We start from the raw sequence: 115343 nt of genomic DNA, 5'->3' as shown, positions 1-115343 counted from the left end.
CACCTCTCGCCCTGCGCCGGGTGTTTGCCTCTGCCATGAGAAAATCCCGTCTGGTTGTTTAGGTTGAAGCTTGTGATACAGCTTTACCAGATCACAAGCATCGGGATTGCGGCGCTCTGGGGGGAAAAGCGACATTGGCACCCTGCTGCGCGGTAAACACCCCCAAAGCGGCTCAGGCTTCCGAAACACTATCCCACTCGATGCTTTCGATACTCGGCTCCAGCATAAGCGGCGCAACCACCTTGTGCTGAAGTTCCTCGAGGTGGTCTTCCATCGAAACCAGAACTGCAATTGTTTGCGAACCGTCCGCACTGTCTCCTTTTTCGAACCCAACAATTCGAATGTCATTTTGGGCCAACGCCTTCAGAACCGCGACACGCGCATCGGCCTGCGTTTCTTCCTTGCATTGCAGCAGGATCTTGAACTCTTGCGTCAACGGAACCCCGGCACGCGTTGTACGTTTGAGCCATTTCACCAGTGGCCTGAGACCCAGATTCACAAAAATGACAAAGCCCGTCATCATCAAGGCGAACAACCAAGCCCCCGTCCCCGCCATCATTCCGACCGCTGCCGAACACCACAAGGTTGCGGCCGTATTCAACCCGTGGATTGTGAAACCGTGACGAAAAATGATTCCAGCCCCCAAAAACCCGATGCCGGACACTACCTGTGCCGCCACACGAGTTGGGCTGACTTCGTCAGGAAACAACGCAGAGAACACAACAAAGGCCGCAGCACTCAAAGCCACCAACGCATTTGTTCGCAAGCCTGCCATCCTCTGTCGGACTTGCCGCTCGGACCCGATCAGCGCCCCGCAAAACAACGCCAGCGCCAGATTCAACGCAGCAACTTCTATGGAAATCGGCAATTCATATTCCTTATACAGACGAATCCAGGCTTGGATTCCATCGGGTTGTCATATTTTTGTTACAAAACTTTTACAATTGGCTTTTTCTTGAGACCTGAAAATCCCAAGGAATTGGATGTCGCCCTTGCGAAATGACCGGGCTTGCCCTAAGGCGCAGGCATGACCCAGACATCCCACGACCGCCTTCTGATCATCGACTTCGGCAGCCAGGTGACGCAGCTTATTGCCCGCCGCCTGCGCGAGCTGAATGTCTATTGCGAAATCCACCCTTACCAGAATGTCACGATGGACTTCGTGCGGGAAATGGCCCCGCGCGCCGTGATCTTCTCGGGTGGTCCCGACAGCGTGACACGCGAAGGGTCGCCCCGTGTGCCGCAAGAGATTTTCGACTTAGGCGTACCAATTCTGGGCATCTGCTATGGCCAGCAGGTGATGATGCATCAACTGGGCGGCAAGGTCGAAAGCGGCCATGGCACCGCCGAGTTCGGACGCGCCTTTGTGACCCCTGAAAGCACATTGGATATTCTGGACGGCTGGTTCACCGATGGGGATGAGCAGGTCTGGATGAGCCACGGCGATCACGTCAGTGAAATCGCACCCGGGTTCGAAGTGTTCGGCACTTCTCCGAACGCGCCTTTTGCCATCACGGCAGATGCATCGCGGCACTTTTATGCGGTGCAATTCCACCCCGAGGTCCACCACACGCCCAAAGGCGCAAAGCTGTACGAGAACTTCGTCAAGCTGGCGGGCTTCAAAGGCGACTGGACCATGGGTGCCTATCGCGAAGAGATGATCCGCAAGATCCGCGAACAGGTTGGCGACAAAAAGGTCATCTGCGGCCTGTCCGGCGGCGTCGACAGCTCGGTCGCGGCGATCCTGATTCACGAAGCCATCGGGGATCAGCTGACATGCGTCTTTGTGGACCACGGGTTGCTGCGCAAGAACGAGGCCGAAGAGGTCGTGGGCATGTTCCGCGACAACTACAACATTCGGCTGATCCATGCGGATGAAACTGAGCTTTTCCTGGGCGAACTCGAAGGTCAGAGCGACCCTGAAACCAAGCGCAAGATCATCGGCAAGCTGTTCATCGACGTGTTCCAGAAACACGCCGATACCATCGATGGGGCGGAATTCCTGGCGCAGGGCACGCTGTATCCTGATGTGATCGAGTCGGTGTCGTTTTCGGGCGGTCCGTCCGTTACCATCAAGTCACACCACAATGTAGGCGGCCTGCCGGAAAAGATGGGCCTGAAGCTGGTCGAGCCGCTACGCGAGCTGTTCAAGGACGAGGTCCGCGCATTGGGCCGCGAACTTGGCCTGCCGCAGAGTTTTATCGGCCGCCACCCCTTCCCCGGGCCGGGTCTGGCAATCCGCTGCCCCGGCGAGATCACCCGCAAAAAGCTGGAGATTCTACGCGAAGCCGATGCCGTCTATATCGACCAGATTCGCAAGCATGGCTTGTATGACGAAATCTGGCAGGCGTTTGTCGCCATCCTACCGGTCCGCACCGTGGGCGTCATGGGTGACGGTCGCACTTATGACTATGCCTGTGCGCTGCGGGCTGTCACCTCAGTCGACGGTATGACTGCTGATTACTATCCGTTCAGCCACGAGTTCCTGGGCGAAACCGCCACGCGGATCATTAACGAGGTCAAGGGCATCAACCGGTGCACCTATGACATCACATCGAAACCGCCCGGAACGATCGAGTGGGAATGACGGGCGAACTCAGCGCAGAGGTAAGCGTTTGAACGCACAAAGCGTTGTGTGCGTTCAAACCGGTTCCACGGAAATTCTCTGATACGAACTTGCATCTGGTCACTCATAGGCGTTTGAATGGCTGGATAAATTCAGCCGTCTTTTCTAATGCCTGGCTTTGCACTCCTTCGCATGTTTAGCCTCGCGACTAAAACTGGGTGCATATGAATGAGCCATGGGCAGGGACACGTCCTAAAGGCAGCACTTTGGATGACCGGTGCCATCGCCTCGTTTACATCGATGGCCGTCGCCGGGCGCGAGTTGAGCGTGACGCACGACACGTTTGAGATCATGATGTACCGCAGCATCGTTGGCTTCTGTGTTGTTGTGGGTGTTCTGACCGTCACAGGCAAATGGGCGCAGGTTTCAACGGAACGTCTGGGGCTGCACGCCCTACGAAACACGTTGCATTTTGCTGGGCAAAACCTGTGGTTCTATGCGGTTGCAGTCGCCCCTTTGGCACAAGTTTTTGCGCTGGAATTTACGCAACCTCTATGGGTGATCCTGCTGTCGCCTCTGTTTCTGAAAGAACGCCTGACCAGCCTGAAGATCATGGCCGCGCTGATCGGATTTGCAGGCGTTCTGATCGTCACCCGCCCGGGTTCGGTCCCGCTCAGCCCCGGCCTTGTCACCGCTGCGATGGCCGCGATTTTCTTCGCATTTACAATGATCACCACGAAAAAGCTCACACGCTTTGCAAGCATTGGGTGCATCGTTTTCTGGCTGACTGCCATGCAGGCGGTTTTGGGGGCGGTGGCGGCCGGGTATGACGGGCAAATTGCATTGCCGAACGCAAGCACCGCCCCCTATCTAATTCTTGTTGGGCTGGCCGGATTGCTGGCCCATTTCTGCATCACCAATGCCTTGGCCATTGCCCCGGCAACCGTCGTGGTCCCGTTCGACTTTGCCCGCCTTCCCACAATCGCGGTCGTTGGGCTGATCCTGTACCACGAGCCCATTGATCAATGGGTTCTGATCGGCGCCGCAGTCATCTTTTCCGGGATCTTCCTGAATATCTGGTCTGAAAACCGTAGCAGTTCGGCAACAGTTTGAATCAGGTGTCACGACAAGTAACGCTCCGTCACCAGTTGACCTTAAAGTAACCAAATAGAAAGTATCGTGCAGGATACAACGGGCAGGCGATCACGAAAGTCAAACTTAACGCCATGAAACCCGCGTATGACCTACAGGGAGGACAAAATGAAAAAAACACTACTCACCACCTGCGCGCTGTGCGTTGGGGCTGCAGCAGCCCATGCAGGTGGTCTTGATCGAAGCGGGCAAGGCATCAATCTGATTTTCGAAGAAGGCTCTGCCGTGCAGTTTCGTCTGGGTTACACCAACCCAAGTGTGACCGGCACCATGCCTGCGCTTGCTGGTCCGAATATCGGTCAACCTCAAGACTCGGGCGAAGTGGCCAACGACTTTTTCACACCGCATTTGGGTTTCAAAACGTCACTGACCGAACAACTTGATTTCGCCATCATGTATGATCAGCCCTTTGGCGCTGACATCCAGTATGCAAACACCTATCCCCTTTCGATCAACCCAATTCCAGGTGGTCGGACAGACACTCTGCGGGCAAAGGCGGATACGGATGCCATCACGGCATTGCTGCGCTACAAGTTTGATGGTGGTTTCAGTGCAATTGGTGGTATTCGCGCACAGCGTGTGAAGGCGTCTGTCACCGTGCCTCTTGCCGCAGGTTACCAAGTTGACTCGAATGCTGACACTGCATTCGGCTACGTTGTTGGTGTCGCATGGGAAAAGCCCGAGATCGCGGCACGCGTCTCACTGACCTACAATTCGAAGATCAGCCACGATCTGTCACAAACGGAATCTCTGAACCCACCGCCGATCCCACCGATTCCTCCGGGAACTGTGGCCACGTTCAACACAAACAGTGAAATCGAGACTCCGCAGTCGATCAACCTGGATTTCCAGACAGGCGTCGCGCCCAAAACTCTGGTGTTCGGTTCTATCCGTTGGGTCGACTGGACGCAACTTGTCTACAACCCACCAAACTATCCGCCGACCAGCAACCTGGTTGATTATGACGAAGCCACTTTCACCTACTCGCTGGGTTTGGGGTATCAGTTCTCGGAAGAGTTTTCTGGTGCTGTAACACTGGGCTACGAGTCATCCCAAGGTACCCCGGTTTCGAACCTCGGTCCGACAGACGGGTTCTGGAGTATCGGTCTGGGTGGCACCTACTCGCTTGAGAACGCCAAGATTTCCGGTGGTGTGCGTTACACGGATATCGGAGACGCAACGGCAGACGGCGCCTTTGGGCAAACTGCCACCTTCTCAGGCAACAGCGCCTGGAGTGTTGGTTTCCAGATCACCTACGCTCTGAACTGATCGTAGCTTCTAAACGACATGCCAAAGCCCCGCTCAATCAGCGGGGCTTTTTCGCAAGAACCGGGTCGCAGTTTCAGTTTTTGGATGAGACAGTGACGCCATGAATGCACAAAAACGTCTATCACCCCGTGCCTGGGCTGAATTGCTTCTGCTTGGCATCATCTGGGGTGCGTCCTTTGTCTCGATAAGAATCGCACTGGATACGATTCCAGTCATGACATCTGTGCTGCATCGCACTTTCTGGGCCATGCTTGTGCTTTGGCTCATCGTCTGGCTCCAGGGGCACCAAGTGCCGCGTGCGCCCAAGGTTTGGGGGGCATTTCTGATCATGGGGCTGCTCAACAACGTGATCCCCTTCAGTCTGATGGCCTGGGGGCAGCTGTACATCGACACCGGCCTGACCGCGATCCTGAACGCTGCCACCGCCGTGTTTGGCGTGCTGGTTGCAGCATTGCTTTTTCACGATGAGCGCCTGACAAAACCCCGATTGCTTGGCGTATGTCTTGGTTTTACCGGCGTCACAGTTGCCATCGGCGTGCAAAATTTCGCAGGGTTCAGCCTGCAAAGCACAGCGCAGCTTGCCGTTCTGGCTGGAACAGTTTCCTACGCTTTCGCAGCCGCATGGGCGCGGTATGCGTTGTCCGACCTTCCACCCATCGTTGCCGCTGCGGGCATGTTGACCGGGTCGACCTTTCTGGTCCTGCCTCTGACACTAATGATCGACGGTTGGCCAACTCTTGCGTTGCCTGCAATCACCTGGGCCGCCATTGGCTATTACGCTATTGTGGCAACCGCCGGGGCATATCTGCTGTATTATCGCGTCTTGGCTATGGCGGGCAGCGGCAACCTGATGCTGGTGACTTTGGTGATTCCCCCGGTTGCCATCGTTCTGGGGGCAGTGTTGCGCGGTGAAACCCTCGCTCCCAATGCCTATTTCGGCTTTGCCATTCTTGCCACGGGTCTATTCGTTCTCAATAGCTCTGCCCGTCGCGATTGACGCCGCCCGTTGCCCGATTTAGCAAAGGCAAAAAGGGACAGCTCACCATGATCTATACCGCTGCCGAAGACTGGCGCACCGCCCGCCGCAAGAAAGTGCTGTTCTTTGGCATGTCAGGTCTGGGCAAGACATATGTGTCGAACATCCTGAGGGATTCGGGGAACTGGTTCCACTATTCGATCGATTACCGGATCGGCACGCGTTACATGGGTGAATACATCACCGACAACGCCAAGGCCGAGGCTATGAAGGTTCCGTTTCTGCGCGACTTGTTGTTGTCGGATTCGATCTATATCGGCTCAAATATATCATTCGCAAACCTGACCCCGGTTGCCGCCTATCTGGGCAAACCCGGCAACCCGGCTCTTGGTGGGTTGGAAATGCCCGAATACCGTCGCAGACAGGAACAGTTCCGCCTGGCCGAGATCCACGCCCTTTTGGACACCGAGTACTTTGTCGACCGCGCAGAGCGTTTGTATGAGTACCCGCACTTTATCTGTGATACGGGTGGTTCGATCTGCGAATGGGTCGACCCGGAGGATCCCAAAGATCAGATCCTGTCGGAACTATCCCGTCAAACCCTGATGATCTGGCTGAAGGGGGATGAGGGTCATACTGCCGAATTGGTGCGACGGTTCGATAAAGCGCCCAAACCAATGTCTTACCAGGCAGAATTTCTGACCCGCGCCTGGGCGGAATACCTGGATCAAAAAGGGTGCGCCGAATCGGATGTGAACCCCGATGATTTTGTCCGCTGGACCTATGCACAGGCTCTGGCGCACCGTCAGCCGCGCTATGAGGCGATGGCCGAAAACTGGGGCGTGACGATTGCAGCAGATGACATCGGCAAGATCCGCGACGCAGCTGATTTCGATGAGTTGATCGAACGCACCCTTGAGACCAAACGCAAGAACGCCTAACTAGCAGTTTTCCTTACTCTCTTCGAAGTCTGACACATGCCCATAAAAATCCCATCAGATCTTCCTGCTTTTGACGTCCTGACCAAAGAGGGCGTCATGGTCATGGACGAAGATCAGGCCATGCGTCAGGACATCCGTCCTTTGCGCATCGGAATGCTGAATCTGATGCCCAAGAAAATCCAGACAGAAAACCAGTTCGCCCGCCTGATTGGTGCGACCCCATTGCAGATCGACCTGTCCCTAATCCGCATGACGGAACACCGCACCAAAAACACTGCGGCCGAGCACATGTCTGAGTTCTACCATCCCTTTCAGGAGGTCAAGGACCAGAAATTTGACGGTCTGATCATTACAGGCGCACCGATCGAGCATCTGGAATTTGGCGACGTCACCTATTGGGACGAGATCAGCGAGATCTTCGAGTGGACCCAGACGAATGTTCATTCAACCTTTGGCGTCTGCTGGGGCGGAATGGCGATGATCAACCATTTCCACGGCGTGCGCAAACACATGCTGGATGCAAAAGCCTTTGGCTGTTTCCGCCACCGGAATCTGAACCCGGCCTCACCGTTTTTACGCGGATTCTCGGATGACTGCGTGATCCCGGTCAGTCGATGGACAGAGATGAAACAAGATGAAATCGACGGTGCCCCTGGATTGAACACTCTATTGGGCAGCGACGACGTCGGGCCCTGCCTGGTCGAAGATCCCGACCACCGCGCGCTCTATATCTTCAACCATTTCGAATATGACAGCGATACGCTGAAGCAGGAATATGACCGGGATGTTGCCAATGGCGCGCCGATCAACGTGCCTATCAACTATTACCCGGATGATGACCCTTCACGGACACCGCAGAACCGGTGGCGCAGCCATGCGCACCTGCTGTATGGTAACTGGATCAACGAGATCTATCAGTCCACTCCTTTTGATATGAGCAAAATTGGCAAGTAAAGCGTTGATATCCATTGGCCTTATCGTTCTGGGCCTGGCCGTGCTGACCGCTTGGCGCAGCGCCAGGAACGAGGCGATGGCAGAGGCAGCCTTTCCGCCCGAAGGTCAGATTCTTGATGTTGATGGCATCGCCGTACACGCCGTTGTCATGGGAGAAGGCCCAGATGTCGTTCTGATCCACGGATCCAGCGGGAACGCACGTGACATGACCTTTGCCCTGGCCCCCATTCTGGCACAAAACTTTCGGGTTATCGTGTTTGACCGTCCCGGCTTGGGCTATTCGGAAAGCTTCAACCCCGACGGTGAAACCCTCATCGAACAGGCGGATATTCTGCAACGTGCAGCGGCTCAGCTTGGGGCCGAAAAGCCCATCGTAGCAGGCCAGAGTTACGGTGGCTCGGTCTCGCTCGCATGGGCTGTGACGCGGCCCGAAAACATCTCGGCACTGGTTCTGATCGCCCCCGCAGCCATCCCGTGGGAAACACCGTTGGATGGGTTTAACCGGCTGGCCTCAACCACCGCAGGCAATGCGCTGGCCCTGCCCCTGATCAGCTCATTCATACCCGAATGGTATGTCACGCAAGCGCTGGACAAAGTGTTTGCGCCACAAACTGCGCCCAAAGGTTACGCCGAACACTTCGGTCCCGGGCTGACGATCCGGCAGGGATCGATGCACGCAAACGCCAAGCAACGCGCCAACCTGTTGGATGAAATCACCCACCTGCAGCCCAGATATGGCGAGATTTCCGTACCGACGGAAATCATTCACGGAACCGCTGACGACACGGTTGGTCTTGAATGGCATTCAGAACGCCTGATCGACCAGATCCCCGGGGCTGAACTTGTTGAATTGCCTGGGATCGGTCACATGCCACAGGTGGTTGCCGCCCCCGAAGTTGCCGCCGCGATAGATCGGGCAGCACAGCGCGCGGGTTTGCGTTAGTCCGGGCTCTAATCCATAGTAAGATATGGATTTTATCGCGAGGTGACATATGGCCCGGTCCGAAAAAGGTTCAATCGAGAGATATTATCAAAAGGACGCCCCCAAGGCGGTGCGGGAAGAGATCAAAAAATCGGGAAAAGGGGATATTCTGAACACCTCTTACCCCTATCGCGAAAAAATGAAGTCCAAGGACTATGACGCTCAGATGGAGCTGCTCCAGATCGAGCTGGTCAAGATGCAGTCCTGGGTGAAGGAGACTGGCCAACGGGTGGCTATCATCTTTGAAGGCCGCGATGCTGCCGGAAAAGGCGGCACTATCAAGCGGTTCCGCGAAAACCTGAACCCGCGCGGCGCGCGCAACGTTGCGCTTGCCAAGCCTTCGGACGCCGAACGCAGCCAATGGTACTTTCAACGCTATGTCGCCCACCTGCCCACCGCTGGGGAAATCGTGTTTTTTGACCGTAGCTGGTACAACCGGGGTGTTGTCGAGAACGTATTCGGCTTTTGTACTCAGGAAGAACGTGAGCGTTTTTTCCGCCAAGTTCTGCCGCTGGAAATGGGTCTGGTGAATGACGGCATTCAACTTTTCAAATTCTGGCTCAATGTCGGGCGTGCTGAACAACTGAACCGCTTTTTGGCGCGTGAAACGGACCCGCTCAAACAGTGGAAGCTCAGCCCGATTGATGTGGCGGGGTTAAACAAGTGGGATGAGTACACACAGTCGATCTCGGAAACGCTGACCAGATCGCACACCGATGCGTGTCCCTGGACGATTGTGCGCTCGGACGACAAGAAACGCGCGCGTCTTGCTGCCATCCGAACGGTGCTGCACGCGTTGGACTATGATGAGAAAGACAAAAAGAGCATTGGCAAAATTGACCCGAAGATTTGCGGTGGCCCGGATATTTGGGATGCATAACCCCGTGTTTCATCGCAATCGTGTGGCTACAAAGGTTGGACGGTCGCGCATGTTTGCTCTATCTCGTTGTTTTTTCAACACTGCATCAGGACAGCTGAGGCCGGGATGACGAAACGCGGGTATCACCATGGGAACCTGAAACAGGCTTTGGTCGAGGCCGCTTTGTCTCTGATCGAGGAAAAGGGTCCGACCGGTTTCACACTGTCCGAGGCCGCCAAAACCGCCGGAGTGACGCCCGCCGCCGTGTATCGCCATTTTCAGGGGCGCGAGGATCTGATTGCCGAAGCCGCACGGCAAGGGTTCGAGATGTTCGCGGACCTGATGCAATATGCCTATGACAAGGGGCAACCCTCGGCCCTGGCTGCTTTTGAAGCAACCGGACGCGCCTATCTGGCCTTTGCCCGCAAGAACCCCGGCCATTACATCGCTATGTTCGAAAGTGGGATTTCGTTAAACCGAACGACCGAGCTTTCGCTGGCGGCAAATCGCGCCAAATCGGTTCTTGAAAAAGCGGCGGCGGATCTGTCCCAACATATCCCGCCAGAAAAACGGCCGCCCGCCTCTATGTTCAGTGCTCATATCTGGGCGATGAGCCACGGTGTCGTTGAACTGTTCGCCCGCAACACCGGCGCAACTTCACCTTTCCCTCCTGAAGAATTGTTGGAAAGCGGGATTGGCATTTACCTGCGCGGCCTGGGTCTCATTCCGCAAGACGACTGAAACGGGTCAGAGCGACCGGCTGCCCTGTGGCATACTCAGGCCCGAGGTCACATTGATCAGGTCCATCTCGCCCATACCCTTGATTTCGACTGCCCCAAGATCCGAAACTTGAAATTCGTCGATCAGGGCGTACTTCATCTCTTCCGGGGCCACGATGTTCATGGGGTTGGCAAAGACCTGCAAGCGGGAAGCAATATTCACAGCCGGACCAAAAACGTCATAGACATATTTCTGAATACCGACGACCGATCCGACCGCAGCCCCCATCCCCAGACCGATCCGAGCCTGCCATTTATGCGGATGGCTTTCGTTCCGACGCTCCAGATAACGCAGGAACCGCACGGCGCAATGCGCCACGGCGGTGGCGTGATCCGGGGTCGGGTCTGGCATACCAGACACCGCCAGGTAGGCGTCGCCAATTGTCTTGATCCGCTCGCAGCCGAATTGCTCGACGATGCGGTCAAAGGCCGTGAATATATCGTTCAGCTCACTCAGGGTCACGGTCGGGTCGGTTTTGGCGGCAAAATCCGTGAACCCGACAAAATCCAGCATCACCACCGAAACCTGCTGATATAGCTGAGGCGTCACAACACCGAACGTCTTGAACTCTTCATAGACGGCCCGCGGCATCAGGTTCAGCAACAGGCGCTCGACCCTCTCCTTTTCACGCTCAAGCTCTCGGGTGTTGCGTTCGACCATGGTGGAATAGCTGTCGATCATGCTTTCCAACTCGCGAATGCGCGTGATGTTCTGACATTCGACAATCAGCACCTGATCAGACAAACCATTAGCCAACGAAACTGCCACCGCAAAGATCAACGTCCGGCGCTTTGGCTTGATCTGAAGCTCGACAGAGTACCTCAGGCCCGATTGTTTGACATCTTCCAGCTCTTTGGGGTCGAGACTTGGTAGGATATCTTTGAGTGTATTGCCCTCCTCCGGGGTCCCGAACCATTCTGCGAAGGGTCCGTTGTGGAACACAAACTCCAGATCCGAGGCGCGGACCACTGCGACACCAACACCGATCGCCCGCAACAATTGCTCATTGATTGCCAGAATGCTCATGCCGCAGTCCGGACGACGATGATGGACCGTTTTCCTTCGATTGCTGCCAGTGCTGTTTTGACGTCACCGTCCGACATGCCATGGGCGCTCAACGCTTCACCGAACAATTCGGCCATAACGTCAAATTCATCGTGTGAGATGTTTAGATGTCGGTGAACGGCTTCGATCCTGTCGTCGTTGAATGAAGCAGGCCCTCCGATCAAAGAGGATACAAACTTCGTCTGATGGTCAATCAAACGGGGCATATCGATGTCTTCAAAGTAATGGCCGATTTCATCAGACTCCAATGCCATTTCATAGAAAGTCATCACGACACGGCTGATCGTTTTGAAGCCGCCATACTTTTCATAAAGTGTCTGTGTCACACGAGTACCCGCGCGTTACTGATCAATAACACTGCAAGTCTATATCAAATTGACATTATTGTTAATGTTTATGATTTGCGTTGTTTGACCCGTGGGAAAACAGTGTTGTTTTGAAGGGCTGCGGCCCTGGGTCTATGCGCGTTTGAAATTTCAGAGTGTTAGCAAAGATTAAGAAACAGGCATTCCCGCCTTGCTTTTACAGTCGACCTGCCCGCCCCGTTTTCAACGCTGGTTCCGCCGTGCGACATAAGCAAATCAACCCGACCAATATCTTGGCGGGGCCAGCTTTCACCATGTCAGGGAAAATTAGTGGCGGAGAGACAGGGATTCGAACCCTGGAGACGGTTTCCCGCCTACACACTTTCCAGGCGTGCGCCTTCGACCACTCGGCCACCTCTCCGTGCCGGCGATATTTGGACCAATGTCATTGGATTTGCAAGGCCTCAATTCGGCGAAATCCGTAGAATAATTCAAATAACTCCGGTCAACAATTTTCAACGAAAATCACCGAATGCATTCCACTGACTAAGACCTCAGACCTCATCACCTGCGTCAGGGTCTAAATCCGTTTCGGTCAGGTCCACCGGTTTCTTTGCGGTCTCACGCTGCTGGGCATCCAAGGGTTCAGAATCGACCTGCCCTGACTCGCCGGAGGTTTGGAGAGCTTCAGGATTACGCAACCAGATGTCACGCTGAGCAAAGGGAATCTCGATGCCTGCCTCTGAGAACCTGCTGTTGATCTCATGGTTCATGTCAGATTTCACTGACAGAACCCAGTTTACGTCTCGCAGGATTGCACGGATTTCAAAGTCCAGGGAATCCGCACCAAACCCCTGAAACACCACACTGGGCGCAGGGTTCGCCAGGACCATCGGGTGGCTATTGGCAATCTCGCCCAAGATAGTTTCGACCAGCCGCGTATCAGTCCCATAGGCGACACCCACCGGCACAATCACACGGCCAATCGTGTTGCCGCGTGTATAGTTGGTGACAACCCCGCTGATCAGGTCCGAGTTCGGAACGATCACATCGGTCCTGTCAAAGGTCTCGATCCGGGTCGAGCGGACCGAGATGTCGCGCACATACCCCATCATACCGTTCACATCGATCCAGTCTCCTTTGGAAATGGGGCGTTCCACCAAAAGGATGATGCCAGATACGAAGTTGGACACGATGGTTTGCAGACCAAAGCCGATACCGACCGACAAGGCACCTGCGACAATCGCAAGCGACGACAAGTCAAACCCGGCCACCATGATTGCCACAAGAGCAGCGAGAAAAATGCCGACATACCCCGAACCTGCGACGATCGCGTTTTGCCCACCTGGGTCAATGCTGGTCTTCGGCAATAGCGAGTTGCGCAATCCGCTTTGCAGCAACCGTGTCAGCGCGTAACCGATTGCGAAGACAGCAACAAAGGTCAGGAAGTTGGTTGGTGAGATCGTGACACCACCGATGTCGAAACCAAGCAGCAAGCGCGACCACGCTTCAAGCAGATCGGTTTCGCGCGCACCCCAGTAAATCGCCAGAATAGGCAGCGCCACGATGGCCATTGCAAAACCGACGAGCACCGCAAAAAGAGACTCCCGCGCTGCATCCCCCTGCCCGGTAATCCACCCGTAAATCTGGCTGATGAATCTTTGCAGGATGACCAACGCCCCGATGAGCACCAGAGTCTTCACTGCGGGAAACACGACTGCTTCGGCCGCATTGGTGTACCCGAAGATCGCCAAAACAGGAGACGCAATCCCTAGCAGGAACAATGCCCGGCGTAAGAATTCAACCAATTGGCTGAAGCCTGCAGCGCGAGTTGATGCAGCTTGATCCGGCGGACCGTCAGTTGTTCGGATCTGGCGTATCCGCAGCAACAACAAAGCTGTTGCGATAATGACCGGGAAACTGACAACGGCCCGGGTCGCGTCAGAGATGTTCTCGATCCGTTCGAACAGCAGTGCCATTTCGTGCAAAATCAGCATCAGGGCAAGCAGATCGATATACAGGCGCAGTTCCGTTATTTTTGCAGCAGACAGCCGTTTGAACCCCTGCGACGCGCCCATCACATATACCTGACGACCGATCCAGTCGTAGAATAAGATTATCCCTGCCCAATACGGAATGTTCTGCAGCAGCAGGCTTCCCCTCAAACCGGTAACGCCCGTAAGGCTAATCGCAGTAACTGCGGCCAAAACTCCAACCCAAGGCAACAGAATGCGTAAAAGCGAAATGACAAAAGACCAAACTCCAGTCCCGGATCCGCCCCACAGCCTGAGGTAATCACCCCCCTTTTCGGACCACCGTTTGCCAAAGATCAGCAGTACGGCTGAAATGGCCAGCAGTATGAAGATCGCCAGTCCGCGATCACGGATTTGCTCGCGTACAACATCTGAACGAAAGTTGGTGATCGTTTCATTTACCAGGCTCTGGACTGCTTCTTTTACATCCACCCATGCCGGACCCCAATACGCGGGGTTTATCGGTGACGGACCCTGTTCAAAGAATTCCTTCGTCTGCCGTGCACGAAGGATCTGATCTATTTCGCTGATCAGCCCGTTGGCGCGGCTGTACGCTTCTTCCGATATGATGCGGGGCACACGCAGACTGTTGAGCTGCTTTTCAAGATGTGCGCGTAGCTTGGCGATATCTTCAGGCTCGGTCGCGTCCCCTTCGGGTTTGGGACCAAGAGCCTTGATTTGACTTTCCAACGTTGAGATACGTTCGGTATTGGCGCCTCTTGCTCGGTTAAAGTCATCTCTGTAACCGTTTATTTCCGAACGTAAATTTTCCAGGGCCGCATCAGAGGCCCGATTTGCCTCGATCACGGATTCAGCGCGGTCCGCTGTTTTCAGCCAGTCCTGATAGTACTCACTTTGCCGGTCTGTCAGCTGCGCATCCGCGCCGCTTGCAAACCCGACGAGACACAGGAAAAGAAGGGTCAGAAACAGGCGGACCTGCGCCAACATTATACGTCCTCGAACACGCCGGGAATGCTGCGTGGTGCCTCGGTCATCCAATCCGGAACCGGAAGTTCTTTTTCGCGCAGGAAGTCCGGGTTGAACAGTTTCGACTGATACCGAGTTCCATAGTCGCACAAGATCGTCACGATGGTATGGCCCGGCCCCATCTCCTTGGCCAGACGGACGGCACCGGCCAAGTTGATTGCCGTCGAACCACCCATGACCAGCCCCTCTTCGCGTAGCAGATCAAAGATATACGGCAACGCCTCGTTGTCGGTGATCTGATAGGTGTGATCCGGAGCGAACCCTTCAAGGTTCTTGGTGATCCGCACCTGCCCGATACCTTCGGCAATCGATCCGCCTTCCATCGCGATTTCGCCAGTGGTGTAATAGGAATACAGGCCAGCGCCCATCGGATCGGCCAGACCGATTTTAACACCCTTGGGCTGCAGTGTTTCGGCAACCCCAGCCAACGTACCACCGGACCCAACTGCACAGATAAACCCGTCGACCTTGCCGCCTGTCTGCTCCCAGATTTCAGGACCCGTTGTTTCCACGTGGGCCTGACGATTCGCCACATTGTCGAACTGATTGGCCCAGATCGCGCCATTGGGTTCCGTTTTGGCCAGTTCCTCGGCAAGACGGCGGGAATAGTGCACAAAGTTATTGGGGTTGCGATACGGGGCCGCGGGCACCTGCACCAATTGGGCGCCGGCCAGCCTCAGCATATCCTTTTTCTCTTCCGATTGGGTTTCCGGGATCACGATCACCGTTTTGAACCCCATCGACGCGCCCACCAGTGCCAGGCCGATACCGGTGTTTCCGGCCGTACCTTCAACGATGGTTCCACCGGGTTTCAGATCCCCCCGCGCAATAGCATCACGGATGATGAAAAGGGCTGCACGGTCTTTCACGGACTGACCGGGATTCATGAATTCGGCTTTGCCAAGAATTTCGCAGCCGGTCTCTTCACTGATGCGGCGCAGCCGGATCAACGGTGTTTTCCCTACTGCGTCAGCAAGATCTCGTGCAATGCGCATGATGGCCCCTTGTCGTTTGGTATCCCCGAAGATTTACAGCCGCACCGCCGCGACCACAAGCGCGATAGTCACGCACGCAATCGATCCCGGTGGCGCGCCAGCCAATAAGCCAGAGCGACCAGTTGCACATCCTTGAAAAGATGGCGATCGGTCATGTCGATGAACTGATCAAACGGCAAAATCTGACTGCGGATGTCTTCTCCTTCGGTGTCGAGACCGCCGTTTGTGGTTGTGTGGGTCAAATCCCCCAATCCTACGTAGAGATACATGAACCCCGAGGACGACCCGCTTGAGGAATAAGCACCGCTTACATATTCCAGCCGGTCAAATTGCACCCCGGCCTCTTCCATAGCTTCGCGATGGGCCGCCTGCTCGGGCGTTTCGCCCGGATCGATCATGCCGGCCACTGCCTCCCACAGCCAGGGCTCGGGGTCGTCGATCAAAAAGGCTGGCGGTCTGAATTGTTCAACCAAAAGAACAGTGTCGCGTATGGGGTCGTAAGGCAGAACGGATACGGCACTGCCTTGCATCAGGCCGGACCGATGCAAGATCGGTCCCATGGAGCCGTCATGCTGACGGTGCTGAAGGTCGATCTCTTCCATCCCGAAATAGTTGACATAAGCCCGCTCATGCCGATGCACGATTACGTCTTTGCCTGTATCCCTTGGATCGCCTGTACGCCGTTTCCGAGCCAGAATCTTGGCCCAGGCCCGAGTTTGAAACGGACGGACGTTACCCAGCATGGTCTGAGCGTCAACCTTGCCGTAATACGCCATCTCTTCTTCCGCAGCCAACGCCGTGATCTCGCCCAATTTGTCCGCCCAAGCCTGCAAGGACCACAGACCCGTCGGCTGCCAGGTACCGGGGGCGGGAAAGAAAACCTGTGCTTGTGCCTCTGATCCGTCTTGCAGAACGATTGCCATCGGAGACAGATCATAGTCAAACGCCCCCTCGTAAAAGGCCAAGCGGGCCAAATCCTCGGGTGATAAGCCCTGAACGAACACACCTTGCGCATTGCTTCCCCGAGAGGACTGGATCATCGGAAAGTCCTGCCCGTGCACCGCGTGAACGGCATGATCAGGAAGACTGGCAGGTTGAACGGAAATCTCTTGCACAGGGCGGCCCAGAACGCGTTCCAGCAACGGCAGATACCGCAGCGTTCCATAGAAGAACAAATCAGGCAATTTCAAACTCTCTTATGAAGGTCCTGGATCAGCGCCATTTGCGATGAGCCTGCTCGGTCGCCAAACCGGAAACGACGGCCCCAATGGCAAATGCCACCAGAATTTCGGGTGTAATCAGCAGTTTGCCATATTCGATACCGATCTTGAAAATGGCCATGACCGCTTCAAACGGGCCACCGTATCTGTTGCGCATGGCTAGACGGAACATCTCGTAACACCCTTGAACAAACAGCGCCCAAAAGACCAACGAAGCAACGCCAGTCAGACCGTTATTGATCCCCGACGCCCAGCCACGCCCGGCACGCTTACCCATGATTTTCCAACCGCAAATTGCCCCGAGCCCCATGTTGACGAAAGTGAAGTAGCCATAGTCCTTACCCTCTTCACCGTTTTCGATGATCATGCCGGAAACGATAAAGGCCAGCACAATAAGGCAAAAAGCGGCAACAAGACGCGAGGCAGTCGGCATGTAACGTTCCGTTGGTTAGTTCGGTTTTGTTATGGTGATCTGTGTCACATCACAATTGCTTGTGTCAAAGGCCGCACCACATGCGGTCAAATAATAATTCCACATGCGGCGAAAACGCTCATCAAAGCCCATGTCGGCGATCTGGTCCCATTTGGCGTTGAACGTCTCGTACCAGCGGCGCAGCGTCAGGTCATAACTTTTGCCAAACTCTTTCGATTTCACGACGCTCAACCCGGCCTGGTGGATTTGCTGCCTCAAGACCGTCGGTGACGGCAACATCCCACCCGGAAAGATATATTTTTGAATGAAATCTACACTGTTTTTATAGTAATCCCATCGATGATCACCGACGGTGATGATCTGCAAGGTCGCTTGCGCACCGGGCTTTAACCTCTCGCGCACCGTTTCGAAATAGACTGGCCAGTATCGCTCGCCTACAGCCTCAAACATCTCGATCGAAGCGATACCGTCATACACGCCGCGCTCGTCGCGGTAGTCCTGAAGCTTGAATTCAACGTGATCCGTTAACCCTGCTTTTTCAATGCGTTCCTTGGCGTATTTAAACTGCTCTTGGCTGATTGTCAGACATGTCACGCGCAGGCCGCGTTCCTTAGCAGCGTATTCCGCAAACCCGCCCCAGCCGCAGCCGATCTCAAGAATGTGGTCGCCCGGCTTGGCCCCCATCTCATCCACAAGGCTTGCGTATTTCGCAGTCTGCGCCTTTTCCAGACTTTCCTGCCCAGATTCGAAAATCGCGCTGGAATACGTCATCGTATCATCCAGCCAAAGGCCATAAAATTCATTTCCCAGATCATAGTGATACGAGATATTTTTCTTCGCCTGTGCCCGGTTGTTGCGGTGCAGCCAGAACCGAAGTCGTTCATAAGCTTGCACAAGCAACTTGCCGGTGAACCCGTCATACACGGTCTCGGACCCTAGATGCACGAGGTCCATGAACGAACGCAGGTCGGGCGTGCTCCAGTGGCCATCCAGATAGGCATCGGAAAAGCCCAATTCACCCTCTCGGATCAGGCGCGCAAAAACATCGCCATCATGGATATTGATTTGAGCAACCGGCCCCGGCTTGGACCCTTCGGCACGGAATGTGCGCCCATCGGGCAAAGTGATATCAAGACGCCCGTACTCCATTTGGGTCAGCATCTTGAAGACTTGCGCAAAATACCTGGGCAGGTCTTTCTGCCCTTCAGTTGTCGTCAGGATCATCCGCTCTCCCCTTTGCGGTGTGGGATTAAGGCTAGGCCGCGATTTTGTTTCTGGCAAGTTTTCAGTTCCTTAGTGGGATTTTCGGCTTTCATATGCGCTCAGGGCTCGGGTTCGACCCTCGGGCAATGCAACTACGGGCATGGGATAGATTGCGTCCGGTCTCAGGTGCCAGCACCGAGGGACCGCATCGAAATAAGAAAGGGCTGTGTCGCTGGGGTTTCTCTGACCCTCGGCAACCCATCGCCTTTGATATGCACCGTTCGGGTCAAACTTTTCGGCCTGGGTTTGAGGGTTGAAGATCCGAAAGAACGGTGCCGCGTCCGGGCCGGATCCCGCCACCCATTGCCACCCCATAGCGTTGCAGGCCGGGTCCCAGTCGATCAGGCAGTCCTCGAACCACTGCATTCCGATTTTCCAGTGTGTCATCAAATGTTTGGTCAGATAGCTGGCCACAATCATCCGCGCCCGGTTGTGCATCCGGCCCGTCACATACATCTGGCGCAACCCGGCATCGACCACCGGGATACCGGTTCTGGCCTGTGTCCAGGCAACAACGTCGGGATGGTCGGGGTCCGTATTCCACGGAAAGCTATCCCATTCCGGCTTCCAATTGTCAGAGACCAGGCGTGGCGTGTGATACATCAGATGATAGGCAAACTCACGCCATACGAGTTGACGCAGAAAAGCCTCGGTGCCTGATGCCCCCAACAAAGCAGCCTGATGAACCCGATGCCAAACCGTGCGCGGGCCTATCTCGCCCAGCGACAAGTATTCGGACAAGTTCGACGTTCCGTCATGATCCAGCCGGTCGCGATGGTTGGAATACTGCGAAATGCGGTCCAGAAACGCGTCCAGATGATCGTGGGCGGCTTGCTCGCCAGGTTGAACATAGGGGCGCAGGACAGCCGCGCCTCTGTTCAGTGTACGTCCCAATTGCCACGCGCGCAGGTCCTCTGTACCCGGCCATGAAGCGGGTGATGGCAATCGTTTCACCGCCGCAACAGGAGCGGGAACGTCCCGCCCCTGAACGGCCCGCCACATCGGAGTGTAGACGCGAAATGGTTGACCAGCTTTGGTGGCGACTTCCCACGGCTCAAAGAGCAAATGCCCGGCAAAGGACTTCGCTTCAACAGCTTGCTCGGTCAGAGCGGTCTTGATTTCCGTATCGCGTGCGATCGAGACCGGATCATAGGATCGCGACCAGTAGACTGCGTTTGCACCCGTCTCAGCGACCAGCTGTTGCAATTGAACCAGCGCATCCCCGCTTCGCAGGACCAAAAAGCTGCCCAACCGAGCCAAGGTTTCGGACAGCGCTTCCAATCCCAGCCCCAAACGCCATTTTGGTGCCGCCCCCAGCCGTTCCACAAGTTCATCGCGAATGAACACTGGTACAACCGGGCGGCCACTCTCTGCCGCTGCTGCCAATGCTGGATGGTCCGACAGGCGTAAATCCCGTCGGAACCACATTATGATCGGAGTGTGCTCGTCTTCCATTTCCGCCCCGAGGTTTTCTTCGTTTTACGAAGGCTCGGGGATAATGGATCACAAAACGCGTTCAAGTGCGTCCAAAAGCTGATCAATTTCCTGTTGCGACGTGTAATGTGTGAAGCTGAACCGCAACACACCCTGCGTCGGATCGACACCCATGGCCTGCAACGGACGCACGGCGTAAAAGTCGCTCCCGCTTGCCATGACACCATACTTGGCCAGCTCTGCGGCGACGGGTTCGGCAGGGCGGTTTAAAGACAGGGCAACCGTGGGCGCACGTCTGGTGGCATCTGACGGTCCAATCAGACGCACGGCGTTGCGATCCTTGACCGCATCCAATACAGGCTGCAGCAAAGACACTTCCTGCGTACGCATCAGATCATGCACAAACGCACCTTGCGAGGCCGCATCAGCCTCTGGCCCACCGTGATGGGCACAAAGCTGTTCAAAGTAATCCACCATGCCTGCGCAGGCAGCAATCTGCGCGTGATCCGGACCAGCCGGGGTAAAGCGCTTGTACAGCACGTCGCCATTGAAATAATGCGCCTGATTGGGCAGCAACTCTCCCAATGTGCGGCGAATGACCATGCAGCCTTGATGTGGGCCATAGGTTTTATAGGCCGAAAACAAATAGATATCCGGCCCCAGATCGCCAACATTCGGGAAACCATGGGGGGCATAGGACACGCCGTCTACGCATACAAATGCACCTGCCGCGTGGGCGATGGCAGTAATTTCCGTCACCGGATTGATCTCTCCAACTACGTTTGAACAATGCGGGAAACAGACCAGACGCACCTTTTCGTCCAGAATATTCTCGAGATCCTGTAGGTTCAGAGAACCACTTTCGGGATCGATCTGCCATTCCCGTATTTCAATCCCTGCCTCGGCCAGGCGGCGCCACGGGCCGGAATTGGCCTCATGATCCTGATTAGTCACGACGATGGCTTCGCCGGGCGTCATCCATTGCCGGAACGCCTGCGCCAGAACATAGGTGTTTTGCGTGGTCGAAGGACCAAAACTCAGCTCATCGGTGTCGACCCCCAGGAGTGCAGCCATGCGCGCACGCGCCTCGTCCATTTCCGCGCCACCCAGACGGCTGGCCTCGTACGGGGCATAGGGCTGAACCTTGCGCTGGGTGTAGAACCGCGTCAGCCGGTCGATCACCGGTTTGCACGTATAAGACCCACCCGCGTTTTCAAAAAACGCCTGACCTTGCAAGCTGGGTTCGCAAAAGGCCGGGAATTGTGCCCGAACGAAATCTGTATCCAGAGAACTCATGCCTCATGTCTCCTTTGTTTTGCAGTCAGATCAATGAGATGCCCGCACATGTTTCCGGACCTCTCAGAAATCATGGCAGGTCTTCCAGCCCAACCTTTGATTGCGCCGAAAGGCGACAAACCACAGGGCAGCTCTTTGGTCAAAAAAGAGCACCGACACTTAGACAGGCACGTCCATGACCGTCAAGTCACGGCAAAAAGAAAACCCCGACGAAAAGCCGGGGTTTTGTAGGGTCGTTAACGTCTGCTTTAGCCCTGAACTTTGGTGTAGGTCCCCTCACCCGCCAGAATGCCACGGAAACCGCCTGGCTCATCCAGCCCGAAGACGATCAGAGGCAGATTGTTATCCCGCGCCAGCGCAATGGCCGAGGCATCCATCACGCGCAGTCGCTTGGCCAATACGTCGTCGTACGTGACGGTGTCATAGCGCACAGCGTCTGCGTGTTCTTTTGGGTCCTTGTCGTAAACGCCATCAACACCATTCTTGCCCATGAAGATTGCCTCGCACGCCATTTCATTGGCGCGCAGGGTGGCTGCGGTGTCGGTGGTAAAATAAGGGTTTCCGGTTCCGGCCGCAAAAATACAAACCCGTTTTTTCTCAAGATGTCGTACGGCCCGACGACGGATATACGGCTCGCACACCTCATCCATACGAATGGCCGAGATCACACGGGTGAAAACCCCGTTCTCTTCCAGTGCCGATTGCATTCCCAGCGCGTTCATCACAGTGGCCAACATGCCCATGTAATCTGCCGTGGTCCGCTCCATGCCCTGAGCCGAGCCGCTCAGGCCCCGGAAAATGTTGCCGCCGCCGATGACCATGCAGATCTCAACACCCAGATCGTGAACCGATTTCACCTCTTGCGCGATGCGCTGAACGGTTGGTGGATGCAGGCCGAATCCCTGATCCCCCATCAAAGCCTCGCCCGAGATTTTTAGCATGACCCTGTTATACTTGGCTTTTGGGGTTTCTGCGGTTTCTGACGAAGGGGAAAGGGTCATGTTGCGCTCCGGGCTGGCACGGGGTTAATTTCCGGCGCAAAATGAAGCAAAAGCTCCGCAGGTTCAATGCGGTTGGTAAGGATCGAGGCAACCGCATATGGCACAGCAATCAACAGAGCAGTTTTTTCGACAGTTACCCAATATCCCCGACCACAAACCGGTTCTGATTGCAGGGCCGACCGCATCGGGAAAATCAGCTCTGGCGCTAGAGATCGCCGAACGGTTCGGCGGAGTGATCGTCAACGCGGACGCCAGCCAGATTTATGATTGCTGGCGGATCATTTCAGCCCGACCATCCGCTGAAGAGGAAGTCCGCGCACCGCATCTTCTTTATGGTCACATCGCATATGATCAGGAGTATTCGGCTGGTCACTGGCTGCGCGAGGTGGTTCCCTTGCTGTCCGGCGATCAGCGCCCGATCATCGTGGGCGGTACCGGTTTGTATTTTACGGCGCTGACCGAAGGCATGGCACAGATTCCCGCCACACCACAGGGCATACGCGCCGAGGCAGACCTTCTGTCACATCAAGAGCTTATGGCCGGGGTCGACAATGAAACGCTGGCGGGGCTGGACACAAACAACCGGGCTCGTGTGCAGCGTGCTTGGGAAGTGCAACGCGCCACAGGGCGCAGCCTTTTGTCTTGGCAGGCGGACACTCCACCGCCGGTTCTGGACCTGAGTGACACGGTGCCGATTGTGTTTGACGTCGACAAGACGTGGCTTTGGGACCGGATTGAACGCAGGTTTGACCAGATGCTGGATAGGGGCGCCATCGAGGAAGTGCGGGCCATGCAAAACCGCTTTGACCTCACCTTACCCGCCTGCAAGGCCATCGGTGTACCAGAGCTTATGGCCTATCTGAATGGCTCCATGACTTTGGACCAAGCGCGCGCGCGAGCGACGATTTCGACACGACAATTTGCGAAACGCCAGCGCACCTGGTTTCGGGCGCGAATGAAAACATGGAATCACGTTGATTTCTCAAGATGATACCCCAAATTTTCGAATCGATCCGGGTGAGACGGTAAACAAGTCTTAAATACTTAACAAAACTTAATGAATCTCTGTGGTTTGCCTTAACAAAAGAAGAAAAGAATTGGGGATCTCAGCACCCTTCTGGGCCGCTTGAATAAGGTCGACCCACGCCCTCAACTTCGCGAGAATGTCGTTTTTGTACTTCGAATGACGATTTCGAACATTGACCTAGGCCAAAATCTGGTGCCGAATAACGACATGGGGATGTACAGAGTCCAAAAACCAAAAATCTTCACTCTGGCGACCGTGAGAAACCAAGTCGCGTAGAGCCATAAATCAATCAACAAAATCAATGTCACAGGGAGACATCCATGACGAATAACGTATCCACCGAAGACAAGGTGCACTGGGCGGCCGAGATGCACGCTCAGGAATACCGCGACGGCAAGCTGAGCCGGCGGGAATTCATGACGCGCGCAACCGGTCTTGGGGTTACAGCTGCCGTGGCTTACAGCATGATCGGCTTGCCGACACCTGCAGTGGCCCAGGCGGCAAAGCAAGAAGGCGGCACGCTGCGTGTGCAGCAGGAAGTGCGCGCCCTCAAAGACCCCAGAACCTATGACTGGTCACAGATCGCGAACGTAACGCGCGGCACGCTGGAATATCTGGTCGAGTACAACTCGGACGGTTCATTCCGCGGCATGCTGTTGGAAGGCTGGGAAGTCAACGACGACGCGACCGTCTACACTCTGAATGTCCGTCCGGGCGTCAAGTGGAACAATGGCGATGACTTCACCGCCGACGACGTTGCCCGCAACATCGCACGCTGGTGTGACAAGACCTCGGAAACCAACTCGATGGCGGGACGCTTTGCGACGCTGATCGACGCGGATTCGGGTCAGGCAGGCGATGGTGTCATCGAAGTAGTTGACGCAACCACGGTCAAGCTGAACCTGCCCAAGCCTGATATTACGCTTATCCCGGGTATGGCCGACTATCCCGGCGCGATTGTTCACAGCTCGTTCAGCGAGACTGATTTGCTGAACAACGTGGGTACCGGCCCTTATCTGATGGATGAACTTGAGGTTGGCGTAAAAGCCGTTCTGGTTCGCAACCCGGATCACACCTGGTGGGGTGATGAAGTGTATGGCCGCCCTGCCCTGGATCGTATCGAGTATATCGACTACGGCACCGACCCATCCGCCTGGCTGGCAGCGCTGGAATCCGATGAAGTCGACATGCTTTATGAATCGGTGGGTGAATTCATCGACGTGATGGATGGTCTTGGCTATGCGAAGTCCGAAGTTGTGACTGCCGCAACCATCGTTATTCGTCCGAACCAGCTGGCCGATTTCGACGGTCAGAAGCCTTATGCAGACAAGCGTGTCCGTCAGGCAATTCAGATGGCAGTCGACAACGCCGTTTGTCTGGAACTGGGCTATGGCGGTCGTGGTGCCCCAGCGGAAAACCACCATGTGGCTCCGCTGCACCCGGAATATGCAGAGCTGCCCCCGCAGAAGGTCGACCCCGCAGCTGCCAAGGCGCTGATGGACGAGGCCGGGTTCGGTGACTTCGAACACGAGATCATTTCGATCGACGATGACTGGCGCCGCAACACCACCGACGCGGTGGCTGCGCAGCTGCGCGATGCCGGAATCAAGGTCAAGCGGACGGTTCTGCCGGGCAACACCTTCTGGAACGACTGGGCGAAATATCCGTTCAGCTCGACCAACTGGAACCCACGCCCGCTGGGTGTTCAGATCTGGGCGCTTGCCTATCGTTCGGGTGAAGCCTGGAACGAGTTCGGCTATGCAAGCCCCGAGTTTGACGCCATTCTGGAAGAGGCGCTTGCCATTGCTGACGCGGACGCGCGTCGCGAAGTCATGGCACGTGGCGAAGCACTGCTGCAGGAAGATGGGGTCACAATTCAGCCCTATTGGCGTTCGCTCTATCGTCACATGAAAGAGGGTCTTGTCGGCACCGACATGCACGTGACCTTCGAACACCACCACTACAAGTGGGGCTGGGCTGCCTAAGCTCTGTCAAAGACCCACAAGGGGCGCCTGATACGGGCGCCCCTTTCCAGCCGCAGACTTGCCGACGCGGGGTCGGACGTCCGAGGCCAGAAAATGGTCCAATGATCTGCGGAATACCTGAACAACAGGGGCCAACATGGGACTATTCATCCTACGACGGTTCGGAGTCATGCTGCTTACAGCATTATGTCTGACATTCGTCGTCTTTTTCCTGACCAACCTATACCCGAACCTTGAAAAGCTTGCGAAAACGCAGGGCAACCAGCGGATGTCAGACGAGCAAGTCGAAGCCTGGTTGGACAATCGCGGTTATCTTCAGCCCACACTTGTAAAATACGGCCAATGGCTGGGCGTGATGCCCGGCTTCCAGAAAACACTGGACGATGGCCAGTTTGTGGGTACGTGCACAAGACCCGGCTCAACGGCAGAGGACACGGCTAGATACTGCGGTGTTCTTCAGGGCGATTGGGGATACTCGACCGTATTCAAGGACGAAGTCGGAACCATTGTTAGCAAGCGACTGGGCAACACGGGCTACCTGATGTTCTGGGTTCTGGTCCTGATGGTGCCATCCGCGCTGATCGTTGGCGTTCTGGCCGGGATGCGCGAGGGATCGGCACTGGATCGGTCTCTGTCCACATTCTCGATCATCACGACGGCAACACCGGAGTACGTTTCCGGCGTTATCTTCATCGCCATTTTCACCTCATCCACTGTTGGATTGAAGTGGTTCAAAGGAACCGCGACACAAGCGATGGAGAACCCGACATTCGAGAACTTCTTCCTGCCGGTTCTGACCATTGCGCTATATGGTATGGGCTATATCGCCCGCATGACCCGCGCCTCGATGACCGAGGTGATGACGGCGCAGTACATCCGAACCGCACGCCTGAAGGGTGTGTCATTCCCGAACATCGTCATGAAGCACGCGCTACGCAACGCACTGATCGCGCCGTTTACCGTCATCATGCTGCAGTTCCCATGGCTGCTGAATGGCGTGGTGATCGTTGAAACCCTGTTCAACTACAAGGGTTTCGGCTGGGCGCTTGTTCAGGCGGCGGGTAACAACGACATCCAGCTTCTGCTGGCGATCTCGGTCGTGTCGGTCTTTGTGGTTCTGATAACGCAGCTGATCTCGGATATCGGCTATGTTTACCTCAACCCACGCATCCGCATTTCATAAGAGGAGGGTGAGATTATGGAACCACTTACTTGGACCGGCTCTATTGCCTTCCTGAACCCATTGCTGATGATCGCACTGGCGGTGCTGATCCTTTCGATCTTGATCTGGACCATTGCCAGTATCTTCCTGCCCGAAGAGCAGATTATCGTGAATTCGGATGGGTCCGTCAGTTCGAGCGGCGGAGTCCGCGGCCTGATCCAACTTGTGCTGAACTACAGTTTCCTGGCCAGTGTTGGATTGGCTGTGGCCTATCTGGTGCTGGGCGTCCTGATGGGAACCAGCGCCGGCATTGTTGGGGCAATTTCCCAACAGTTCATGCCGGTATGGGTCGCGCTGATCATCATGTTCGCCATGTCCATCGCCTTTAAGCGGCGGTTGGGACTATACGGCAAACTGTATGACAGCCCCATTGGCATGATCGGTTTTGGCCTTGTGATGTTTTGGGTCTTCACCGGTATCTTCGGCGCGCTTGATCTGATCGTTACCCATGACCCACTTGTACAGATCTCTGGCATGAAGAACAAAGTGCCCGGAACACCTTTGCCGAACCTGGAGGACGGACAATACGCCTGGTACCTTCTGGGCGGCGACAACCTGGCTCGTGACGTCTTTAGCCGGATGATCAAGGGGGCCTGGGTCGTGGTGCAAATCGCCCCATTGGCGACGATGTTCGCCTTCATGGTCGGCATCACTTTGGGCTTGCCTGCCGGATACTACGGAGGTCGTCTGGACACATTCCTGTCGTTCCTCGCGAACCTGATCCTCGCCTTCCCTGTGATCTTGCTGTTCTATCTGCTGGTGACACCGGAAATCGTGGCGACCGGGGTGCCCAACTATATGGCGGCTGTGCTATTCGTGTTCCCGATCCTGTTCATCGGAGTACTGCTAAATTCGCGCTATTACACACGCCCGAATTTCCGCACACCGCTGCTGATCGGTGTTCTGGGCGTGGCGATCTGGCTGTATTTGTCGCTGATCTCGACCGATGGCTACATCATCAATACCGAAGCCTATCGGATCTGGGGTCTGCCGACTTACTTGGACCTGTTCGATATCCCCGGCGGCATTCTGGTGGTCTTCGTTTCGGTGGTCTTTGTGAACTCGCCCACGGTCTTCCGTATCGTGCGTGGGCTGGCATTGGACATCAAAACCCGTGACTACGTCGCGGCGGCGCAAACCCGTGGCGAGGGTCCCTGGTACATCATGCTGTGGGAAATCCTGCCCAACGCCCGTGGTCCGCTGATCGTCGATTTCTGTCTGCGCATTGGTTACACAACCATCCTGCTGGGAACCTTGGGTTTCTTCGGGCTGGGCCTTCCACCTGAAAGCCCGGACTGGGGGTCTACGATCAACGAGGGGCGCAAGCTTCTGTCGATCTACCTGCACCCTGCCCTTCCGCCTGCCTTTGCACTGTTGTCGCTGGTTCTTGGTCTGAACCTGCTGGCGGACGGTCTTCGCGAAGAAAGCCTGAAGGACTGACGTGATCGAGGCCGGGGGCTCTGCCCCCGGACCCCCGGGATATTTTCAGCCAGATGAAGGGGATCCCCGCATTTGGTGAGGAGTGAACAAGATGAGCAAAATGGCGGATTATGACGGGCCAATTCTGGAGATCGACAAGCTGTCGATTTCGTTTTTCACCCGTCTGCGCGAAATTCCTGCCGTGATGGATTTCTCGGTCAGCGTACAGCCCGGTGAGGCGGTGGGGCTGGTTGGTGAATCCGGCTGCGGTAAATCAACCGTGGCGCTGGGTGTCATGCAAGACCTTGGCAAGAACGGTCGCGTCGTAGGCGGAACGATCAAGTTCAAGGGCCGCGATCTGGCGGAAATGTCGACCGAAGAACTACGTGACATTCGTGGAAACGAAATCGCGATGATCTATCAGGAGCCGATGGCATCGCTGAACCCGGCGATGAAGATCGGCAAGCAACTGATGGAAGTGCCGATGATCCACGAAGGCGTCAGCACGGAAGAAGCATATTCACGGGCGTTGGAAGTTGTGACAGACGTTCGCCTGCCGGACCCCGAGCGAATGCTGAATTCCTTTCCGCATCAGCTTTCTGGTGGTCAGCAGCAGCGGATCGTGATTGCGATGGCGCTGATGTCGAAGCCGGCGTTGCTGATCCTGGATGAGCCAACAACAGCTTTGGACGTGACTGTTGAAGCTGCTGTGGTCGAACTGGTCAAGGATCTGGGCAAGAAATACGGCACTTCTATGCTGTTTATCTCGCACAATCTGGGTCTGGTCCTGGAAACCTGTGACCGGCTTTGTGTCATGTATTCCGGTGAGGCGGTCGAGCGTGGCTCGATCAAGGATGTGTTCGACGAGATGCAGCACCCCTATACGCAGGCGCTGTTCCGTTCGATCCCGCTGCCGGGGGCTGACAAGAACTCGCGTCCGCTGGTGGCGATTCCGGGGAATTTCCCCCTGCCCCATGAGCGGCCACCGGGCTGCAACTTTGGCCCGCGCTGCGACTATTTTGAAGAAGGTCGCTGCGACGCGAAAGACATCTTGATGGAGGCCGTGCCTGGGAATGACAGGCACCATACGCGCTGTCTGAAGTTCCAGGAGATCGACTGGAACGCGCCCATTACGCTGGCGGATCAGAAGGACAAGGGCGAAATCGGCCGCGTTGTTCTGAAGATGGACAACCTCAAGAAATACTATGAGGTTGCCGCGAACGCGCTGTTCGGTGGCGGCGAGAAGAAAGTTGTAAAGGCCAATGAGACGCTGAGCTTTGAGGCCCATGAGTCCGAGACGCTGGCCATCGTGGGTGAATCCGGCTGCGGCAAGTCCACTTTTGCCAAAGTTCTAATGGGGCTCGAAACTGCGACGGACGGGCAAATCCTGCTGGACAACCGCAATATCGAGCAGGTGCCCATTGAAGAACGGGATGCCAAGACGGTTGGCGAAGTTCAGATGGTGTTCCAGAACCCGTTTGACACGCTGAACCCGTCGATGACTGTCGGGCGTCAGATCATCCGTGCGCTTGAAATTTTCGGCGTCGGAAACTCTGAGGCGGAACGCAAGAAGCGGATGCTGGAACTGCTGGATCTTGTAAAACTGCCGCGCGCCTTTGCGGAACGGATGCCTCGCCAGCTGTCCGGTGGTCAGAAACAACGTGTGGGTATTGCCCGCGCCTTTGCCGGTGATGCGCGCATCGTTGTCGCAGACGAGCCGGTCTCGGCCTTGGATGTGTCGGTGCAGGCGGCCGTTACCGACCTGCTGATGGAGATTCAGCGTGAGCACAAAACGACGCTGCTGTTCATCAGTCACGACCTGTCCATCGTGCGCTACCTCAGTGACCGAGTCATGGTGATGTATCTGGGTCACGTGGTCGAACTGGGCACCACGGATCAGGTCTTTGCCCCGCCCTATCACCCCTATACCGAAGCCCTGCTGAGCGCCGTGCCCATTGCGGATACCTCGGTCGAGAAGCAACATATCGTTCTGGATGGCGATATCCCTTCGGCCATGAGCCCGCCGCCGGGCTGCCCGTTCCAGACCCGCTGCCGCTGGAAATCCGAAGTGCCGGATGGGCGTTGCGAGACGCACGTTCCGCCGGTGCAGACCCTTGCGGACGGTCATCAGGTGAAATGTCACCTGGCCGAAGACATTCTGGCGCGGATGGAACCGGTGATCAAAGTCGCGGCGGAATAACCGCCAGATCAGACACAGAAAGGGCCGGTCACAGACCGGCCCTTTCTTTTTTCGCCGCATTTTGGGGGGAAGACAGGCGACGCTTGGGAGTAAGTATGTGAGTGGTGGCTCCCGTATTGTTCTCAGCCGGTCATGACGTTGTTGCCGAAATGCATGAACTCCTGGTTCATTCCGGAAATCTCTCCGGCTTCAAGTTGAAGACTGGCGCTGTCGAGCATCTTGTAGCTCTGTTGCCCCTTTACCCATTCATCTGCGGATTGCAGCGTGGTCAGCGTGTAAGACGTGACCTCGTTCAGGTAATGTGTGGGAATGATGACCTTGGGCTTCAGTTTGGCCACGATATCGTTGCCCTGGTCATAACTGAGGATATGTTCCGAACCATCCACCGGAAGGGTGAGGACATCGACCTGTCCGATCTCATCCCAGAACTCCTGTGGCGGGTTGTGGCGGTTGTCGCCCCAGATCAGCGTGCGGATTCCGCCGGTTTCAACCAGATAGACCACCATATCCATGTGGCCCACATTGTTCGGCGGGCAGGCTTCCACCCCGAACTCGGCGAGCGCGTTTGTCCAGTCATACCAGCCCGGTGCAACACAAGCATGTTTGTCGGCAAACCCGGTGATCTTGAGGTCGGCAAACTCGAAATTACCGACCATCCGGTCCAGAACCATCGTCGAGCTTGGACGCTCAATTGCATCGTGATCAAAATGCGCATGCGTCGACAGGGTGATATCCACCGGGATCTGAGGGAATTCGTTGCGGAACCACAGACCCCACGCACCCGACGGATCATCGCGCCACGGGTCGAACAACACGGTTGCTCCGTTGGGGGATGTGATCTTGATGGCACAATGACCGTAGTAGTCGATGCCAACGGCCCCGGTGCTGGCCTGCCCGGTCGACGCCTGCAGGTCGATCACATGGTTGTTGTTCCCCGGCTGCAACCAGGCCTGAGACTGCGCCTCAGCCGGTTTCACACCCAGCACAGAAGCTGTCGCACCAACACCGGCAGCCCCTGCTGCCATGAAGAACGACCGACGAGACAACCCCGGAGCCAAATGATCCTTATCCCCCTTCAGGATGGTCGGTTTCAGATCTTTGCGATCCATTTAGTGTACCTCTCTGTTGGACGTGTGCGGTTTGCCCGCACCTCGTCACAGAGAGTAACAAGCCAAGCCATGTTGGCTCAGACCGGAAAATTAGGGGTGTAATATGGGGGCAATCCCCATATTCGGGCATCACGAAATCGAGAGTAAATGACTGCGCAGGTTCTGGTCGCGCCCTTCAAGACCCAGTTTTCGGCGGATATTGTTGCGATGAAAATCGATTGTCGAGGTCTCTCGCGACAGGGCCTTGGCGATGTCTTTGGTTGTCTTTCCAAACATGACCATCTGCGCGATTTCGATCTCTGTCGGGGTCATAACCGCAAATGCATCGGTCAGTTTGTCCGACAGGGAAGACGTGATCTCGTTCAGGTTTTTCTCAGCCAGTTCGAGGTAAACACTCTGCGACTCATCACCTGCAAACTGCGCTCGAACCTTATCCAGATACGGCAGCACCCGGCTACGCACCTGTTCGACAATTTCCGCGTCACGGCTCTTGCGATCATCTTCCAGACTGGACAGCAGCACGCGCAGCGCTGTGTTGGTTTCCCGCAATTCCCGCGTGCGATCCGAGACACGCGTTTCGAGCTGCGCCAGTGTTTCATTCAGTTTTTCTTCCAAAGCGCGGCGCAGATAAACCTCTTGCAACAAAGCCAAATCCGACTCGACCATGCGCGCAAACTGCGTCAGCCCGTCGCGGAACAGCAAAGCCCGACGGTTTTGCTTGCGATCCAGAACGCAGATTGTTCCGAACACCGATCCATCAGGCCATTTCAAAGGCAGACCGATGTAAAACGTCATCTCGTGTTCCAGATCGTCATTATCGGACCAGACCGGATCACAGGCGGCATCCTCAACCACCAGCTCTCCATCCCGTTGCAGAACACCCTGACAATAGAGCTTGGGATTCAGCTGGAAAGTCAATCCGACCGGATAGGGATTTTCGGGATGATCCGAGGTGATCAGAACCGCATGGTCAGGCGCATCGGTTTTCATGATCAGGCTTGCGGGCACATCTGCCAACTCGGCCACCAGATCTACTAGCTGCTGCCAGTTGGCCAGTGTTTCTTTGGGAATTTGAGGGTGGTCGACAGGCATGATGGGCCTCACCAGTTTCTAGGTGGTACCCTTTCAGGTTAGTTGGACAAGTCGCATGGAATCAAGAATTGGACGCTCTGCGTCGCAGCATCCGGGCTTACCCGCCCCAGATGACCTTCACGTAGTTCTGGGTTTCCTTGTAGGGCGGGATGCCACCATGCTTTTCGACCGCTTTGGGACCTGCATTGTAAGCGGCCAGCGCCAGCGGCCACGATTTGAACTTGCGATACTGCCAGGACAGATATCTGGCCCCGCCTTCCAGGTTTTGCTTAGGATCGTGCGGATTAACCCCCAGCAGTTCGGCCGTCTGAGGCATCAGCTGCGCCAATCCCAGCGCGCCTTTGTGAGACTTCGCCTGTGGGTTCCATCCGCTTTCCTGCTGCACAAGCCGCAGGAACAGATCTTCGGGGATATTGTGAAGCTGGGCCGCCTGCTTTGCCAAGTCCAGATATTGGCCACGATACTTCCCGGTATATCGCTTGCTGGTTTGCGCGCTGGATGCCTTGGGCTTCAGTCGTGCGGAATCGCGATACTGCGTTGCTGCGCGCGAATCCAGTACCTTGGATTGCTTCAGAAAAATATCCTTGCGGCTTTTGGTGGACAAAGTTTGCGCCTGCGCAGGCGCGACAGCCAGCACAAGGCAGACAACAGAAAACCCAGCAACCCAAGAACGCATCAATGCCTATCCTGCTCGATAAGAAACCAATCGGAGTATAGGTATTCCCGCAAAAAATGAAAGCTTGGTAAAGACTACAGTAAGACTCTTGTTCAACAGTGTTGTATCAACTGTTTTCAACCACGATGCAGGCCGTATAGGGTCACGCAAACTCATTGCGCCAGATTCGGCGCATTTACGTCAGAACAGAACGAGGAATAACATGGCGGGTTCAGTCAACAAGGTCATTCTGGTCGGAAATCTGGGTCGTGATCCCGAAGTGCGGACATTCCAGAATGGCGGCAAGGTCTGCAATCTGCGCATTGCCACGTCAGAGAACTGGAAAGATCGCAACACGGGTGAGCGCCGCGAACGCACGGAATGGCACTCGATCGCCATCTTCAACGAAGGTCTGGTCCGAGTAGCAGAGCAATACCTGCGCAAAGGGTCGAAGGTCTATCTCGAAGGGCAATTACAGACCCGCAAGTGGCAAGATCAGTCAGGCCAGGACCGCTATTCCACCGAAGTTGTATTGCAGGGCTTTGGCTCTACCCTTGTGATGCTGGATGCGCGCGGTGAAGGCGGTGGCGGCAGCGGCGGTGGTTATGGCGGTGGTCAGGCCGGTGGCGGCGGATACGGAGACCCTTACAGCGGTCCGTCCAGCTCTCCGGCGCCGGCATCGGGCGGAATCGACGACGACGAGATTCCGTTCTAATCAATACGGAGACATGACATGACATGGTCCTTCTCTCTCGGCCGGTTACTCGGGTCCGAACTGAGGGTCCATGTCACCTTCTTTCTGCTGTTGGCCTGGGTCGGCTTTGCAGCCTATTCCGCAGGTGGTCTGCCAGCCGCCATCGACAACCTCATATTTGTGCTTGCGCTATTTGCCTGCGTCGTTGCGCATGAATTTGGCCATGCTCTCATGGCTCGGCGCTATGGCATCAAAACCCCTGACATAACTCTGCTGCCCATCGGCGGGCTGGCCCGGCTGGAACGCATGCCGGAAAAACCGATGCAGGAGGTTTACGTCGCGCTTGCGGGTCCTGCGGTGAACATCGTCATCTGGATCGTACTCGTTGTCCTTGGCGCTGGGACGCCCTTTGAATCCTTTGCTCAGATCGACTCGCCTGGAACCGGGTTATTGGACAGGCTGGCCTATATCAACTTGCTGCTGGCCGCGTTCAATATGATCCCCGCCTTTCCCATGGACGGGGGACGGGTGTTCCGTGCCCTTCTGTGCCTGCGCATGGACAGGGTCAAAGCCACCCGAGTGGCGGCGATAGGCGGCCAGATCGTCGCCGTCGGGCTTGGTTTCCTTGGGCTCAGTTCGGCAAACCCCATTCTTGTCCTGATCGCGGTGTTTGTGTTCATTGCCGCCAACGCAGAAAGTCAGGATGTTGCATTGCGGTCCGCCGCGCGCCGCGTATTGGCCCGGGATGCGATGATCACCGAATTTCACGCTCTGTCCCCCAACGACACGCTGAGCACAGCAGCGCAAGCCGTCATTCATACGACACAGCACGAGTTTCCGGTTCTGGCCTCTGATCGTGCCCTTCTGGGTTTTGTGACCCGGAATCGCTTGTTCGCAGCTCTGGCCAGCGATCAACCCAGATCAACCGCTGCGCTTTCGGTGATGGATGCCGATATCCCTTCGGTCTCGCTGACCACCGGGCTTGAGGAGGTGTTGGAACACCTGCACAAAGGCGCACCAGCCATCGCAGTTACCACCCATGGCGGGCGCATGGTAGGCTATATCACCCGCGAAAACATCGGCGAACTGATGGTGATACAGGGCCGCTAGGGCCCCGGATCACGCCATTGCCAAAGCGTCTGACAAGACCGACAGAACCGCATCCTTTGGTACATCAGAGGTCACAAAAGCCTGACCGATGCCGCGCGCGAGAATGAACCGCAACTGCCCATCCACAACCTTCTTGTCCTGCCCCATAAGGTCCACCAGCGCTTGGGCACTTGGAAGATCCCCTGGAATATCAGCAAGATCAATCTTCATCCCCATGGCCCGCAGATGCGCCCGCACCCGGCTTGGGTCTTCTTGTGAACACAACCCGAGACGCGAGGACAGTTCAAACGCAAGCGCACAGCCGATGGCGACGCCTTCACCATGCAGCAATCGGTCAGAATAACCCGTCGCCGCCTCAAGCGCGTGGCAGAACGTGTGCCCCAGATTCAACAAGGCACGATCGCCTTGTTCGGTTTCATCCCGCGCCACGATATCGGCTTTCATCTGCACAGAACGCGTGACAGCCCGCACGCGCGCCGCCATCTCTCCGGCGGACACGTTTGGTCCGTTTTCCTCAAGCCACTCAAAGAAATCCGCGTCGCCCAGTAGACCGTATTTCACGACCTCGCCATAGCCCGACAGAAAATCCCTCTGGGTCATAGTCCCAAGAACTGACGTGTCAGCCAGTACCAGCGAGGGTTGATGGAACGCCCCAATCAGGTTCTTGCCCTGAGGCGCATTGATCCCTGTTTTTCCCCCGACCGAGCTGTCGACCTGCGCCAGAAGCGATGTGGGGATCTGCACAAACCGGACCCCGCGGCGCAGAACAGCCGCAGCAAAACCTGCAAGGTCGCCAATGACCCCACCACCCAACGCCACGACCACATCCCGACGTTCGACTTTCTCTGCCAGCAGCCATTCAACCGCGCGTTCGAAATGTGGCCAGCTTTTGGTGGCTTCGCCGGCGGGCAACGCCAGCGCTGTCATCTCGACCCCTGCAGCGTTGAGCCCTGCGCGAAGTGCGTCCAGATGCAGGTCAGCCACGTTTTCATCGGTCAGGACGGCCACCTTGGGGCGCGACAACAGCGGGGAAATCCACTCACCCGCCCGCGCCAGAAGATCCGGCCCGATCTCAACATCATACGAACGGTCGCCCAGATCCACGTGTACTGTTTGATGCATTACTTCTGTTCCAAAACATCGGGGCGCGCCAGCAAAGCGACGACCACCCGGTCCACCATATTCTCGATCGAGGTATCGCCATCGGACTCGACCGTCAAATCCGCCTCGGCGTAAACCGGCACGCGCGCCTCGTAGAGGGCCTTTAACGTTGCATAAGGATCAGCGGTTCGAAGCAACGGGCGCGTATCCTTGCGGCGCACCCGGTTCCACAACACGTTCAGGTCAGCCCGAAGCCATACCGAGGCCCCCTGCTGGCTGATCGTTCGGCGGTTGTCCGGTTGCAGAAACGCCCCACCACCGGTTGACAAGATACCATTCTTCTCTTCCAGCAAGCGTTCGATAACCTGCGCTTCCTTCACGCGAAAGAAAGGTTCGCCATCACGTTTGAAGATTTCCGGGATGGTCATGTTGGCGGCTGATTCGATCTCGGCATCGCTGTCCAGAAACGGAACGCCAAGGCGCGCCGCCAGGGCGCGGCCCACAGCGGTCTTACCAGCGCCCATCATCCCCACCAGAACCACGGTTTTGTGCAGTTCAAACCTGCCCTGTGCGTCCGAAATGTGGGTGTTATGCTTAATTTCGCTCATTTCAACGTGAATGACGTGATCTTAGGAAAAATGCCAGTTATAACTTGGCCAAAATCAAAAATTGAGGCAGCGTAAAGCCATGGGCCGTCTAATCAAGTTTCTGATATATGTTCTTTGCCTTGGGTTCATTGGGCTGGTGGCTTATGCCTATGTGGGTCCTTTCTTTGGCGCGGATTTTTCAGCACCCCAAAGTGAAATCCGCGAACCGGTCGTGCTGGATGTCGACTAAACAGGCGCTTTTTGTCGTCTTTCTAGCAGGGTCGGCACAGGCGCAGGCCCCTTTGTCGGCCATCGATTGGCTGTCGAATCCGCCTGAAAACCTACCCGGAACCGTTCTGCTGGAGCCACCTGTGGCTCAAAACGGTGCCTTGCCGGACATCGAGGTGACTTCGCTTGAGGCGTTGTCACAGCCGCTGGGTCTTGTGTCGTCCACCGTCACGGGCCTGCCGATCGACCTTTGGCAAAGCAGTGATCCCAGCCGTCTGGCAGAACTGATTTCCAAGATACCCGTTCGTGACAATCCCGCCATGCAGCGTTTGCTGTTCACGTTGCTCTTGTCAGAATCCCGCGCCCCGTCCGGGCCAGATGCGCAGGAGGTTCTGCTATTGGCCCGCCTGGATCGACTGATGCAGCTGGGCGCAGCAGACCCTGTACAATCACTCGTGCAATTGGCCGGTCCAACTGACACGCAAGAGCGTTTTCAACGCTGGTTCGACGCGACACTGTTGACCGGGGACGAAGATCGAAGTTGCACTGCCCTGATTGCACAACCTCATCTGTCGCAGAACTATGCAGCGCAGATATTCTGCAAAGCGCGTCGCGGGGATTGGGCGTCTGCGGCGCTGACACTTGAAGCCGCGCACGCGCTGGAACTTCTGTCGCCCGAAGACCTTGCAGTACTGGACCGTTTTCTGAGCCCCGAGCTTTATGAAGGTGCAGCCTATCTGCCGCAGCCTGAAGACCCCGACCCGCTGAGTTTCCGGCTATTCGAAGCCATCGGGGAACGCCTGCCGTCCGCCCCTCTGCCGCGCGCCTTTGCCAACGCAGATTTGCGGGACGTCGCGGGTTGGAAGGCCCAGATCGAAGCTGCCGAACGGTTGACACGGATCGGTGCATTAACACCAAATCAGCTCTTGGGCCTTTACACCGAACGTGATCCTGCCGCATCCGGCGCGGTCTGGGATCGTGTCTCGGCCATCCAACAATTTGAAAGCGCACTGAACACGGGCAATGCCGAGGCCATCGGAAAGACACTGCCCATTGTCTGGCAACAGATGCGTGGCGTGGGCCTTGAAGTTCCCTTTGCGGAACTCTTCGCAGAGCGCCTATCGCAAGTTACCTTGCCAGTGACCGCCACTGAAATCCTGCGCTGGCGCATCCTCATGTTGTCCGAGATGTATGAACGTGCAGCCCTTGTTACGCCCGACAACTCGACCGACACATTGTTCCTTGCAGCGCTTGCGCAAGGCGATCCCGGACGGGCTGTATCCCCCTCACCCCGGGCAGATGCCATCGCGCAAGGATTTGAATGGTCGGCGCCTGTGCCCAGCGACATCGACGCGCTGTTGGCCAACGGTCAGCTGGGCGAGGCCATTTTGGAAGCGATGCAAATGTTTGCCCATGGCGCACGCGGCAATCTGGTCGATCTGACCGGCGCTATCGCAACCTTCCGAAAGGTGGGGTTGGAGGACACGGCCCGCCGCGCCGCCCTAACGCTTTTGATCCTGCAAGAGCGGTGATCATGGGCGGTCCGGCAACCAACGAGCTTTGGATTTCGACTTTTCTGCAAGCGCAGGCGGCAGAGCTTGGAGCAGCGACAAACACGTTGCTGGCTTATGGGCGTGATCTGAAAGACCTTGCCGCGTGGATGGACCACAGGGCCACGGGATTTGAACACGCCGAACGCGATCAGATTGAAGCCTATCTGATCGATTGCGATGCGCAGGGCTTGTCCCGCTCCACCCGTGCACGACGCTTGTCGGCCATCAAGCAACTCTATCGATTTGCCTTCGAAGAAGGCTGGCGCGAAGTGAACCCCGCCATTCAGATCAAAGGTCCGGGGCGACAGAAACGTCTTCCCAAGACGTTGGATGTCCCCGAGGTGGATCGCTTGCTTGAAGCCGCCCGGCAAACCGGGCGCACCAAAGCGGATCGGTTGCGCAACACCTGCATGATGGAGCTTCTTTACGCCACTGGAATGCGCGTGACCGAGCTTGTGTCCCTGCCCGCTTCCTCGGCGCGTGGCGATCCGCGTATGCTGCTGGTACTGGGCAAAGGTGGCAAGGAACGAATGGTGCCCCTGTCCCCACCCGCACGAGAGGCATTGGCAGCTTGGCTGACCGTGCGGGATGAAGCCGAGGATCAGACCGTAGAGAAAGGCGGCCAACGTTCACGCTTTCTGTTCCCGTCGCGCGGAAAATCGGGCCACCTGACGCGGCACAGGTTCTTTCTGCTGGTCAAGGAACTGGCCGTGCAAGGCGGTGTTTCGCCTGAAAAAGTCACGCCGCACACATTACGCCATGCCTTTGCCACGCATCTTCTGGCGAACGGCGCTGATCTGCGTTCGATCCAAACCTTGTTGGGTCATGCTGACATCGCCACGACCGAGATCTACACCCATGTTCTGGATGAGCGCCTTGCGGAACTGGTGTTGCAGCATCACCCGCTGAGCAAGGACGCCAAGAAAGACGAGGGCTAAGCCCTTGATCCGGTGGGACCGTATCCCCATAACGGATGCAGAACTCTAAATCTCAAGGACCAATGGAACCCTCACCCTCTCTGATCGACAGCGCATTCTGGTTTACCTCTGGCGCGATCCTATTTTTGCTTGTCTTGTCCGGCTTCTTCTCGGGCTCGGAAACGGCGCTTACGGCCTCTTCTCGTGGAAAGCTCAGGGCGCAAGCCGACAAAGGATCACGCGGGGCAAAAAAGGCGCTTGAGATTACCGATGATAATGAACGTCTGATCGGATCGGTTCTTCTGGGTAACAACCTGGTCAACATCCTGGCGGCCTCGCTGGCGACTGCGTTGTTCACGCGCTTGTTCGGCGAAAGCGGCGTAGCCCTGGCGACGCTGGTCATGACCTTGCTGGTGTTGATCTTTGCCGAAGTGTTGCCCAAGACCTATGCGATTACCAATTCTGAAAAGGCTGCAGCTGCGGTAGCGCCAATCATCAGCGTGATTGTGACGGTGTTTTCCCCCATCGTGGCCGCGGTGCGTCTGCTGGTGCGCGGTGTCCTACGCCTCTTTGGCGTGCGGATCGACCCCGACAGCAACATCTTGGCCGTGCGCGAAGAAATCGCCGGAGCCCTGCAGCTTGGCCATTCCGAAGGTGTGGTCGAAAAAGAAGATCGTGATCGCATCTTGGGTGCACTGGATCTGGGTGAACGGACGGTGGAAGAAATCATGTTGCACCGCTCGAACATCGAGATGATCGACGCCAACGCCGCCGCCGAAGCAATCCTGAAGCAGTGTCTGCAAAGTCCGCACACGCGACTGCCTGTTTTTCGCGATGAGCCGGAAAACATCGTCGGGGTGGTTCACGCCAAAGACCTGTTTCGCGCCATGTATGCGCAAGCCGGCGGTCGCGGCGGCACCGACCGTCTGGCCAGCTTTGACATCGGCAAGGTAGCCAATGACCCCTATTTTGTGCCCGAAACCACCACTCTGGACGACCAGATGCGGGAATTCCTGCGAATGCACAGCCATTTTGCACTTGTGGTCGACGAATACGGTTCGCTGCGCGGCCTGATTACCCTGGAAGACATTCTGGAAGAGATCGTGGGCGAAATCGCCGATGAATTTGACATCGACGAAGAGGTGCCCGTCACCAGGACCGAAGATGGTCAGTACCTTGTCGAAGGCGCAATGACCATCCGCGACGCAAACCGGGCGCTGGATTGGTCACTGCCGGATGAAGAGGCCAACACCCTTGCCGGTCTGGTCATACACGAGGCGCAAATGATCCCGATCGTGGGTCAGGTGTTTTCCTTCCACGGCTTCCGGTTCGAGGTAACGGCCCGCGATGGGAATCGCATCACAGGCCTGAAAGTTCGGCCGCTTTAAACCGGACCAGATAGCAAAAACGACACCTTCTGTCGCGTAATTGACAGCACCTGGCATCTTTGCTTTGCACCGTCCCACAAACAGTGGGAGGTGCAGATGAAAAACACATGCCAAGTGGCCGTCATTGGTGGGGGTGTCGTCGGATGCTCGGTTCTGTATCACCTGACCAAGCTGGGCTGGTCGGATGTGATGCTGCTGGAACGTTCCGAACTGACCAGCGGGTCAACCTGGCACGCGGCGGGTGGGTTTCACACGCTGAATGGCGACACAAACATGGCGGCCCTTCAAGGCTATACCATTCGGCTGTATAAAGAGCTGGAAGAGATCACCGGCATGTCCTGCGGGTTGCACCATGTAGGCGGCGTGACCCTGGCCGACAATCAGGACCGTTTTGACATGCTGCTGGCCGAGCGTGCCAAGCACCGTTTCATGGGGCTGGAGACTGAAATCGTCGGGCCGGACGAGATCAAGAAGATTGCCCCGATCACCAATACGGACGGCATCATCGGCGCGCTCTATGATCCGCTGGACGGACATCTTGACCCCTCGGGCACCACACATGCCTATGCCAAAGCAGCCCGCATGGGCGGAGCAACAATCGAAACCCATTGCATGGTGCGTGAAACCAACCAACGCCCGGACGGGTCTTGGGATGTGATCACCGACAAGGGCACCATTCACGCCGAGCATATCGTGAATGCAGGTGGTCTTTGGGCGCGTGAGGTGGGCGCGATGGCCGGTGTCTATTTCCCTCTGCATCCGATGGAGCACCAATATCTGGTCACGGACTCGATCCCTCAGATTGAAGCGATCATCGACGCCGGTGGCGAGCATCCTCATGTGATGGACCCGGCAGGTGAAAGCTATCTCCGGCAGGAAGGGCGCGGCCTTTGCATCGGCTTCTACGAACAACCCTGCAAACCCTGGGCGGTAGACGGTACGCCTTGGGAGTTCGGCCATGAACTCCTGCCCGATGACTATGACAAGATCACCGACAGTATCGAGTTCGCCTATAAACGCTTCCCTGTTCTGGCCGAAGCTGGCGTGAAGTCAGTGATCCACGGGCCTTTCACTTTTGCGCCCGACGGAAACCCTCTGGTCGGGCCGGTGCCAGGAATGCGCAACTATTGGTCGGCTTGCGGTGTTATGGCCGGGTTCAGCCAGGGCGGCGGTGTTGGCCTGACGTTGGCGCAATGGATGATCGAGGGTGAGCCCGAACGTGATGTCTTTGCCATGGACGTGGCCCGGTTCGGGGATTGGATCAGCCCCGGCTATACCCGTCCCAAAGTGATCGAGAATTATCAGAAACGTTTCAGTGTCGCCTATCCAAACGAGGAACTGCCCGCCGCGCGTCCAAATCGCACAACACCGATGTATGACATCTTCAGTGATCTGGGCGCCGTCTGGGGCCAACAATACGGGCTGGAGGTCGCCAACTACTTTGCCCAAGGCGATGAGCCCGGGTACGAGACCCCTTCGTTCCGGCGGTCCGACGCGTTCGATGCGACAGGGCGCGAAGTGCGGGCCGTGCGCGAGAACGTGGGTATCAACGAGGTCCACAACTTCGGAAAGTACCGGATCACCGGACCAGCTGCGCGGGATTGGCTGGATCGGATCATGGCCGGACGTATCCCGAAACCGGGACGCCTGTCTCTGACACCGATGTTGTCGCCCAAAGGCAAGCTGATCGGCGATTTCACCGTATCCTGCCTGAGCGAAACCGAATTTCAACTGACGGCCTCATATGGCAGCCAGGCGTTCCACATGCGCTGGTTCCTGCAAAATGCACAGGACGGCGTATCCGTCGATAACATCAGTGACCGGTTGAACGGGTTTCAGATTGCAGGCCCCAAGGCTACGCAAGTGCTGGCCGCCTGTACACGGGATGATCTGAGCGACTTCCAGTTTCTCGATGTCCGCCGCATGACAGTTGGCATGACCGACTGTATCGTTCAAAGGGTAAGCTATACCGGCGATCTTGGGTACGAAATCTACTGCGACCCGATGGCCCAACGGCAACTCTGGTGGACCCTGTGGGAAGCCGGGCAAGCGCATGGCATGGTTCCTTTTGGGATGCGCGCAATGATGAGCCTGAGGCTGGACAAGTTTTTCGGCTCGTGGATGCGGGAGTTCTCGCCTGACTACACTGCTGCGGAAACCGGGTTGGACCGCTTCATCTCATTCCGCAAGAACAGTGATTTCATCGGCCGCGCCGCTGCTGAGGCGGAACGCGCTGAAGGGACCGACCGTACATTGGTGGCCTTTGAGGTCGATGCAGACGATGCGGACGTCAACGCCTACGAGCCGATCTGGCTGGACGGCGCTGTGGTCGGTTTTTGTACATCGGGCGGGTATTCTCACTTCGCGCAAAATTCCATTGCGATGGGCTTCTTGCCTTCTGATCGCGTATCCGAAGGGCTTGAGGTTGAAATCGAAATCCTTGGGCAGATGCGCAAGGCAAAAGTACTCTCGACACCTTTGTTTGACCCGGACGGCACACGCATGAGGGGATGACAGCGCGCTTGACCGGCGGCATTGTAGCGGCATGACTGACATTCCCATTATCCTGCTGGCTGCCGGGCAATCTAGCCGCATGGGCGGGGTGGACAAGTTGATGCAGCTGATCGACGGCGTCCCGCTGTTGACGCGTTCAGCGCGCAACGCGCGGGCCGTTGGACCCGTGTTTGTCGCCCTGCCCCCAGAACCGCATCCCAGATACAAGGCTCTGGGCGGTCTGGACGTTCAACCCGTACCTGTCCCGGACGCAACAGAGGGAATGAACGCAAGCCTGCGGGCCGCGATGCGGCAGCTACCGCCAGACGCTCGTGCGGTGATGGTCTTGTTGGCTGATCTACCCGACCTGACTCAGGCCGATCTAGCCGCGGTCCTCTCGGCGCGACAGACCCACCCCGACAGTCTCATCTGGCGCGGGGCTACTGCAGACGGCAAGCCCGGCCATCCGGTGATCTTTGATCGGACGCTCTTTGATCAACTCTCAGCGTTGCAGGGCGATGATGGCGCACAAAAAGTAGTACGGGCACATCAGGGTAAAGTGTACCTGCACTGTCTGCCTGACCGGAACGCGTTGTTGGATTTGGACACGCCCGATGATTGGTACACGTGGCGCAAGAAACGTGCCCCAGAATAAACGCGGCCCGGTCTTTTCAGACCGGGCCGATGCCCAATACAGGACTACCACTTTTCTCAATCCCAAAAGTCTGGTCAGTGCGCTGTCAAAGCACCCCGACTGAATAGCTGCCAAACCTAAACAAGACCCCCTCGTTAACACGCCGCTAAAACTTTCGGTGACTGAGTGAACCAGCAGCGCCCCCTAGCGCTTTTGGTTCCCCCTCACTTGGGCACGTTCATCCTCACTGATCTGATCGTTCGAAACAACGTAAAATTGGAAGGAATGGTTAACTTGACCCTAGGTCGAATGGTTTTTGAGCAACAACGCAGGTGCCATCAATCAACCTTAAGGTGATTTCGTCTTGTTGATCACCGCGACGATTCGAAATTATGCACAAACTTATGCGCACATTCACCTCATCAAAGCCAAAATTTTCTGGTCAAGTCAGGCGACACTCCTGCTTGCACACAACTATTGGAGGAGTTGGCATTTTCCCCATCCTGCAGCTGGATCATTGTCAACAAAACAATAATAATTCAACGTTTTTGAAAGTTTGACGTCAAATTCAGCAACAATCCTCCGATTCGCGCGCCTTAGCCCGGCGATTTTAACGAATCCCACCTGACGTCGGCCGCCACAGAACACGCGCTTTGTGGCAAAATTAAGATTTCTTCACGTATCCCTCAGGAAAGACCAATCCTGCTGCCGCATCTCTTGTTTCAACGCGTGGTCGAATCTGCGCGACACATACAGGAGACAGATATGAGCATCCGCAAATCCTCGCTTTTATTTCCCCGGACCTCCAACTGGACGGGCATCAGCGCCTTGGGCGCAGCGCTGCTGGCGACCACGGCTATGCCGTCCATGGCGGACGAGGCGCTGGCTGATTTGGTCGAAACCGTTTCACCTTCGGTTGTAACCATCATCGCGGAACAAGAAATCGTGCCCGGCGCGGCACCCGGACAGAATTTTGACTTTGACGGACATCCGTTTGGCGAATTCTTCAAACGGTTCGGCGCTCCGGAAGGTTTCGATGCACCCCAGCGCGGTCCGGCACAGGGTTTGGGCTCGGGCTTTGTCATGGATGAAGCGGGATACATCATTACCAATCACCACGTCGTCGACAACGCTTCGTCCGTGACCGTTCGATTGAATGATGACCGCACCTATGATGCCGAAGTGGTCGGCACCGACCCGCTAACCGATATCGCCGTCTTGAAAATCGACGCAGACACAAAACTGCAGGCCGTTGAACTGGGCGACAGCGATGTTATCCGCGTTGGTGAAGACGTTGTGGCCATTGGCAATCCATTTGGTCTGAGCTCGACCGTAACCACTGGTATCGTCTCGGCAAAAGGGCGAAACATCTCTGAAGGCCCTTACGCAGAGTTCATCCAGACCGACGCTGCGATCAACAAAGGCAACTCGGGCGGCCCCCTGTTCAATATGGATGGCGAGGTTATTGGCGTGAACTCGGCCATCTATTCGCCCAGCGGTGGATCAGTTGGTCTAGGCTTTGCCGTAACTTCGAACATCGTAGAGCATATCGCAGCCGATTTGCGTGACGACGGCCAGGTCAGCCGAGGCTGGCTGGGTGTTTCGATCCAAAATGTCAGCCCGCAACTTGCGGCGGCCCTTGGTATAGATGCCTCCTCTGGCGCGCTGGTATCTGACGTTGTTGCCGACAGCCCGGCAGATGGTGTTCTGAAGCAGGGCGATGTGATCCTGTCCTTCAATGACGAAGCCGTCGATTCCAGCGGTGATCTGCCCATTCTTGTCGGCACGACCAAAGTTGGCACTGACAGTACTTTGACCGTTCTGCGTGACGGCAAAGAGGAATCGGTCACTTTGACCATCGGCCAACATCAGGCAGCGTCTGCTCAGGCCGATACGCCGATCGAAGCTGAGGTTGCTGGCACAACGTTGGGCGTCACAGTCGCCCCGCTGACCGAAACGGTGCGCGCCGAGACCGGTGTCGCCGAGACCGTCGAAGGTGTTTTGGTTACGAACCTGAAACCCGACAGCCCCGCCGCAAAAGCCGGTCTGCAACGTGGTGACGTGATCGTCAAACTGGGCAACCAGGACACGTTCACCCCCGACGCGTTGAAGGCAGCGCTGGACAGCGAAAAAACCGATCCGGCCCTGGTGCTGATCAATCGCGCTGGCAGCCAGATATTCGTCGCAGTCGAACTGGCCTGATCTTGAACACGGGCGCGCTGCTTGATGGGAATTTTCGGCGCGCCTCACCCGGCGGACAGAATTGTCCACTGTCTGCCGGGCTTGCCGGGTGCGCGCCCAGCACCCGGCAAGGTCCCCGAATTCAATGTGCATCACCTGAAAATTGTGTTTAAATCCCGATAGAAAGGAGCCCGACCATGAGCCGCCGTCTGTTGATCGTTGAAGATGACGCTGACACCAGGGACTTCATCGCCAAAGGGTTCGGCGAAGAAGGCTATGTGGTCGAAACCGCCGCAGATGGGCGCGAAGGGTTGTATCACGCAACAGATGGGGGGTTCGATGCCGTTGTGCTGGACCGGATGCTGCCGGGCTTGGACGGGTTGTCCCTGATCAAGTCTCTGCGGGCGGCCGGATTGAAGACACCGGTTCTGATGCTGACTGCCATGAGCGCGGTGGACGAACGGGTCAAGGGCCTGCGCTCGGGCGCTGACGATTACTTGGTCAAACCGTTTTCCTTTCAGGAACTGCACGCCCGTATCGAGGCTCTGTTGCGCCGTCCGCAGGAAGCTGAGGAAACGCCAACGCTCACGTGCAAAGACCTGGAGATGGATCTGTTGACCCGCAAAGTCACCCGCGACGGGCATGAGATCACCCTCACCCCACGTGAATTCCAAATCCTCGAGTATTTCCTGCGTCGCAAGAACCGCGTGGTGTCGCGCACCATGCTGCTTGAGGGCGTATGGGATTATCACTTCGATCCAAACACCAACGTTGTCGACGTCCACATCTCGAAACTGCGGCGGCAGCTGGATGAAGGTGGCGATGCCCCCCTGATTGAAACCGTTCGCGGTGCGGGTTACATGATGTCTGATGGATAACCTACGGCTTTCTTTAAACAATTCCCGCACACGGCTGGTCGCAACCAGCATGTTTCTCAGCACCTTCCTGACGGCGTCGGTGTTGGTTTTGGTTTACGTCACGGCAAACCGAAGCATTGAATCCGAGACACGTTCGGTTGTCTCTGCTGAGTTGACAGGGTTGGCAGATGAATATGAACGGCGTGGTCTGCTTGGGTTGATCACAGCAATTGAGCGCCGCCTGCCAAGTGCTTCTGAACGAGACGCGCTTTACCTTTTGACGGATCGGCTTGGGGTCAAACTGGTGGGCAATCTGAAATCCTGGCCCGTCAATGTTGCAGCGGGCAGCGGTTGGGTCGATCTGGAGCTGCGCCGCGCCGACAATGACCAGCTTGTCCCAGTGTCTGCCGCCTCGATCCGCCTGCCCGGTGGAGAGCGTTTGCTGGTCGGGCGCGATGCCGCTACGCGGCAGCAGTTTGATCGAGTCTTGTTCCGATCAGTCGCATTGGCGCTGGGGATCGCCTTTGTGCTGAGCGTGATCACCGGCTGGCTGTTCACGCGTTTGGTTTTTGCGCGCCTTTCGGACATTGCCAGCACGGCAGAAAACATTGTGTCGGGTGATTTGTCCAAAAGGATGCCCCTGCGCGGAACCGGGGACGAATTCGACCAGGTCTCGGGCACTTTGAACAACATGCTGGACCGGATCGAGGAGTTGATCAGCAACCTGCGCACCACTTCAAATTCGATTGCGCATGACCTGCGGTCTCCGCTGTCGCGTCTGCGTCAGCGCGTCGAGGCCCTGTCAGAGCCGGGAAAAACCGATTTGGACCGCGAAGTGGATATAGCCCGCGCAACGGCTGAAATAGATCACGTGCTGCGAGTTCTGGCACAGTTAACCGAGATTTCGCGCGCCGAAGCCGGGCTTGGACGCGAACAGTTTGAAACCATCAACTTGCAGCAACTGGTTGGCGATGTTGTCGAACTATACGACCCTGTTGCTGCGGATCAGGGTATTACACTAGACGTCACTGGCTCTGCCCCCCCTATCGAAGGGCACCGCCCGCTTCTGTCGCAGGCCCTGTCCAACCTGCTTGAAAACGCGATGCGATATGCCCCAGCGGATTCGACCATCACGATTTCGCTGGATACCGAGAACGGCTTTGCCTGCCTGCACGTACGCGATCAGGGGCCGGGCGTCCCGCACGAAGAACTGGATCGCCTGCAACTGCCTTTCGTCACACTTGATCCGGCGCGGACGGAACGCAACGCCGGTTTGGGGCTGGCATTGGTTGCAGCGATTTCACGTATGCATGGCGGGAAATTTGCAGCCCGGAATTGTAATCCCGGACTGGAGACGACGATCTATCTGGCGCAAAAGCCCTAAACCGGGATACCTTTTGTCGCCATCGTCTTGTTTTTATAGCGTTTATCTTCCGTCACATCCGTCCCGAACCACTTCGGTGGCACAAATGCTTCGGCATCTTGTTCCGAGTCGAATTCAACCTCAACCAGACGCAATGGCGCCAGATCGCCCGAAAAGATATCCAGCTCAAACATGAGCCCATCCGGCAATTGTCCGGTATATCGCTCTTTTTCGACACGACGGCCTTCGGTTTCGGGCCAGAAGGTTTCGAACTGCTCTGCCGTAATCTGTGCCTCACGCTCAACTCGGACCAGACCACCGCCCCCTTTCAGGGTCAGGAAGAACGCATCGTTCTTCTGCCTCAGCCGCAACTCAGTCGAGTCGTCGAGCGCCGTCAAATAACCCTGCCGCACAACCGCTCTCTGCGTATTGCTCAGGTCCGGCACAGCCACCACCAAGAACTTGCGTTCGATTTCTTTGCTCATAGGGTTGAAACCACTCCGTTTTCCAGTTCGTCAAACAGCGCCCGGTACGCGGCACAAGCCACACTGCGTTCAGCATAGGTACTGACCGGGGCACGATGCTGACCCATCTTTTCAATGTCCGCCGCGAAGGGAACCGTCGTTTGCAAAAACCGTTTAGGATATAGCTTGCGCATCGATTCCATCGTTTCCTGATGCAAAATCTTCCGTTTTTGCACCATAGAAAAGAACGCTCGCAGCTTTTTCTTGCGTAGTTTGTGTTCTTCAAAAAAGTTCACCAACTGATCAAACGTCCGCTCGGACAGGGTCGTCGGAATGACCGGGACCACGATTTCATCCGCTGCCTTGAAGATGTTTTCGGACAGGGTCGAAAAGTTAGGTGGGCAATCCAGAATGATCACGTCATAGTCGCTGCCAGCGGACACCAGCGCCTTTTTCAAGCGCGAGCGTTTGTTGCGCATCCGGGACAGGAACACATCGAAGTCGCGGAAGGTCAGGTTTGCGGGCAACACGTCCAGCCCTTCGAAGTCGCTGGCCCGGATCGCTTTGGTAAAGCGTTCCACATCCTCAAAAAACCGCGCATCTGTCAGCTTTTTCGATGGCTTCACCCGAAAATAGAACCCCGACGCACCCTGAGGATCGAGATCACACAGCAAAACCTGTTTCCCCGCTTGCGCATAGGCATAGGCCAAGTTCACCGAGGTCGCGGTTTTACCGACACCGCCCTTGTTGCTGTAGCAGGCAATGATCTTCATCCCTCACTCCTTTTTGTGGTGAAACAAGCTGCGGAACAGAGTCCGGGTTTCGGGACTGTCAAAGTGTTGGAAGCTGGTGATAACGCGGTTGCGCTCGGATTTTTGACGTTGATCCAGCACCGCTATCAATCCGCCCACTGCCAGACCGATCTGTGTATCCACACGACCCTGTGCGTTGCTTTGCTGAAAGGCAAAGGCCAGCAATGCCTCTTGCTGGACAGAGTAGTCGTTGAACAGGCCCAGATTGTCTTGCAGCTTTTTCAATGGCTTGAGAATTGTCTTGAACCCTTTTGCGTCAAAGAGCGGGGCAAAGAACTCCATCAGATAGCGCAGCTTCTTACAGTCGATGCGCAGGTCATGGACCGTTTCGTCCGGGGTGTCATCGGTGATGCTGCGCGCGATTTTGCATACCTTGCGGTAGCGTTTCCAGATCAGCGTGCAGGCATAGTCGTAAGCACCCCGATCCGCGTTTGGTCCGGCTTTTAAACGACCAATGCCGTCGAACATTTCGATCAGCCGATCCATAGAGGCGCCATAGTCAATGCTGCGCAACCTTCGAGACAAGCGCGACAGTTCCTGCCCGCGCTCTTTCTGGAAGCGGTCAAACATCTCTTGCAGTCCTGGATGAAGGTTGTGCGGGATGAGGTTGAAATACATATCTTTTTCCAAAAGATACACATCCAGATCACGCATCCGCCCGGTCGGGGCCATAATATCTGAAAATACCCGCTTCAAATCGGCGGTCTGATCTTCGGAAAAGACCCCTTTGAACAGGCTGACCACAGACCTGATTTTGCGCAGAGAGACACGGTAGTCATGCAGAAACTCTGTATCGATGTCAGCGATCACGCCATCTTCGTTTTGCCGGGCAACCTTCAGATACGTATGAATGATATCTGCTGCGACTTCGATGGATGGTTCTGTTTTGCCCAACTTGATTTCAGGCTTGGCCTGATAGGCGGCCATATCTGGATACAGTCCGACATAGAGCGCCTGGATACCCTGTTCGCCAACAGACATGTCGGCAATTGCTGCCCTGACCTTTTGATAAGCTCGCTCGTACCCTCGCAGTTGTTGAAGCTGAACAATTGTCACTTGCCCTGTTGGCGAGGACATACACCAGATCGTTCCCTTAACTTGTGTTTTTTGTAGTTCATCCAACACGGTGAGCGATTTCACCTCAATCTCTCCGGTTCCGATCTGCATAAGGGCGCGCAGTTCGGGAAATCCATTCAAAGCTGCCTGCACCGGGCCCCGAGGCAGGTCCTGAACAAACCGTCCCTTGCCTGCGCAGTTCTGGGACAAATGCCGCTGCGCCTTTTGCAGCAGTTGCAACGCACCACCACTTTCGATCAGCACCCGACCCTTGGCCCGTAAGGATTGGTCATGGCAATCCAGCAGCGCAAAAGGCCTGGCCACGCCTACCTGTTCAACGACAACGGAAAACCCCGGCAAGGCAGCTTCGACAGCGGACGTGCCCATCAACGAGGGCAGAAAAAACACCTCTTCAGACGACCCGGCCATCCCCCTTGCGGTTGATCCACCTCTGGTCTTTTTGTGTTCTTGCACCCGACCCTCCGCGACAGCATGGTCTTATGCAATCTCAAGCTTGGAAAAACATCAAGACATTCCGCTTTGACCATGCGTAATCCCCGGGTGACAGGGGTCAGGTATGGACGTAAAACAAGCCTATGAGCAACCCTGTTTCATCTATCCGCAACCTTGGTCCGGCCTTTGAACAAGCCTGTGCACGTGCAGGTATACACTCGGCTGAAGAGCTGAGAGAACTGGGGCCGGATGAAGCCTATGCTCGCCTCTTGCGCGCAGGCAGCCGGGCCCATTTCATCGGCTATTATGTGTTGGTGATGGGGCTGCAGGGCCGTCCGTGGAATGACTGCAAGGGCGAAGAGAAGAAAGCCCTGCGACAACGGTTCGACGCGATCAAAGCCGGTAACAGCGCGGCGCCGGAAAACCAGATGGTTGCGGATCTGGATGCCATTGGTGTTCGCATCGCAATCAAAGACCTAAAGCAAGTCTGAACAAAAAAGGCCGCCCCAATCGGAGCGGCCCCATACTTCAGCAAAGGCGGCGGCTTAGCCAACCAGTTCGATGCCCGAGAAGAAGTAGGCGATCTCAACCGCTGCGGTTTCCGGAGCGTCCGAACCGTGAACCGAGTTTTCGCCAACCGATTCAGCGAACTCGGCACGGATGGTGCCGGGGGCTGCGTCTGCAGGGTTGGTTGCGCCCATGACTTCACGGTTCTTGGCAATGGCGCCTTCGCCTTCCAGAACCTGAACAACGACCGGCTCAGACGACATGAATTCGCACAGTTCGTCATAAAACGGACGCTCGGCATGAACGTCATAGAACTTGCCAGCCTGAGCTTTGGTCATGTGAATGCGCTTTTGCGCAACGATGCGCAGGCCGGCCTCTTCGAACTTGGCGTTGATCTTGCCAGTCAGGTTGCGGCGGGTTGCATCGGGTTTGATGATCGAGAATGTGCGTTCCAGTGCCATGTCGGCCTCTCCTTACAATGTGGCGCGGGACCCGCGCCGAAATCCATCGCGCGCCGCGTATCACGGTCTTTCGCTCAAGAAAAGTGTAATGATGGTCTGCCCGCTGCATTGGGGTTCAGAATGTGTCGGGCAGCGGATCGATCCGGTCCAAACGACGAACATACAGCACCGCAAGCAACCCGGCAAAGCTGCACGCCCACATCATGCCCAGAACCAGAAACGGCCCGTTTTCTGGGCTGACAAATGCGCCTGTCATTGACGTCAGGATCGCACCGAGTGCAACCACCATCGCCCCCGATAACCCTGCCGCGCTGCCTGCCAGCCTGGGGCGCACCGACATGACCCCTGCCGAGGCATTTGCATTTGTCAGGCCATTGCCGAACCCGACACAAATGGCCGAGCCGAAGAACACCCAGACCGACCCCAATTCAGCGAGAAACAACAGCAATCCGAGGAATGGCCCGGTTGAAGCCACAACCCGACCGATCAGGATCATCGTGGTCAGACGTGTCCGCGCTGCTATCCGGCCGGTGACGAAGTTACCGACCATGAACCCTCCGGTGATGATTCCAATCCCAAGACCCAACATTGCTGGGCTCAGATCGAACCACGCGGCCGCGACCAATGGCGCGCCGGTGATAAAGCTGTAGAACCCGCCAATCGAAAACGCCGCACAGAGGGCATAGCCCCAGAATCGACGGGCGCGGAACAGATGCGGATATTCCCGCAATTGGGCCGCGAAAGTTGAAGAGCGATTCATGTTTGTCTCGCCCATATCAAACCACAGCAGCCCCAACAGCCCTGCCCCGAGCAATGTGTAAAGCACAAATCCCGAGCGCCAGCCGAAGAGCATATCCAGCGCCCCGCCCAGCATCGGACCAAGCATCGGCGCCAAAGCCATGGCCATCGCGACATAGCCGAGTTTGCTGGCTGCTTCATTTGGCGGATACCGATCTCTGATCGACGCACTGGACAGAACTGACCCGGCAACAACCGAAGCCTGCAAAAGACGGAACCCCAGAAAAACCCAAATCGATTCAGCCAGTGTGCATCCGATTGAGGCGATGACGAAGATGGTCATGCAGATCAACAAGATCGGCCTGCGCCCGAAACGATCGGACAAGGGACCCATAATCAATTGTAAAACCGCTGAAACCGCCAGATACCCGGCAACCGACAGGTTCACCAGACCGTAATCCACGCCGAAATCGTCACTCATATGCGCCAGCGATGGCAGGAACATGTTCAGCGACAGCACCGACAGTGCCGTGGCAAGGATTAGCGTGATCAGAGATGGTGGCGTTTGGGCCGCGCGCATGTGAAAACCGTTCAGAAAAGCAAACGAAACAGCGCTAACACATTGCTTGAAGCTTGAACATGCTAAGCCGCTGGCGGCGGCATCACAGCTCTGCTAAGAGCGCCCCATGCTACGGATCGAAGATATCACCTACGCCGTTGAAGGTCGCCCGCTTTTTGATGGGGCGTGCGCGACTATTCCCGATGGCCACAAGGTCGGCCTTGTCGGCCGGAACGGCACCGGGAAAACCACCCTGTTTCGCCTGATCCGGGGGGAGCTGGCGCTGGAATCCGGCAACATCTCAGTCCCGAAACGCGCGCGGATTGGCGGTGTGGCGCAAGAAGTGCCTTCGTCAGAAGTGTCGCTAATAAACACCGTCCTCGCCGCTGACACTGAGCGCAGCGCATTGATGGCCGAAGCCGATAGCGCCGAAGACCCTGCGCGGATCGCCGAGATCCATACCCGGCTGGCCGACATCGATGCCTGGTCGGCAGAGGCGCGGGCAGCCTCGATCCTCAAGGGGTTGGGCTTTGACGACGAAGATCAACTGCGCCCCTGCTCGGATTTCTCGGGCGGTTGGCGGATGCGTGTCGCTTTGGCGGCGGTGCTGTTTTCGCAACCCGATCTTCTGCTGCTGGACGAACCGACCAACTATCTGGACCTTGAAGGCGCGTTGTGGCTGGAAAGCTATCTGGCCAAGTATCCGCACACGGTGATCATCATCAGCCACGACCGAGGGCTGCTGAACCGCGCGGTGGGGTCGATCCTGCACCTGGAAGACCGCAAGCTGACCTATTACGCGGTGCCATACGACAAGTTTGCCGAGCGTCGCGCCGAACGTTTGGCCCAGGCGGAATCCGAGAACGCCAAGTCCAAGGCCCGCATCGCACATCTGCAAAGCTTCGTGGATAGGTTCCGTTACAAGGCGTCCAAGGCCGTTCAGGCCCAATCCCGCCTGAAGATGATCGAACGCATTCAACTGGTCTCGACCCCGCAAGAGGCTGCCTTGCGCGCGTTTTCCTTCCCTGAGCCCGAGGAACTGTCGCCGCCGATCATCCAGATCGAAGGCGGCGTCACCGGCTATGGTGAAACTGAAGTGCTGCGTCGCCTGAACCTGCGCGTCGATCAGGATGACAGGATCGCCCTGCTGGGCAAGAACGGTCAGGGCAAATCGACGCTGTCCAAGCTTCTGTCCGACCGCCTGCCGCTGATGGCGGGCAAGATGACCCTCAGTAACAAGCTGCGCATCGGCTATTTCGCACAGCATCAGGTGGATGAACTTTACGTAGACGAAACGCCACTGGACCACCTGCGCCGTCTGCGACCGGATGAAGCGCCGGGCAAGTGGCGATCCCGTCTGGCCGGATTTGGATTGAACGCGGATCAGGCAGAAACCAAAGTCGGTCGCTTGTCGGGTGGTCAGAAAGCACGCCTGTCGCTGTTGATCGCCACCATCGATGCGCCGCATATGCTGATCCTCGATGAACCGACCAACCACCTCGATATCGAAAGCCGCGAGGCTCTGGTCGAAGCGCTGACTGCTTATTCCGGTGCGGTCGTGTTGGTCAGCCACGACATGCACCTTCTGAGCCTTGTTGCTGATCGGCTCTGGCTGGTCTCAGAAGGAACTGTCAAACTGTTTGACGGCGACCTGGAAGCGTATCGTGCCATGCTGTTGTCGCGAGACAAGCCGGTGAAAGAAAAGCCGCAAGTCAGCAAACCTAAACGCCCCTCGCGCGAGGCGATGCTGACCCTGCGCGCCGATCTGCGCAAATGCGAGGACAGGATCGAAAAACTGACGGACATGCACGACAAACTCTCGGCCAAGCTGTCCGACCCGGCTTTGTATGAAGACGACAAGGTCAACGATCTTGAAACCTGGAACCGGAAATTTGCTGAAGTCACTGAGGCCATGCAAAAAGCCGAGGCCCTGTGGGTCGCAGCCGCCGAACGGCTTGAACAGGCAGAAACAGCATGACCACGCCCATCAAGGATACTAACGCCATGATTGCCGGTATGCGCCCTGTTTTACAGTCCGGTGAGTTTGCCTTTGTTTCCTGGCATCAAGACAAACCTTGGCCAGACGGTACGCGTGCCAGCTGTGTCGAGGCTGAGGGGTTATCTCTCATCGTACCAATCAACCATACAACGCAGGATGCCGTCGCAATGCGTTGCATCACGTTGCAGGTTCATTCTTCGCTGGAAGGTGTCGGTTTGACCGCAGCCGTTTCCGGCGCATTGGCTCAGGCAGGTATTCCCGCGAACATGGTCGCAGGGTATCACCACGATCACGTTTACGTCCCTTCAGATTCAGCACAAAACGCCCTGAATATCCTGCAGGACCTGCAAAGGAGCAGCAAATAGCAATGGACAGCGCATTCCTGATAACCGCGTTCACGACGCTATTTGTGGTCCTTGATCCGCCCGCGCAAACACCGATCTTTGTGGCACTGACTCAGGGCATGGACTGGAACACGCGCCGTTCCATCGCGGTTCGGGCGTGCCTGACCGCGGGCTTCATTCTGACCCTGTTCGCCGCGTTCGGTGAAGCTCTTTTGGGGTTTGTCGGCATCTCGATGGAGGCGTTTCGCGTTGCAGGGGGCGTTCTGCTGTTCCTGACCGCGCTCGACATGCTGTTCGAACGCCGCACCAAACGGCGCGAAAGCAGCGCCGAGGAAGAGGAACATCCGGACCCGTCCGTATTTCCCTTGGGCATCCCGCTGATCGCCGGTCCCGGCTCGATTGCAACGATGATTCTGCTTGCGGGTCAGCAGCCCGGCATTCAGGGTCTTGCCGTTGTCATTGGCGTCATGCTTGTCGTTCTGGCGATGGTATTCGTGATGTATCTGACATCCGGCGCTGTGGCGCGTGTTCTGGGCAAGACCGGGCTGAATGTTCTGACCCGTTTGTTGGGTATGTTGCTGGCAGCGCTTTCGGTACAGTTCATTCTGGATGGTCTCAAAGCCTTTGGTTTTGCCGCATAAACCCCCATATAGCGTAGTACTGGCTGAAGTGGGGATACGCGAATGGAAGGCGTAAATTTCGGACAACTGGTCTATCTGGTCGTACTTGGCCTGGCGGTTGCGTTTTGGTTCGTTTCGCAAAACCGCCAGTCCCTGAACAAGACGTTGCAACAGGTGATGGCCTGGGTGTTCATCTTTGTTGGCGTCATCGCTGTTATCGGCCTGTGGGAAGACATCCAGTCTTCGGTTGGCCCCGCCCCGCAGATGACCGTTTCGGGCGAAACGATCGAGGTGCCCCGCGCCTATGATGGCCATTATTACCTTCCGGTTCTGGTGAATGGTGAGCCAATCAACTTTCTTGTCGACACCGGCGCCAGCCAGATCGTGCTGAGCGCACAGGATGCCGAACGCGCAGGCATCGACCCCAATCAACTGAACTATTTCGGACGCGCCCTGACCGCCAATGGCGAGGTGCGCACCGCTCCGGTCCGGCTTGAAACCCTGACTGTTGGCCCCATCACGGATCAAAACGTTTCAGCCTGGGTCAATGAGGGCGAGTTGCACAAGTCCCTGCTGGGGATGGATTACCTGCATCGGTTTTCGAATATCCAGTTTGCAGACGGGCGCATGATCCTGTCGCGCTGACCTCTTTGGAATCGCTTTCGATTATTGAGAACAAAATAGGAACATGCTAAACTGTCCGCATGTCTGCCCATCTTCTCGATCAAAGACCCGCGCGCGCTGCTCCCGGGTTGAGCCTACATAATCAGATCACTCTGCAACTGGGCCGCGTGCACGAGGCATGTGGCCCAGCCCGGCGTAGTTTTGCCATGTGGCTGGCTGGTCAGGCGCAGGGCCCGGTCTTGTGGATTTCCCCCGCGTGGGAACCCGGCCAGCTAAACCCCGATGGGATGATGGCCTTTGCCGATCCGGCCCGGTTCATCTTTGTTCATCCCACCCGTGCCGAGGATCTTCTGTGGTGCATGGAAGAGGCACTGCGCAGCGGGGCGATCCCACTGATCATCGGCGACCTGCCGGGCGCGCCGGGGCTGACACCGGTGCGTCGGATGCATCTGGCCGCAGAACAGGGCGGCACGATGGGGCGGGCTCCGCTTGGCCTGCTGCTGACCCCTGGTGACGGTGGCGCGCAAGGGGTCGAGACGCGCTGGCACATGGCTGCGGCCCATCAGGGCGAGGCCCGGCGCTGGACCCTGACCCGCCGCCGCGCACGCGCCCTGCCCCCGATCACATGGCAGGCCAGCATGACCGCCGCCCGCGCAGGGCTGGAGTTGATCCGGCCCCAGACCGATGATGCTTTGGGGTAACACGGCAAATCGCTCACCCAAGATGTGATTGGCTAAACGCAGGGCACCGCCCTAGCGTTTATGCACACGCAAAAGATGCACCTGGCCACCAGTGACCGCCATCTCTGCAAACAAGATCTGAATAAAAGGGACCACCCGCGCGTTAACCAAGAGTTACCCCCTGCGCTCTAACGTCAAGGCACAGGCGCGCACAACAGGTTCGAACACACCCGAAACACCAGCACAGGCAAGAGGAACCTTCATGACCAGAATGACCAGACGGGCCGTGATAGCCGGGTTGGTGGCATGGCCGGCACTTACCTCTGCGCAGACCGCATTGATCCCTTACGCTCTGGCGTCCAAAGGCACATCGGTTGGATTCACCTTCGATCTGTCCGGGGTTTCGCAATCCGGCACGATGCCGATCCAATCGGCTGCAATAAAACTGGATACAAAGCGTCTGCAAAACAGCAAGGTCGACGTGATCCTGAACGTTGCCAATGCGCGAACCAGATTACCGTTTGCGCGCGGCCCCATGCTGGGGGAAAGCGTACTGAACGCCGATGCACATCCGACCATTCGCTTCACCTCGACCGAAATCCAGCTCGGTCCGAGTGGACGCATTTCGGACGGGGCCACCATTACAGGAGACCTCACCGTGCGTGGCATAACCCGCCCGGTGATCCTCGACGCCGCGCTGTACCGCCCGCCAGGCAGCGCAGCGGATGACCTCAACGCCCTTTCGATCCGCCTGACAGGAACACTGGACCGCCACGCTTTTGGGGCCTCTGGCTATCCCGAACTGGTCGATGACACGGTCGGGCTGAACATCCGCGCCGAGATCACGCGCCAGAACTAAACAGCGAAACTGCAAAAAACGACACACGAGGGTCGATTAGACACGCGCAACCGGTCTGAGTGCGTTATGCCTGACCTCACTATGCGCACGATCATTTCATTTGCCGCCCTGTTTCTTTCGGTCATTCTGCTGCAGCTCTCTACGGGCGGCGTGGGTCCACTCGATGCCATTTCGGGCATCACGCTGAATTTCACGACAGAACAGATCGGTCTGTTGGGCTCGTCCCATTTTATCGGCTTTTTCGTCGGGTGCTGGTGGGCCCCGCGCCTGATGGGCAGTATCGGGCATTCACGCGCTTTTGCCGTATGCACCGCATTGGGCTCAATGGGGCTTATTGGACACACTCTGACGGACGACCCTTACATCTGGGCCGCATTACGGATCGCATCGGGGACCTGTGTTGCGGGCAGCTATACGGTGATCGAAGCCTGGCTGAACGCCAAGGTCAACAACGAGACACGCGGGCGCGCCATGGGAACCTATCGGATTGTCGATATGGGCGCGTCTCTTGGTGCGCAATTGATCATCGCGGTACTGCCGCCTGCGTCTTACGTTTCGTACAACCTACTGGCTATTTTGTGCTGTGCCGCGCTGCTGCCACTGACATTGACCAAAGCCAGCCAACCCAAAACACCCGACGCGCCGCGATTGCGTCCGAAACTGGCCTGGCGCAGCTCTCCTCTGGCGGTGGCAGGCGTGATTGTCGCCGCGCTCAGTTCGGCCTCTTTCCGCATGGTCGGCCCGGTTTACGGGCAAGAGGTCGGCCTGGGTGTCGATCAGATCGCCTTCTTCCTGGCCTCGTTCGTGTTGGGTGGTGCGCTGGCACAATACCCCGTGGGCTGGCTGGCCGACAAATATGATCGGCGCTGGGTGCTGATCTGGCTATCTGCAGCTGCGGTGCTCAGTTGTGGAGTAACAATGATGGCAAGTGGCAGCGGGACCATTGGTGTGATGTCGGCGGCAGTATTCTTTGGCCTGACAACCTTTCCGATCTTCTCGGTCTCTTCCGCCCACGCAAATGACTTTGCCACGACCGAGGAACGTGTTGAACTATCAGCCGCGCTGATGTTCTGGTTTGCGCTGGGGGCCATCGCGTCGCCCTATATCTCGTCGACCTTGATCCAAAAGTTCGGCCCCGAAGCCCTGTTTGCTTTCGTCGCATTTGGACATGCCTTCCTGATCATCTTTGGTCTGGCCCGGATGCGGTCGCGGCCTACACCAGATGAGCGTACGAACTACGTCTACGCTCCGCGGACCTCGTTCACGATAGGTCGGCTATTGAAACGGTCGCGGGAAAAGTAAAAAAGGCCGGGAAGCACCCGGCCCTTTCAACCACTTCAGGGGGCAGTTGCGTCAGTGCTCGGTACGCGATTCTTCTGCTGGTTCTTCAGCTTCTGCGGGCTCAACAGTCTGCTCCAGAGCACCGTTCACAACGCCGCCAACACCGTTTTCTATCGACAGGCCCAATTCTTCGCCCAGTTTCTTGAGCGCGGGCATCTGGACGGCCATGCCCATGATTGAATCCAGTGCCTGATTAACCACGGGCTTGTCGGCGTTGGCCGAACCACCACCCGAGGCGCCTGCACCAATGCCACCAACCTGATGGATCTTGATCGAGTCGATCTTTTCGGCTGGTTTGACCATTTCCGAGATGATCGAGGGCATGGCTTCGATCCGCGCCAGATCGACCTTCATGCGGATTTGCGCAGCGGACAGAGCGTTGTCGGCCTCGACAATCGCACGTTTACCTTCCGCTTCGGCCAGCATGTCGTTCTTCTTGGCTTCGGCACGAATGTTGAGCGCGTCGGCATCGGCCTGAGCTTCCTCGCGCCGGGCTTCGGCACGGTCGGCGGCGGCCTCTTTCTCGGCCTGTGCAGCGAGGCGGATCGCGGTTGCCTGACGTTCCGCTTCGCGGGCAGCTTCGATCAGAACGATCTGCTTCTGACGTTCGGCCTCGGCCACTTCACGGGCGGTCACAACAGATTCGGTCGCTTTGGTCGCCTCAGCACGGGCCAGATCCGCCGACGCACGCGCGCGGCTTTCCTCTTCGGATTTCTGCGCGATGATGATCTGGCGCTCTTGCTCGGCCACTTCGATTTCGCGCTCTTTGGAGATTTCCGCATCGCGGATCTTGCGCTCACGCTCGATCTCGGCTGCACGGATGGCTTCCTCACGGGCGATCCGGGCGCGTTCTGTTTCACGTACCGAGTCTTCGGTCCGCGCTGCGATCTCGGCCTCTTGGGCCACGCGCAGGGTTTCCACCATTTGCGTCTGTTCAATACGCGCCTGTTCTTCGTCTTTTTCGATCAGCAGCTTCTGACGCTGTGCTTCCATCGCCGCACGACGCACCTCAACCTCGGCATCCGCATCAATCTGCGCGCGCTCTTTCTTTGAAGTCGCGATAACCTCGGCCAGCTTGCGCATACCCACGGCGTTAAACGCGTTGTTCTCATCCAAAGCTTCGAACGGGGTCTGGTCCAGCGCGGTCAGCGAGACGGATTCCAGCGACAGGCCGTTTTTCAGCAGATCCTCGGACACCGCATTCTGCACTTCCTGCACAAAGTCGGCGCGGTTTTCGTGCAGACCGTCCATGGTCATCTGAGCCGCCACGGCGCGCAGGCCATCAATCAGCTTGCCTTCGATCATCTCGCGCAATTGCTCGACATCAAAGGTGCGATCACCCAGCGTTTGAGCCGCGCGGGCGATCCCTTCTTCGGTCGCCATGACCGAGACGTAGAACTCGACACCCACGTCCACGCGCATCCGGTCTTTGGTGATCAGTGCAGCCTCACCGCTGCGCTGCACCTCAAGGCGCAGGGTTTTCATGTTTACGGGGCTGGCTTCATGCAACAGAGGCACGATCACGACACCACCGTCCATAATGACTTTTTTGCCGCCTGCCCCGGTTTTCACCAGGCTCACTTCGCGGGTTGCGCGTTTGTATAGACGGCCAAGCACAAGGCCGATGAACAGCAGAACGGCCAGAATGGTGACGACCGTAATGGCCAGGAAAGAAACTTCCATGCAAAATCCTCCGATTTTAGGGTTTGAAATTTGATTAGTCTGACAATCCAACCAGAACGAACCGGTCGCGCCGTCTGTCGCGCAGCACCAAAACCTCGGTGCCTTGCTCAAGGATGTCTTTGTCCTGCAGCGGCTCGGCCCGCAGGTGATGCGTGTTGCCGAACCGGTCCATCACCCGCACCTCTGCCGCGCGCCCGCGTGAAGCAGTCCCTTGCGAGATCACGCCCCGGCGGCGGGCCAGCATCCGTTCCGACATTGCCTCGGTCTCGGTCTTGGGCAACAGCCGGGCAAAGACTGTGCCAAAGCCACGCGCAAACCACAGGCCAAACGCACCGGCAGGAATGGCCGCCATCCAACTGGGCAGGTCAAATCCCAGCAGATCGCGCAGCGCCAGTTGCAGGCCGATGCCCGACAGGCCGAAACCTGCCAACAGTACCACCAGCCAGATCATGAACGGCACTTTGCCGATCCCCAGCCAGGCCATCGGGCCTGCTGCGTCTGCCTGAGGTACCTCCGTCTCAATCTCGGCCAGTTCGAATTCGCTCAGATCGAAATCCGCATCGATATCAAGATCGAAATCCGCGGCATCCAGATCCAGGGCATCCACCACATCCACATCGACCTCGCCCTCACCCGCCAGCAAACTTCCACCCAACACCAAAGCAATCAGCTCCAGTGCCAGCAGGCCGAACAACAGCGCAAGTGCCATAGTGAATGGTACAAATGCACCTTCGAGCAGGAAGTCGAACATCAATGTATGGCCCTCGTAATTGTATACCTTTGTATACACTGAATATGGGTAGTCATAACGATATTTCAAGAGGTTGTGATTCTGGAATTCAACCTAAGGGTGGTGTCACCCCCCGCCCGTATACAATCCGAAATCCGGTGTCAGGTGTTTTTTTATTGCCGATCATTGCTTTTCAGGGCGCAAGTGCGTAACCCGGCCTTTTGCTGACGGACGACATAAGGTAGACGGGCGCGCAGACAGATATGCGGAAGCGGAACATGGCTCGGATTCTCATCACCTCAGCGATCCCCTACATCAACGGGATCAAGCACCTCGGCAACCTGATCGGCTCGCAACTGCCAGCCGATCTGTATGCGCGTTACCAGCGTGCCCGGGGGAATGAGGTCATGTTCCTGTGCGCCACGGATGAACACGGCACGCCGGCCGAACTGGCTGCCGCCAAGGCAGGCAAGCCGGTGGCCGAGTACTGCGCCGACATGTATACGGTTCAGGCCGATATAGCCAAACGGTTTGGCCTCAGCTTCGATCACTTCGGTCGTTCGTCCAGCGATCAGAACAAGCGTCTGACCCAGCATTTTGCAGGTAAGTTGGATGACGCGGGCCTGATCCGCGAAGTCAGCGAGAAACAGGTCTATTCCAACGCCGACGGTCGTTTTTTGCCCGACCGCTATATCGAAGGCACCTGCCCCAATTGCGGCTATGAGCGCGCGCGCGGTGACCAGTGCGAAAACTGCACCAAACAGCTGGACCCGACAGACCTGATTGAGCCACGTTCGGCCATTTCCGGCTCGACCGATCTGGAAGTGCGCGAGACCAAGCATCTGTATCTTCGCCAATCGGCGATGAAGGATCAGTTGGATGCGTGGATCGACAGCAAGGCGGACTGGCCTATCCTGACCACCTCAATTGCCAAGAAGTGGCTGCATGACGGCGACGGCCTGCAAGACCGGGGCATCACCCGCGATCTGGACTGGGGCGTGCCGGTCAAAAAAGGCGATCAGGATTGGCCAGGGATGGAAGGCAAGGTCTTCTATGTGTGGTTCGACGCGCCGATCGAATACATTGCCTGCGCCAAGGAATGGGCCGATGCCATTGGCAAGACCGACGCCGATTGGGAGCGCTGGTGGCGCACCGACAAAGGCGCAGACGACGTGCGTTATGTCCAGTTCATGGGCAAGGACAACGTGCCTTTCCATACGCTGTCTTTCCCGGCGACCATTCTGGGCACCAACACGCATAATGAAGTGAGCGGATCATCCGAGCAATGGAAGCTGGTCGATTATATCAAGTCGTTCAACTACCTGAACTATGATGGCGGCCAGTTCTCGACCTCGCAAGGTCGCGGCGTGTTCATGGACCAGGCGCTGGAAATCCTGTCCGCCGACTACTGGCGCTGGTGGCTGCTCAGCCATGCCCCTGAAAGCAGCGACAGTGAATTCACCTGGGAAAACTTCCAGCAATCGGTGAATAAGGACCTCGCCGACGTTCTGGGTAACTTTGTCAGCCGGATTACCAAGTTCTGCCGCTCGAAGTTCGGTGAAGCCGTGCCGGAAGGCGGCAACTATGGCGATCGTGAAAACGCTCTGATCAACGAACTCACCAAACGTGTTCGCGCTTATGAAGGGCATATGGAGGCGATGGAGGTCCGCAAATCGGCGCAGGAGTTGCGGGCGATTTGGGTTGCTGGCAACGAATATCTTCAGGCCGCGGCCCCATGGTCAACCTTTAAGGAAGACCCCGAGCAGGCTGCCGCTCAGGTGCGCCTGGGTCTGAACCTGATCCGTCTGTACGCCGTGCTGAGCGCGCCGTTCATTCCTGACACTTCGGCCCGCATGTTGAGCGCGATGAACACGCTCGACACTGCCTGGCCGGAAGACGTGGCCGCGGCGCTCAGCGCCCTGCCCGCGGGTCACGACTTTACCGTGCCCGACGTTCTGTTCGCCAAAGTCACGGATGAACAGCGCGAGGAGTGGCAGGAGAAATTCGCAGGCACACGCAGCTGAACACGGCGTGATCCAAACGACAAGCGGGGGCTTTATCAGCCCCTGTATTGCGGGCTTGCATGAAACAGCTGAATATCTAAACCATCCAAAGCGCTGAAATTTTTGGCATCGCCTCTCATTGGCCCTAGATTTATCGCGCTTGAGAATTCACCGCAAAAAAGTCATCCTGACACCAAGTACTTCCGACTCGGGTCGCCATGCCGGCGGACTCGGCATCAATTGTTTCTGTCACGTACGAGGCGTTACATGTTCCCAGCACATATTCCTTCCACCCGGACCGGCAGGCCTCTGGCCACTGCACTTTTGCTGTTGTCCCTGGGACTGGCGCACGCCGCAGTCGCGCAAGAGGAAGGCGCGCCGCCAAAAGTGTCGATTTCGGCGGCCTATACCGAAGAAATCACCGACGAGGCCACATTCATCGGGCGTGCTCAGGCAATCAACAAGGTCGACATCGTGGCCCGCGTGAACGGGTTTCTCAACAGCCGCGAGGTCGAGGATGGCGCAACTGTCAAGGAAGGGGATCTGCTGTTCACCATCGAACCCGACCTTTACGAAGCGACACTTGAGGCCCGCAAAGCTGATCTGAACCGAGCGCAGGCAAATCTCGAACTCGCAAAAGTCGATCTTGCCCGTAAAGAAGAACTGTACAAACGCGACGCCACGCCGGAATCGGAACGCGACATTGCCCGCGCCAACGAGTTGGTTGCAGAGGCAGAGGTGAAGGCAGCGAATGCCGCGATCCAACAAGCCGAGCTTGACCTGAGTTATACGCAGATCCACGCGCCGTTTGACGGGCGTATCGGCAGCATCACCACCAGCGTTGGCGACGTGGTCGGTCCAAACAACCCTCCACTGGTCAATATCGTCAGCGAAATGCCAATTTACGTGAATTTTTCTCTTAACGAAAAATTATTCACGACCGTTTTGGAAACCTATGGCGAAAACTCGGCCTCTTTGGCGGAAAGCCCGCAAAGCCCTAATGTTCACGTGATCCTGCCAAATGGAAGCGAGTTGGATGAAACCGGCAGAATCGTCTTCGTCGATAACCGCATTGATCCCTTGACCGGCGCGATCACGGTCCGCGCCCAGTTCGACAACTCAAACCGGCTGATCCTGGATGGTGCATTTGTAAACGTACAGATCGAAGCGCTGGAGCCGACCTTGCAGGTTCTTGTGCCGCAAGCCGCCTTGCAGCGCGATCAGCGGGGTGAGTTTGTTCTGGTGGTCAATGACAAACAGATGGTGGAACAGCGCTACATCACCACTGGCGACACATACGGCACCGCGATCATCGTGACGGACGGTCTGCGCGAAGGTGAAAGTGTGATTGTTGAGGGCCTGCAGAGGGTCCGCCCCGGCGTGGCTGTTGACGCGGTCGTTGCCTCTGAACAGCCGGGAGAATAACTGATGTTCTCAGCCCTGTTCATCAGCCGGCCCAAGCTGGCGCTTGTCATTTCGCTGGTGCTGACCATCATGGGCGGCATCGGTTATCTGGTGCTGCCGGTGGCACAGTTTCCGGATATCACGCCACCTGTTGTCAGCGTTACAACCACTTATACCGGCGCGAATGCGGAAACGGTGGAGAATACTGTCGCCGCCCCGATTGAAGCGCAGGTCAACGGCGTGGATGACATGATATACATGACGTCCACCTCATCCGATAACGGCTCGTATTCTCTGAATATCACCTTCGAGGTGGGCACGGATCCAGACATCGCATCTGTCAACGTGCAGAACCGGGTGGCGCAGGCCATGTCATCGCTGCCGAGCGAAGTGACATCTTCGGGAGTGGTCACACAAAAGGCTTCGACCAACATGCTGTTGCTGGTGACGTTGACCTCACCGAATGGCACCTATGACAGCGTGTTTTTGTCGAACTATGCCTCGATCAACCTGCGCGACGCGCTGGCACGCGTGCAGGGCGTTGGTAAAGCCGATGTTCTGACCAACCTGGAATACGCAATGCGGATCTGGATGGATCCCGACAAGATGGCAGCGCTGTCCATCACTCCGGGCGACGTGATAAACGCAATCCGTGAACAGAATATCGAAGTGTCCGCCGGTTCGATTGGCGCGCCTCCGGTGCCTGAAGGGCAGACGTTTCAGTACACGATCAAATCCAAGGGTCGTCTGACTTCGGCAGATGAATTTGGCGACATCGTGATCCGCACCGGTGCCGATGGTGCGATTGTCCGGGTCAAAGACATCGCACGTACAGAACTAGGCGCACAGTTTTATTCGGCTTCGGGCTATTTCCAAGCGGTCCCGGCCACAGTGATAGGCATCTATCAAGCCCCTGGCGCCAACGCTCTGGCGGTCTCGGACCGCGTACAGGCTGAACTGGACCGCCTGTCCCGCGCGTTTCCCACCGATATCGAATATGATGTGCCTTTCAACACAACTGACTTCGTCGAGTCTTCTCTGAACGACGTGGTTTCGACCCTGATCCTGACCTTCATCCTCGTGATCTCGGTGGTTTTCGTGTTCCTGGGAAGCTGGCGTGCCACAATCATTCCCGCTGTGGCCATCCCGGTTTCTTTGATAGGTACCTTTGCCTTCTTGCTAGCCTTCGGCATGTCGTTGAACACGATCTCTCTGTTTGCGCTGGTCCTTGCCATCGGGATTGTGGTGGATGACGCCATCGTCGTGGTTGAAAACGTTGAACGCATCATCGCCGACGAAGGGCTGCCTCCTGCTGAGGCGACCCGAAAAGCGATGGGCCAGATCACTGGCCCGGTTATCGCAACCACGCTGGTTCTGTTGGCGGTTTTTGTGCCGGTCACCTTTATGCCCGGCATCTCGGGGCGGCTCTATTCTCAGTTCGCGGTCACGATCTCAACCGCTGTTGTGATTTCGTCCATCAACGCGCTGACCCTATCGCCCGCGCTGTGTGGGTTGGTCCTTCGGGCACGATCTGGCCCGCCCAAAGGGCTGCTTGCCGTGTTCGAAAGCTTTATCGGCACCGTGCGCAGTGGTTATGTCGCCATTGTACGAAAACTGTTGGTTTTTCCGGCCATTGCACTGGCCATCGTGGTTGGGCTTGGCATGGGAACGGGAACGATCATGTCGAACACCTCAGCCGGGTTTATCCCGCTTGAGGACAACGGCTATCTGTTCGTCGACGTGCAATTGCCCGATGCGGCGACGTTGGAACGGACCGAGGCTGTGACCGCCCGCCTTGACGATCAGCTGCGCGAAATCCCTGGCGTGGCCAGCACGGTTCTGGTCAACGGCTTTTCGCTGCTGAACGGTACGATCACCAACGGTGCCGCGATCTTTGTGAACCTCGACAACTGGAGCGAGCGGCAGGAAGACGACCTGAGTGCTGATGCCATCCTCGCCAAAGTACTGGCGATATCCAACAGCGAGTCAGCTGCCTCAATCGTTGCCTTCAACCCGCCGCCCATCCAGGGTCTCGGTATGTCTGCCGGGGTTGAAATGGAGGTGCAGCAAACCGGTGGAGGCACGCCTCAGGATCTGGCCTCAGCCGTGGGTTCGTTCGTTTATTCGGCCAATCAAAGGGCCGAGATCGGGCAAGCCTATACAACCTTCCGCGCCAACGTTCCGCAGCTTTTCGTGGATCTGGATCGTGAAAAAGCCAAGACGCTCAACGTCTCGGTGGCCGAAGTTTTTCAGACCATGCAGGCGCAATTGGGGTCTTACTATGTAAATGACTTCAACCTGTTTGGCCGCGTCTATCGCGTCATGATCCAGGCCGATGGCACCTATCGCGACAATGTCGATGATATCGCCAATCTCTACGTCCGTTCGCAGAATGGCGACATGGTGCCTTTGGGCACACTGATCGACGTGGAAAACGTATTGGGGCCGGTCCTGCTGAAACGGCACAACCTGTTCCGGTCGGCCACGGTGACAGCTGTACCCGCGCCCGGCCTGTCCAGTGGTGACGCCATCACGGTAATGACAGAGGAATCCCAAACCGCCCTGCCCCCCGGATATGCGTTCGAATGGACCGGCACGGCTCAGCAACAGCTGGCCTCGGGCAGTCTGGTGGTCATCATTCTGGGGCTTGCGATCCTGTTCGGATACCTGTTCCTGGTTGGTCAGTATGAAAGCTGGACCTTGCCCGTCTCGATCCTGCTGTCCGTGGTCGTGGCCCTGTTCGGGGCGGTGGCGGCGGTCGCCATCGTCGGCAGTGACATCAATCTTTATACGCAGATCGGGATGATCATGCTGGTGGGGTTGGCGTCGAAAAACGGCATTCTGATCGTTGAATTTGCGATGGAGCAACGCGCCAAGGGTCTGTCGATCAAAGAAGCCGCAGCCGAGGCCGCGCATCAACGGTTCCGCGCTGTGATGATGACCGCCCTGTCCTTCCTGCTGGGGGTTGTTCCGCTGCTGGCCGCCAATGGTGCTGGCGCTGCCAGCCAGAAGGCGATTGGTGTGGCTGTGTTCGGCGGCATGTTGGCCGCGACGCTGGTTGGTGTGATCGTGGTTCCGGTGCTCTACGCCCTCATGCAAAGCATGAGAGAGTGGCTGAAAGGCAGCAAAAAAGATCCCGACCCGTCCGAGTCCGCGGCCTGATCCTGTAATTAACCCCGCCTCAACGGCGGGGTTTTTTCTTAGTGTGATCTTGCGCGGCGCCGTTTGGCAATCTCGTGGATCACCTGTTTTGCGTCGACCGGCGGTTCCTGCTCGATCCTGCGATACTCTGATCCATCCCTGCGCCGCGTCAGCAACCCGCAAGAAATCATCGTGCGCCGCAACGTGGCAGGGTCATCGAAACAATGCTCGGCATTGAGACAGGCGTTGACCTCGGCCTCATTTACGGCCCTACCCGATGGCACTGCAGCCCAAAGAGCCCAAAGTGACAGGTTTTGCACCGAACGTTTCGAAGGCCATTGCCGCAACCTGCCCTGCGTGTCGAACAGGTATAACGAGCGTTCAACCACACGCGCATTGGCCGCTGGCGGGTCCGAGCGCGCCTGCAATCGGCGACTGGCGGCGCTGTCGGCCCGCATATGTTGTACATTCTGATAACCTGCCGCGCGCGCGACCATGTTCATCAGAGTCAAGTGCGAGGGGCTGGCCTCTCCCAACTGGGTGGCCAAGGTTCGAACAAAGGGGGTCAGATCATCCACATGCAAAGGGACTGGTATCTTGCTCATCACACATCCAAATCGGGCGTTCTGTGCATTCGTTGGCCGCTGACCTGACGAAGCAACGCCCTGAGTGTTGCGATGTCAATCATCTGTTAAAGGCAGGTTTAGCACTCTGAGAAAGAGCAGCGGCGCCTCGGTGTCTGCCGACCGTACCCAAGGGCTAGCATAACAGGGGTCCACCGCCAAGGGGCCTGCAAACCCTGTCACGCGCTGCGCCGCTCGGCCATCCAGCTATCGATCCGCGCGATTTGCTCGTCACTGAGCCGAAGCCCCAGCTTGTTGCGTCGCCAGACGACATCTTCGGCAGTGCGGGCATATTCCTTGTCCATCAACCAAGCGACCTCTTGCGCGGTCAGGGTTGCGCCAAAATCCTCACTCAGGTCAGACACCTGTTTTGCACCACCTATTACCTCGCGCGCCTCGGTCCCGTAGGCGCGGATCAAGCGGGCCGCCCATGCTGGGTCGAGGAACGGGTATTTCGCCAGAAGCTCGCTTTGAAGGGTGTCGACGGAATCCACCGGAAAGTCTCCACCGGGCAGAGCAACTCCGGCAGTCCAGGGTTTGGGCAGGTCCGGAAAGAAATCGGCCACTTTTTCCAACGCGCTTTCTGCAAGCCTGCGATAGGTGGTGATTTTGCCACCAAACACGTTCAAGACAGGCGCCCCACCCTGCGCATCGACTTTCAGCGTATAGTCTCGCGTCGCCGCTGTGGCGCTGCTGGCCCCATCGTCATACAGCGGGCGCACACCGGAATACGTCCAGACAATATCATCGCGGGTCACGGCGCGTTGGAAGTATTTTGACGCGAACGCACACAAATACTCCTGCTCGGCCTCGGTACATACCGGCGCGGTGGACGGATCCGGATGATCCTGATCGGTTGTGCCAATCAGGGTAAAGTCCTGCTCGTAGGGAATGGCAAAGATGATGCGGCCATCTTCGCCCTGAAAGAAATAACACTTGTCGTGATCGTACAATCTAGGTGTCACAATATGACTGCCGCGCACCAGCCGAACGCCCTCGCGCGAGTTCACGCGGATCTTGGTTTGGATGATGTCGCCGACCCACGGACCACCTGCGTTGATCAACATTCTGGCCTGGATCACACGGGTCTGGTTACTGTCCCGATCCCGCACCGTCACCTCCCACAGATCACCCACCCGCTCGGCCGAGATCACTTTGGTCCGTACCATGATTTGCGCACCTCGCGCCTCAGCATCACGCGCATTCAGGACCACCAGACGGGAATCCTCGATCCAACAGTCGGAGTACTCATAGGCCGTTTCGAACCTGTCTTGCAAAGGGGCCCCTTCCGGTGCCGTGCGCAGGTTCAGCGACTTGGTACCGGGCAGGATTTTGCGCCCGCCAAGATTGTCATACAGGAACAACCCCAAACGGATCAGCCAGGCCGGACGCCGCCCACGCATCCATGGCATCACCGTGCTGAGCAAGCGAGAGGTCGGCGTTTCCGAGTCAAACCGCATGTCCTTGTGGTAAGGCAACACAAAGCGCATCGGCCAGCTGATATGTGGCATCGCCCGCAGCAGGGTTTCACGTTCGATCAATGCCTCGCGGACCAGCCGAATTTCAAAAAACTCCAGGTATCGCAACCCGCCATGAAACAGCTTGGTCGATGCCGAAGACGTAGCCGATGCCAGATCGTTCATTTCCGCCAGTGTCACCGACAAGCCCCGCCCGGCGGCGTCCCGTGCGATACCACAGCCATTGATGCCGCCGCCAATGATGAAAAGGTCTGTGATCTGATCGTCAGTCGACTGCATATCTTTTGATTCCTCGCGAGGCATTGTCTGGCGCATTAGCCCGAAAGTCATTCGCTTGGTCAATGTTTATGTTCGTTTATTTTCTTTTTGCAACGCTGATATGAAAAATTCGCAGCCCTTCTTGCCAAACTTACCCAAAAGAACAAAAACGAAGGAACGCGTTTTTGAGTGGACCCGCCCCATGTCTCTGTCTTTTCGCCAATCCGACATTCTGGACATCGCCAGTACCGAAGGGCGCGTCACGGTTGACGGGCTGGCTGAACGTTTTGGCGTCACCGTTCAGACGATCCGGCGCGATCTGACGGAACTGGCTGACGCCGGTAAACTTGACCGGGTCCATGGCGGCGCGGTTCTACGCTCAGGCGTGTCCAATATCGGCTATGACGACAGACGTGCGCTGAACGCAGATGCCAAAACGCGCATCGCACAAGCCTGCGCTGCGGAAATTCCGGATGGCGCGTCAATCTTCATGAATATTGGCACCTCGACCGAGGCCGTGGCGCGGCAAATGCTGAGCCATAAGAACCTGATGGTCGTGACGAACAACATGAACGTCGCCAACATCCTTATTGAAAACCCAGATTGCGAAGTTGTCATGGCTGGCGGTGTTCTGCGGCGCTCGGATGGCGGGTTGATCGGCACCCTGACTGTTTCAACCATCCAACAGTTTAAGTTTGATCTGGCCGTCATCGGATGCTCGGCGCTGGATCGAGACGGAGATCTGTTGGATTTCGATTTTCAAGAAGTTCAGGTCAGCCAAACCATCATCGCACAAGCACGGCGCACCTTTCTGGTGGCAGATCATTCAAAGTTTCAGCGTTCGGCCCCTGCACGGATCACCTCGATGTCCGAAATCAATACGATTTACACAGACGTTCATCTGCCGGGTGATCTACCGCAACACTGTCGGGAGTGGCGAACAGAAGTCGTTCTCTGCGCGTAGTAACTTTCGCACTTCAACGTTTGGGTGAATTGCGCAGCTTGTCAGATGCCGTTCAGCCTGACACTATCCACTACATGTTACAATGCGCACGGGAGGGGAAGACCGGGCCATGATTGCTTTATTATTTCTGCTGTTTACCGTCACAATGGGGCTCAACTATTTCAACTTGACTAAGGTCGGCAACGTGCTGTTTTTCGCCACGTTGGCTCTCAGCATCTATTGGTTGAAATTCCACGCCACCAGCCAACTGACAATTCAACTTTGAGGGGACCGGCATGACACCTGAACTGTCCCGCACGCTCAACGCGCTGGGTATGCTTGCCGTCTGCCTTGTCTTGGCTTTGGCGTTTTTCTATCAGCTTGTTCTTTACGAACTGCCTTGCCCACTTTGCTTATTGCAACGTGTTGGGCTTGTGGCGGTTGGTGTGGGGCTTGGCTTGAACCTGCTCTATGGAGCTAGACCACAACATTATGCCATTGTGCTGATCGCAGCACTGTACGGCGGCAGTGTTTCGATCCGCCAAATCCTGCTGCATATCGTACCCGGAACAGGCCACTACGGATCACCGGTTCTGGGGCTCCACTATTACACATGGGCCGGGATCGCCTTTTTCCTCATTTTGCTGGGCACGGCGATCATGCTGTTGTTTGAGCGTCAGTACGACAACGACGCGTCCGCAGAGCCGAAATTTGGGGGAAACAAACTGGCCAAAACAGCCTTTTTCATCATGCTGGCGCTGGCTGTGGTGAATGCCGGGTCAACCCTGCTGGAATGCGGTCCCGGCATCTGCGCTGACCCGCCGACAAGCTACAAATTGATTGACGAACTGGACGCGGACGACGGAGGATAAGACAACCTTCGCCCGAAAAGGAGGCACGAGCTTGGGACTATTGGGGCAGCCGCTAGGCTATTACGACTATCTGACTTTCGTGGCGTTGATCCTGCTGCTTGCGGCGGTGATGGCGTTGTTTCTCTTCCTCATGGGGCTTCCGGGGCGGATCGCAATTAAACGCAATCACCCTCATGCCGAAGCCGTCAAGATCATGGGATGGATGGGATTTCTGGCCGTGGTCCCATGGGTCCACGCCTTTATGTGGGCGTTCCATGATGGAATCACCGTCGACATGCGCCGGGGCCCAGACGAAGAGAAAGATGCCATTCGCGACGAAATCAAACGTCTGGGCGGCAAGATCAGGCCCGAGTATCAGGATCGTCTGGACACAGACGATACGCAGAAAAGCTAAGGCCAAAGGAAACCAACAAACATGTTCGTCGCCCTTGGCATCACTCTTTTTTACATCATTTTTGTCTGGCTCATCTTCTTCAAGCTGGAACTTCTGAAATTCAACATCGCCTGGGGCATCGTCTCGTTCTGGGTGGGCGCGCATCTGCTGCTGATCTTTCTGGTGGCGCTGCGGTTCTTTCAGCCCTTCTCGGCAGACAGTCATGTGGTGCGTTCGACCATACAGATCGTGCCCAAACTGACGCAGCCAACGATATTGACCGAGGTACTGGTCGAGCCCAATACTCAGGTTACAAAAGGCGATCCGCTTTATCGCTTTGATGACACCGTGTTTTCGCTGGCGGTGGACAATTCAAAGGCCCAACTGGTCGCGGCCGAGCAGAATGCCAAAATTCTGGAACAGGATGTGATCGCGTCGACCGAAGCAGTGGAACGGGCAAATGCGCAGCTGGCTTATGCGCAGACCCAACAAGCCCGCTATGAAAACCTCGTGCCCGCTGGTGGAGCACGGCAGGACGATTTGGATCGCTGGAACGAGCAGGTGACCGAAGATCTGGCCGCCGTCAAACAGGCTCAGGCAAATCTGGAAAAGGCACAACTGGCTGTGGAATCGCAGATAGACGGCGTGAACACGGGTATTCTTCAAGCTCAGGCCCAATTGGCCGAAGCCGAGTATTTTCTGGAAAACACAACAATCTATGCACCTGAAAACGGTATGATCGTTTCTCAACAGGCACGTCCCGGTCTGGTTGTCGGCGACGTTCGCCTGGGCGCAATTGCCAGTTTCGTGACCGAGGACAGCCCTTATATCCTCGCCACGTTCCGTCAACAGAACCTCAAATTTGTCGAACCTGGGCAAGAGGTTGAGGTGGCGCTGGATCTCTATCCCGGTGAAATCCTGAATGGAAAGGTCGAGGCAATCTGGTGGGCAACTCGGCAAGGGCAATACCTTCCTTCGGGACGCCTGCCCGGTTTTGAACTGCCCAAACTGCCCGGTCGAATTGCAGTGCAGATCACCGTGGATCTGCCAGAAGGCCACACATTCCCCGCAGGTGGCCACGCGGCGGTGGCAATCTATACGGGCATGGGCAAAAGCTTTGAGTTCCTGAGACGCATCAACATCCGTCTCTATTCCTTCGCCAACTTCATCCGACCACTGGATATTTGAGGATGCGCACAATGACACTCCGCCAGCTGCTTGGCACCGCTCTTTGCGCCGCAACCCTCGCAGCCTGCGCGCCGGTGGGACCGGATTTCGTGCGTCCGAACTCTCCGGTCGTGAAGCAATGGATCGAGGTGAACAACCCCGGCACCGGCCAAAGCGGCCTGACATCGCGCAGCGCACCTGTGGTGAAGTGGTGGGAGACGTTCAATGATCCGACCCTCAACAGGCTTATTGCAGAAGCTTATGCGCAAAACCTGACCCTTCAGGTTGCGGGTGCGCGCGTGTTACAGGCTCGGGCACAGTTGGGCATCGCATTTGGCGAGCTTTATCCGCAATCCCAGGCCATTGGAGGATCACTACAGCGGCGACAAATCAGTGACAATCTTGGACCCATCGCCGATATCAATCGCATCATTCCGCTGGATACCGAATTCTCAACCTCGCAAGTCGGGTTCGATGCCCAGTGGGAGCTGGATGTCTGGGGCGCGCAGCGACGCGGCGTTCAGGCCGCGCGGTCCAATCTGGCGCTTCAGGTGGCCAATTACGACGACGCGCTGGTGACGCTGACCGGGGATGTGGCTGCTCTGTACGTCAATATCCGTGCGTTGCAGGAGTCGCTGGCAGTTGCGCGCGAAAACATCAAGTTGCAGCAAGCATCTGCTGATCTGACCCAATTACGTTTCAACAATGGTGTCACGACCGAGCTGGACGTGCAGGAATCCACCGCCCTGCTCAACAACACCAAAGCCTTGGTGCCAGACCTGGAAAGTGACCTGCAACAGACCAAGAATGCCTTGGCGGTGCTGCTGGGTGTCACGCCGTCTCGGATGACAAACCTGTTGGGGAATTCCGGCCGCATCCCGTCTGCGCGGACAAATGTGGCTGTGGGTGTACCCGCTGAACTTCTGCGCCGACGCCCGGATGTGCGGGCTGCGGAATTGGCTGCTGCGACGCAATCGGCGCAGGTGGGCATTGCGATGGCGGATCTGTATCCGCAGTTTGTCCTGTCAGGCGCGATTGGTCTGCAGGCGTCAGGCGGACGTGATCTGTTCAGCGGCAACAGCGCAACCGGTCTGGCCAGTGCCGGCGTCGTCTGGAACGTGTTGAATTATGGGCGCATCAAGAACAATGTCCGCGCACAGGACGCCGCTTATCAGGCGCTGATCGCCAATTACCAGAACACCGTGCTGACCGCCTATTCCGAGGTGGAAAGCGCGATGGTCGCTTATGCGCAGGCACGCAAACAGGTTGGGTTCTATCAGCAAAGCGTGGACGCCTCGCGCAAGGCGGCTGAGATCGCGGTCAGCCAGTACACGGACGGCATTGCCAGCTATTCACGTATCCTGAACACGCAAACGGCCCTGCTGCGCTCGCAAGCCAATCTGATTGAAGCACGGCAGCAAGTTTCCAGTAATCTGGTTGCGGTTTACAAGGGGTTGGGCGGCGGCTGGCAGATCCGTCAAAACCAGGAATTTCTACCCGAAACCGTATTGGCCGAAATGGCCTATCGCACCGACTGGGGCGATCTGCTGCAGAAAACCCCAACCGGTGCCAGTCTGAACTAAGCCCTACTTGGTCAGTCCGCGCAGCCCACCTGAGATCAGGATATTGACCTCATACAAAATGCGCGGCGCAGCCAGCCCGCCGGGGCTGGCCAGATAATTCGGGCTCCATTCCGGGTCGAACTTTTGCTTGAAGCTGCGCAAGCCTTCAAAATGATAAAACTGCTCGCCATGCTCGTAGACGAACCCTCCGATCCGGTTCCAGAGCGAGGCATGTTGCCGATTTTCTATACCCGAGAACGGCGCGGCCCCCAGCGAGAACCAGTGAAAGCCCTGATCCGAGCCCCAAACCATCATCTCGGCAAACAGCGCGTCCATCACAAAGCTTGGGCTGTCTGGCTCATACCGCATCAGATCCAATGACAGCTCGGATTTGTCGCCGCCTTGGAACAGGTTGGCGAACGCCTTGATCTTGCCTGTGTTTCCATCGCGCAATACTGCATGATCGAAATACGACAGGTACTGATCGTCAAAGCCCCCTAGTGCAAATCCCTTTTCAGCCCCGGCCTTTTGCTCCAGCCAATGATCAGAAATTTCGCGCAACTCAGGCAGAACGGGTGCCAGCTTTTCCTTCGGGATGATCTCGAACACATAGCCTTCGCGTTCGGCCCTGTTCTTGGCTTGCCGGAACCGTTTGCGCGACTTTCCATCCAGCGAGAAGTCTTGCAGCGGCACCCGAGCAACCTCGCCTATTTTCAGGATCGACAGGCCAAGATCCAGAAAAGTCGGCAAGTATTTGGTCGAAACACTGTAGAACGCACACAGCTTTCCTTCACGGTCCGCCTTTTCCCGAAGCTGCCAGATCAATTGTCGGCCTGCCACCTCATCCCCCACCGGTTCCCCTTTTGAGATCACAGCGTTGCCGGTATCAGCATAGGCTATAAAGGCCGTTTCATCCGGCGAGATCAGAAATTGCTTGTCGCCGGTCAGGGATATCTGGGATTCGGTGTCCTCACTTTCCATCACCAGCCGTTCGACCACCTCGGGGATTTCAGTGCGTTGCGGTGTTGGAATCTCGCGTCCAAACAAAGAGTTTACGGCCACCACGCCGACGATTACAGCCACAACGAGGCTCGATCGCAAAAAGCGCGAGGCGTCGCCATTCCATGCAAACTCCCACCACAAAGCGTTTTGGTATTCGACGTGGGAATAAGCAAACATCCCAATCCAGAAGATGACGGCCAGCAACACCACAACGCTGATCAGCCAAGGAATGTTCAGGCGAAAGATCGATGCGCCGCTGACCCGGTAAAACGCACCACGGAACAGGGCTAAAACGCCTATCGTTCCCAACATCGACACCGCTTCGTGCGTGTCCAGGCCCTTGGCGAGCGAGGCAAAGAACCCCGCAACCATCAGCAGCATCGCCACCACCCATGCGCGGTAGAGCTTGCGGAACAAGCCGCGCGACACCAGCAACAGCAGAACACCAATGGCACTGCCCACAAGGTGCGAGGCCTCGACAAAGGACAGCGGCAGAACATCCTTCAAAACGCCAAGGTTCTGTGAACCCGCAGGCAGTGCCCCTGATACCAAAAGGATCACCCCGGCCACCGCCGCAACGCCCGCTGCAACAATGGGGACCATGGGACGGATGACCCTATACACCCAGGTTGCAGCACCGCCGATCCGGTGCCGTTGCGTCAGCGCCGATGCCACAGCAATCGACAGGCTGGCGACGGCAAACGGCAAAAAAGTATAAACCACCCGGTATAACAGCAATGCTGCTATGACATCTGACCGCCCCGACGCCCCAAGCCCCGCAATCAGCGTCGCTTCGAACACACCGATTCCGCCCGGTGCGTGGCTAAGGATACCTACGGCAATGGCGGCAACATAGATCGTGAAGAAATACGGATAGCCAACGCCCAGATCGTCGGGCATCAGGACATAAAGCACCATGGACGCGCCGAACAGATCACCGATCGCGGCCAGCGTCAGTAGGCTGGCCAGTTTCCCGCCCGGCAAATCAAAACCAACACCTGCCAATGAAAGCCGCCTGCCCCCGCTGGACAGCCAGACGAACAGGACGACCAACGCCCCCAGCAAAGAAAGCCCAATGGCGGTTTCCACCGTTGTGCTGACCGGCACCACCTTGGATATGCCGTCGGGATGCAGGGTCAATAGCAGGCCAAGGATCAAGATCAGACCCATCCAGAACGCGACCCATGAGGTCGCGATCACCCCGGCCACACGCCCCAGGTCCAGGCCAAGTGACGCATAGATCCGATACCGGATTGCGGTCCCGGTGATGTAGGAAAAGCCAAGACAATTTGATACGGCATAGCCACTGGCCCCCGCCATCCCGGCCACATGCAATGGCACTTTGCCTTCAGCTACGCTCTGCACGGCGAACACATCGTAAAGTGACAAAGAAAAGAAACTGAACCCCGTCCAGCAGAGCGCAATGAACATCAATTTCCATGACGTCGCCGCAATATCAGTCTGCACTTCTGACCATCTCACATGCGCCGACAGATCGTGCAGAACCGTCAAGGCGATGCCGGTAATGACAATGGGTATCGCGATGCGCAGCCAAGGCTTTTCCAGCAACGCCGCAATCCGTTCCGCCCAGCGCACGGCCAGAGGTTCGTCAGTTTTCTGCGAAGTGGTCATGCTGAACGTCCCTGCCTGTTTGTGAAGCCAGTCAGTCTGCTGATTACCCTGACATCATCTGCCCGGAAACTGTGGCACAAATTGTTTTCATCTCAAAGCACTAGAGCCGCCCCTTGCGCGTGGACAGCAGCAAATTCGTCTCGGACCGTGTGATGCCGTCAAAGCGGCGGATCTGGAACAGAACCTCATCCAGTTCGGCCAGGGTCTCGGTGCTGATCTCTGCGATCAGATCCCAGCTGCCGTTGGTCGAATGCACTGCCGTCACCTGCCGCAGGGCCGCTATCCGCGCCATGACACGCTCTGTCCCGCGCCCTTCAATCTCTAGCATCATCAGTCCACGCACAGGGCTTTGCGCCAGATCCCTGCGTGTCAGGATGGTGAAGCCGACGATCTCACCGGATTGTTTCAGGCGCTGCAACCTGCTGCGCACAGTGGTGCGCGTCACGCCCAGCGTTTCCGAAAGCTCGGACAGGCTGGCGCGTGCATCGCGTTGCAACGCATTGAGCAATCGGTTATCCAAATCGTCCATGCTTTCTTCCCATAAAGAACTATCAGGAACCATTTTGAGCAAATTGCAGTCTTCACGCAAGGCACTCTGACATCGTAAATGGACACATGGACATGAAAAAAATCATACTGATCGGCGCACCAATGGACGCCGGAAAGCGTCGTCAGGGATGCCGGATGGGCCCCGACGCCTATCGTGTGGCCGGGTTGCAAGAGGCTTTGACCGATCTTGGCCATTCCGTGCAGGATCAGGGCGACGTGCGCCCCGAAGAGACCGGTCTGCTCGAACATCCGCATCTGTTTGCCTTGCCAGAGTGTGTCGGCTGGACTCAGGCCCTTAGTAAAGCGGCGCAGGCAGCCGCCGGTCAGGGCGTGCCCATTTTCATGGGCGGGGACCATGCGTTGTCCATGGGCACCGTCAACGGAATGGCCGCACATGCAGCAAGGATGGATCGACCGTTGTTCGTGCTGTGGTTGGACGCCCACAGCGACTTTCACACACCAGACAGCACGGGCAGCGGCAACCTGCATGGAACGCCTGTGGCCTATTTTACCGGAAGACCCGGTTTTGACGCTTTCCCGCCCTTGCCTGTTGTGGTCCCGACGGATCGCGTCGGCATGATCGGCTTGCGCTCTGTCGACCCGGCAGAGCGTATGGCGTTGGAACAGGACCGCGCCATGCTGGCCGACATGCGCAGCATCGACGAGAATGGGATCAAAGCCCCTCTGCTGGCCTTTCTGGACCGTGTACGCGCCGAAAACGCGCTGCTTCATGTGTCGCTGGATGTTGATTTCCTCGACCCTGCCATCGCCCCGGCCGTCGGCACCACGGTCCCCGGTGGAGCGACCGAGCGCGAAGCCCATCTGGTAATGGAGCTTCTGCATGAAAGCGGGCTGGTCAGCTCACTGGATCTTGTTGAGTTGAACCCGTTTCTGGATGAAAGGGGCCGCACGGCCAAACTGATTGTCGATCTTGCTGCATCACTGATGGGCCGCCGCATATTCGACCGCCCCACCCGCAGTTTCTGATGCCGTGCTTATTGCCAGGCGAGTGAGGGAGACCCCTGTTGCTGCTGGGTGGTATCGCGCGAATGATCCCAAAGACGGGCAGCAACTTTAGACGGCTGAGAAGCGCTCTGGCCGTATTGCGCGAGGCATAGCCTCGCGCCCTTGCTACCCTGCAAGAGACGGCAGGTAGAGTACAATTCCCGGGAACGCCACGAGCATTGCGATCGTCATGGCATCAGCGATGAAGAACGGCGTCACTCCCTTGAACACGTCCTGAACGCTCAGGTCCGGGCGCACCCCGGCCACGACAAAGCAGTTCAGCCCGATAGGTGGTGTAATCAGGCAGAACTCGGCCATTTTAACCACAAGGATACCGAACCAGATGGCGCACATCGGGCCCGACATCCCAAACGCGCTGTCGGCTGCACTGACGGTCTCACCTCCGTTCAGGGCCATCACCGCAGGGTAGACAACGGGCAAGGTCAACAGCAACATCCCAATTGCATCCATGAACATGCCCAGCACAGCATAAGCCAGAAGGATACAGATCAGGATCATCATCGGTGACATCTCAAGCCCGGTAATCCAGTCGGAAAACGCTCCGGGAAGATCTGCGAAGCCAAGAAACCGCACATAGATCAGAACACCCCAGATGATTGAGAAGATCATGGCGGTCAGCTTGGCGGTTTCCAAAAGCGCGGATTTGAATTCCTTCCAACGCATTCCATGGAACAGGGCGAAACAGAACACGATGAAGGCCCCGATTGCGCCACCTTCTGTAGGGGTGCCCCACGCCTTGTCTCCGAACGGGTTGTAGACAAAGCAAATGATGATCAGGATCACGGCCACAATCGGAATGGCACCGGGCAAGGCAGCAAAGCGCTCTTTCCAGGTAAAACCCGTGACAGGCGGTCCGACGGTTTTGAAGACCACGGCAATCCCGACAATCAGCAAGCCATAAACGATTGCAGAAAACGCACCCGGTATGAATCCGGCCAGCAACAGCTTGCCGACATCCTGCTCAACGATGATGGCGTAGATCACCAGAATGGCCGAAGGCGGGATGAGCGAAGCCAGCGTTCCACCCGCAGCAACGACACCAGCCGCAAAGCGTTTGTTATACCCCACCTTCAGCATCTCTGGGATCGCTATTCGGGCAAAAACGGCTGATGTGGCAACCGATGCCCCGGATACAGCGGCAAAACCTGCGGTGGCGAAAACTGTGGACACGGCAAGCCCACCCGGAACCCAGGCCACCCAGCGTTTGGCAGCTTCGAACAAAGCGAGCGTCAGGCCAGCGTAGTAGGCCAGATAGCCAATCAGGATGAAGGTCGGGATCAGGCTAAGCGTATGAGCCGCAACCTTTGAATGTGGTACCTGCCCTGCAGTCTTGACCGCAACCGTCAAAGCTTTGCCAAACTGGTCCGGATCATATCCAAACTTGGCCCAGAAAATCCAGATGAGCCCAACCAAACCCGTCAGTCCCGCCGCAAAAGCCACGCGCATTCCGACGACGACCAGAACCAGCAGACCACCCGTGACCCAGAGGCCAATTTCAATCGTGCCCATGCTTCTAGTCCTGCCCTTCGAACTGCTCGGCCTCTGCCGCCGCTTGGGCCGCTGCATCCTGAAGAAGCGGCACCGCCACAGGGGTCTCAAGCCCCAACACAAACGCACGCCCATAGCCCCAAACCTGAAGCATCAACCGTACACACAGCACCGAAAAGGCAACGGGCGCCAACAGCTTGGCAGGCCACAAGGGAATACTGATGTCGATGGAACTGTCCCTGCTCCAGAGCGGCGCGCCAAGATCGAAGGACCGATCGAAATGGGACCAACTGCCCCACACCAGTGCCACCATCAGAACGAGGATCAGAATGACCGAGATCAGCTCGAACAGCCACAAGGCCCGACCGTGAAGCCGTGAGATGACGATGTCCATGCGAATATGCCCACCGTCGCGCTGCACAAAAGAGATACCCAGAAATGCAATCAGCGGCATCGCCTGTTCGATCCAGTCGACGTAACCGGGCAACGGCGCGTTCAGCGCGTTGCGCCCGCTGACGGAAACCACGGCCAAAACCATCAGTCCAAAAACCGCGAAACCGCTGATCAATGCAAGAAAGCGTTCAAGCTTCAACAACTGCCGGTCCAGCTGGCTCAGACGGCTTCCGTCTTCCAGCACCGTGGCTTGTCCTGCCATCCCGTGGTTCCTTGTTCTTGAAAGTGAACCGGGCACCCGGCAGGGCACCCGGTCAAATGGATCAGTTACCGCCGCGCTGCTGCTTCAGCGTGGTTTGAACCAGATCATACAGGTCTTGTGCCGGCAGCCCCTGCTCTGACATATCCGCAATCCATTTCTCGCGGATTGGATCTGCAGCTGTGGTGCGGAACTCCTCGATCACGGCATCGTCGATCATGACCTTCTGCACGCCCTTTTCCTCAAGGACGCTGTCCCACTGTTCAAGCAGGCCGCCGTAGTTTGCCAGATAGTGATCAATCGCCTCATCAATCGAGCTGTTCAACGCTTCGCGATGCTCGGCAGGTAGTGCTTCATAGGCGTCGATATTCACAACCACAGGACAGTTCACTGTGCCGGGGTTCAGGTTGGCCGTCCACCAATCGGCCTCATTGATCGTGCCAAAGGACAGGTGCGCATGCTGGGCAAAGGCAACGGTATCCACAACACCAGATTCCATTGCATTAAAGGCTTCGGTCGCAGGCACCGAAGTCGGTACACCACCCACAGCCTCAAAGGCTTGTCCCAATCCGCCGGTTGCACGAACGCGCATTCCATCAAATTCCGCCAACTGGTCACGGGGTTCGCCTGTGCCCACGATATTATACTGGGGCATGGGCGAGGTCATGATGATCCGGGCATTCCACTGCGCCATCTCATCCTTGACGGCTGGGTGGTCATACACCGCGTGACTGACGGCGACCTCTTCCTCAAGGTTGTTCACACCCAGGAACGGCAATTCCAGCACAGTGATCGCCCGATTTTTGTCGCGGTGGTAGCCAGCGCAGAACTGAGCCATCTCGAACGCCCCGATTTCGATACCATCCAGGTTTTCGCGTGGCTTGGACAAGCCTCCATAGCTGACATTGATGGTGAACTCTCCTCCGGTCTTTTCACTGACCAGTTCAGCGAGCTTTTCGACATGCTCGGTGAATGCGCGGCGTTTGCCCCAAACGGATGCATTCCACTCGGTCGCAGCAGCCTCACTTACAAACGCAAAGCTCAAGGCGGCAACAGCGGCACCGCTCAACATCTTATTCATGATTTTGTCTCCCTTTGGTGCGCCTCTTTCCGAAACGCTTGAAAAAGAAGCTAGCGCCAACATTCTGATGTGCCAACCCTCTGGATCACGCATGTGAACCCATCTGACACCAAGAAGAAGATATGGCCGGAGAGGACGCCGCTGCATCGGCGCGAAACAACGAACAGTAGACATTACAATTAAATATCTGTTTCTGAACCGTTTTTACAAATTTTTGCCTTGAAGTTTACAAAAATTGAGGCTGGGTTAAAATTTCTTTACAAACAAACCCAAAGATTACGGCAATTTATTTATTTATTTTCTGAACCCGGTAATACTCTGATCGGGGAGGAACGGGATCGACTTTGCCAAACAATCAGGCAAAAACGACCTAACGTAATCCAGTCCAGAGGGAGGAGCCTCAAAGATGACCACCGCTGCCCAGGCAGATGCCAAGACATATCCGCCATCCGCAGAAACCGTCGCCCGTGCGCATGTCGATGCCGCGAAATATTCCGACATGTATGCCGCCTCAACCTCTGACCCGGACACGTTCTGGGGCGAGCAAGGCAAGCGCGTCGACTGGATCAAACCGTTCTCGAAGGTAAAGGACGTCAATTACGACTTCGGTTCGGTCAAGATCAACTGGTATGCCGATGGCACGTTGAATGTCTCGGCCAACTGTCTGGATCGTCACCTGAAAACCCGTGGCGACCAAACTGCGATCATCTGGGAACCCGATGATCCAAACGACCCGGCCCAACATATCTCTTACGCCGAACTGCACCGCCGCACGTGCCGGATGGCCAATATCCTGGAATCGCTGGGTGTGCGGAAGGGCGACCGCGTTGTCATCTATCTGCCAATGATCCCCGAGGCCGCCTATGCCATGCTGGCCTGCGCGCGGATCGGCGCAATTCATTCCATCGTTTTCGCAGGCTTCTCGCCCGACGCTCTGGCGGCGCGCGTCAACGGTTGCGACGCCAAGGTGGTGATCACGGCAGACGAAGCGCCTCGTGGCGGTCGCAAAACTCCGCTGAAATCCAACGCCGATGCCGCCCTGCTGCATTGCAAAGACTCGGTGAAGTGTCTTGTCGTCAAGCGCACCGGTGGTCAAACCACATGGATCGACGGGCGCGATTACGACTATAATGAAATGGCGCTTGAGGCGGATGACTATTGCGCACCCGCCGAGATGAACGCGGAAGATCCCCTGTTCATTCTTTATACCTCTGGCTCGACTGGTCAGCCGAAGGGCGTTGTACATACCACTGGCGGTTATCTGGTCTATGCCGCACTGACGCATGAGATCGTTTTCGATTATCACGAAGGCGACGTGTATTGGTGCACGGCGGATGTGGGCTGGGTCACCGGCCACAGCTATATCGTCTATGGCCCTCTGGCCAATGGCGCGACGACCCTGATGTTCGAGGGCGTACCGACCTACCCTGATGCAAGCCGCTTCTGGCAGGTGTGCGAAAAGCACAAGGTGAACCAATTCTATACCGCCCCAACCGCTTTGCGCGCCCTGATGGGGCAAGGCAACGAGTGGGTTGAGAAATGCGATCTGAGCGATCTCAAGGTGCTGGGCACCGTGGGTGAGCCGATCAACCCCGAGGCCTGGAACTGGTACAACGAAGTTGTCGGTGGCGGGCGCTGTCCTATCGTTGATACCTGGTGGCAGACGGAAACCGGCGGTCACCTGATGACGCCCCTGCCCGGTGCCCATGCGATGAAACCCGGATCGGCCATGAAGCCATTCTTCGGCATTGAACCAGTGGTTCTGGACCCGCAGTCCGGTGTAGAAATCGAAGGCAACGGCGTCGAAGGCGTTCTTTGCATCAAGGACAGTTGGCCCGGCCAGATGCGCACCGTTTGGGGCGATCATGAGCGGTTCGAGAAAACCTATTTCTCGGATTATAAAGGCTACTACTTCACAGGTGACGGCTGCCGTCGCGATGAAGGTGGCGACTATTGGATTACGGGTCGCGTCGATGACGTGATCAATGTGTCCGGCCACCGTATGGGTACGGCCGAGGTGGAAAGCGCTCTGGTGGCTCATGCCGCCGTCGCTGAGGCCGCTGTTGTGGGCTATCCTCATGAAATCAAAGGGCAAGGCATCTACTGCTATGTCACTTTGATGAATGATCGTGAGCCTTCGGACGAGCTGCTGAAAGAGCTGCGCACATGGGTCCGGACAGAAATCGGCCCGATTGCCTCGCCGGATGTAATCCAGTGGGCCCCTGGCCTGCCCAAGACACGCTCGGGCAAGATCATGCGCCGGATCCTGCGCAAGATTGCCGAGAATGACTTTGGCAGCTTGGGTGACACTTCGACACTGGCGGATCCGTCGGTTGTCGAAGACCTGATCAAAAACCGTGCGAGCAAGTGAGGATGTGATGGACGCTGCCACGATCACCACACCCGCCGTTCTCATCCTTCTCGGCCCTCCGGGCGCCGGGAAGGGTACACAGGCCCGTATGCTGGAAGAGAAGTTCGGGCTGATTCAGCTGAGCACCGGCGACCTGCTGCGCGAGGCTGTCGCGGCAGGGACAGAAGCAGGTCTTGCCGCCAAAGCCGTCATGGAAGCGGGCGACCTGGTTAGTGACGACATCGTCATCGCCATTCTGCGTGACCGCATGGCTCAGACTGACTGTGCAAAAGGTGTCATTCTTGATGGCTTTCCCCGCACAACTGTCCAGGCCGAGGCGCTGGACGATCTTCTGGAGTCGAACAATCAGAAGATCAACGCCGCGATTAGCCTTGAAGTTGAAGACGCCGAAATGGTTGTCCGCATCTCGGGCCGCTACACCTGCGCCGGGTGTGGTGAAGGGTATCACGATACGTTCAAAAAGCCCGCCGAAGATGGCAAATGCGACAAGTGTGGCCACACCGAATTCAAGCGCCGCGCGGATGACAATGCCGAAACCGTAGCATCGCGGCTGGCGGCCTATCACGCGCAGACCGCGCCGCTGATCACCTATTACGAAGGCCATGGCGTGCTGCAGCGCACCAACGCCATGGGCAAGATTGAAGACATCGCGCGCGATCTGGAGGAAATCGTCGGTCGCGTAATGAACTAAGGGGAGGAGATAAGCCGTAAGGCTTTGATCCAAAAAAGAATTCTTCAATGAACCGCCGTGGCGGAACAGAGAAGTATTGCCGGGCGTCACGGGGCGTTTGGTACAATCGAGAAGCGGTCCGCGTCACTGGAGGAATTGGGCTCGGGCCGCCCAACGAGGAAGCGAAGGAGGAACCCGCAATGGCGGATCATTCAACAAACTCCGCGCAGACTGCCGAGTCCGATAAGGGCTATTGGCAGGCCAACCTGCGCCTTATCTACATCAGCCTCGTCATCTGGGCGCTGGTGTCGTTTGGATTCGGCATTCTGCTGCGTCCGTTGCTGTCGGGTATCGCCGTCGGCGGAACCGATCTGGGCTTTTGGTTCGCACAACAGGGATCGATCCTGGTCTTTTTGGTGCTGATCTTCAACTACGCCTGGCGCATGAACAAGCTGGACGCCGAATTCGGCGTAGACGAAGAATAAGGGAGAGCGGGGATTATGGATCAGTTTACCATCAACCTGCTGTTTGTTGGCGCGTCTTTCGCGTTATACATCGGCATCGCGATCTGGGCCCGAGCGGGTTCCACATCTGAATTCTACGCCGCCGGTCGCGGCATTCACCCGGTCACCAACGGCATGGCAACAGCGGCGGACTGGATGTCTGCGGCCTCGTTCATCTCGATGGCCGGCCTCATCGCCTTTACTGGCTATGACAACTCGACCTTCCTGATGGGTTGGACCGGTGGCTACGTGCTGCTGGCGCTGCTACTTGCGCCCTACCTGCGCAAGTTCGGGAAATACACCGTGTCGGAATTCATCGGCGACCGCTTCTACAGCCAAACCGCACGTATCGTTGCGGTGATCTGTCTGATTGTTGCCTCGGTAACCTACGTGATCGGTCAGATGACCGGTGTGGGCGTGGCCTTTGGCCGCTTCCTCGAGGTTTCGAACACATCCGGTCTGCTGATCGGTGCGGGCGTCGTGTTTGCCTACGCGGTGTTCGGCGGAATGAAGGGCGTGACCTATACTCAGGTCGCTCAGTACTGCGTGCTGATCACCGCCTATACCATCCCGGCGATCTTCATCTCGCTGCAGCTGACTGGCACTCCCGTTCCGGCGCTGGGTCTGTTTGGTGACACCGCCAGCGGTGAGCCCCTGCTGACCAAGCTGGACGCGATCGTGACCGAGCTGGGCTTCAACGAATACACAGCCCACCACTCGAACACGCTGAACATGGTGCTGTTCACCCTGTCGCTGATGATCGGTACTGCGGGCCTGCCCCACGTGATCATGCGCTTCTTCACCGTTCCCAAAGTATCTGACGCACGTTGGTCGGCTGGCTGGGCGCTGGTCTTCATCGCGCTGCTGTATCTGACCGCCCCTGCGGTTGGTGCCATGGCGCGTCTGAACATCAGTGACATGATGTGGCCCAACGGTGGCATCGAAGGTGGCGCTGTTTCGGTCGAAGAGATCGACAACGATCCGCGTTACGACTGGATGGCCACGTGGCAGAAAACCGGTCTGCTCGACTGGGAAGACAAGAACGGCGACGGCAAGATCCAGTACTACAACGACAAGTCCGAAGCCATGACTGCTATCGCGGAAGAAAAAGGCTGGGTCGGTAACGAGTTGACCAAATTCAACCGTGACATCCTGGTTCTGGCCAACCCCGAGATTGCCAACCTTCCGGGTTGGGTGATCGGTCTGGTCGCTGCTGGTGGTCTTGCGGCTGCTCTGTCAACCGCTGCGGGCCTGTTGCTGGCGATCTCGTCGGCAGTGTCCCACGACCTTGTCAAAGGTGCGATCAACCCGCAAATCTCTGAAAAGGGTGAACTGCTGGCCGCTCGTATCGCAATGGCCGTTGCCATCGTTGTTGCAACCTATCTGGGTCTGAACCCACCGGGCTTTGCGGCGCAAACCGTGGCACTTGCCTTTGGTCTGGCGGCAGCCTCGATCTTCCCGGCGCTGATGATGGGGATCTTCTCGACCCGCATCAACAACACCGGTGCGGTTGCTGGTATGCTGGCTGGTCTGACGGTCACTCTGGTCTACATCTTCCTGCACAAGGGCTGGCTGTTCATTCCGGGCACCAACTCGTTCACCGATGCTGACCCACTGCTGGGCCCGATCAAGTCGACCTCGTTCGGTGCAATCGGTGCGATGATCAACTTTGGTGTGGCCTACGTTGTCGCGGGCATGACCAAAGAGACCCCGCAGGAGATCAAGGATCTGGTCGAAAGCGTACGCATTCCCCGTGGTGCGGGCGCAGCTCAGAATAAGTGAGCTTGATGCGGTCGTTGGTTCTTGCCTTCGATCGCGTCTTTCGATCCACTGTTCCCGCCCGGCACACCACTGGGCGGGATTTTTTCACCAGAACACCGGAGACAACACATGCCCCTGTCCCATGATGAAATTGCCCGGTTTCTGAAATCCGTTCACCCTTATGACGCGTTGCCTTTCGACGCCCTCGATCAGATTGTCAAACAGATCGAAGTCTGGGAGGTCGAGGAAGATGCCTCGGTCTATGAGCTGGGCCATAAGTTGCCCGGGGTGTTCGTAATCTATGAAGGACAGGTTGAGATTACCGATGAGAACGGTGCCATCGTCTCTCATCTGGGTCTGCGCAATTCCTTTGGCGAAAGGGGCCTGCTGAAAGACGGCAAGGCCGCCACAAAGGCCCGTGCGCACACACCTTCGGTCCTGATGGTTCTGCCGCCGGATCTGGTGCGGAGTTTGATCGATGACCACGATGTGGTGGCAAAGTTCTTTGACCGCACACGTGGCGACCGCAGCGGCCCGCAAAGCCTGGCTACCAGCTCGATCGACGTACTGATGGCGCATAATCCGGCCACCTGCCCCGCTGACACGTCGGTTCAGGACGCCGCAAGGATTATGCGTGACAAACATATCTCGTCGCTCTGCATCACCGACGAAGATCGCTTGCAGGGCATTGCGACCTTGCGGGATATTTCGGGCAAATACGTTGCAGACGGCTTGCCAGCCACCACGCCGATCTCTGAGATCATGACCGCAAACCCTGTGACCCTGTCACCCAGCGATATCGGGTCGGATGTGCTGCATATCATGATGGAGCGCGGCATAGGCCATATCCCGATCTCCGAAGGCGGTCGGCTGGTCGGGATCGTCACCCAGACCGATCTGACCCATTATCAGGCCGTGAACTCGGCCGAGCTGGTGCGTCGAATTGCGCAAGCCAACACAGCCCAAGAGATGGCGCGCGTCACCGAAGAGATCCCGCAGCTTCTTGTGCAGCTGGTTGCAGGCGGAAACCGGCATGAAATTGTTACCCGTCTGATCACCGATATCGCGGATACGGTCACACGCCGCCTTCTTGCCCTGGCTGAAGCTGAACTGGGCTCGCCCCCGGTTCCGTATCTGTGGTTGGCGTGCGGCTCGCAAGGGCGGCAGGAACAAACAGGCGTATCTGATCAGGACAATTGCCTGATGTTGGATGACAGCGTGACTGACGCAGACACGGCCTATTTCACCAAGTTGGCCAAATTCGTCTCGGATGGGCTCGACATTTGCGGATATTTCTACTGCCCCGGCGACATGATGGCGACCAATCCGCGCTGGTGTCAGCCGGTGCGCGTCTGGCGCGACTATTTCAAGGGCTGGATCGCCAAGCCAAACCCCGAGGCGCAGATGCTGGCCTCTGTCATGTTCGACCTGCGCCCCATCGGTGGCGCGTTTGAGTTGTTTGCCGACCTGCAAGCCGACACTCTGGCGGCGGCTCAAGCAAATTCGATCTTCGTGGCGCACATGATTTCCAACTCGTTAAAACACACGCCCCCGCTGGGGCTGCTGCGCGGTTTCGCCACGATCCGCTCGGGTGAACATCGCAACACGCTGGACCTGAAACACAACGGTGTTGTGCCTGTTGTCGATCTGGCGCGCATCTACGCATTGCAAGGCGAACTGACCAAGGCCAACACCCGCGCCCGCCTGAAAGCAGCCGAGGCCAGCGGTGTCCTCAGTCCGTCCGGCGCCCGGGATCTGCTGGACGCTTACGACCTGATCGCCGAAACCCGGCTGGAACATCAGGTTCGGCTGGTCAAATCCGGTGAAAAACCAGACAACTACCTGCCGCCGTCCGAACTCTCGGACTTTGAGCGAAGTCATCTGCGCGATGCATTTGTTGTGGTAAAAACGATGCAGTCGGCGGTTGGCCACGGCAAGGGTATGCTGGGCTAAATGCCCCCAAGAACGGAGAGACCACATGTTTCTGGAATTGATCGGCACTATCTTTGCGGGCTTTGCGTTTGCGGGCGTCGTGCTTGTGCTGAACAAGCTGACCGGTGGGCGCTTGCCAAAATGGACCACTCCGGTTGCGGCAGGTCTGGGCATGATCGGCATGACCATCGCCAGCGAATACTCCTGGTATGACCGCACAGTAGGTACTCTTCCCGAAAGTATGGAAATTGTTCAAGAAGTTAAAAACAAGTCCTACTTCCGACCCTGGACATATGCTGTGCCCTTTGTCGACCGTTTCTCAGCCATCGATACACAATCGGTCCGAACCAATGATCAGGTTCCCGATCAACGGCTGGTCGATCTGTATCTGTTTGGGCGTTGGGCACCTGTCACGCATTTGCCAGTGGCCGTCAACTGTGCGGAAAACAGTCGCGCCAACCTTGTAGACGGAGCCGAATTTGCCGACGACGGTCGCCTGATCAACGCAAGCTGGTACCGCACTGAGGGCAAAGACTCCATCATCGAGACCACTTGCGGGGTCTGATCATGCTCACTGGATTAAGTCTGAGACTCAGGATTTTTCTGTTCTTCTGCCTGCTGGCATTGGGGGGAGTTGCGATCAGCGCAGTCGCCCTTTGGATCACCTATGCCCGCGCGGAGAACCCCGAACTACTGGACGCTTTCATTTTTGCCGAAATCCTGATCGGGTTTGGCTTGCTAGCCCTGATCGCCGGTGTCTGGCTTCTGTTTGACGACAATGTTGCAAAACCGATCGAGCGCCTCTCGGCCCAATTGCGCGCGCGTGCGCATGCCGGGGTCAGCACGGATCTGGACATGCAAGCGGCGCGCTATCTGGGGGATCTCGCCCCGGCCGCAGCTGGACTGGCGGAACAAGTGGCTTCAAACGCGATGCGAACTGCCGAGGCCGTAGCTACGGAAACCGCTCATCTCGCGGCCGAGAAACAGCGTCTCACCGCGCTGCTGACGGAAATCCCGGTCGCCATGCTGCTGGCCAGCCCCAAGCATCAGATCGTGCTGTACGACGGGCAGGCAGCCGAGGTTTTGGCCCAGATCGCGCATCCCCGCCTGAATGCCTCGCTTTTTGAGTATATAGAGGCAACCGGCCTGACCGACGCCTACGCAAAACTGAGTAAAACCGGCAAGGACGTCTATTGCACCCTGTCCAGTATCGACGGCAAGCAGACCTATTCCGCCCGAATGAAACCGCTGGGGGGCGCGCCAGGATATATGCTGGTCTTTGATGACAGCGCTGCGCAGATTTCCCCTGATGAGGCACGCCCGCTGGTTTACGATTTTGAGTTGCTCGACACGCCGGGCGATGACGCGTTCGAGAACCGCACCCTGTCTGATCTGTGTTTCGTGGTCTTCGATACCGAAACAACCGGGCTGCTGCCGCACAAGGATGAAATCGTTCAGATCGGCGCGGTGCGCGTCCTCAATGGCAGGATCGTTCAGGGCGAACATCTGGACATGCTGGTGAATCCGGGCATTCCAATTCCCCCAGCCTCTACCAGGGTGCACAAGGTCAGCGACCATATGGTTCAGGGCGCGCCGGATATCACCCAGGCCGGACGCGTGTTTCACCAATTTGCACGCGATGCGGTGATGGTGGCGCATAACGCGCCCTTCGACATGGCGTTCCTGCGCCGTCACGGGCCGAGGATGGAGGTCGAATGGGACCATCCGATCCTGGACACGGTTCTTCTGTCTGCCGTCCTGTTCGGGGCCAGCGACACGCATACGCTGGACGCCCTTTGCGAAAGGTTGGACATCACCATCCCCGAGGCGCTGCGCCACACTGCACTTGGCGATGCTGTTGCCACGGCTGAAGCGTTGGTCAAGATGCTGCCGATCCTGCAGGCGCGAGGCTTTACAACATTTGGTGAGGTCATAATGGAAACCCGAAAACACGGGCGTTTGCTGGAAGACCTGAACTGACGGTTTAAATTGCAGGCAACAGTCAGCTTTTCGTGGACAATCCGGGCCGCGCGTGGCACCAGATGCGCGGCCAAGGAAGACGCGCGCAATGACCGAAAAGACCTTTACCCCTACGCCGGATCAAAGCCCCGCCTTTCGCGAGGCGCTGGGGTGCTTTGGCACTGGCGTCACCGTGATCACCACACAAACCGAAGGTGGGCCGCGTGCGATCACTGTGAATTCCTTTGCCTCGGTCTCATTGGACCCGCCGCTGGTGTTGTGGTGTCTGGCCAAGGAATCGTACCGTTTCGATGCCTTCAGCAGCTGTGAACATTATTCGATTCATGTGATGGCACAGGATCAACAGGATCAGGCGCTGCGGTTTGCGCGTGACGGTGCGGATTTCTCACATGCAGATTGGACTGAGGATAAGGCCGGTCGCCCGCAATTGACCCAATGTCTGGCGCGGTTTGATTGCCGCCTGCATGCGCGGCACGACGCCGGGGATCATCTGATTATTGTCGGTCAGGTGGATCAGGTAATGTACCGCACTGGCAAGGGTTTGATCTTCAAGCGCGGTCAGTTCGGTGGGTTTGTCGACCTGATCTAATCGTCCAGCGATCCATGCACGGCAAGCGCCTCAAGCTGGGCGTCCTGCGGCGTGATGACTCGATAGCTTTCGTGCACACCTGCCTCGCTCAACTCACGGGCTACGGTGAGCAAAGTGTTGGCGGCATGGTCTTCGCACAGGTCAGACATGTGATCGATTTCGGATTGTGCGACTCCCATTGCGGCCTCGACCGATGGCGCGCCGTAGAATTGTACAAAATGTTCGGCCAGATTGCGCGTTATCTGATCCTTCTCTGCAGGCTCGATCTGTGTCACGGCGACAAATGTGACGCGGCCAAAGGTCTCCAGACCCAACCAGCCATTTGCAAATGCCTGCCGCGCCTTACCCTCAAGATCGGCATCGCTCCAGTTCGAAAACTCGAACCCGCCGGACACGCACCATTCTCCGGTACGGGCCGGGGAATGAAACACATTCATATCGCTTTCGTCGAAATGGATTGCGCGGGCCAGTTTCATCGTCCGTTCTCCAACACTTCGGTCAGGGGGCGCAAGCGCGTGTCTGCACCGTCGCGGATCAGCATCCCGAACCGCTCATCCGTTCCAAGGAACACACCGCCGTCCGTTAGCGGATCACCAACACCGCGCAAAAGCGCCATCCAGTCGGTATGCAACGGCGCGTTGCCTTCCTCTTGCCATCGATTGAGCCAGGTCAACATGTGACGAGACCAGCTTTCGACCAGTTGCGTCGCGGAAACCTCTGCGCACCCTTCGTCATAGAGCGCGGTAACGTCCGGGTTCGCACCCGGCGCTTCGCTGGTTTGCAACAGCGCCAGTTCCCAACCAACAATCAGCCAATCCGGCTCGTCTTCGGCTGAGGTGTCCGAGGCAGCGACTCGAAACTTCCCACATTTTGCGCCGTTCACGCAGATCAATCCGTCCCAGCCGAGATGCACGGCAACCTCGGGCGGAGCCAGAGCGCCCAGCGCATTCTGAAACCCCACAGCGCAAAGGGGCAGCATCGCCATGGCGTCTCGCAACGGCACCTCGGGCGCAAAGACGATGGCAACGCGCAGGCGGTCGGCCTGAATGTTGTAGACGACCGTTCCCGCGTCACAACCCAGTGCTGCCATAGCCTGCGCGCGGTCGAACGGGTCTTCCCCACCCTGAACAGAGTGGCCCGACAGCAATGGGGGAAAGACCGGCTGGCTCATGCGAAGCCGTTCGAGATCAGGTCGCGTGCGATTTTGCGGAACGACTCGGCCTGTGGGCTGTCGGGTTTGCTGACCACGATGGGCGCCCCCCCGTCGGCAGCGACACGAATATCCAGATGCAGCGGAATCTCACCCAACAACGGTACACCCAGCGTCTCAGCCTCGGAGGCGACACCGCCATGGCCAAACACATGCTCTTCGTGCCCGCAGTTCGAGCAGATGTGGGTCGACATGTTTTCAATCATACCCACGATCGGAGTCTTGAGCTGGTTGAACATGTCGATCCCCTTGCGGGCGTCGATCAGGGCCACATCCTGCGGGGTTGAGACGACGATAGCACCGTCCACCTGGAATTTCTGACTCAGCGTCAATTGCACATCGCCGGTGCCGGGTGGAAGGTCGACGATCAACACGTCCAAAGCGCCCCACTGCACCTGACCCATCATCTGTTGCAGCGCGCCCATCAGCATGGGCCCGCGCCAGACAACGGCCTGACCTTCGTTGGTCATCAGCCCCATGGACATCATGGTCACGCCGTGATTGCGCAACGGCAGGATGGTCTTGCCGTCCGGGCTGGCCGGACGACCGGAAACACCCAGCATCCGGGGCTGCGACGGGCCGTAAACATCAGCGTCCAGCAGACCCACACGCCGCCCTTCGGCAGCCAACGCACAGGCGAGGTTGGCGGACACGGTGGATTTGCCGACGCCACCTTTACCGGATGCGACCGCTATGATCCGATCGACACCCGGAACGGCCTGCGGCCCGGTTTGCGATGGCTTGGGCTTCGGCTTCAAATCCGGCGGGGCCTTTTCGGAATGCGCAGTCATCATGGCCGAGACATTGGCTACACCGTCAACCATCTGCGCGGCTTTCTCGGCCGTTGCCCGTACAGGCTCCATCTGCTCGGCGTGCTTCGGGTCGATCTCAAGCACAAAACGCACGGTTTCACCTTCCACGTTCAGTGCCCGCACAACGCCCGCGCTGACAATATCTTGCCCGGACACCGGATCGGTAATCTTTTTCAGGTTCGCCAGAACCGCTTCACGAACACTCATGCCTCGTTCCCTTTGATGCGCCCTGCCGACAGGGGCGTGCGTATCGATTCGCCACTCATTGCATGTGTCTCCGTCTCTTTCAGTTTATTTGACGCATCGCGCCCCAACCCATTAGGCTGAGCCATGCGCTTTGTCCTCTTGTGCCTGAGCCTGACGCTCTCTGCCACCCCCTCTTGGTCACAAGAGGCTATTGGGCTTGCGGCCCCGGCCGAGGTGAAAAACTCTGGTCTGTTGCAACATATTCTTCCTCGCTTTTCTCTCAAGACCGGTATTCGCGTTATTGCGGATGACACAGGCGTTATGGTCCTGAAACCCGCCCCGCCCGGCGATCCGGTCTTTGCCCGCAATGATATAATCTATCACCTCACCATCGAAGACAATAAGCGGCAGGCCCGGTTTCGCGACTGGCTGCGTTCGGAGATCGGCAAGCGCACCGTTGAGAGTTTTGCGCCCGCGCAGGGGACGCCCTTTACCGCCAGCTTTGATCTGACGGTCACTCAGTCGGACGAAACCGTCGACGGCGATACCGTGCTTGGCGAGGAATTGTCGATGACCCATTGCGGGCGGTGCCATGTGATCGGGCCGAAAAACCGAATGAACGGGCTGGGGTCGACGCCTTCTTTCGCAGTGCTGCGCGCAATGCCCGACTGGTCTGAACGGTTTGAGGCGTTCTTTGCCTTGAACCCCCACCCCGCGTTCACGCAAATAGACGGGCTGACACCGCCTTTTGACCCCGAACGCCCGTCTCCCATTCACCCGGTCGAGATCACGCTGGACGATCTTGACGCGATCCTCGCCTTTGTTTCGCGCATCGACGCGGCAGATCTTGGTGCCCCGTTGCAGTTTCAATGATCCTTTCTGTCCGAATAATAGTCTTCGGTGGTAACGACCCGAGGCTTGGGGTTTGACTGGAACGGATTGTCCTGCTGTTGGAACTGCGTATTCACCCGACAATTGTCACACATCTGGATCATTCGTGCCTGATCCGACGTGGCAAACATCGGGTGCGTGCCCGAAAGCTTCTCCATGATCCGTTCCACAGTAGATTTCACCCCAAACAATGCACCACATTCAACGCAAGCAAAGGGCTCCTCTTCATTGAGCACCTGCTGCGACAGGGCCGCATCACTCAAATCAAGCTGAGGAACCAGCGTGATCGCGTCTTCCGGGCAGATCGTCTTGCACATCCCGCATTGCAGGCAGGCATCCTGTTGAAAGTTCAGCTGCGGCTTGTCCGGGTTGTCGATCAGTGCACCAGACGGGCACAACGACACACAGCTGAGACACAAGGTGCAACTGTCCTTGTTTACCGCCACTGCCCCATAAGGCGCATTTTCGGGCAGCGGCAACGGTGCCTCAGCCTGCGGGTTCAGAGCCTGCGCAGCCAATCGCGCGATCTGTCGGCGATTCCCCAGTGGCAGAACCGGATCAGCCAGGGGCTGCGGCACGTCTTGACCATAGAGCAGATCAGACATGGTATCGGGATCAACCTCATCAATCAGGCCGATCCCGTCTGACCCGGCAATGGCGTGTGCCAGTGCAACCTCGCGATCCAGCGCGTCCCGCTCGGTCGTGGGCGCGAGCAGCACATCCACACGAGCAAATCCGTGCGCCAAGGCGGCAAGCATCTCGGCGTGACCGACGCCCGATATAACATTTAGTTCCAACGGGATAACATCCGAAGGTAAACCTCGACCAAAGCGTGCTGCCAGCCGGATCATCTCGGACCCATGCGCATCATGGATCAGCAGTCGAGGCGCAGAACCTCCTGCACGTCGATAGGTGCGCGCCAGGATATGCATCCGGGACAACAGCGCCGATACACTCGGGTCCTCATAGGTGATCGCGGTTGACGGGCACAGGGCAGCACACGCACCGCATCCGGCGCAGACCATCGGATCGATGCTCACATGCTCTCCCGCTGGTGTAATCGCCCCGGTTGGGCAAATATCCAGACAGTTGGAACAGCCCACCTGTTCGGCCCGCGAATGCGCGCAGAGTGTTTCTTCCAACCGCACGTACAGGGGCTTTTCAAAGGTTCCAACAAGTTGCGCAGCCTCAAACGCCAGACGCTCAACAGCCACCGCGTCTCTTGGATCGGCCCTCAGATATCCCTCGCGCTTGGCTGGGGCCTGTACAAAAGGCGTGCTCCCTGTCAGGTCGAGAATAATGTCACAGACGGAATGTGCACCATCCTTAGGGTCAGTCCAGGTGAAGGCGCCACGCCCACCCGGCACAACCTGCTGCAAAGCGTCTAGACGCAGGGAAAAACCGCCCAGCGCCCCGGACACGGACTTCACCCTTCCGCGCACCACATCGAAAGCGCGCGAGGTCGGCTCTGCCTGATCCGTGGCAAGAACAGTCACGGCCAAGGTTCCCGCCAATTTCTCAGCCAGATCAAATCCCACCGCACCGGGGCCGATGATGAAACAGGTTCCCTCGCTTATGACATCGACGCTGGGCGTGACCGGTTGCGGCAACAACGCCTCAGCCGCCAATGCCGCCATCTTGGGTGCCGCATCTGCGCCCTGTTCGGACCAACCCGCACGGTCGCGCAGGTCGAAAAAGCCGGGCGTGTCGATATTCAGTTCGTCGGCCAGAGACTGGAAAACCTCCTGTTCCTGCAGGCAGGCGATCACGGTTTCCCCATCTTGCATCAGGTCGGCGGCGGATTGCAGTTGGGTCGTGCAAAGGGACGTGTGAACCTTGGAACAGGTCATCCCGCAGGCGCTTTCGATCCTCTCCGGGTCCAGCGCCTGTGTTCCGGTGCAGTCGCATAACAGTATTTTGGTGCCCATGTCCCCTCCCGTGGGAAGCCATCCCGTGCAATTAAGGCTGTATCCTCAGCCCGACAACTTCAACCCCCCTGAAGAGCGCCGGGTGCCAAGCTGCATTGGGGCGCAAAATGGCAGGAAACCAAAGTGTTTTGTGCCCCGCTCACGAAGATGCGACCAAGACGTACGACCAAAGTCTAAGAGCGCAGGCTTGGCACAAAGACAGATTGTGTACCATAGTGTTCATGGAAAGGCACGGGAGAGCCTTACAGGGAGGAACCAGTGGCCAAGGCCGCAAGCCAAATCGAAATGCCGGTTGGCGTCATCGTGCGCAAGACACCCGGGGTCACACGTTGGGCCCGTTGGAGTTGGCGCGCAGTGGCCGCCGTGCCCGGTGCAGGCCCTGCCGATTGGCAGGTTCTGCGTCGCGAAGGCGATGCGGTTGAATACCACGCAGCCACCCTGCCCCTGACCCTTTGGGCAGATGAGACCGAGGCTTACCTGGTTAATCTATCGGACGGTCAGCCATCGCTTTATCTGGTGTTGCGGGATGAATTGCAGGGGGATGTTCCTCTGAACGCGGTACTTGTCACGGCCTCACCTTTTGAGGGGCAGGACTATGCCGATACCGGCGAAGAGATCGTCGAGAAAATCCCCATGACCGAAGGGCTGATTGCCTGGGTGAGGGACTTCACGCTCAAGCATCATGAGCACGAAGTGTTCATCAAGCGCCGCCGGGACAAGAAACGCACCGACTTGGTCGAGGATGGCAAGGGCGACGCTCGTATCCGTCAGGACTCGGACGTCTACCGCGCGCCCAGAAAGGTGCTGCAATGACCCAGTCCCGCGATTTCTGGTCCCGCCGAAAGGCTGCTGTTCAAGCTGAAGCTGAAGCCGAAGTGATTGCGGTCGAAGAACAAGCTGTCGCGGCGCGGCAGGCCGAATTGCAAGAGAAGAGTGATGCCGAGATACTGGCCGAGTTCGATCTGCCCGACCCGGATACGCTGCAACCAGGCGATGATGTGTCGGGCTTTATGGCAAAGGCCGTACCTGATCGCCTGCGTCGACGTGCATTGCGGCAGTTGTGGCGCCTGAACCCGGTTCTGGCCAACGTGGATGGGCTGGTTGACTACGGCGAAGACTATACCGACGCAGCCTGTGTGATCGAGAACCTCCAGACGGCGTATCAGGTTGGCAAGGGCATGCTGGCCCATGTCGAAGCGTTGGCGGCGGCGGAGGCCCCCCAAGAGGATGAGAGCGACTTCGAAGTTGAGCCCTCGCTTGAACTGGAGACGGAGCCAGAGCCTCAGATTGACTCACCCCCTGCCTCAGAGGTGCCTCTGGCAGAGGCAGAAATCGAGGTCGAAGACGAGATGGAAATGACCCCGGCGCCACGCCGCATGAAATTTGAATTTGAAGGATAACGGATGACCGCAAGCAACGCGCAAAATATGGACATCTCGGCCGAGGATCGGCTGCGCGCGGATTTCTATAATTTTCTGGGTTTGCTTTTGGCGGGCCCACCCGATCAGTTGCTTCTGGGACAGATCGCGGGGCTGAGCGGAGACGACACCGATCTGGGTCAAGCCATTCAGGCAATGGCGCGTGTGGCCAAGGTCACCAAGCCCGCCGCCGCCGAGCGTGAGTTCAACGCACTGTTCATTGGGCTGGGTCGTGGCGAGTTGCTGCCTTATGCCAGTTTTTATCTGACGGGGTTCCTGAACGAAAAACCTCTGGCGCAATTGCGCAATGACATGGCCGTCCGGGGGATCACCCGTGCGCAGAATGTGTTCGAGCCCGAAGACAACATCGCCTCGCTGATGGAAATGATGGCGGGCCTGATCGTCGGACGTTTTGGCGCCACTGCATCGCTCGAGGACCAAAAGGCGTTCTGGAACAAGCATATCGGCCCCTGGGCCGCGCATTTTTACTCTGATTTGGAAGCTGCCGAAACCTCGGTTCTTTATGCATCCGTCGGCACAGCCGGGCGCGTGTTCATGGAGATCGAGAGGGAAGCCTTCCGAATGACGACAGCGTGATGCGCTGTCATTCGCCAGCGCTCAAACGGGCGTTACACTGCAATTGGGAAAGGAGGTTCCCATGAGCAAGACCAAGGAACAAGGCGCCTCGCGCCGTGACTTCCTGAAACTGGCCGGAACCGCAGCGCCTGCTGCTGTTGCCGCCGCAAGCCTGACCGGGGAAGCCGAGGCAGCTGAGCTGCCGACCGACGAAACCCGCATTCAGGACACCGCGCATACACGCGCGTACATCGAAAGCACCCGGTTCTAGGATCGGACGCCTTCACATCCGACAGACGGTTGCGATTGGCCCTGACGTCGGCTTCAGCAGTACTAAGCCAGCCGTGGCGTACACGGCGCGCAAGGGAGGAAACAAATGCTTAGGAAAAAGACCAACGGGGTTGCGAGACGCTCCCAGCGGACAAGTATCCTGTCCCAGGTCGGCGAAAAAACCGTCGATCGCCGCGCATTCCTGCGTGGCTCGGGCCTGACGATCGGCGGTCTTGCCGCGATCAGCGCCACGGGTGGAACCGTGACGCCAGCCAGTGCCCAGACAGCGGCCAATCAGGCCGTCGAGAATATCAAATCCATCTGCACCCATTGCTCGGTCGGATGTACGGTTATCGCCGAAGTGCAGAACGGTGTCTGGATCGGGCAGGAACCCGGTTGGGACAGCCCCTTCAACCTGGGCGCACACTGCGCCAAGGGCGCTGCCGTTCGAGAGCACGCGCATGGTGAACGCCGCCTCAAGTACCCGATGAAAAAAGAAGGCGGCGAGTGGAAGCGCATCAGCTGGGAAGAAGCGATCAACGAGATCGGCGACGGCATGATGAGCATCCGCGAAGAATCCGGGCCGGACAGCGTATACTGGCTGGGTTCAGCCAAACATAACAACGAACAGGCCTACCTGTTCCGCAAGTTTGCTGCCTATTGGGGCACGAACAACGTGGACCATCAGGCCCGTATCTGCCACTCAACCACTGTTGCGGGGGTTGCGAATACATGGGGCTACGGCGCCATGACCAATTCGTATAACGACATCCACAACTCTCGGGCTATCTTCATTATCGGCGGTAACCCGGCCGAGGCGCACCCGGTCTCGCTGCTGCACGTTTTGCGCGCGAAAGAGCAGAACAACGCCCCGCTGATCGTCTGCGATCCGCGCTTTACGCGCACCGCGGCGCATGCGGATGAATATGTCCGCTTCCGCCCCGGTACCGACGTCGCTTTGGTCTGGGGTATTCTGTGGCACATCTTCGACAACGGATGGGAGGACAAAGAGTTCATCCGCACCCGTGTCTGGGGGATGGACCAGATCCGTGAAGAGGTCGCCAAGTGGAACCCGGATGAGGTCGAACGCGTCACCGGTACGCCGGGATCGCAGCTGAAGCGTGTTGCGCGCACCATGGCCAACAACCGTCCTGGAACGGTGATCTGGTGTATGGGTGGCACGCAGCATACCAACGGCAACAACAACACCCGCGCTTACTGCGTGCTACAGCTTGCGCTTGGCAACATGGGCACCTCGGGTGGTGGCACCAACATCTTCCGCGGCCATGACAACGTGCAGGGTGCGACGGACCTCGGTGTTCTGTCCCATACCCTGCCCGGCTACTATGGTCTGTCCAAGGGAGCATGGGGGCATTGGGCCCGTGTCTGGGGTGAAGAACCGGAATGGCTAGCTGGCCAGTTCGCCTCGATCAAAGACAAGGAAGGCAAGGACAAGCCGCTGCAGAACGAACGCGGCATACCTGTTTCCCGTTGGATCGATGGTGTTCTGGAAGACCCGGCAAACATGGATCAGGACAACAATGTCCGCGCTATGGTTCTGTGGGGCCACGCGCCCAACTCGCAGACCCGGATGACGGAAATGAAGACGGCGATGGAGAAGCTGGACATGCTGGTCGTGATCGACCCGTATCCCACCGTCTCGGCCGTTCTGCATGACCGTACCGATGGCGTTTACCTGTTGCCCGCCTGTACGCAGTTCGAAACTCGTGGCTCGGTCACGGCATCGAACCGGTCGCTGCAGTGGCGCGACAAGGTTGTGGAACCACTGTTCGAAAGTCTGCCGGACGAGGTCATCATGGCCAAGTTCGCAAACAAGTTCGGATGGGCAGACCGGCTCTTCCGCAATATCGAAATGGATGACCCGGAAACCCCGAATGTTGAAAGCATCACACGTGAGTTCAACTCGGGCCTCTGGACCATCGGTTACACCGGTCAATCGCCGGAACGGCTGAAAAGCCATATGGCCAACCAGCATACGTTCGACAGAACCACGCTGCAGGCAATCGGCGGACCAAACGACGGCGAGTACTATGGTCTGCCCTGGCCGTGCTGGGGAACCGCCGAGATGGGTCATACGGGGACACCAAACCTTTATGACATGTCCAAACCGGTGGCCGAAGGCGGCCTGACATTCCGCGCCCGTTTTGGCGTGGAACGTGATGGCGACAACCTGCTGGCCGAAGGGGTCTATAGCGCTGGCTCGGAAATTCAGGATGGTTATCCCGAATTCACGATGCAGATGCTGATGGACCTTGGCTGGGACGGTGATCTGACTGCCGAAGAACGCGCGGCGATCGATGCCGTAGCAGGTCCAGAGACCAACTGGAAAACCGACCTTTCCGGTGGTATCCAGCGGGTCGCGATTGAGCATGGCTGTGCGCCCTTCGGGAACGCCAAAGCCCGCGCGGTCGTCTGGACCTTCCCGGATCCGATTCCAATCCATCGCGAGCCGCTTTATACGCCACGTCGCGATCTGGTGGAAGACTATCCGACCTACGAGGACCGTCAGGCCTATCGCCTGCCTACCCTTTATGCTTCGATCCAAAAGAACGACTTTTCAAAGGATTACCCGATAATCCTGACGTCTGGTCGTCTGGTCGAATATGAAGGCGGCGGCGATGAGACACGGTCGAACCCGTGGCTGGCTGAGCTGCAGCAGGACATGTTCGTCGAGATCAATCCGCGCGATGCCAACAACCTTGGTATTCGCGACGGATCACAGGTCTGGGTCGAAGGTCCCGAGGGCGGCAAGGTCAAGGTGATGGCGATGCTGACCAATAGGGTCGGTGCCGGCGTGGCCTTCATGCCGTTCCACTTTGGCGGCCATTTCCAGGGCGAAGACCAGCGGCACAAGTACCCCGCCGGAGCAGACCCCTATGTGCTGGGTGAAAGTACCAACACCGCCCAGACCTATGGCTATGATTCAGTGACCCAGATGCAGGAGACCAAGTGTACTCTCTGCAAAATCTGGGCAGCGTAAGGAGGACGATAATGGCTAGAGCAAAGTTTCTCTGCGACGCTGAACGCTGCATCGAGTGCAACGCCTGCGTAACCGCGTGTAAGAACGAGCACGAAGTGCCGTGGGGCATCAACCGCCGCAGGGTGGTGACGATCAATGACGGCAACCCGGGTGAACGCTCGATCTCGGTCGCCTGCATGCATTGCTCGGATGCGCCCTGTATGGCGGTGTGCCCGGTCGACTGCTTCTATCAGAACGAAGAAGGGGTCGTCCTGCATTCCAAGGACCTGTGTATTGGTTGCGGCTATTGCTTCTACGCGTGCCCCTTTGGCGCACCGCAATATCCGCAGGCGGGCAACTTCGGATCGCGTGGCAAGATGGACAAATGTACCTTCTGTGCCGGCGGCCCCGAGGAAACGCACTCGACCGCAGAGTTCGCCAAATATGGTCGCAACCGGATCGCTGAGGGCAAACTGCCCATCTGCGCCGAGATGTGTTCCACCAAGGCCCTGCTTGCCGGTGACGGCGACGTAGTATCCGCAGTCTACCGCGAACGCGTCGTGGCGCGCGGGTTTGGCTCGGGCGCGTGGGGTTGGGGCACAGCCTACGACCAGAAAGACGGTTAAGACCGCTTTTTCGTGAACCAAACAGGCGACCCGCATCCGTGGGTCGCCTGATCAGGGGTTTTGACCGAGGTTCAGATGTTCCGCTTACTCATCGCATTGCTGTTCACTTTCGGATTGGCACAGGCCACCGTTGGACAAACCGCCGAGACCGAGACCCCGCCCGCCTCGGACGAGCGCGCCACGACCGGAGGCGCAACAACGCTTGAGGATATCCTCGCGCGACAGCGGGGCGAAAAAGTGGATAACACCTATCGCTCGGAAAACACCGGCCAGGGCAATGTCGAAGGTCTTCTGGGCCAGTTTGGACCCAGAGGTGTGTCTTCGGACAGCGATGTCTACCGCGCGCTGCGCTTTGGGTCGGCGGATGTCACAGTGTCATCGCATGGCCCCGCTGACAGCGTTCTGATCCAGGATGGCGGCATGTGGTGGTGGGCCTTCCGCACTGGCCCCCTGCGCGAATACGGCACCTATATAATCGCCGGAATGCTGAGCATCATTGTTCTGTTCTTCCTAATCCGCGGCAAAATCCGCATCGACGGAGAGAAAACTGGCCGAACCGTCACCCGCTTTGACGGATTTGAACGCTTTGGCCACTGGCTGTTTGCAGGGTCGTTCCTGATCCTTGGCATCACCGGTCTGCTGACGCTTTATGGCCGCGACTTCCTGATCCCGATCTTCGGAAAAGAAGGCTTTGCTAGCATCGCTCAAAGTTGCAAGTGGCTGCACAACAATCTGGCTTGGGCTTTCATGCTGGGGTTGATCATCGTGACCGTGAATTGGATCGCGCACAACATCCCCAACCGTACTGACCTGAAATGGCTGGCCGCCGGTGGGGGGCTGTTTACCAAAGGCAGCCATCCGCCCGCCAAGAAATTCAACGCAGGCCAAAAGGTGATCTTCTGGGCCTGTATCCTGCTGGGCGTTTCGATCAGCGTGTCCGGGCTGTCACTGCTGTTCCCGTTCGAGCTGCCGATGTTCGCCAAGACGTTCACTGTTGCCAATGCCACCGGCATTCCACAGTTGCTGGGCCTGAACCTGCCCGTGCAGATGTCGCCGCAAGAAGAAATGCAATACGCGCAGATATGGCACGTCATGATCGCCTATGTCTTCATCGCCATCATCATTGCGCATATCTACCTCGGGTCCGTCGGGATGGAAGGCGCGTTTGATGCCATGGGTACTGGCGAGGTTGAAGAACAATGGGCCCGCGAGCATCACTCGCTGTGGTTGGAAGAGGTGCAGGAAAAAGAGGCTGGCAAGGCAGCGGCCTCACCTGCCGAATAGATGCGCTGGCTGATCTTTGCCTTTGCGGTGATCCCCCTGCCCGCGTGGTCAGAGTTCTTCACGCTCAAAGGCCATGGCGGGCCGATCATGGGGATCGCCACGGCACCAGACGGCCGGATCGCTACAGCCAGTTTCGACAACTCTGTCGGGCTATGGTCGAACCAGACGCCCGAATGGCTGGAAGGTCACGAAGCCGCCGTCAACGCGGTCGTCTTCAATGGCACAGCGATCTATTCCGCCGGAGATGATTTCACTTTGCGTCGCTGGCCGGGCGGAGAGATCGTTGGTCAGCACAAAGGCAAGATCGTTTCTGTGGCTGCTTCCAAAACTCATGTAGCAACGGCCAGTTGGGACGGCACCATCGGCTTATGGCCTGTCGATGGCACCGCCCCCACCCTATTCGGTCCTACGGGCAGTGGCGTGAACGCGGTCGTCTTTTCCCCGGATGGATCACAACTTTATTCCGCAGGTGTAGATGGCTCGTTGCGCCTGTGGGATGTTGATACCGGTGCGGAAACAGATCGTCTGGTTGAACACGGCTTTGGCATCAACGAATTGATTTTGAATGCGCAGGACAACTGGATCGCCTATGGCGCAGTGGACGGGGTGACGCGCATCCTCGATTTGACCACGGGCGAGGAACGCGACTTCACACTGGACCGCCGCCCGATCCTGGCCTTGGCGCTCAGCCCGGACCGAAGCCTTTTGGCTGTTGGCGACGGCGAAGGCTATATCATGACGATCGACACGACCGAATGGCGCATCACGCAGGATTTCCGTGCAACACTGCGCGGACCGGTCTGGGCGCTGTCATTCTCAGGTGATGGTCAGAACATTCACGCAGGCGGCATAGATGCAGCCATGTACAGCTGGCCTGTGGGCGAGCTGTCGGATCAACAGCAAATGGCCTCGACCGCGCCCAGTTTTCTGAAAGATCCCGAAGAGATGGAGAACGGAGAACGTCAGTTCGCCCGCAAATGCTCGATCTGCCATAGCCTGACACCCGACAGCGAACGCCGGGCGGGGCCCACACTGCATGGTATCTTTGGGCGGCCCGCAGGATCGCTGCCCGGATATTTATACTCGGATACGCTGCAAGACTCTGATATTGTTTGGAATGAACAGACAATAAATACCCTTTTCGATGAAGGGCCGGATCATTACATTCCGGGGTCGAAGATGCCGATGCAACGGATTGCAGAACAGCAGGACCGGGACGACCTGATCACCTTCCTGCGCCGTGCAACGGACGACCAGAACTGAACCGGAGGAGACTATGAAAGCCTTTTTTGCCGCGGTTGTCGCGATGGTCGTGATTACGGTCGCAGCCCCCTCTACGCTGGACCGGATCGGGTTCAGCGCTGCGGACACCACGTCTGGTTCAGCGGTGCGCCTGGACTGAATGTCTCAATATCTGACCACCCGCGAACTGGCCGATCTGCTGCGCATTGGCGAGCGGAAAGCCTATGATCTTGCCTCTTCGGGCGAGGTGCCGTGCGTGCGCGCCATGGGCAAGCTGTTGTTCCCCAGAGCCGAGATCATTGCCTGGCTCAACGCCTCGCGATCCGGCCCGCAGGTTGCCGAACCTCCCCTGCCTCCGATTGTTGCGGGCAGCCATGATCCTTTGCTGGACTGGGCATTGCGCGAAAGCGGATCGGGTCTGGCGACCTATTATGATGGCTCCTTCGACGGATTGACTCGGCTGAGCGACCGCAGCGCCCAGGCGGCAGTGTTGCACATCCACGAAGAGGGCGGATTCAACACCAAATCCCTGCGCGACGCGTTGGGCGAAGCCCCGGTGATCCTCTATGAAGTCGCCCGGCGCGAGCGCGGGCTGCTGCTTGCCCCAGGCGTTTCGGACATCAAATCCTTCGAAGATCTCAAATCGCGCCGCGTCATCCTGCGTCAGAACAGTGCAGCCAGCCAACACCTGTTTGATGCCCAACTTTCAGCCCACGACATGAGCCGAGATGATCTGGATATCCGCCCTGGCTGTGCGCGCACCGAAGAGGAACTGGCCATCGCCCTACACGATCAAAAGGCCGAGGCTGGCTTTGGTCTGGGTGCTTTGGCCGGGCTTTACGACCTGGGCTTTGTCCCCACCCATTCCGAAAGGCTGGACCTGGCGATCTGGCGGCGGTCTTTTTTCGATCCACCAATACAAAAGCTGATGACGCTCTTGCATTCAGATCAGTTCGCACAGCGCGCCCAGGAATTTGGTGGCTATGATCTGTCGGGAACCGGCACCATTCACCACAATGGTGCCAGTGAGTGATCCCCTCACCACTTCATCTTTTCAAAAATACTCACCCTAAAAGGGTTGGCCGCAGTCCGACCTATTGGGCATTAGGGAAAAACACCTGCTGTCCCTCAAGCCGGAAGGATGCAATCGCCTCCTGCCCATCCGGCCCGGTCAGCCAGTCAATAAAACGCTGACCGGAAGCCGCCCTCACGTGATGGTGCTTGTCAGGGTTCACAAGGATCACACCGTATTGATTGAACAGGCGCGGATCGTCCTCGACCAATACCTCAAGATTGCCCCGGTTGCCAAAGGACAGCCACGTGGCCCGGTCTGTCAGCGTATAGGCGTCCATTCCGCTGGCCACGTTCAGGGTTGCGCCCATGCCCGATCCGGTTTCACGATACCACGCACCCGAGGCACCCATTGGATCAAGCCCCGCAGCCGACCAATGGCTCAGCTCGGCCTTATGCGTCCCACTGTCATCGCCACGTGATGCAAAGGGGGCTTCAGCCTCTGCAATGGCAGTCAAAGCAGCCAGAATGTCGGTTCCTCCACGAATTTCGGCCGGATCCGATTTTGGGCCGACCAGAACAAAATCGTTGTACATCAGGTCTTTGCGTTCAACGCCCCAGCCGTCTGCGACAAATTTCTCCTCGGCGGGCTTGGCATGGACCAGCAGTACATCGCCGTCCCCATTGATCGCATTGCGAATGGCCTGACCTGTTCCCACCGCAACAACCCGCACGTCTATGCCGGACTCGGCTTCGAACCACGGCAGAATATACTCCAATAACCCAGAGTTCTGCGTCGATGTCGTGGATTGGACGACGATGAACGGCGTTTCCGCCGAAACCGCCCCTGCCGTTAAGCCAAGTGCCACTGCTGCTGCCCGAATAGCTGCCCGGAACATCATATTCTCCGTCTTTTCTTTTTAAGTAACCAGCCCACCCGCCAGATAGCGACGCGATGCCTCGCTTTCGGGGGCATCCAATACCTGTTTCGCAGACCCATGTTCGACCACATGTCCGCCCTGCATCATGACTATGTCAGCGGCCAACCGCCGTGCCTGCCCGATGTCGTGCGTCACCATCACGATCCGCACCCCACGTGACGAGGCGCGCTGGATCATCCGTTCGATCATCTGAGTGGCGCTTGGGTCCAGGGCGCTGGTGGGTTCATCCAGAAACAGGGTTTCAGGGCCTGTCGCCAAGGCGCGCAGAATCGCCAGCCGCTGCGCCTCGCCCCCGGACAGAGATCGTGCAGATTGTCGGGCTTTGTCCTCCAGCCCGCCCTCGGCCAGCAATTCGGCAATCCGGGTTTTGCGCGCGTCACGTGCCATCTTCTGTCGTCTTAGGACAAAGTCCAGATTGGCCGAAACCGAACGCCGCAGAAGAACCGGTTGCTGAAACACCATGGCCTGTCGTGCCGTGTGAACGGGACCCAAGGGTGCACCATCCTGAATGACCCGCCCCTGATCCGGGCTGATCAACCCGTGCAAACACCGCAACAACAGACTTTTACCCGCGCCATTTGGTCCCAGCAACAGCGTTGGTCCCGGCCCATCCAGCGTCAGATCAGCAACATCCAGCAAAGCCCTGCCGTTGCGGCGGATCTGAAGGCCGCGCACCTGCAGACACTTCGTCATGTCGCAAAGCAAATCACGCATGGCGCAAGCCCTCCTGTTCGGCCCGCAGACTGGCGGCGCTGACCATGGCGTTTACCACCACCGCAATCCCGATCAGGATTGCCCCCAAGGCCAGTGCCAGCGCGAGATTGCCTTTCGACGTCTCAAGAGCAATCGTTGTCGTCATAACACGCGTAACATGGTTGATATTGCCGCCCACGATGATGACCGCACCCACCTCGGCAATTGCACGTCCAAACCCGGCCAACAAGGCCGTGACCAAAGCCAGGCGTGCGTCCCACAGCAGCACAGGAACCGATGCAAGGCGCGACACGCCCAGGGATCGCAACTGTTCGGAATACTCCTCGGCCAGCATTTCGATCACTTGCCGGGTCAGCGCGGCAACGATCGGCGCGACCAGAACCACCTGCGCGATGATCATGGCCGTCGGGGTATACAAAAGCTCAAGCACTCCCAAGGGGCCGGAACGGGACAACATCAGATAGACCAGCAGTCCAACGACGACGGGCGGGAACCCCATTAGCGCATTCATCAGCACGATCAACGAGCGCCGTCCAGGGAACCGGGCGACAGCCAAAGCCGCACCGACAGGCATCCCGATCAGGGCAGAAATCAGCACCGCAAACACGGATACTTTCAGGGACAAAAGCACAATCGCCCAAAGCTCTGAGTCTCCTTCGAAGATCAAAGCAATCGACAAGCTGAATTCTGATGCAAATCCCTGCATTTTCTACCGCATGATCTGCATTTCGTACGAAATGCGTTAATTTACAAGCAAATACTACTCTGATTTTCAATCGAGTACAGACACAAATCCGGCATCCAAAATGAAAAACGCGGCCCCGATCGGGGCCGCGCCAAAATCGTTCGAATTATCGGATTGCGTTAGTTCAACGCCGCATCCGTGATCTGGTGCGTCCAGGCGCCGTCTGGCTCTTTGGTGATCGCCGGGTTCTCTGCGGAAACAGCTGACAGCAGTGTTTTTACGGTCTGGTCATAATCGGCAGGATCCAATGCACCGTCCGATCCTTCGATCAGCTTTGCAACTTCACCCATCATATAGACCTGATGGTCCAATTCCTGCGCGCCGGTCTCATCGAATTCCAGCACGATTTCGGCGGCCTCTTCCTGGTTTTCAGCCGCGTATTTCCAGCCTTTCATCGAGGCCCGAACAAAACGCTCCATCTTGTCGACGAAGGCGGGGTCGCTCAGGTTCTCTTCCATGACATAAAGGCCATCTTCAAGCATCCCGAAACCCATCTGAAGATAGTTGAACGTCACCAGCTCTTCAGGAGTGATACCGGCCTGAAGGATCTGGCGGTACTCGTTGTAAGTCATGGTGGAAATGCAATCCGCCTGCCCCTGGATCAGAGGATCTGCAGAAAACGCCTGTTTCAAAACAGTGACGCCGTTATCATCTGCGCCGTCCGTTTCGATGCCCAAGGACGCCATCCAGGCGTAGAACGGATATTCATTGCCAAAGAACCAAACACCCATGGTGCGGCCGGGGAAATCCTCGGGCGTTTCGACGCCGGTGGATTTCAGGCAGTTGACCTGAAGACCGCCCGTTTTAAACGGTTGTGCGATATTCACCAGCGGAACGCCGCGCTCGCGCGCAGCCAAACCAGCAGCCATCCATGTGGTGATGACATCTGCACCGCCACCGGCAATGACCTGTTCCGGTGCGATGTCCGGGCCACCCGGTTTGATTGTGACATCAAGCCCTTCTTCGTCGTAGAAACCTTTCGCTTCCGCCACGAAGTAGCCGGCAAATTGCGCCTGCCCGACCCATTTCAACTGCAACGTCACTTCGTCCGCCGCTAGCGCCGTGCTGGCTGCCAAACTGAAGGCGGCAACCGCCCCGCTAAGTAGCTTGTTCATCTTCATATCTCCTAGTTGCTTATGGTTGCCTCGTTTTCGAGGTCTGTTGAGTTATTCCTTTTCCTATCCACGTTGTGACGGGTGCCAGAACGTCACGACCTTCTCGATGCCTGCGACAAGGCCGTAAAAGGCGGTACCGGCAAGCGCAGCCACCACGATCTCGGCCCAGACCATATCAAGCGACAGCTGACCGACGCTGGTCGAAATCCGAAAGCCCATCCCCACGATTGGCGAGCCAAAGAATTCTGCCACAATGGCACCAATCAAAGCCAAAGTTGTCGAAATCTTCAACCCATTGAAAATGAAAGGCATCGCCGCAGGCAAACGAAGTTTCAGAAAACTCTGCCAGTAGGTTGCAGCATAAGTCTCCATCAAGTCGCGCTGCATCGCGGTGGCTTCACGCAGCCCGGCCACGGTGTTGACCAGCATCGGAAAGAACACCATCACAACAACCACCGCCGCTTTGGAATGCCAATCAAACCCGAACCACATGACCAGGATAGGTGCCGTGCCGACGATGGGAAGTGCCGCCACGAAGTTCCCGACAGGCAAAAGGCCGAGGCGCAGGAAGTCCCACCGATCCACAGCAATGGCCATAAGGAATGCTGCTCCGCACCCGATGACATAACCGCTGAGCGCACCCTTCAGGATTGTCTGAACAAAATCCGCCCAAAGAATGCCCAGGCTATCGGCAAAGCGCAGCGCGATGGCAGAGGGCGCAGGCAGGATAACCAACGGTACCTCAAGTCCGCGGACCAACAACTCCCACGCGCCGACAACGGTCAGCCCGAAAATCACCGGTGCCAGAAAGCGAACGAACTGGCTGTTTGCCTGAGGACCACTGGCCAGCCGGGTGTTCAGCCACCAGCCAAAAGCCCACAACAACAGAGCAAAGATAACCAATATCATTGTGCCATCCCCATCCGCTTCAGGACCATCCGTTCAATCACTCCGAGCAGTCCGACCAGACAGGCCGCCAGAATGGCCGCTGCAAACAGGGCCGACCAGATCTGAACCGTTTGGCCATAGTAGCTACCAGCCAGCAGACGCGCGCCCAGCCCGGCAACGGCCCCCGTCGGCAGCTCACCCACGATTGCACCTACCAGAGACGCCGCGATACCGATTTTCAATGACGTAAACAGGTAAGGCATCGACGCAGGCAGGCGCAGTTTCCAGAAACCCTGCGACCGGCTGGCACTATAGGTCCGCAACAGATCCAGCTGCATCGCATCGGGGCTGCGCAATCCTTTGACCATACCAACGACAACCGGGAAGAAGCTAAGATAGGCCGAGATGATCGCCTTGGGGATGATCCCCTGAACGCCAACCGAATACAGGACAACAATGATCATAGGGGCCAGCGCAATAATGGGGATCGTCTGGCTTACAATGGCCCATGGCATGACAGACAAATCCATCACGCGGCTATGAACGATCCCGACAGCCAGAAGGATGCCCAGGCCCGTACCGATCACAAAGCCAAGCATCGTCGCGCTGAGTGTCACCCAACCATGATAGATCAGCGACCGTTTCGAGGTGATCTTCTTCTCGACAGTCGTTTCCCACAGTTCAATCACGACCTGATGGGGTGATGGCAAACGGGGTTTTTTTTGCTCCCACGCGGCGGGGATCGCAAACGTGTTGTTTGCAACCAGCCCGAATTCCCCCAAGTCGCGGCGCGCGCTTGCAGTGGGCGGCTGAACCTCGGTCCCGCCCCGTTCAAGTTCACTCAGAACACCCTTGATGTTCATCGGAACACAGGCCGCGTACCAGATCAGGGCGATTACAGCGACAACAGTGAGAACGGCAAAGACCTGCTTCATGCGCGCCACTCCATGCGATAGACGGGCACAGTGTCCGGAGGTACAGGCGGTTCTTCTGCGGTCACTTCAAACCCTTCGCGGCGATAAAAGCGCTGCGCTGCCGTATTGGGTCTGTGTGTTGTCAGCCAGAGAAACTCTCTCCCCTCTTTAGCGATTTCGACAAACCGCTTGCCGATGCCTTGCCCAGTGCGGCTACAATACAGCGCGCCGATCTTCTGCTGCTCGGGATCAACAGACATATAGCAATCGACCGGATCACCGGCGACCCAGATTTCACGTCTGTCGAATGCATCGCCGATCAGGTTCGCCAGTTCTTCCACCGGCAGTTCCTCGGGCATCCAGTCTGTTTGCCTTGCCCAGTCATGAATGACCCTTGCGCAGGAAGTCACGTCACCTGGCACGGCGCGTCTGATCTTATCTGCGTTCAGTTCAGCCGTCATAGGAATGCCCCGCCCGCAGTCCATCCCTCACGCGATGCGCGACCTCGATGAATTCCGGTGTGTCACGAATGTCCAATGGCCGTTCTTTGGGCAGAGGGCTATCGATTACGTCCGTTATCCGCCCCGGTCTCGGGCTCATGACCACGATTTTGGTGCTCAGATACACGGCTTCGGGGATCGAATGCGTCACGAACCCAATCGTCTTTTCGGTCCGCGCCCAGAGCGCCAGAAGCTGCTCGTTCAGGTGATCGCGCACAATCTCATCCAACGCGCCAAACGGTTCGTCCATCAGCAGGATGTCGGCATCGAAGGCCAGCGCCCGCGCGATACTGGCCCGCTGCTGCATCCCACCAGACAACTGCCAGGGGAACTTGCCTCCAAACCCAGCAAGATCAACAAGTTCCAAGACCTTGCTCACTCGTTCTTCCTGCTCGGCAGCAGAGTACCCCATAATCTCAAGAGGCAGCTTGATGTTCTTGGCGATTGTGCGCCATGGGTAAAGCCCAGCTGCCTGAAAGACGTACCCATATGCCCGGTTTCGACGCGCTTCATCGGGGGTCATGCCATTCACGGTCAGCGCCCCGCCCGTGGGCGTTTCCAGCGCAGCGATACACCGCAGAAACGTGGTTTTGCCGCATCCGGACGGCCCGATGAAGCTGACAAATTCGCCCTTGTCGATCGTCAGGTTCACGTCCTTGAGCGCGTGGATCGGGCCGTCGTTGGTTTGGAAGGTGAGGTCCAGCTGCCTTGCCTCGATGACGGGCTGGGTCGTGCTTTCAGTGTTCATTTTATTGCCTTGAAAAGAGTGTTGTCAGGGCCGCCTGCAAAGCGGCCCAAACGGATCAAACACCGGTCGCCGGAATGCCCGTCCGCTCAACGGGTCTTGGGGCTGTCAGCTCTTTCCACGTGCTCAAAGCCTTGTTGACGGTCGTGTTCGCCTCGCGCGCCACAAAGTCACCGTGACCTTCCTGCGTCCGGATCTCGCCATCGTGCACCGCCACGTGGCCTCGTGTCAGCGTAAAGCGTGGCAGACCTTTGACCTCTTTGCCTTCGAACACGTTGTAGTCGATCGAAGATTGTTGCACATCGGCGCGGATCGTCTTGGTTTTTTCAGGGTCCCAAACCACCAGATCCGCATCCGCACCAACAAGAACCGCCCCCTTTTTCGGATAGCAATTCAATATCTTGGCGATGTTAGTTGAAGTGACAGCTACAAACTCATTCGGTGTCAGACGCCCTGTATTCACCCCGTGGGTCCATAGCATTGGCATCCGGTCTTCAAGTCCTCCGGTCCCGTTCGGAATCTTGGTAAAATCGCCCACACCATAGCGCTTTTGCTCGGTGGTAAAAGCACAATGGTCTGTGGCCACGACACTCAGAGACCCAGACTGAAGACCGTTCCAAAGGCTGTCCTGATGCTGCTTGTTCCGGAATGGGGGGCTCATGACCCGGCGCGCTGCGTGATCCCAATCCTTATTGAAATATTCGCTCTCATCCAGTGTGAGATGCTGGATCAGAGGTTCCCCCCACACCCGTTTGCCCTGCATCTTGGCGCGCCGAATGGCCTCATGTGCTTCTTCGCAGGACGTATGCACTACATAAAGCGGAACCCCCGCCATATCGGCAATCATGATGGCCCGGTTCGTGGCCTCGCCTTCAACCTGCGGTGGGCGCGAATATGCGTGTGCCTCTGGTCCGGTATTGCCTTCGGCCAGCAGCTTGGCGCTTAGCTCGGCCACCACATCACCATTCTCGGCATGCACCATAGCAGTTCCACCTAGCTCGGCCAGGCGTTTAAAAGATGCAAACAGCTCA

General features: G+C 57.3%; 106 protein-coding genes and 1 tRNA gene (2 of these 107 only partly in view). 62 read left to right on the top strand and 45 right to left on the bottom strand.

Features of this window, described 5'->3' with window-relative positions; genetic code table 11:
- Together AC2FJZ_RS06205 and AC2FJZ_RS06200 are read right to left on the bottom strand one after the other, a co-directional pair.
- Positions 1-37, bottom strand: the 5' portion of a protein-coding gene (locus AC2FJZ_RS06205) for a trimethylamine methyltransferase family protein (RefSeq protein ID WP_496673023.1). Its footprint begins 1508 nt before the window's first position; 37 of the gene's 1545 nt are visible here — the first part of the coding sequence; its start codon is at positions 35-37; its stop codon lies beyond the left edge, outside the window.
- A gap of 135 nt (positions 38-172) precedes the next feature.
- Positions 173-868 carry an MgtC/SapB family protein gene (locus AC2FJZ_RS06200; protein ID WP_050603533.1) on the bottom strand — a complete coding sequence of 232 codons (696 nt, stop codon included), beginning with the start codon at positions 866-868 and terminating at the stop codon, positions 173-175.
- Between the two features lie 159 nt (positions 869-1027).
- On the opposite strand from AC2FJZ_RS06200, the gene guaA reads away from it, so the two are divergent.
- From guaA to AC2FJZ_RS06155, 9 genes are all read left to right on the top strand, one after another.
- The gene (gene guaA, locus AC2FJZ_RS06195; RefSeq protein WP_496776558.1) at positions 1028-2587 is read left to right on the top strand and encodes a glutamine-hydrolyzing GMP synthase; all 1560 of its coding nucleotides are present in this window, start codon (positions 1028-1030) and stop codon (positions 2585-2587) included.
- Between the two features lie 207 nt (positions 2588-2794).
- Entirely contained in the window at positions 2795-3679 is an 885-nt protein-coding gene (locus AC2FJZ_RS06190; RefSeq protein ID WP_496776557.1) for a DMT family transporter, read from the top strand.
- 147 nt (positions 3680-3826) lie between these two features.
- Entirely contained in the window at positions 3827-4987 is a 1161-nt protein-coding gene (locus AC2FJZ_RS06185) for an OmpP1/FadL family transporter (RefSeq protein WP_496673033.1), read from the top strand.
- A gap of 100 nt (positions 4988-5087) precedes the next feature.
- Complete coding sequence (locus tag AC2FJZ_RS06180) at positions 5088-5984, top strand: DMT family transporter (RefSeq protein WP_496776555.1); 897 nt, start codon at positions 5088-5090, stop codon at positions 5982-5984.
- A gap of 47 nt (positions 5985-6031) precedes the next feature.
- Positions 6032-6904 carry an ATPase gene (locus AC2FJZ_RS06175; protein ID WP_496673036.1) on the top strand — a complete coding sequence of 291 codons (873 nt, stop codon included), beginning with the start codon at positions 6032-6034 and terminating at the stop codon, positions 6902-6904.
- Between the two features lie 36 nt (positions 6905-6940).
- Positions 6941-7858 carry a homoserine O-acetyltransferase MetA gene (gene metA / locus AC2FJZ_RS06170; RefSeq protein ID WP_496776553.1) on the top strand — a complete coding sequence of 306 codons (918 nt, stop codon included), beginning with the start codon at positions 6941-6943 and terminating at the stop codon, positions 7856-7858.
- Positions 7848-8801, top strand: a complete 954-nt coding sequence (locus AC2FJZ_RS06165) for an alpha/beta fold hydrolase (RefSeq protein ID WP_496776551.1) — start codon at positions 7848-7850, stop codon at positions 8799-8801. Before metA ends, AC2FJZ_RS06165 begins: the two co-directional genes overlap by 11 nt.
- Positions 8802-8850: 49 nt before the next feature.
- Complete coding sequence (gene ppk2, locus AC2FJZ_RS06160; protein WP_496776549.1) at positions 8851-9720, top strand: polyphosphate kinase 2; 870 nt, start codon at positions 8851-8853, stop codon at positions 9718-9720.
- Positions 9721-9825: 105 nt separating this feature from the next.
- Positions 9826-10440 (top strand): TetR/AcrR family transcriptional regulator, encoded by a 615-nt coding sequence (locus tag AC2FJZ_RS06155; RefSeq protein ID WP_496673045.1) that lies wholly within the window; start codon positions 9826-9828, stop codon positions 10438-10440.
- 6 nt (positions 10441-10446) lie between these two features.
- Here AC2FJZ_RS06155 and AC2FJZ_RS06150 read toward each other — a convergent pair whose 3' ends face one another.
- The 11 genes from AC2FJZ_RS06150 to pyrH all read right to left on the bottom strand — a co-directional run bounded on the left by AC2FJZ_RS06150 (position 10447) and on the right by pyrH (position 22511).
- On the bottom strand, positions 10447-11505 hold the full coding sequence (locus tag AC2FJZ_RS06150; protein ID WP_496673048.1) for an adenylate/guanylate cyclase domain-containing protein: 1059 nt from the start codon (positions 11503-11505) through the stop codon (positions 10447-10449).
- Positions 11502-11870: a group I truncated hemoglobin gene (locus tag AC2FJZ_RS06145; RefSeq protein ID WP_083445232.1), complete on the bottom strand. Its 369-nt coding sequence runs from the start codon at positions 11868-11870 to the stop codon at positions 11502-11504. Before AC2FJZ_RS06145 ends, AC2FJZ_RS06150 begins: the two co-directional genes overlap by 4 nt.
- A 310-nt stretch (positions 11871-12180) precedes the next feature.
- A tRNA-Ser gene (locus tag AC2FJZ_RS06140) sits at positions 12181-12270 on the bottom strand.
- A gap of 133 nt (positions 12271-12403) precedes the next feature.
- On the bottom strand, positions 12404-14830 hold the full coding sequence (locus AC2FJZ_RS06135) for a DUF3772 domain-containing protein (protein WP_496776547.1): 2427 nt from the start codon (positions 14828-14830) through the stop codon (positions 12404-12406).
- Positions 14830-15864 carry a cysteine synthase A gene (locus AC2FJZ_RS06130; RefSeq protein ID WP_496776545.1) on the bottom strand — a complete coding sequence of 345 codons (1035 nt, stop codon included), beginning with the start codon at positions 15862-15864 and terminating at the stop codon, positions 14830-14832. The genes AC2FJZ_RS06135 and AC2FJZ_RS06130 overlap by 1 nt, the downstream gene beginning before the upstream one ends.
- 68 nt (positions 15865-15932) lie before the next feature.
- On the bottom strand, positions 15933-17048 hold the full coding sequence (locus AC2FJZ_RS06125) for an NUDIX domain-containing protein (RefSeq protein ID WP_496672489.1): 1116 nt from the start codon (positions 17046-17048) through the stop codon (positions 15933-15935).
- 28 nt (positions 17049-17076) lie between these two features.
- Entirely contained in the window at positions 17077-17517 is a 441-nt protein-coding gene (locus AC2FJZ_RS06120; RefSeq protein WP_496776543.1) for a TrgA family protein, read from the bottom strand.
- 15 nt (positions 17518-17532) lie between these two features.
- The gene (locus tag AC2FJZ_RS06115; RefSeq protein WP_496672495.1) at positions 17533-18741 is read right to left on the bottom strand and encodes a class I SAM-dependent methyltransferase; all 1209 of its coding nucleotides are present in this window, start codon (positions 18739-18741) and stop codon (positions 17533-17535) included.
- 69 nt (positions 18742-18810) lie between these two features.
- A complete protein-coding gene (locus AC2FJZ_RS06110; protein WP_496776541.1) occupies positions 18811-20235 on the bottom strand; it encodes a cryptochrome/photolyase family protein in 1425 nt (474 codons plus the stop codon).
- 48 nt (positions 20236-20283) lie between these two features.
- Positions 20284-21510 (bottom strand): aminotransferase class V-fold PLP-dependent enzyme, encoded by a 1227-nt coding sequence (locus AC2FJZ_RS06105; protein ID WP_496776539.1) that lies wholly within the window; start codon positions 21508-21510, stop codon positions 20284-20286.
- Between the two features lie 248 nt (positions 21511-21758).
- On the bottom strand, positions 21759-22511 hold the full coding sequence (pyrH, locus tag AC2FJZ_RS06100) for a UMP kinase (protein WP_496776537.1): 753 nt from the start codon (positions 22509-22511) through the stop codon (positions 21759-21761).
- Between the two features lie 97 nt (positions 22512-22608).
- Between pyrH and miaA the strand changes: the two genes are divergently transcribed.
- From miaA to AC2FJZ_RS06075, 5 genes are all read left to right on the top strand, one after another.
- Positions 22609-23502 carry a tRNA (adenosine(37)-N6)-dimethylallyltransferase MiaA gene (gene miaA / locus AC2FJZ_RS06095; protein ID WP_496776535.1) on the top strand — a complete coding sequence of 298 codons (894 nt, stop codon included), beginning with the start codon at positions 22609-22611 and terminating at the stop codon, positions 23500-23502.
- A 356-nt stretch (positions 23503-23858) separates the two neighbouring features.
- The gene (locus AC2FJZ_RS06090) at positions 23859-25523 is read left to right on the top strand and encodes an ABC transporter substrate-binding protein (protein WP_050603551.1); all 1665 of its coding nucleotides are present in this window, start codon (positions 23859-23861) and stop codon (positions 25521-25523) included.
- A 136-nt stretch (positions 25524-25659) separates the two neighbouring features.
- Complete coding sequence (locus tag AC2FJZ_RS06085; protein ID WP_496672510.1) at positions 25660-26706, top strand: ABC transporter permease; 1047 nt, start codon at positions 25660-25662, stop codon at positions 26704-26706.
- 15 nt (positions 26707-26721) lie between these two features.
- On the top strand, positions 26722-28185 hold the full coding sequence (locus AC2FJZ_RS06080) for an ABC transporter permease (RefSeq protein ID WP_050603553.1): 1464 nt from the start codon (positions 26722-26724) through the stop codon (positions 28183-28185).
- A gap of 91 nt (positions 28186-28276) precedes the next feature.
- Complete coding sequence (locus AC2FJZ_RS06075) at positions 28277-30364, top strand: dipeptide ABC transporter ATP-binding protein (protein ID WP_050603554.1); 2088 nt, start codon at positions 28277-28279, stop codon at positions 30362-30364.
- A 122-nt stretch (positions 30365-30486) separates the two neighbouring features.
- Here the strand turns inward: AC2FJZ_RS06075 and AC2FJZ_RS06070 are convergent, their stop codons facing one another.
- The 3 genes from AC2FJZ_RS06070 to AC2FJZ_RS06060 all read right to left on the bottom strand — a co-directional run bounded on the left by AC2FJZ_RS06070 (position 30487) and on the right by AC2FJZ_RS06060 (position 33241).
- Positions 30487-31473 (bottom strand): MBL fold metallo-hydrolase, encoded by a 987-nt coding sequence (locus AC2FJZ_RS06070; protein ID WP_496672516.1) that lies wholly within the window; start codon positions 31471-31473, stop codon positions 30487-30489.
- A 129-nt stretch (positions 31474-31602) separates the two neighbouring features.
- Positions 31603-32565 (bottom strand): LuxR C-terminal-related transcriptional regulator, encoded by a 963-nt coding sequence (locus AC2FJZ_RS06065; RefSeq protein ID WP_496776533.1) that lies wholly within the window; start codon positions 32563-32565, stop codon positions 31603-31605.
- A gap of 97 nt (positions 32566-32662) precedes the next feature.
- A complete protein-coding gene (locus AC2FJZ_RS06060) occupies positions 32663-33241 on the bottom strand; it encodes a lytic transglycosylase domain-containing protein (protein WP_496776531.1) in 579 nt (192 codons plus the stop codon).
- Between the two features lie 202 nt (positions 33242-33443).
- Between AC2FJZ_RS06060 and ssb the strand changes: the two genes are divergently transcribed.
- Together ssb and AC2FJZ_RS06050 are read left to right on the top strand one after the other, a co-directional pair.
- Positions 33444-33935, top strand: a complete 492-nt coding sequence (ssb, locus tag AC2FJZ_RS06055; RefSeq protein WP_050603558.1) for a single-stranded DNA-binding protein — start codon at positions 33444-33446, stop codon at positions 33933-33935.
- A gap of 18 nt (positions 33936-33953) precedes the next feature.
- The gene (locus AC2FJZ_RS06050) at positions 33954-35024 is read left to right on the top strand and encodes a site-2 protease family protein (RefSeq protein WP_496776529.1); all 1071 of its coding nucleotides are present in this window, start codon (positions 33954-33956) and stop codon (positions 35022-35024) included.
- A 9-nt stretch (positions 35025-35033) separates the two neighbouring features.
- Here AC2FJZ_RS06050 and aroB read toward each other — a convergent pair whose 3' ends face one another.
- The gene (gene aroB, locus AC2FJZ_RS06045) at positions 35034-36146 is read right to left on the bottom strand and encodes a 3-dehydroquinate synthase (RefSeq protein ID WP_496776527.1); all 1113 of its coding nucleotides are present in this window, start codon (positions 36144-36146) and stop codon (positions 35034-35036) included.
- Entirely contained in the window at positions 36146-36733 is a 588-nt protein-coding gene (locus AC2FJZ_RS06040; RefSeq protein ID WP_496776525.1) for a shikimate kinase, read from the bottom strand. The genes aroB and AC2FJZ_RS06040 overlap by 1 nt, the downstream gene beginning before the upstream one ends.
- Positions 36734-36812: 79 nt before the next feature.
- Between AC2FJZ_RS06040 and AC2FJZ_RS06035 the strand changes: the two genes are divergently transcribed.
- From AC2FJZ_RS06035 to AC2FJZ_RS05995, 9 genes are all read left to right on the top strand, one after another.
- Positions 36813-36962, top strand: a complete 150-nt coding sequence (locus tag AC2FJZ_RS06035) for a hypothetical protein (protein ID WP_172677872.1) — start codon at positions 36813-36815, stop codon at positions 36960-36962.
- Positions 36952-38472 carry a hypothetical protein gene (locus AC2FJZ_RS06030; RefSeq protein ID WP_496776523.1) on the top strand — a complete coding sequence of 507 codons (1521 nt, stop codon included), beginning with the start codon at positions 36952-36954 and terminating at the stop codon, positions 38470-38472. The genes AC2FJZ_RS06035 and AC2FJZ_RS06030 overlap by 11 nt, the downstream gene beginning before the upstream one ends.
- Positions 38473-38474: 2 nt before the next feature.
- Positions 38475-39431, top strand: coding sequence for a site-specific tyrosine recombinase XerD (locus AC2FJZ_RS06025; RefSeq protein WP_496776521.1), 957 nt, complete (start codon positions 38475-38477; stop codon positions 39429-39431).
- A gap of 62 nt (positions 39432-39493) precedes the next feature.
- Complete coding sequence (locus tag AC2FJZ_RS06020; RefSeq protein ID WP_496672539.1) at positions 39494-40798, top strand: HlyC/CorC family transporter; 1305 nt, start codon at positions 39494-39496, stop codon at positions 40796-40798.
- A gap of 96 nt (positions 40799-40894) precedes the next feature.
- Positions 40895-43312: a GcvT family protein gene (locus tag AC2FJZ_RS06015; RefSeq protein ID WP_496776520.1), complete on the top strand. Its 2418-nt coding sequence runs from the start codon at positions 40895-40897 to the stop codon at positions 43310-43312.
- Positions 43313-43343: 31 nt separating this feature from the next.
- Complete coding sequence (locus AC2FJZ_RS06010; RefSeq protein WP_496776519.1) at positions 43344-43946, top strand: nucleotidyltransferase family protein; 603 nt, start codon at positions 43344-43346, stop codon at positions 43944-43946.
- Between the two features lie 744 nt (positions 43947-44690).
- Entirely contained in the window at positions 44691-46127 is a 1437-nt protein-coding gene (locus tag AC2FJZ_RS06005; RefSeq protein WP_496776517.1) for a Do family serine endopeptidase, read from the top strand.
- A gap of 176 nt (positions 46128-46303) precedes the next feature.
- Positions 46304-46984: a response regulator transcription factor gene (locus AC2FJZ_RS06000; RefSeq protein WP_496672548.1), complete on the top strand. Its 681-nt coding sequence runs from the start codon at positions 46304-46306 to the stop codon at positions 46982-46984.
- A 49-nt stretch (positions 46985-47033) separates the two neighbouring features.
- Entirely contained in the window at positions 47034-48347 is a 1314-nt protein-coding gene (locus AC2FJZ_RS05995; RefSeq protein ID WP_496776515.1) for a sensor histidine kinase, read from the top strand.
- Here the strand turns inward: AC2FJZ_RS05995 and AC2FJZ_RS05990 are convergent.
- From AC2FJZ_RS05990 to AC2FJZ_RS05980, 3 genes are read right to left on the bottom strand one after another with little or no spacing between them, the layout of a single operon-like run.
- Entirely contained in the window at positions 48344-48811 is a 468-nt protein-coding gene (locus AC2FJZ_RS05990; protein WP_496776513.1) for a CYTH domain-containing protein, read from the bottom strand. The genes AC2FJZ_RS05995 and AC2FJZ_RS05990 overlap by 4 nt on opposite strands.
- Positions 48808-49563 carry a ParA family protein gene (locus AC2FJZ_RS05985; protein WP_496776511.1) on the bottom strand — a complete coding sequence of 252 codons (756 nt, stop codon included), beginning with the start codon at positions 49561-49563 and terminating at the stop codon, positions 48808-48810. The genes AC2FJZ_RS05990 and AC2FJZ_RS05985 overlap by 4 nt, the downstream gene beginning before the upstream one ends.
- A gap of 3 nt (positions 49564-49566) precedes the next feature.
- The gene (locus AC2FJZ_RS05980; protein WP_496776510.1) at positions 49567-51132 is read right to left on the bottom strand and encodes a CHAD domain-containing protein; all 1566 of its coding nucleotides are present in this window, start codon (positions 51130-51132) and stop codon (positions 49567-49569) included.
- A 122-nt stretch (positions 51133-51254) separates the two neighbouring features.
- Here AC2FJZ_RS05980 and AC2FJZ_RS05975 point away from each other — a divergent pair, with 122 nt between their 5' ends.
- Positions 51255-51602 carry a TfoX/Sxy family protein gene (locus AC2FJZ_RS05975; RefSeq protein WP_496672563.1) on the top strand — a complete coding sequence of 116 codons (348 nt, stop codon included), beginning with the start codon at positions 51255-51257 and terminating at the stop codon, positions 51600-51602.
- Between the two features lie 54 nt (positions 51603-51656).
- On the opposite strand, the gene ndk is transcribed toward AC2FJZ_RS05975, so the two are convergent.
- Together ndk and AC2FJZ_RS05965 are read right to left on the bottom strand one after the other, a co-directional pair.
- Positions 51657-52079 carry a nucleoside-diphosphate kinase gene (gene ndk, locus AC2FJZ_RS05970; protein WP_050603574.1) on the bottom strand — a complete coding sequence of 141 codons (423 nt, stop codon included), beginning with the start codon at positions 52077-52079 and terminating at the stop codon, positions 51657-51659.
- 115 nt (positions 52080-52194) lie between these two features.
- On the bottom strand, positions 52195-53397 hold the full coding sequence (locus AC2FJZ_RS05965) for a multidrug effflux MFS transporter (protein ID WP_496776509.1): 1203 nt from the start codon (positions 53395-53397) through the stop codon (positions 52195-52197).
- Positions 53398-53503: 106 nt separating this feature from the next.
- Here AC2FJZ_RS05965 and AC2FJZ_RS05960 point away from each other — a divergent pair, with 106 nt between their 5' ends.
- The 7 genes from AC2FJZ_RS05960 (at position 53504) to AC2FJZ_RS05930 (ending at position 59804) form a co-directional block, all read left to right on the top strand.
- Positions 53504-55354 carry an ABC-F family ATP-binding cassette domain-containing protein gene (locus AC2FJZ_RS05960; RefSeq protein WP_496776508.1) on the top strand — a complete coding sequence of 617 codons (1851 nt, stop codon included), beginning with the start codon at positions 53504-53506 and terminating at the stop codon, positions 55352-55354.
- On the top strand, positions 55351-55740 hold the full coding sequence (locus AC2FJZ_RS05955) for an ACT domain-containing protein (protein WP_496776506.1): 390 nt from the start codon (positions 55351-55353) through the stop codon (positions 55738-55740). Before AC2FJZ_RS05960 ends, AC2FJZ_RS05955 begins: the two co-directional genes overlap by 4 nt.
- Before the next feature lie 2 nt (positions 55741-55742).
- Positions 55743-56360: a MarC family protein gene (locus tag AC2FJZ_RS05950; RefSeq protein WP_050603578.1), complete on the top strand. Its 618-nt coding sequence runs from the start codon at positions 55743-55745 to the stop codon at positions 56358-56360.
- Between the two features lie 42 nt (positions 56361-56402).
- Positions 56403-56984, top strand: a complete 582-nt coding sequence (locus tag AC2FJZ_RS05945; protein WP_496776504.1) for a retropepsin-like aspartic protease family protein — start codon at positions 56403-56405, stop codon at positions 56982-56984.
- Between the two features lie 59 nt (positions 56985-57043).
- A complete protein-coding gene (locus tag AC2FJZ_RS05940; protein WP_496776503.1) occupies positions 57044-57664 on the top strand; it encodes an ImuA family protein in 621 nt (206 codons plus the stop codon).
- Between the two features lie 241 nt (positions 57665-57905).
- Positions 57906-58502, top strand: coding sequence for a YceI family protein (locus tag AC2FJZ_RS05935; protein ID WP_496776501.1), 597 nt, complete (start codon positions 57906-57908; stop codon positions 58500-58502).
- Positions 58503-58583: 81 nt separating this feature from the next.
- Positions 58584-59804 (top strand): MFS transporter, encoded by a 1221-nt coding sequence (locus tag AC2FJZ_RS05930; RefSeq protein ID WP_496672665.1) that lies wholly within the window; start codon positions 58584-58586, stop codon positions 59802-59804.
- A gap of 51 nt (positions 59805-59855) precedes the next feature.
- Here AC2FJZ_RS05930 and AC2FJZ_RS05925 read toward each other — a convergent pair whose 3' ends face one another.
- Positions 59856-61526: a flotillin family protein gene (locus AC2FJZ_RS05925; protein ID WP_496776499.1), complete on the bottom strand. Its 1671-nt coding sequence runs from the start codon at positions 61524-61526 to the stop codon at positions 59856-59858.
- 34 nt (positions 61527-61560) lie between these two features.
- A complete protein-coding gene (locus AC2FJZ_RS05920; protein ID WP_496776497.1) occupies positions 61561-62277 on the bottom strand; it encodes an OB-fold-containig protein in 717 nt (238 codons plus the stop codon).
- A 257-nt stretch (positions 62278-62534) separates the two neighbouring features.
- Between AC2FJZ_RS05920 and metG the strand changes: the two genes are divergently transcribed.
- From metG to AC2FJZ_RS05905, 3 genes are all read left to right on the top strand, one after another.
- Positions 62535-64280, top strand: coding sequence for a methionine--tRNA ligase (metG, locus tag AC2FJZ_RS05915; protein ID WP_496776496.1), 1746 nt, complete (start codon positions 62535-62537; stop codon positions 64278-64280).
- Positions 64281-64526: 246 nt separating this feature from the next.
- Positions 64527-65684 carry an efflux RND transporter periplasmic adaptor subunit gene (locus AC2FJZ_RS05910; RefSeq protein WP_050603584.1) on the top strand — a complete coding sequence of 386 codons (1158 nt, stop codon included), beginning with the start codon at positions 64527-64529 and terminating at the stop codon, positions 65682-65684.
- Between the two features lie 3 nt (positions 65685-65687).
- The gene (locus AC2FJZ_RS05905) at positions 65688-68825 is read left to right on the top strand and encodes an efflux RND transporter permease subunit (protein ID WP_496776494.1); all 3138 of its coding nucleotides are present in this window, start codon (positions 65688-65690) and stop codon (positions 68823-68825) included.
- 38 nt (positions 68826-68863) lie between these two features.
- On the opposite strand, the gene AC2FJZ_RS05900 is transcribed toward AC2FJZ_RS05905, so the two are convergent.
- Both AC2FJZ_RS05900 and glpD read right to left on the bottom strand, forming a co-directional pair.
- Positions 68864-69409 carry a DUF2087 domain-containing protein gene (locus AC2FJZ_RS05900; RefSeq protein WP_496776492.1) on the bottom strand — a complete coding sequence of 182 codons (546 nt, stop codon included), beginning with the start codon at positions 69407-69409 and terminating at the stop codon, positions 68864-68866.
- A 197-nt stretch (positions 69410-69606) separates the two neighbouring features.
- Positions 69607-71184: a glycerol-3-phosphate dehydrogenase gene (gene glpD / locus AC2FJZ_RS05895; RefSeq protein WP_496776490.1), complete on the bottom strand. Its 1578-nt coding sequence runs from the start codon at positions 71182-71184 to the stop codon at positions 69607-69609.
- 181 nt (positions 71185-71365) lie between these two features.
- Between glpD and AC2FJZ_RS05890 the strand changes: the two genes are divergently transcribed.
- The 6 genes from AC2FJZ_RS05890 to AC2FJZ_RS05865 all read left to right on the top strand — a co-directional run bounded on the left by AC2FJZ_RS05890 (position 71366) and on the right by AC2FJZ_RS05865 (position 76101).
- Positions 71366-72127, top strand: coding sequence for a DeoR/GlpR family DNA-binding transcription regulator (locus AC2FJZ_RS05890; protein WP_496776488.1), 762 nt, complete (start codon positions 71366-71368; stop codon positions 72125-72127).
- Between the two features lie 109 nt (positions 72128-72236).
- Complete coding sequence (locus tag AC2FJZ_RS05885) at positions 72237-72392, top strand: DUF5993 family protein (protein WP_172677873.1); 156 nt, start codon at positions 72237-72239, stop codon at positions 72390-72392.
- A 10-nt stretch (positions 72393-72402) separates the two neighbouring features.
- Positions 72403-72978: a disulfide bond formation protein B gene (locus AC2FJZ_RS05880; protein ID WP_496672608.1), complete on the top strand. Its 576-nt coding sequence runs from the start codon at positions 72403-72405 to the stop codon at positions 72976-72978.
- A gap of 31 nt (positions 72979-73009) precedes the next feature.
- Positions 73010-73372, top strand: a complete 363-nt coding sequence (locus tag AC2FJZ_RS05875; RefSeq protein ID WP_496672610.1) for a DUF3302 domain-containing protein — start codon at positions 73010-73012, stop codon at positions 73370-73372.
- A gap of 21 nt (positions 73373-73393) precedes the next feature.
- On the top strand, positions 73394-74539 hold the full coding sequence (locus AC2FJZ_RS05870) for an HlyD family secretion protein (RefSeq protein WP_496776486.1): 1146 nt from the start codon (positions 73394-73396) through the stop codon (positions 74537-74539).
- 11 nt (positions 74540-74550) lie between these two features.
- Entirely contained in the window at positions 74551-76101 is a 1551-nt protein-coding gene (locus AC2FJZ_RS05865) for an efflux transporter outer membrane subunit (protein WP_496776485.1), read from the top strand.
- Between the two features lie 3 nt (positions 76102-76104).
- Here the strand turns inward: AC2FJZ_RS05865 and mprF are convergent, their stop codons facing one another.
- Positions 76105-78714 carry a bifunctional lysylphosphatidylglycerol flippase/synthetase MprF gene (gene mprF / locus AC2FJZ_RS05860; RefSeq protein ID WP_496776483.1) on the bottom strand — a complete coding sequence of 870 codons (2610 nt, stop codon included), beginning with the start codon at positions 78712-78714 and terminating at the stop codon, positions 76105-76107.
- 100 nt (positions 78715-78814) lie between these two features.
- A complete protein-coding gene (locus AC2FJZ_RS05855) occupies positions 78815-79243 on the bottom strand; it encodes an Lrp/AsnC family transcriptional regulator (RefSeq protein WP_050603592.1) in 429 nt (142 codons plus the stop codon).
- 86 nt (positions 79244-79329) lie between these two features.
- On the opposite strand from AC2FJZ_RS05855, the gene rocF reads away from it, so the two are divergent.
- Positions 79330-80250: an arginase gene (rocF, locus tag AC2FJZ_RS05850; protein WP_496776481.1), complete on the top strand. Its 921-nt coding sequence runs from the start codon at positions 79330-79332 to the stop codon at positions 80248-80250.
- 144 nt (positions 80251-80394) lie between these two features.
- On the opposite strand, the gene AC2FJZ_RS05845 is transcribed toward rocF, so the two are convergent.
- The 3 genes from AC2FJZ_RS05845 to dctP form a co-directional block, all read right to left on the bottom strand.
- Entirely contained in the window at positions 80395-81798 is a 1404-nt protein-coding gene (locus AC2FJZ_RS05845; protein ID WP_496672620.1) for a TRAP transporter large permease, read from the bottom strand.
- 4 nt (positions 81799-81802) lie between these two features.
- Positions 81803-82432, bottom strand: a complete 630-nt coding sequence (locus tag AC2FJZ_RS05840) for a TRAP transporter small permease (RefSeq protein WP_496672622.1) — start codon at positions 82430-82432, stop codon at positions 81803-81805.
- 61 nt (positions 82433-82493) lie between these two features.
- A complete protein-coding gene (gene dctP / locus AC2FJZ_RS05835; protein WP_496776479.1) occupies positions 82494-83510 on the bottom strand; it encodes a TRAP transporter substrate-binding protein DctP in 1017 nt (338 codons plus the stop codon).
- 406 nt (positions 83511-83916) lie between these two features.
- On the opposite strand from dctP, the gene acs reads away from it, so the two are divergent.
- From acs to AC2FJZ_RS05795, 8 genes are all read left to right on the top strand, one after another.
- Positions 83917-85881 (top strand): acetate--CoA ligase, encoded by a 1965-nt coding sequence (acs, locus tag AC2FJZ_RS05830; RefSeq protein WP_496776477.1) that lies wholly within the window; start codon positions 83917-83919, stop codon positions 85879-85881.
- 7 nt (positions 85882-85888) lie between these two features.
- On the top strand, positions 85889-86572 hold the full coding sequence (locus tag AC2FJZ_RS05825; RefSeq protein WP_496776475.1) for an adenylate kinase: 684 nt from the start codon (positions 85889-85891) through the stop codon (positions 86570-86572).
- A gap of 179 nt (positions 86573-86751) precedes the next feature.
- Positions 86752-87036, top strand: coding sequence for a DUF4212 domain-containing protein (locus tag AC2FJZ_RS05820; protein ID WP_050603598.1), 285 nt, complete (start codon positions 86752-86754; stop codon positions 87034-87036).
- Positions 87037-87051: 15 nt separating this feature from the next.
- Positions 87052-88836, top strand: a complete 1785-nt coding sequence (locus AC2FJZ_RS05815) for a sodium:solute symporter family protein (RefSeq protein WP_050603599.1) — start codon at positions 87052-87054, stop codon at positions 88834-88836.
- Between the two features lie 108 nt (positions 88837-88944).
- Entirely contained in the window at positions 88945-90768 is a 1824-nt protein-coding gene (locus AC2FJZ_RS05810; protein ID WP_496776473.1) for a DUF294 nucleotidyltransferase-like domain-containing protein, read from the top strand.
- Between the two features lie 25 nt (positions 90769-90793).
- Entirely contained in the window at positions 90794-91312 is a 519-nt protein-coding gene (locus AC2FJZ_RS05805; RefSeq protein ID WP_496776471.1) for a hypothetical protein, read from the top strand.
- Between the two features lie 2 nt (positions 91313-91314).
- Positions 91315-92727: a 3'-5' exonuclease gene (locus tag AC2FJZ_RS05800; protein ID WP_496776469.1), complete on the top strand. Its 1413-nt coding sequence runs from the start codon at positions 91315-91317 to the stop codon at positions 92725-92727.
- A gap of 88 nt (positions 92728-92815) precedes the next feature.
- Positions 92816-93316 carry a flavin reductase family protein gene (locus tag AC2FJZ_RS05795; RefSeq protein ID WP_496776468.1) on the top strand — a complete coding sequence of 167 codons (501 nt, stop codon included), beginning with the start codon at positions 92816-92818 and terminating at the stop codon, positions 93314-93316.
- On the opposite strand, the gene AC2FJZ_RS05790 is transcribed toward AC2FJZ_RS05795, so the two are convergent.
- The 3 genes from AC2FJZ_RS05790 to AC2FJZ_RS05780 are packed head-to-tail and all read right to left on the bottom strand — an operon-like array spanning position 93313 to position 95545.
- Positions 93313-93792: a DUF6505 family protein gene (locus AC2FJZ_RS05790; RefSeq protein WP_050603604.1), complete on the bottom strand. Its 480-nt coding sequence runs from the start codon at positions 93790-93792 to the stop codon at positions 93313-93315. The genes AC2FJZ_RS05795 and AC2FJZ_RS05790 overlap by 4 nt on opposite strands.
- On the bottom strand, positions 93789-94487 hold the full coding sequence (locus AC2FJZ_RS05785; protein WP_496776466.1) for a biotin/lipoate--protein ligase family protein: 699 nt from the start codon (positions 94485-94487) through the stop codon (positions 93789-93791). The genes AC2FJZ_RS05790 and AC2FJZ_RS05785 overlap by 4 nt, the downstream gene beginning before the upstream one ends.
- Positions 94484-95545: an Mrp/NBP35 family ATP-binding protein gene (locus tag AC2FJZ_RS05780; RefSeq protein ID WP_496776464.1), complete on the bottom strand. Its 1062-nt coding sequence runs from the start codon at positions 95543-95545 to the stop codon at positions 94484-94486. Before AC2FJZ_RS05780 ends, AC2FJZ_RS05785 begins: the two co-directional genes overlap by 4 nt.
- Before the next feature lie 123 nt (positions 95546-95668).
- Here AC2FJZ_RS05780 and AC2FJZ_RS05775 point away from each other — a divergent pair, with 123 nt between their 5' ends.
- Positions 95669-96397, top strand: coding sequence for a hypothetical protein (locus AC2FJZ_RS05775; RefSeq protein ID WP_496776462.1), 729 nt, complete (start codon positions 95669-95671; stop codon positions 96395-96397).
- Here the strand turns inward: AC2FJZ_RS05775 and AC2FJZ_RS05770 are convergent.
- Entirely contained in the window at positions 96391-98343 is a 1953-nt protein-coding gene (locus tag AC2FJZ_RS05770; RefSeq protein ID WP_496776460.1) for a 4Fe-4S binding protein, read from the bottom strand. The two genes, AC2FJZ_RS05775 and AC2FJZ_RS05770, sit on opposite strands and share 7 nt — an antisense overlap.
- A 258-nt stretch (positions 98344-98601) precedes the next feature.
- Between AC2FJZ_RS05770 and AC2FJZ_RS05765 the strand changes: the two genes are divergently transcribed.
- The 10 genes from AC2FJZ_RS05765 (at position 98602) to AC2FJZ_RS05720 (ending at position 107772) form a co-directional block, all read left to right on the top strand.
- Complete coding sequence (locus tag AC2FJZ_RS05765; RefSeq protein WP_496672645.1) at positions 98602-99156, top strand: DUF3305 domain-containing protein; 555 nt, start codon at positions 98602-98604, stop codon at positions 99154-99156.
- Positions 99153-99743, top strand: coding sequence for a DUF3306 domain-containing protein (locus AC2FJZ_RS05760; RefSeq protein WP_496776458.1), 591 nt, complete (start codon positions 99153-99155; stop codon positions 99741-99743). Before AC2FJZ_RS05765 ends, AC2FJZ_RS05760 begins: the two co-directional genes overlap by 4 nt.
- A gap of 3 nt (positions 99744-99746) precedes the next feature.
- Complete coding sequence (locus AC2FJZ_RS05755) at positions 99747-100358, top strand: TorD/DmsD family molecular chaperone (protein ID WP_496672649.1); 612 nt, start codon at positions 99747-99749, stop codon at positions 100356-100358.
- 61 nt (positions 100359-100419) lie between these two features.
- Complete coding sequence (locus AC2FJZ_RS05750) at positions 100420-100608, top strand: ubiquinol-cytochrome c reductase iron-sulfur subunit N-terminal domain-containing protein (protein WP_050603611.1); 189 nt, start codon at positions 100420-100422, stop codon at positions 100606-100608.
- A 105-nt stretch (positions 100609-100713) separates the two neighbouring features.
- Positions 100714-103608: a formate dehydrogenase subunit alpha gene (locus AC2FJZ_RS05745; RefSeq protein ID WP_496672652.1), complete on the top strand. Its 2895-nt coding sequence runs from the start codon at positions 100714-100716 to the stop codon at positions 103606-103608.
- Positions 103609-103619: 11 nt separating this feature from the next.
- Entirely contained in the window at positions 103620-104213 is a 594-nt protein-coding gene (gene fdh3B, locus AC2FJZ_RS05740) for a formate dehydrogenase FDH3 subunit beta (protein WP_010439472.1), read from the top strand.
- A 75-nt stretch (positions 104214-104288) separates the two neighbouring features.
- Entirely contained in the window at positions 104289-105497 is a 1209-nt protein-coding gene (locus tag AC2FJZ_RS05735; protein WP_496776456.1) for a formate dehydrogenase subunit gamma, read from the top strand.
- The gene (locus AC2FJZ_RS05730) at positions 105498-106760 is read left to right on the top strand and encodes a c-type cytochrome (RefSeq protein WP_496776454.1); all 1263 of its coding nucleotides are present in this window, start codon (positions 105498-105500) and stop codon (positions 106758-106760) included.
- A gap of 13 nt (positions 106761-106773) precedes the next feature.
- Complete coding sequence (locus AC2FJZ_RS05725; RefSeq protein ID WP_256364016.1) at positions 106774-106899, top strand: hypothetical protein; 126 nt, start codon at positions 106774-106776, stop codon at positions 106897-106899.
- On the top strand, positions 106900-107772 hold the full coding sequence (locus tag AC2FJZ_RS05720) for a substrate-binding domain-containing protein (protein WP_496776452.1): 873 nt from the start codon (positions 106900-106902) through the stop codon (positions 107770-107772).
- A gap of 61 nt (positions 107773-107833) precedes the next feature.
- On the opposite strand, the gene AC2FJZ_RS05715 is transcribed toward AC2FJZ_RS05720, so the two are convergent.
- From AC2FJZ_RS05715 to hydA, 9 genes are all read right to left on the bottom strand, one after another.
- Entirely contained in the window at positions 107834-108649 is an 816-nt protein-coding gene (locus AC2FJZ_RS05715) for an ABC transporter substrate-binding protein (protein ID WP_496776450.1), read from the bottom strand.
- Positions 108650-108670: 21 nt separating this feature from the next.
- The gene (locus AC2FJZ_RS05710; RefSeq protein WP_496776448.1) at positions 108671-109405 is read right to left on the bottom strand and encodes an ATP-binding cassette domain-containing protein; all 735 of its coding nucleotides are present in this window, start codon (positions 109403-109405) and stop codon (positions 108671-108673) included.
- Positions 109398-110111, bottom strand: coding sequence for an ABC transporter permease (locus tag AC2FJZ_RS05705; RefSeq protein ID WP_496776446.1), 714 nt, complete (start codon positions 110109-110111; stop codon positions 109398-109400). The genes AC2FJZ_RS05710 and AC2FJZ_RS05705 overlap by 8 nt, the downstream gene beginning before the upstream one ends.
- 158 nt (positions 110112-110269) lie before the next feature.
- Positions 110270-111265, bottom strand: coding sequence for an ABC transporter substrate-binding protein (locus AC2FJZ_RS05700; protein ID WP_496673613.1), 996 nt, complete (start codon positions 111263-111265; stop codon positions 110270-110272).
- 63 nt (positions 111266-111328) lie between these two features.
- A complete protein-coding gene (locus tag AC2FJZ_RS05695) occupies positions 111329-112174 on the bottom strand; it encodes an ABC transporter permease (RefSeq protein ID WP_496776444.1) in 846 nt (281 codons plus the stop codon).
- Positions 112171-113088 (bottom strand): ABC transporter permease, encoded by a 918-nt coding sequence (locus AC2FJZ_RS05690; RefSeq protein ID WP_496673618.1) that lies wholly within the window; start codon positions 113086-113088, stop codon positions 112171-112173. The genes AC2FJZ_RS05695 and AC2FJZ_RS05690 overlap by 4 nt, the downstream gene beginning before the upstream one ends.
- A complete protein-coding gene (locus AC2FJZ_RS05685) occupies positions 113085-113528 on the bottom strand; it encodes a GNAT family N-acetyltransferase (protein ID WP_496776442.1) in 444 nt (147 codons plus the stop codon). The genes AC2FJZ_RS05690 and AC2FJZ_RS05685 overlap by 4 nt, the downstream gene beginning before the upstream one ends.
- Positions 113518-114315 (bottom strand): ABC transporter ATP-binding protein, encoded by a 798-nt coding sequence (locus AC2FJZ_RS05680; protein WP_496776440.1) that lies wholly within the window; start codon positions 114313-114315, stop codon positions 113518-113520. The genes AC2FJZ_RS05685 and AC2FJZ_RS05680 overlap by 11 nt, the downstream gene beginning before the upstream one ends.
- A 55-nt stretch (positions 114316-114370) precedes the next feature.
- Positions 114371-115343: the 3' portion of a dihydropyrimidinase gene (gene hydA / locus AC2FJZ_RS05675; RefSeq protein WP_496776438.1), read on the bottom strand. The gene runs 482 nt beyond the window's last position; only the last 973 of its 1455 coding nucleotides appear in the window; its start codon lies beyond the right edge, outside the window; the stop codon is at positions 114371-114373.

The sequence above is a fragment of the Ruegeria sp. CDSA079 genome, from assembly GCF_059612245.1.
The sequence above is the reverse complement of the archived record's forward strand: the minus strand, read 5'-3'. Positions and strand labels throughout refer to the sequence as shown.

Excerpts from the sequence above, each read along its gene's own strand:
- AC2FJZ_RS06000 (WP_496672548.1), top strand. The coding sequence starts at position 46,304 with ATGAGCCGCCGTCTGTTGATCGTTGAAGATGACGCTGACACCAGGGAC.
- AC2FJZ_RS05880 (WP_496672608.1), top strand. The coding sequence starts at position 72,403 with ATGACACCTGAACTGTCCCGCACGCTCAACGCGCTGGGTATGCTTGCC.
- AC2FJZ_RS06150 (WP_496673048.1), bottom strand. The coding sequence starts at position 11,505 with ATGAGCATTCTGGCAATCAATGAGCAATTGTTGCGGGCGATCGGTGTT.
- AC2FJZ_RS05755 (WP_496672649.1), top strand. The coding sequence starts at position 99,747 with ATGACCGCAAGCAACGCGCAAAATATGGACATCTCGGCCGAGGATCGG.
- AC2FJZ_RS05805 (WP_496776471.1), top strand. The coding sequence starts at position 90,794 with ATGTTTCTGGAATTGATCGGCACTATCTTTGCGGGCTTTGCGTTTGCG.
- AC2FJZ_RS05925 (WP_496776499.1), bottom strand. The coding sequence starts at position 61,526 with ATGGAAGTTTCTTTCCTGGCCATTACGGTCGTCACCATTCTGGCCGTT.
- AC2FJZ_RS05845 (WP_496672620.1), bottom strand. The coding sequence starts at position 81,798 with ATGGGCACGATTGAAATTGGCCTCTGGGTCACGGGTGGTCTGCTGGTT.
- AC2FJZ_RS05855 (WP_050603592.1), bottom strand. The coding sequence starts at position 79,243 with ATGGACGATTTGGATAACCGATTGCTCAATGCGTTGCAACGCGATGCA.
- AC2FJZ_RS06050 (WP_496776529.1), top strand. The coding sequence starts at position 33,954 with ATGACATGGTCCTTCTCTCTCGGCCGGTTACTCGGGTCCGAACTGAGG.
- AC2FJZ_RS06175 (WP_496673036.1), top strand. The coding sequence starts at position 6,032 with ATGATCTATACCGCTGCCGAAGACTGGCGCACCGCCCGCCGCAAGAAA.
- metA (WP_496776553.1), top strand. The coding sequence starts at position 6,941 with ATGCCCATAAAAATCCCATCAGATCTTCCTGCTTTTGACGTCCTGACC.
- AC2FJZ_RS05885 (WP_172677873.1), top strand. The coding sequence starts at position 72,237 with ATGATTGCTTTATTATTTCTGCTGTTTACCGTCACAATGGGGCTCAAC.
- AC2FJZ_RS06010 (WP_496776519.1), top strand. The coding sequence starts at position 43,344 with ATGACTGACATTCCCATTATCCTGCTGGCTGCCGGGCAATCTAGCCGC.
- AC2FJZ_RS05870 (WP_496776486.1), top strand. The coding sequence starts at position 73,394 with ATGTTCGTCGCCCTTGGCATCACTCTTTTTTACATCATTTTTGTCTGG.
- AC2FJZ_RS05910 (WP_050603584.1), top strand. The coding sequence starts at position 64,527 with ATGTTCCCAGCACATATTCCTTCCACCCGGACCGGCAGGCCTCTGGCC.
- AC2FJZ_RS05950 (WP_050603578.1), top strand. The coding sequence starts at position 55,743 with ATGGACAGCGCATTCCTGATAACCGCGTTCACGACGCTATTTGTGGTC.
- AC2FJZ_RS06130 (WP_496776545.1), bottom strand. The coding sequence starts at position 15,864 with ATGCGCATTGCACGAGATCTTGCTGACGCAGTAGGGAAAACACCGTTG.
- AC2FJZ_RS05790 (WP_050603604.1), bottom strand. The coding sequence starts at position 93,792 with ATGAAACTGGCCCGCGCAATCCATTTCGACGAAAGCGATATGAATGTG.
- AC2FJZ_RS06070 (WP_496672516.1), bottom strand. The coding sequence starts at position 31,473 with ATGGATCGCAAAGATCTGAAACCGACCATCCTGAAGGGGGATAAGGAT.
- AC2FJZ_RS06110 (WP_496776541.1), bottom strand. The coding sequence starts at position 20,235 with ATGGAAGACGAGCACACTCCGATCATAATGTGGTTCCGACGGGATTTA.
- AC2FJZ_RS05690 (WP_496673618.1), bottom strand. The coding sequence starts at position 113,088 with ATGAAGCAGGTCTTTGCCGTTCTCACTGTTGTCGCTGTAATCGCCCTG.
- pyrH (WP_496776537.1), bottom strand. The coding sequence starts at position 22,511 with ATGACCCTTTCCCCTTCGTCAGAAACCGCAGAAACCCCAAAAGCCAAG.
- dctP (WP_496776479.1), bottom strand. The coding sequence starts at position 83,510 with ATGAATAAGATGTTGAGCGGTGCCGCTGTTGCCGCCTTGAGCTTTGCG.
- AC2FJZ_RS06090 (WP_050603551.1), top strand. The coding sequence starts at position 23,859 with ATGACGAATAACGTATCCACCGAAGACAAGGTGCACTGGGCGGCCGAG.
- aroB (WP_496776527.1), bottom strand. The coding sequence starts at position 36,146 with ATGCATCAAACAGTACACGTGGATCTGGGCGACCGTTCGTATGATGTT.
- AC2FJZ_RS05775 (WP_496776462.1), top strand. The coding sequence starts at position 95,669 with ATGCGCTTTGTCCTCTTGTGCCTGAGCCTGACGCTCTCTGCCACCCCC.
- ndk (WP_050603574.1), bottom strand. The coding sequence starts at position 52,079 with ATGGCACTGGAACGCACATTCTCGATCATCAAACCCGATGCAACCCGC.
- AC2FJZ_RS06105 (WP_496776539.1), bottom strand. The coding sequence starts at position 21,510 with ATGAGTTCTCTGGATACAGATTTCGTTCGGGCACAATTCCCGGCCTTT.
- acs (WP_496776477.1), top strand. The coding sequence starts at position 83,917 with ATGACCACCGCTGCCCAGGCAGATGCCAAGACATATCCGCCATCCGCA.
- AC2FJZ_RS05795 (WP_496776468.1), top strand. The coding sequence starts at position 92,816 with ATGACCGAAAAGACCTTTACCCCTACGCCGGATCAAAGCCCCGCCTTT.
- AC2FJZ_RS05945 (WP_496776504.1), top strand. The coding sequence starts at position 56,403 with ATGGAAGGCGTAAATTTCGGACAACTGGTCTATCTGGTCGTACTTGGC.
- AC2FJZ_RS06135 (WP_496776547.1), bottom strand. The coding sequence starts at position 14,830 with ATGTTGGCGCAGGTCCGCCTGTTTCTGACCCTTCTTTTCCTGTGTCTC.
- AC2FJZ_RS05820 (WP_050603598.1), top strand. The coding sequence starts at position 86,752 with ATGGCGGATCATTCAACAAACTCCGCGCAGACTGCCGAGTCCGATAAG.
- AC2FJZ_RS05930 (WP_496672665.1), top strand. The coding sequence starts at position 58,584 with ATGCGCACGATCATTTCATTTGCCGCCCTGTTTCTTTCGGTCATTCTG.
- AC2FJZ_RS05735 (WP_496776456.1), top strand. The coding sequence starts at position 104,289 with ATGTTCCGCTTACTCATCGCATTGCTGTTCACTTTCGGATTGGCACAG.
- AC2FJZ_RS05770 (WP_496776460.1), bottom strand. The coding sequence starts at position 98,343 with ATGGGCACCAAAATACTGTTATGCGACTGCACCGGAACACAGGCGCTG.
- AC2FJZ_RS06180 (WP_496776555.1), top strand. The coding sequence starts at position 5,088 with ATGAATGCACAAAAACGTCTATCACCCCGTGCCTGGGCTGAATTGCTT.
- AC2FJZ_RS05715 (WP_496776450.1), bottom strand. The coding sequence starts at position 108,649 with ATGTTCCGGGCAGCTATTCGGGCAGCAGCAGTGGCACTTGGCTTAACG.
- AC2FJZ_RS05685 (WP_496776442.1), bottom strand. The coding sequence starts at position 113,528 with ATGACGGCTGAACTGAACGCAGATAAGATCAGACGCGCCGTGCCAGGT.
- ppk2 (WP_496776549.1), top strand. The coding sequence starts at position 8,851 with ATGGCCCGGTCCGAAAAAGGTTCAATCGAGAGATATTATCAAAAGGAC.
- AC2FJZ_RS05800 (WP_496776469.1), top strand. The coding sequence starts at position 91,315 with ATGCTCACTGGATTAAGTCTGAGACTCAGGATTTTTCTGTTCTTCTGC.
- rocF (WP_496776481.1), top strand. The coding sequence starts at position 79,330 with ATGGACATGAAAAAAATCATACTGATCGGCGCACCAATGGACGCCGGA.
- AC2FJZ_RS05720 (WP_496776452.1), top strand. The coding sequence starts at position 106,900 with ATGTCTCAATATCTGACCACCCGCGAACTGGCCGATCTGCTGCGCATT.
- AC2FJZ_RS05695 (WP_496776444.1), bottom strand. The coding sequence starts at position 112,174 with ATGATATTGGTTATCTTTGCTCTGTTGTTGTGGGCTTTTGGCTGGTGG.
- AC2FJZ_RS06020 (WP_496672539.1), top strand. The coding sequence starts at position 39,494 with ATGGAACCCTCACCCTCTCTGATCGACAGCGCATTCTGGTTTACCTCT.
- AC2FJZ_RS06015 (WP_496776520.1), top strand. The coding sequence starts at position 40,895 with ATGAAAAACACATGCCAAGTGGCCGTCATTGGTGGGGGTGTCGTCGGA.
- AC2FJZ_RS06115 (WP_496672495.1), bottom strand. The coding sequence starts at position 18,741 with ATGATCCTGACGACAACTGAAGGGCAGAAAGACCTGCCCAGGTATTTT.
- AC2FJZ_RS05680 (WP_496776440.1), bottom strand. The coding sequence starts at position 114,315 with ATGAACACTGAAAGCACGACCCAGCCCGTCATCGAGGCAAGGCAGCTG.
- AC2FJZ_RS05730 (WP_496776454.1), top strand. The coding sequence starts at position 105,498 with ATGCGCTGGCTGATCTTTGCCTTTGCGGTGATCCCCCTGCCCGCGTGG.
- AC2FJZ_RS06155 (WP_496673045.1), top strand. The coding sequence starts at position 9,826 with ATGACGAAACGCGGGTATCACCATGGGAACCTGAAACAGGCTTTGGTC.
- AC2FJZ_RS05990 (WP_496776513.1), bottom strand. The coding sequence starts at position 48,811 with ATGAGCAAAGAAATCGAACGCAAGTTCTTGGTGGTGGCTGTGCCGGAC.
- AC2FJZ_RS05940 (WP_496776503.1), top strand. The coding sequence starts at position 57,044 with ATGTCTGCCCATCTTCTCGATCAAAGACCCGCGCGCGCTGCTCCCGGG.
- AC2FJZ_RS05840 (WP_496672622.1), bottom strand. The coding sequence starts at position 82,432 with ATGGCAGGACAAGCCACGGTGCTGGAAGACGGAAGCCGTCTGAGCCAG.
- AC2FJZ_RS05900 (WP_496776492.1), bottom strand. The coding sequence starts at position 69,409 with ATGAGCAAGATACCAGTCCCTTTGCATGTGGATGATCTGACCCCCTTT.
- AC2FJZ_RS06185 (WP_496673033.1), top strand. The coding sequence starts at position 3,827 with ATGAAAAAAACACTACTCACCACCTGCGCGCTGTGCGTTGGGGCTGCA.
- AC2FJZ_RS05785 (WP_496776466.1), bottom strand. The coding sequence starts at position 94,487 with ATGAGCCAGCCGGTCTTTCCCCCATTGCTGTCGGGCCACTCTGTTCAG.
- AC2FJZ_RS05780 (WP_496776464.1), bottom strand. The coding sequence starts at position 95,545 with ATGAGTGTTCGTGAAGCGGTTCTGGCGAACCTGAAAAAGATTACCGAT.
- AC2FJZ_RS05815 (WP_050603599.1), top strand. The coding sequence starts at position 87,052 with ATGGATCAGTTTACCATCAACCTGCTGTTTGTTGGCGCGTCTTTCGCG.
- AC2FJZ_RS06075 (WP_050603554.1), top strand. The coding sequence starts at position 28,277 with ATGAGCAAAATGGCGGATTATGACGGGCCAATTCTGGAGATCGACAAG.
- AC2FJZ_RS05710 (WP_496776448.1), bottom strand. The coding sequence starts at position 109,405 with ATGCGTGATTTGCTTTGCGACATGACGAAGTGTCTGCAGGTGCGCGGC.
- fdh3B (WP_010439472.1), top strand. The coding sequence starts at position 103,620 with ATGGCTAGAGCAAAGTTTCTCTGCGACGCTGAACGCTGCATCGAGTGC.
- AC2FJZ_RS05995 (WP_496776515.1), top strand. The coding sequence starts at position 47,034 with ATGTTTCTCAGCACCTTCCTGACGGCGTCGGTGTTGGTTTTGGTTTAC.
- mprF (WP_496776483.1), bottom strand. The coding sequence starts at position 78,714 with ATGACCACTTCGCAGAAAACTGACGAACCTCTGGCCGTGCGCTGGGCG.
- AC2FJZ_RS05985 (WP_496776511.1), bottom strand. The coding sequence starts at position 49,563 with ATGAAGATCATTGCCTGCTACAGCAACAAGGGCGGTGTCGGTAAAACC.
- AC2FJZ_RS05705 (WP_496776446.1), bottom strand. The coding sequence starts at position 110,111 with ATGCAGGGATTTGCATCAGAATTCAGCTTGTCGATTGCTTTGATCTTC.
- glpD (WP_496776490.1), bottom strand. The coding sequence starts at position 71,184 with ATGCAGTCGACTGACGATCAGATCACAGACCTTTTCATCATTGGCGGC.
- AC2FJZ_RS05725 (WP_256364016.1), top strand. The coding sequence starts at position 106,774 with ATGAAAGCCTTTTTTGCCGCGGTTGTCGCGATGGTCGTGATTACGGTC.
- AC2FJZ_RS05810 (WP_496776473.1), top strand. The coding sequence starts at position 88,945 with ATGCCCCTGTCCCATGATGAAATTGCCCGGTTTCTGAAATCCGTTCAC.
- AC2FJZ_RS06190 (WP_496776557.1), top strand. The coding sequence starts at position 2,795 with ATGAGCCATGGGCAGGGACACGTCCTAAAGGCAGCACTTTGGATGACC.
- AC2FJZ_RS06035 (WP_172677872.1), top strand. The coding sequence starts at position 36,813 with ATGGGCCGTCTAATCAAGTTTCTGATATATGTTCTTTGCCTTGGGTTC.
- AC2FJZ_RS06005 (WP_496776517.1), top strand. The coding sequence starts at position 44,691 with ATGAGCATCCGCAAATCCTCGCTTTTATTTCCCCGGACCTCCAACTGG.
- AC2FJZ_RS05700 (WP_496673613.1), bottom strand. The coding sequence starts at position 111,265 with ATGAACAAGCTACTTAGCGGGGCGGTTGCCGCCTTCAGTTTGGCAGCC.
- AC2FJZ_RS05975 (WP_496672563.1), top strand. The coding sequence starts at position 51,255 with ATGAGCAACCCTGTTTCATCTATCCGCAACCTTGGTCCGGCCTTTGAA.
- AC2FJZ_RS06060 (WP_496776531.1), bottom strand. The coding sequence starts at position 33,241 with ATGCGTTCTTGGGTTGCTGGGTTTTCTGTTGTCTGCCTTGTGCTGGCT.
- AC2FJZ_RS06080 (WP_050603553.1), top strand. The coding sequence starts at position 26,722 with ATGGAACCACTTACTTGGACCGGCTCTATTGCCTTCCTGAACCCATTG.
- AC2FJZ_RS06120 (WP_496776543.1), bottom strand. The coding sequence starts at position 17,517 with ATGCCGACTGCCTCGCGTCTTGTTGCCGCTTTTTGCCTTATTGTGCTG.
- metG (WP_496776496.1), top strand. The coding sequence starts at position 62,535 with ATGGCTCGGATTCTCATCACCTCAGCGATCCCCTACATCAACGGGATC.
- ssb (WP_050603558.1), top strand. The coding sequence starts at position 33,444 with ATGGCGGGTTCAGTCAACAAGGTCATTCTGGTCGGAAATCTGGGTCGT.
- AC2FJZ_RS05960 (WP_496776508.1), top strand. The coding sequence starts at position 53,504 with ATGCTACGGATCGAAGATATCACCTACGCCGTTGAAGGTCGCCCGCTT.
- AC2FJZ_RS05890 (WP_496776488.1), top strand. The coding sequence starts at position 71,366 with ATGTCTCTGTCTTTTCGCCAATCCGACATTCTGGACATCGCCAGTACC.
- AC2FJZ_RS05935 (WP_496776501.1), top strand. The coding sequence starts at position 57,906 with ATGACCAGAATGACCAGACGGGCCGTGATAGCCGGGTTGGTGGCATGG.
- AC2FJZ_RS05750 (WP_050603611.1), top strand. The coding sequence starts at position 100,420 with ATGAGCAAGACCAAGGAACAAGGCGCCTCGCGCCGTGACTTCCTGAAA.
- AC2FJZ_RS05905 (WP_496776494.1), top strand. The coding sequence starts at position 65,688 with ATGTTCTCAGCCCTGTTCATCAGCCGGCCCAAGCTGGCGCTTGTCATT.
- miaA (WP_496776535.1), top strand. The coding sequence starts at position 22,609 with ATGGCACAGCAATCAACAGAGCAGTTTTTTCGACAGTTACCCAATATC.
- AC2FJZ_RS05745 (WP_496672652.1), top strand. The coding sequence starts at position 100,714 with ATGCTTAGGAAAAAGACCAACGGGGTTGCGAGACGCTCCCAGCGGACA.
- AC2FJZ_RS06040 (WP_496776525.1), bottom strand. The coding sequence starts at position 36,733 with ATGAGCGAAATTAAGCATAACACCCACATTTCGGACGCACAGGGCAGG.
- AC2FJZ_RS05920 (WP_496776497.1), bottom strand. The coding sequence starts at position 62,277 with ATGTTCGACTTCCTGCTCGAAGGTGCATTTGTACCATTCACTATGGCA.
- AC2FJZ_RS05825 (WP_496776475.1), top strand. The coding sequence starts at position 85,889 with ATGGACGCTGCCACGATCACCACACCCGCCGTTCTCATCCTTCTCGGC.
- AC2FJZ_RS05865 (WP_496776485.1), top strand. The coding sequence starts at position 74,551 with ATGACACTCCGCCAGCTGCTTGGCACCGCTCTTTGCGCCGCAACCCTC.
- AC2FJZ_RS06025 (WP_496776521.1), top strand. The coding sequence starts at position 38,475 with ATGGGCGGTCCGGCAACCAACGAGCTTTGGATTTCGACTTTTCTGCAA.
- guaA (WP_496776558.1), top strand. The coding sequence starts at position 1,028 with ATGACCCAGACATCCCACGACCGCCTTCTGATCATCGACTTCGGCAGC.
- AC2FJZ_RS05965 (WP_496776509.1), bottom strand. The coding sequence starts at position 53,397 with ATGCGCGCGGCCCAAACGCCACCATCTCTGATCACGCTAATCCTTGCC.
- AC2FJZ_RS06030 (WP_496776523.1), top strand. The coding sequence starts at position 36,952 with ATGTCGACTAAACAGGCGCTTTTTGTCGTCTTTCTAGCAGGGTCGGCA.
- AC2FJZ_RS06085 (WP_496672510.1), top strand. The coding sequence starts at position 25,660 with ATGGGACTATTCATCCTACGACGGTTCGGAGTCATGCTGCTTACAGCA.
- AC2FJZ_RS06065 (WP_496776533.1), bottom strand. The coding sequence starts at position 32,565 with ATGCCTGTCGACCACCCTCAAATTCCCAAAGAAACACTGGCCAACTGG.
- AC2FJZ_RS05760 (WP_496776458.1), top strand. The coding sequence starts at position 99,153 with ATGACCCAGTCCCGCGATTTCTGGTCCCGCCGAAAGGCTGCTGTTCAA.
- AC2FJZ_RS05955 (WP_496776506.1), top strand. The coding sequence starts at position 55,351 with ATGACCACGCCCATCAAGGATACTAACGCCATGATTGCCGGTATGCGC.